The 113,361-nt window shown below is 72.2% G+C and carries 104 protein-coding genes (2 of these 104 only partly in view); 63 read left to right on the top strand and 41 right to left on the bottom strand.

The genetic code is table 11. The features are described 5' to 3' along the window. The 3 genes from AB0C12_RS13825 to AB0C12_RS13815 form a co-directional block, all read left to right on the top strand. Positions 1-775: the 3' portion of an ATP-binding protein gene (locus AB0C12_RS13825; protein ID WP_360547638.1), read on the top strand. The gene continues 632 nt to the left of window position 1, outside the view; the window shows 775 of its 1,407 coding nt (coding positions 633-1,407); its start codon lies off the left edge, out of view; its stop codon occupies positions 773-775. Then, positions 772-1,449: a response regulator transcription factor gene (locus AB0C12_RS13820; RefSeq protein WP_360547636.1), complete on the top strand. Its 678-nt coding sequence runs from the start codon at positions 772-774 to the stop codon at positions 1,447-1,449. Before AB0C12_RS13825 ends, AB0C12_RS13820 begins: the two co-directional genes overlap by 4 nt. Before the next feature lie 65 nt (positions 1,450-1,514). Further along, on the top strand, positions 1,515-2,267 hold the full coding sequence (locus AB0C12_RS13815; protein ID WP_360547634.1) for an alpha/beta hydrolase: 753 nt from the start codon (positions 1,515-1,517) through the stop codon (positions 2,265-2,267). Here AB0C12_RS13815 and AB0C12_RS13810 read toward each other — a convergent pair. After that, positions 2,230-2,880 carry a TetR family transcriptional regulator gene (locus AB0C12_RS13810; protein WP_360547632.1) on the bottom strand — a complete coding sequence of 217 codons (651 nt, stop codon included), beginning with the start codon at positions 2,878-2,880 and terminating at the stop codon, positions 2,230-2,232. The genes AB0C12_RS13815 and AB0C12_RS13810 overlap by 38 nt on opposite strands. Positions 2,881-2,919: 39 nt before the next feature. Between AB0C12_RS13810 and AB0C12_RS13805 the strand changes: the two genes are divergently transcribed. From AB0C12_RS13805 to AB0C12_RS13790, 4 genes are read left to right on the top strand one after another with little or no spacing between them, the layout of a single operon-like run. Beyond that, positions 2,920-3,789, top strand: a complete 870-nt coding sequence (locus AB0C12_RS13805) for an SDR family NAD(P)-dependent oxidoreductase (RefSeq protein ID WP_360547630.1) — start codon at positions 2,920-2,922, stop codon at positions 3,787-3,789. Positions 3,790-3,819: 30 nt separating this feature from the next. Next, positions 3,820-4,314, top strand: coding sequence for an NUDIX domain-containing protein (locus AB0C12_RS13800; RefSeq protein ID WP_360547628.1), 495 nt, complete (start codon positions 3,820-3,822; stop codon positions 4,312-4,314). Continuing rightward, positions 4,311-4,814, top strand: coding sequence for an NUDIX domain-containing protein (locus AB0C12_RS13795; protein ID WP_360547626.1), 504 nt, complete (start codon positions 4,311-4,313; stop codon positions 4,812-4,814). Before AB0C12_RS13800 ends, AB0C12_RS13795 begins: the two co-directional genes overlap by 4 nt. Positions 4,815-4,855: 41 nt before the next feature. Beyond that, positions 4,856-6,043 (top strand): methyl-accepting chemotaxis protein, encoded by a 1,188-nt coding sequence (locus tag AB0C12_RS13790; protein ID WP_360547624.1) that lies wholly within the window; start codon positions 4,856-4,858, stop codon positions 6,041-6,043. A 7-nt stretch (positions 6,044-6,050) separates the two neighbouring features. Here the strand turns inward: AB0C12_RS13790 and AB0C12_RS13785 are convergent, their stop codons facing one another. Together AB0C12_RS13785 and AB0C12_RS13780 are read right to left on the bottom strand one after the other, a co-directional pair. Beyond that, on the bottom strand, positions 6,051-6,554 hold the full coding sequence (locus AB0C12_RS13785) for an NUDIX domain-containing protein (RefSeq protein ID WP_360547622.1): 504 nt from the start codon (positions 6,552-6,554) through the stop codon (positions 6,051-6,053). Further along, positions 6,547-7,329, bottom strand: coding sequence for a hypothetical protein (locus AB0C12_RS13780; protein WP_360547620.1), 783 nt, complete (start codon positions 7,327-7,329; stop codon positions 6,547-6,549). Before AB0C12_RS13780 ends, AB0C12_RS13785 begins: the two co-directional genes overlap by 8 nt. 89 nt (positions 7,330-7,418) lie before the next feature. Between AB0C12_RS13780 and AB0C12_RS13775 the strand changes: the two genes are divergently transcribed. Then, positions 7,419-8,222 (top strand): DUF3097 domain-containing protein, encoded by an 804-nt coding sequence (locus AB0C12_RS13775; RefSeq protein ID WP_360547618.1) that lies wholly within the window; start codon positions 7,419-7,421, stop codon positions 8,220-8,222. Between the two features lie 276 nt (positions 8,223-8,498). On the opposite strand, the gene AB0C12_RS13770 is transcribed toward AB0C12_RS13775, so the two are convergent. Further along, positions 8,499-9,809: a serine hydrolase domain-containing protein gene (locus AB0C12_RS13770; protein WP_360547616.1), complete on the bottom strand. Its 1,311-nt coding sequence runs from the start codon at positions 9,807-9,809 to the stop codon at positions 8,499-8,501. 120 nt (positions 9,810-9,929) lie between these two features. Between AB0C12_RS13770 and AB0C12_RS13765 the strand changes: the two genes are divergently transcribed. The 4 genes from AB0C12_RS13765 (at position 9,930) to AB0C12_RS13750 (ending at position 12,990) form a co-directional block, all read left to right on the top strand. Then, positions 9,930-10,379 (top strand): NfeD family protein, encoded by a 450-nt coding sequence (locus AB0C12_RS13765; RefSeq protein ID WP_360547614.1) that lies wholly within the window; start codon positions 9,930-9,932, stop codon positions 10,377-10,379. Between the two features lie 35 nt (positions 10,380-10,414). After that, positions 10,415-11,530 carry an SPFH domain-containing protein gene (locus AB0C12_RS13760; protein ID WP_360547612.1) on the top strand — a complete coding sequence of 372 codons (1,116 nt, stop codon included), beginning with the start codon at positions 10,415-10,417 and terminating at the stop codon, positions 11,528-11,530. Positions 11,531-11,673: 143 nt separating this feature from the next. Beyond that, positions 11,674-12,342, top strand: a complete 669-nt coding sequence (locus tag AB0C12_RS13755; protein ID WP_360547610.1) for a hypothetical protein — start codon at positions 11,674-11,676, stop codon at positions 12,340-12,342. A 57-nt stretch (positions 12,343-12,399) separates the two neighbouring features. Continuing rightward, complete coding sequence (locus AB0C12_RS13750) at positions 12,400-12,990, top strand: dihydrofolate reductase family protein (RefSeq protein WP_360547608.1); 591 nt, start codon at positions 12,400-12,402, stop codon at positions 12,988-12,990. Positions 12,991-13,023: 33 nt separating this feature from the next. On the opposite strand, the gene AB0C12_RS13745 is transcribed toward AB0C12_RS13750, so the two are convergent. Continuing rightward, positions 13,024-13,506: a hypothetical protein gene (locus AB0C12_RS13745; RefSeq protein ID WP_360547606.1), complete on the bottom strand. Its 483-nt coding sequence runs from the start codon at positions 13,504-13,506 to the stop codon at positions 13,024-13,026. A 319-nt stretch (positions 13,507-13,825) separates the two neighbouring features. Continuing rightward, positions 13,826-14,173, bottom strand: a complete 348-nt coding sequence (locus tag AB0C12_RS13740) for a GntR family transcriptional regulator (protein WP_360547604.1) — start codon at positions 14,171-14,173, stop codon at positions 13,826-13,828. A 333-nt stretch (positions 14,174-14,506) separates the two neighbouring features. Here AB0C12_RS13740 and AB0C12_RS13735 point away from each other — a divergent pair, with 333 nt between their 5' ends. After that, entirely contained in the window at positions 14,507-15,289 is a 783-nt protein-coding gene (locus tag AB0C12_RS13735) for an RNA polymerase sigma factor SigF (protein ID WP_360548988.1), read from the top strand. Between the two features lie 369 nt (positions 15,290-15,658). Here AB0C12_RS13735 and AB0C12_RS13730 read toward each other — a convergent pair whose 3' ends face one another. Next, positions 15,659-16,606 (bottom strand): aminoglycoside phosphotransferase family protein, encoded by a 948-nt coding sequence (locus AB0C12_RS13730; protein WP_360547602.1) that lies wholly within the window; start codon positions 16,604-16,606, stop codon positions 15,659-15,661. 84 nt (positions 16,607-16,690) lie between these two features. Further along, positions 16,691-17,503, bottom strand: coding sequence for an RNA methyltransferase (locus AB0C12_RS13725; RefSeq protein ID WP_360547600.1), 813 nt, complete (start codon positions 17,501-17,503; stop codon positions 16,691-16,693). Positions 17,504-17,568: 65 nt separating this feature from the next. Between AB0C12_RS13725 and AB0C12_RS13720 the strand changes: the two genes are divergently transcribed. Together AB0C12_RS13720 and AB0C12_RS13715 are read left to right on the top strand one after the other, a co-directional pair. Next, positions 17,569-18,699 carry an aminotransferase class I/II-fold pyridoxal phosphate-dependent enzyme gene (locus tag AB0C12_RS13720; protein ID WP_360547598.1) on the top strand — a complete coding sequence of 377 codons (1,131 nt, stop codon included), beginning with the start codon at positions 17,569-17,571 and terminating at the stop codon, positions 18,697-18,699. A gap of 2,017 nt (positions 18,700-20,716) precedes the next feature. Next, entirely contained in the window at positions 20,717-21,898 is a 1,182-nt protein-coding gene (locus AB0C12_RS13715) for an FAD-binding oxidoreductase (RefSeq protein ID WP_360547596.1), read from the top strand. 200 nt (positions 21,899-22,098) lie between these two features. Here the strand turns inward: AB0C12_RS13715 and AB0C12_RS13710 are convergent, their stop codons facing one another. After that, positions 22,099-23,409 carry a hypothetical protein gene (locus AB0C12_RS13710; RefSeq protein WP_360548986.1) on the bottom strand — a complete coding sequence of 437 codons (1,311 nt, stop codon included), beginning with the start codon at positions 23,407-23,409 and terminating at the stop codon, positions 22,099-22,101. Between the two features lie 83 nt (positions 23,410-23,492). Between AB0C12_RS13710 and murD the strand changes: the two genes are divergently transcribed. The 9 genes from murD (at position 23,493) to AB0C12_RS13665 (ending at position 33,392) form a co-directional block, all read left to right on the top strand. Then, positions 23,493-24,845 carry a UDP-N-acetylmuramoyl-L-alanine--D-glutamate ligase gene (murD, locus tag AB0C12_RS13705; protein ID WP_360547594.1) on the top strand — a complete coding sequence of 451 codons (1,353 nt, stop codon included), beginning with the start codon at positions 23,493-23,495 and terminating at the stop codon, positions 24,843-24,845. A 358-nt stretch (positions 24,846-25,203) separates the two neighbouring features. Beyond that, positions 25,204-26,181: a MurR/RpiR family transcriptional regulator gene (locus AB0C12_RS13700; protein ID WP_360547592.1), complete on the top strand. Its 978-nt coding sequence runs from the start codon at positions 25,204-25,206 to the stop codon at positions 26,179-26,181. A gap of 50 nt (positions 26,182-26,231) precedes the next feature. Continuing rightward, on the top strand, positions 26,232-27,539 hold the full coding sequence (locus tag AB0C12_RS13695) for an extracellular solute-binding protein (RefSeq protein WP_360547590.1): 1,308 nt from the start codon (positions 26,232-26,234) through the stop codon (positions 27,537-27,539). 78 nt (positions 27,540-27,617) lie between these two features. Continuing rightward, positions 27,618-28,604 carry a sugar ABC transporter permease gene (locus AB0C12_RS13690; RefSeq protein WP_360547588.1) on the top strand — a complete coding sequence of 329 codons (987 nt, stop codon included), beginning with the start codon at positions 27,618-27,620 and terminating at the stop codon, positions 28,602-28,604. After that, positions 28,604-29,503: a carbohydrate ABC transporter permease gene (locus AB0C12_RS13685; RefSeq protein ID WP_360547586.1), complete on the top strand. Its 900-nt coding sequence runs from the start codon at positions 28,604-28,606 to the stop codon at positions 29,501-29,503. The genes AB0C12_RS13690 and AB0C12_RS13685 overlap by 1 nt, the downstream gene beginning before the upstream one ends. Positions 29,504-29,537: 34 nt before the next feature. Continuing rightward, positions 29,538-30,974, top strand: a complete 1,437-nt coding sequence (gene ngcE, locus AB0C12_RS13680) for an N-acetylglucosamine/diacetylchitobiose ABC transporter substrate-binding protein (protein ID WP_360547584.1) — start codon at positions 29,538-29,540, stop codon at positions 30,972-30,974. A 47-nt stretch (positions 30,975-31,021) separates the two neighbouring features. Then, complete coding sequence (locus AB0C12_RS13675) at positions 31,022-31,933, top strand: sugar ABC transporter permease (RefSeq protein ID WP_360547582.1); 912 nt, start codon at positions 31,022-31,024, stop codon at positions 31,931-31,933. Between the two features lie 106 nt (positions 31,934-32,039). Then, on the top strand, positions 32,040-32,873 hold the full coding sequence (locus AB0C12_RS13670; RefSeq protein WP_360548984.1) for a carbohydrate ABC transporter permease: 834 nt from the start codon (positions 32,040-32,042) through the stop codon (positions 32,871-32,873). A gap of 99 nt (positions 32,874-32,972) precedes the next feature. Then, positions 32,973-33,392 (top strand): hypothetical protein, encoded by a 420-nt coding sequence (locus tag AB0C12_RS13665; protein ID WP_360547580.1) that lies wholly within the window; start codon positions 32,973-32,975, stop codon positions 33,390-33,392. A gap of 9 nt (positions 33,393-33,401) precedes the next feature. Here AB0C12_RS13665 and AB0C12_RS13660 read toward each other — a convergent pair whose 3' ends face one another. Both AB0C12_RS13660 and AB0C12_RS13655 read right to left on the bottom strand, forming a co-directional pair. Beyond that, positions 33,402-34,598, bottom strand: coding sequence for an MFS transporter (locus AB0C12_RS13660; protein WP_360547578.1), 1,197 nt, complete (start codon positions 34,596-34,598; stop codon positions 33,402-33,404). After that, positions 34,595-36,853 (bottom strand): glycoside hydrolase family 3 C-terminal domain-containing protein, encoded by a 2,259-nt coding sequence (locus tag AB0C12_RS13655; RefSeq protein ID WP_360547576.1) that lies wholly within the window; start codon positions 36,851-36,853, stop codon positions 34,595-34,597. The genes AB0C12_RS13660 and AB0C12_RS13655 overlap by 4 nt, the downstream gene beginning before the upstream one ends. A 59-nt stretch (positions 36,854-36,912) precedes the next feature. Here AB0C12_RS13655 and AB0C12_RS13650 point away from each other — a divergent pair, with 59 nt between their 5' ends. Both AB0C12_RS13650 and AB0C12_RS13645 read left to right on the top strand, forming a co-directional pair. Further along, on the top strand, positions 36,913-37,509 hold the full coding sequence (locus AB0C12_RS13650) for a helix-turn-helix domain-containing protein (protein ID WP_360547574.1): 597 nt from the start codon (positions 36,913-36,915) through the stop codon (positions 37,507-37,509). 42 nt (positions 37,510-37,551) lie between these two features. Beyond that, complete coding sequence (locus AB0C12_RS13645; protein ID WP_360548982.1) at positions 37,552-39,228, top strand: bifunctional 3'-5' exonuclease/DNA polymerase; 1,677 nt, start codon at positions 37,552-37,554, stop codon at positions 39,226-39,228. A gap of 1 nt (position 39,229) precedes the next feature. Here the strand turns inward: AB0C12_RS13645 and AB0C12_RS13640 are convergent, their stop codons facing one another. Beyond that, the gene (locus AB0C12_RS13640) at positions 39,230-40,051 is read right to left on the bottom strand and encodes an aminoglycoside phosphotransferase family protein (RefSeq protein ID WP_360547572.1); all 822 of its coding nucleotides are present in this window, start codon (positions 40,049-40,051) and stop codon (positions 39,230-39,232) included. A gap of 127 nt (positions 40,052-40,178) precedes the next feature. On the opposite strand from AB0C12_RS13640, the gene AB0C12_RS13635 reads away from it, so the two are divergent. Then, positions 40,179-40,625, top strand: coding sequence for a hypothetical protein (locus AB0C12_RS13635; protein WP_360547570.1), 447 nt, complete (start codon positions 40,179-40,181; stop codon positions 40,623-40,625). Positions 40,626-40,713: 88 nt separating this feature from the next. Here the strand turns inward: AB0C12_RS13635 and metH are convergent, their stop codons facing one another. Next, positions 40,714-44,490: a methionine synthase gene (metH, locus tag AB0C12_RS13630; protein WP_360547568.1), complete on the bottom strand. Its 3,777-nt coding sequence runs from the start codon at positions 44,488-44,490 to the stop codon at positions 40,714-40,716. 130 nt (positions 44,491-44,620) lie between these two features. Here metH and AB0C12_RS13625 point away from each other — a divergent pair, with 130 nt between their 5' ends. Continuing rightward, positions 44,621-45,115, top strand: a complete 495-nt coding sequence (locus AB0C12_RS13625) for a hypothetical protein (RefSeq protein WP_360547566.1) — start codon at positions 44,621-44,623, stop codon at positions 45,113-45,115. A gap of 92 nt (positions 45,116-45,207) precedes the next feature. Here the strand turns inward: AB0C12_RS13625 and AB0C12_RS13620 are convergent, their stop codons facing one another. The 3 genes from AB0C12_RS13620 to AB0C12_RS13610 form a co-directional block, all read right to left on the bottom strand. Further along, positions 45,208-46,686: a DUF2716 domain-containing protein gene (locus tag AB0C12_RS13620; protein WP_360547564.1), complete on the bottom strand. Its 1,479-nt coding sequence runs from the start codon at positions 46,684-46,686 to the stop codon at positions 45,208-45,210. Positions 46,687-46,823: 137 nt separating this feature from the next. Further along, a complete protein-coding gene (locus tag AB0C12_RS13615; RefSeq protein WP_360548980.1) occupies positions 46,824-47,648 on the bottom strand; it encodes a metal-dependent hydrolase in 825 nt (274 codons plus the stop codon). A 119-nt stretch (positions 47,649-47,767) separates the two neighbouring features. Continuing rightward, positions 47,768-48,232: a DUF1707 domain-containing protein gene (locus AB0C12_RS13610; protein ID WP_360547562.1), complete on the bottom strand. Its 465-nt coding sequence runs from the start codon at positions 48,230-48,232 to the stop codon at positions 47,768-47,770. Between the two features lie 204 nt (positions 48,233-48,436). Between AB0C12_RS13610 and AB0C12_RS13605 the strand changes: the two genes are divergently transcribed. Both AB0C12_RS13605 and AB0C12_RS13600 read left to right on the top strand, forming a co-directional pair. After that, the gene (locus AB0C12_RS13605) at positions 48,437-49,753 is read left to right on the top strand and encodes a sensor histidine kinase (protein WP_360547560.1); all 1,317 of its coding nucleotides are present in this window, start codon (positions 48,437-48,439) and stop codon (positions 49,751-49,753) included. Next, the gene (locus tag AB0C12_RS13600) at positions 49,750-50,436 is read left to right on the top strand and encodes a response regulator transcription factor (protein ID WP_360547558.1); all 687 of its coding nucleotides are present in this window, start codon (positions 49,750-49,752) and stop codon (positions 50,434-50,436) included. Before AB0C12_RS13605 ends, AB0C12_RS13600 begins: the two co-directional genes overlap by 4 nt. Before the next feature lie 196 nt (positions 50,437-50,632). Here the strand turns inward: AB0C12_RS13600 and AB0C12_RS13595 are convergent, their stop codons facing one another. Further along, positions 50,633-51,247, bottom strand: coding sequence for a LysE family translocator (locus AB0C12_RS13595; protein ID WP_360547556.1), 615 nt, complete (start codon positions 51,245-51,247; stop codon positions 50,633-50,635). A 74-nt stretch (positions 51,248-51,321) separates the two neighbouring features. On the opposite strand from AB0C12_RS13595, the gene AB0C12_RS13590 reads away from it, so the two are divergent. Further along, positions 51,322-52,230 (top strand): LysR family transcriptional regulator, encoded by a 909-nt coding sequence (locus tag AB0C12_RS13590; protein ID WP_360547554.1) that lies wholly within the window; start codon positions 51,322-51,324, stop codon positions 52,228-52,230. A 10-nt stretch (positions 52,231-52,240) separates the two neighbouring features. Here the strand turns inward: AB0C12_RS13590 and AB0C12_RS13585 are convergent, their stop codons facing one another. The 3 genes from AB0C12_RS13585 to AB0C12_RS13575 all read right to left on the bottom strand — a co-directional run bounded on the left by AB0C12_RS13585 (position 52,241) and on the right by AB0C12_RS13575 (position 54,502). Next, positions 52,241-53,020: a hypothetical protein gene (locus tag AB0C12_RS13585; RefSeq protein WP_360547552.1), complete on the bottom strand. Its 780-nt coding sequence runs from the start codon at positions 53,018-53,020 to the stop codon at positions 52,241-52,243. Between the two features lie 51 nt (positions 53,021-53,071). Continuing rightward, positions 53,072-53,566, bottom strand: coding sequence for an NUDIX domain-containing protein (locus AB0C12_RS13580; protein WP_360547550.1), 495 nt, complete (start codon positions 53,564-53,566; stop codon positions 53,072-53,074). 144 nt (positions 53,567-53,710) lie between these two features. Then, the gene (locus AB0C12_RS13575) at positions 53,711-54,502 is read right to left on the bottom strand and encodes a TSUP family transporter (protein ID WP_360547548.1); all 792 of its coding nucleotides are present in this window, start codon (positions 54,500-54,502) and stop codon (positions 53,711-53,713) included. 132 nt (positions 54,503-54,634) lie between these two features. Between AB0C12_RS13575 and AB0C12_RS13570 the strand changes: the two genes are divergently transcribed. From AB0C12_RS13570 to AB0C12_RS13555, 4 genes are all read left to right on the top strand, one after another. After that, on the top strand, positions 54,635-57,247 hold the full coding sequence (locus AB0C12_RS13570; protein ID WP_360547546.1) for a glucosidase: 2,613 nt from the start codon (positions 54,635-54,637) through the stop codon (positions 57,245-57,247). Between the two features lie 12 nt (positions 57,248-57,259). Continuing rightward, on the top strand, positions 57,260-58,093 hold the full coding sequence (locus tag AB0C12_RS13565) for an LLM class F420-dependent oxidoreductase (RefSeq protein ID WP_360547544.1): 834 nt from the start codon (positions 57,260-57,262) through the stop codon (positions 58,091-58,093). Positions 58,094-58,146: 53 nt separating this feature from the next. Continuing rightward, complete coding sequence (locus tag AB0C12_RS13560; RefSeq protein WP_360547542.1) at positions 58,147-61,398, top strand: hypothetical protein; 3,252 nt, start codon at positions 58,147-58,149, stop codon at positions 61,396-61,398. Positions 61,399-61,479: 81 nt separating this feature from the next. Next, positions 61,480-61,893 (top strand): DUF6010 family protein, encoded by a 414-nt coding sequence (locus AB0C12_RS13555; protein WP_360547540.1) that lies wholly within the window; start codon positions 61,480-61,482, stop codon positions 61,891-61,893. Between the two features lie 541 nt (positions 61,894-62,434). On the opposite strand, the gene AB0C12_RS13550 is transcribed toward AB0C12_RS13555, so the two are convergent. Further along, positions 62,435-63,268, bottom strand: coding sequence for a class I SAM-dependent methyltransferase (locus tag AB0C12_RS13550; protein ID WP_360547538.1), 834 nt, complete (start codon positions 63,266-63,268; stop codon positions 62,435-62,437). A gap of 107 nt (positions 63,269-63,375) precedes the next feature. Between AB0C12_RS13550 and AB0C12_RS13545 the strand changes: the two genes are divergently transcribed. Together AB0C12_RS13545 and AB0C12_RS13540 are read left to right on the top strand one after the other, a co-directional pair. Further along, on the top strand, positions 63,376-64,062 hold the full coding sequence (locus tag AB0C12_RS13545; protein ID WP_360547536.1) for a helix-turn-helix domain-containing protein: 687 nt from the start codon (positions 63,376-63,378) through the stop codon (positions 64,060-64,062). 70 nt (positions 64,063-64,132) lie between these two features. After that, positions 64,133-64,912, top strand: a complete 780-nt coding sequence (locus AB0C12_RS13540) for an SDR family NAD(P)-dependent oxidoreductase (protein ID WP_360547534.1) — start codon at positions 64,133-64,135, stop codon at positions 64,910-64,912. Between the two features lie 6 nt (positions 64,913-64,918). Here the strand turns inward: AB0C12_RS13540 and AB0C12_RS13535 are convergent, their stop codons facing one another. The 5 genes from AB0C12_RS13535 to AB0C12_RS13515 form a co-directional block, all read right to left on the bottom strand. Then, entirely contained in the window at positions 64,919-65,188 is a 270-nt protein-coding gene (locus tag AB0C12_RS13535) for a hypothetical protein (protein WP_360547532.1), read from the bottom strand. Between the two features lie 72 nt (positions 65,189-65,260). Next, the gene (locus tag AB0C12_RS13530; RefSeq protein WP_360547530.1) at positions 65,261-65,839 is read right to left on the bottom strand and encodes a DsbA family protein; all 579 of its coding nucleotides are present in this window, start codon (positions 65,837-65,839) and stop codon (positions 65,261-65,263) included. A gap of 20 nt (positions 65,840-65,859) precedes the next feature. Then, positions 65,860-66,879, bottom strand: a complete 1,020-nt coding sequence (locus tag AB0C12_RS13525) for an aldo/keto reductase (RefSeq protein WP_360547528.1) — start codon at positions 66,877-66,879, stop codon at positions 65,860-65,862. A 9-nt stretch (positions 66,880-66,888) separates the two neighbouring features. After that, positions 66,889-68,274 carry a HAMP domain-containing sensor histidine kinase gene (locus AB0C12_RS13520; protein ID WP_360547526.1) on the bottom strand — a complete coding sequence of 462 codons (1,386 nt, stop codon included), beginning with the start codon at positions 68,272-68,274 and terminating at the stop codon, positions 66,889-66,891. Beyond that, on the bottom strand, positions 68,271-68,936 hold the full coding sequence (locus tag AB0C12_RS13515) for a response regulator transcription factor (protein WP_360547524.1): 666 nt from the start codon (positions 68,934-68,936) through the stop codon (positions 68,271-68,273). Before AB0C12_RS13515 ends, AB0C12_RS13520 begins: the two co-directional genes overlap by 4 nt. Before the next feature lie 144 nt (positions 68,937-69,080). On the opposite strand from AB0C12_RS13515, the gene AB0C12_RS13510 reads away from it, so the two are divergent. Further along, positions 69,081-69,695 (top strand): hypothetical protein, encoded by a 615-nt coding sequence (locus AB0C12_RS13510; RefSeq protein WP_360547522.1) that lies wholly within the window; start codon positions 69,081-69,083, stop codon positions 69,693-69,695. A 157-nt stretch (positions 69,696-69,852) separates the two neighbouring features. Beyond that, positions 69,853-71,769: a glycosyltransferase family 2 protein gene (locus AB0C12_RS13505; protein ID WP_360547520.1), complete on the top strand. Its 1,917-nt coding sequence runs from the start codon at positions 69,853-69,855 to the stop codon at positions 71,767-71,769. A 61-nt stretch (positions 71,770-71,830) separates the two neighbouring features. On the opposite strand, the gene AB0C12_RS13500 is transcribed toward AB0C12_RS13505, so the two are convergent. From AB0C12_RS13500 to AB0C12_RS13490, 3 genes are all read right to left on the bottom strand, one after another. Then, positions 71,831-73,660, bottom strand: coding sequence for an anthranilate synthase family protein (locus AB0C12_RS13500; RefSeq protein WP_360547518.1), 1,830 nt, complete (start codon positions 73,658-73,660; stop codon positions 71,831-71,833). Between the two features lie 161 nt (positions 73,661-73,821). Beyond that, entirely contained in the window at positions 73,822-74,457 is a 636-nt protein-coding gene (locus AB0C12_RS13495; RefSeq protein WP_360547516.1) for a hypothetical protein, read from the bottom strand. Positions 74,458-74,551: 94 nt separating this feature from the next. Then, positions 74,552-74,791: a hypothetical protein gene (locus AB0C12_RS13490; protein WP_360547514.1), complete on the bottom strand. Its 240-nt coding sequence runs from the start codon at positions 74,789-74,791 to the stop codon at positions 74,552-74,554. A 197-nt stretch (positions 74,792-74,988) separates the two neighbouring features. On the opposite strand from AB0C12_RS13490, the gene AB0C12_RS13485 reads away from it, so the two are divergent. From AB0C12_RS13485 to AB0C12_RS13450, 8 genes are all read left to right on the top strand, one after another. Further along, a complete protein-coding gene (locus AB0C12_RS13485; protein WP_360547512.1) occupies positions 74,989-75,363 on the top strand; it encodes a response regulator in 375 nt (124 codons plus the stop codon). Between the two features lie 10 nt (positions 75,364-75,373). Then, on the top strand, positions 75,374-77,365 hold the full coding sequence (locus tag AB0C12_RS13480) for an ATP-binding protein (protein ID WP_360547510.1): 1,992 nt from the start codon (positions 75,374-75,376) through the stop codon (positions 77,363-77,365). 40 nt (positions 77,366-77,405) lie between these two features. Then, positions 77,406-78,314: a serine hydrolase domain-containing protein gene (locus tag AB0C12_RS13475; RefSeq protein WP_360547508.1), complete on the top strand. Its 909-nt coding sequence runs from the start codon at positions 77,406-77,408 to the stop codon at positions 78,312-78,314. A 31-nt stretch (positions 78,315-78,345) separates the two neighbouring features. Further along, complete coding sequence (locus tag AB0C12_RS13470) at positions 78,346-79,407, top strand: LacI family DNA-binding transcriptional regulator (RefSeq protein WP_360547506.1); 1,062 nt, start codon at positions 78,346-78,348, stop codon at positions 79,405-79,407. A 69-nt stretch (positions 79,408-79,476) separates the two neighbouring features. Next, positions 79,477-81,192: a glycoside hydrolase family 13 protein gene (locus tag AB0C12_RS13465; protein ID WP_360547504.1), complete on the top strand. Its 1,716-nt coding sequence runs from the start codon at positions 79,477-79,479 to the stop codon at positions 81,190-81,192. Then, a complete protein-coding gene (locus AB0C12_RS13460) occupies positions 81,179-81,946 on the top strand; it encodes an aminoglycoside adenylyltransferase domain-containing protein (RefSeq protein ID WP_360547502.1) in 768 nt (255 codons plus the stop codon). The genes AB0C12_RS13465 and AB0C12_RS13460 overlap by 14 nt, the downstream gene beginning before the upstream one ends. Before the next feature lie 87 nt (positions 81,947-82,033). Next, positions 82,034-82,330: a hypothetical protein gene (locus AB0C12_RS13455; protein ID WP_360547500.1), complete on the top strand. Its 297-nt coding sequence runs from the start codon at positions 82,034-82,036 to the stop codon at positions 82,328-82,330. Continuing rightward, on the top strand, positions 82,297-82,623 hold the full coding sequence (locus AB0C12_RS13450) for a hypothetical protein (RefSeq protein ID WP_360547498.1): 327 nt from the start codon (positions 82,297-82,299) through the stop codon (positions 82,621-82,623). The genes AB0C12_RS13455 and AB0C12_RS13450 overlap by 34 nt, the downstream gene beginning before the upstream one ends. 28 nt (positions 82,624-82,651) lie before the next feature. Here the strand turns inward: AB0C12_RS13450 and AB0C12_RS13445 are convergent, their stop codons facing one another. The 4 genes from AB0C12_RS13445 to AB0C12_RS13430 form a co-directional block, all read right to left on the bottom strand. Beyond that, the gene (locus AB0C12_RS13445) at positions 82,652-83,275 is read right to left on the bottom strand and encodes a DNA-3-methyladenine glycosylase 2 family protein (RefSeq protein ID WP_360547496.1); all 624 of its coding nucleotides are present in this window, start codon (positions 83,273-83,275) and stop codon (positions 82,652-82,654) included. Further along, positions 83,272-83,466, bottom strand: a complete 195-nt coding sequence (locus AB0C12_RS13440; RefSeq protein WP_360547494.1) for a hypothetical protein — start codon at positions 83,464-83,466, stop codon at positions 83,272-83,274. Before AB0C12_RS13440 ends, AB0C12_RS13445 begins: the two co-directional genes overlap by 4 nt. A gap of 113 nt (positions 83,467-83,579) precedes the next feature. After that, positions 83,580-84,386 (bottom strand): hypothetical protein, encoded by an 807-nt coding sequence (locus AB0C12_RS13435; RefSeq protein ID WP_360547492.1) that lies wholly within the window; start codon positions 84,384-84,386, stop codon positions 83,580-83,582. Then, positions 84,383-84,931, bottom strand: a complete 549-nt coding sequence (locus tag AB0C12_RS13430; protein WP_360547490.1) for an RNA polymerase sigma factor — start codon at positions 84,929-84,931, stop codon at positions 84,383-84,385. The genes AB0C12_RS13435 and AB0C12_RS13430 overlap by 4 nt, the downstream gene beginning before the upstream one ends. A 67-nt stretch (positions 84,932-84,998) precedes the next feature. On the opposite strand from AB0C12_RS13430, the gene AB0C12_RS13425 reads away from it, so the two are divergent. After that, complete coding sequence (locus AB0C12_RS13425) at positions 84,999-85,379, top strand: VOC family protein (protein WP_360547488.1); 381 nt, start codon at positions 84,999-85,001, stop codon at positions 85,377-85,379. Here AB0C12_RS13425 and AB0C12_RS13420 read toward each other — a convergent pair. Further along, entirely contained in the window at positions 85,373-87,592 is a 2,220-nt protein-coding gene (locus AB0C12_RS13420; RefSeq protein WP_360547486.1) for a serine hydrolase, read from the bottom strand. The genes AB0C12_RS13425 and AB0C12_RS13420 overlap by 7 nt on opposite strands. Before the next feature lie 132 nt (positions 87,593-87,724). Here AB0C12_RS13420 and AB0C12_RS13415 point away from each other — a divergent pair, with 132 nt between their 5' ends. After that, the gene (locus tag AB0C12_RS13415) at positions 87,725-88,444 is read left to right on the top strand and encodes a hypothetical protein (RefSeq protein ID WP_360547484.1); all 720 of its coding nucleotides are present in this window, start codon (positions 87,725-87,727) and stop codon (positions 88,442-88,444) included. A gap of 27 nt (positions 88,445-88,471) precedes the next feature. Here the strand turns inward: AB0C12_RS13415 and AB0C12_RS13410 are convergent, their stop codons facing one another. Together AB0C12_RS13410 and AB0C12_RS13405 are read right to left on the bottom strand one after the other, a co-directional pair. Then, positions 88,472-89,680, bottom strand: a complete 1,209-nt coding sequence (locus AB0C12_RS13410) for a pyridoxal phosphate-dependent aminotransferase (protein ID WP_360547482.1) — start codon at positions 89,678-89,680, stop codon at positions 88,472-88,474. Between the two features lie 10 nt (positions 89,681-89,690). Next, a complete protein-coding gene (locus AB0C12_RS13405) occupies positions 89,691-91,442 on the bottom strand; it encodes an ATP-binding protein (RefSeq protein WP_360547480.1) in 1,752 nt (583 codons plus the stop codon). Between the two features lie 144 nt (positions 91,443-91,586). Between AB0C12_RS13405 and AB0C12_RS13400 the strand changes: the two genes are divergently transcribed. From AB0C12_RS13400 to AB0C12_RS13390, 3 genes are read left to right on the top strand one after another with little or no spacing between them, the layout of a single operon-like run. Then, positions 91,587-91,961: a response regulator gene (locus tag AB0C12_RS13400; RefSeq protein WP_360547478.1), complete on the top strand. Its 375-nt coding sequence runs from the start codon at positions 91,587-91,589 to the stop codon at positions 91,959-91,961. Then, entirely contained in the window at positions 91,961-93,061 is a 1,101-nt protein-coding gene (locus AB0C12_RS13395; protein WP_360547476.1) for a HEAT repeat domain-containing protein, read from the top strand. Before AB0C12_RS13400 ends, AB0C12_RS13395 begins: the two co-directional genes overlap by 1 nt. Further along, positions 93,058-94,521, top strand: a complete 1,464-nt coding sequence (locus AB0C12_RS13390; RefSeq protein ID WP_360547474.1) for a glycosyltransferase — start codon at positions 93,058-93,060, stop codon at positions 94,519-94,521. Before AB0C12_RS13395 ends, AB0C12_RS13390 begins: the two co-directional genes overlap by 4 nt. Here the strand turns inward: AB0C12_RS13390 and AB0C12_RS13385 are convergent. Next, positions 94,486-95,142, bottom strand: a complete 657-nt coding sequence (locus AB0C12_RS13385; protein ID WP_360547471.1) for a DUF3159 domain-containing protein — start codon at positions 95,140-95,142, stop codon at positions 94,486-94,488. The two genes, AB0C12_RS13390 and AB0C12_RS13385, sit on opposite strands and share 36 nt — an antisense overlap. Positions 95,143-95,387: 245 nt before the next feature. On the opposite strand from AB0C12_RS13385, the gene AB0C12_RS13380 reads away from it, so the two are divergent. After that, positions 95,388-96,569: a PP2C family protein-serine/threonine phosphatase gene (locus AB0C12_RS13380; protein ID WP_360547469.1), complete on the top strand. Its 1,182-nt coding sequence runs from the start codon at positions 95,388-95,390 to the stop codon at positions 96,567-96,569. On the opposite strand, the gene AB0C12_RS13375 is transcribed toward AB0C12_RS13380, so the two are convergent. Further along, a complete protein-coding gene (locus AB0C12_RS13375) occupies positions 96,550-97,245 on the bottom strand; it encodes a phosphatase PAP2 family protein (RefSeq protein ID WP_360547467.1) in 696 nt (231 codons plus the stop codon). The genes AB0C12_RS13380 and AB0C12_RS13375 overlap by 20 nt on opposite strands. Before the next feature lie 416 nt (positions 97,246-97,661). Here AB0C12_RS13375 and AB0C12_RS13370 point away from each other — a divergent pair, with 416 nt between their 5' ends. Both AB0C12_RS13370 and AB0C12_RS13365 read left to right on the top strand, forming a co-directional pair. After that, a complete protein-coding gene (locus AB0C12_RS13370; RefSeq protein ID WP_360547465.1) occupies positions 97,662-98,267 on the top strand; it encodes a response regulator transcription factor in 606 nt (201 codons plus the stop codon). A gap of 34 nt (positions 98,268-98,301) precedes the next feature. Then, complete coding sequence (locus AB0C12_RS13365; RefSeq protein WP_360547463.1) at positions 98,302-98,898, top strand: VanZ family protein; 597 nt, start codon at positions 98,302-98,304, stop codon at positions 98,896-98,898. Here AB0C12_RS13365 and AB0C12_RS13360 read toward each other — a convergent pair. Further along, positions 98,874-99,974, bottom strand: coding sequence for a glycosyltransferase (locus AB0C12_RS13360; protein WP_360547461.1), 1,101 nt, complete (start codon positions 99,972-99,974; stop codon positions 98,874-98,876). The genes AB0C12_RS13365 and AB0C12_RS13360 overlap by 25 nt on opposite strands. Positions 99,975-100,386: 412 nt before the next feature. Here AB0C12_RS13360 and AB0C12_RS13355 point away from each other — a divergent pair, with 412 nt between their 5' ends. The 4 genes from AB0C12_RS13355 to AB0C12_RS13340 are packed head-to-tail and all read left to right on the top strand — an operon-like array spanning position 100,387 to position 105,369. Beyond that, positions 100,387-102,324: a nucleoside-diphosphate sugar epimerase/dehydratase gene (locus AB0C12_RS13355; protein WP_360547459.1), complete on the top strand. Its 1,938-nt coding sequence runs from the start codon at positions 100,387-100,389 to the stop codon at positions 102,322-102,324. Between the two features lie 27 nt (positions 102,325-102,351). Next, positions 102,352-103,608: a nucleotide sugar dehydrogenase gene (locus AB0C12_RS13350; RefSeq protein ID WP_360547457.1), complete on the top strand. Its 1,257-nt coding sequence runs from the start codon at positions 102,352-102,354 to the stop codon at positions 103,606-103,608. Beyond that, positions 103,605-104,237, top strand: a complete 633-nt coding sequence (locus AB0C12_RS13345) for a sugar transferase (RefSeq protein ID WP_360547455.1) — start codon at positions 103,605-103,607, stop codon at positions 104,235-104,237. The genes AB0C12_RS13350 and AB0C12_RS13345 overlap by 4 nt, the downstream gene beginning before the upstream one ends. Continuing rightward, the gene (locus AB0C12_RS13340; RefSeq protein ID WP_360547453.1) at positions 104,227-105,369 is read left to right on the top strand and encodes a hypothetical protein; all 1,143 of its coding nucleotides are present in this window, start codon (positions 104,227-104,229) and stop codon (positions 105,367-105,369) included. Before AB0C12_RS13345 ends, AB0C12_RS13340 begins: the two co-directional genes overlap by 11 nt. Here the strand turns inward: AB0C12_RS13340 and AB0C12_RS13335 are convergent. Together AB0C12_RS13335 and AB0C12_RS13330 are read right to left on the bottom strand one after the other, a co-directional pair. After that, on the bottom strand, positions 105,291-109,046 hold the full coding sequence (locus tag AB0C12_RS13335) for an ATP-binding protein (RefSeq protein ID WP_360547451.1): 3,756 nt from the start codon (positions 109,044-109,046) through the stop codon (positions 105,291-105,293). The genes AB0C12_RS13340 and AB0C12_RS13335 overlap by 79 nt on opposite strands. A gap of 88 nt (positions 109,047-109,134) precedes the next feature. Next, on the bottom strand, positions 109,135-110,088 hold the full coding sequence (locus AB0C12_RS13330) for a helix-turn-helix domain-containing protein (RefSeq protein ID WP_360547449.1): 954 nt from the start codon (positions 110,086-110,088) through the stop codon (positions 109,135-109,137). A gap of 50 nt (positions 110,089-110,138) precedes the next feature. On the opposite strand from AB0C12_RS13330, the gene AB0C12_RS13325 reads away from it, so the two are divergent. From AB0C12_RS13325 to AB0C12_RS13310, 4 genes are all read left to right on the top strand, one after another. Further along, positions 110,139-111,092 (top strand): helix-turn-helix domain-containing protein, encoded by a 954-nt coding sequence (locus tag AB0C12_RS13325; RefSeq protein ID WP_360547447.1) that lies wholly within the window; start codon positions 110,139-110,141, stop codon positions 111,090-111,092. A gap of 114 nt (positions 111,093-111,206) precedes the next feature. Beyond that, a complete protein-coding gene (locus AB0C12_RS13320; protein ID WP_360547445.1) occupies positions 111,207-112,001 on the top strand; it encodes an alpha/beta hydrolase in 795 nt (264 codons plus the stop codon). Continuing rightward, complete coding sequence (locus tag AB0C12_RS13315; RefSeq protein ID WP_360547443.1) at positions 111,998-112,789, top strand: MBL fold metallo-hydrolase; 792 nt, start codon at positions 111,998-112,000, stop codon at positions 112,787-112,789. Before AB0C12_RS13320 ends, AB0C12_RS13315 begins: the two co-directional genes overlap by 4 nt. 48 nt (positions 112,790-112,837) lie before the next feature. Beyond that, positions 112,838-113,361: the 5' portion of an SDR family NAD(P)-dependent oxidoreductase gene (locus AB0C12_RS13310; RefSeq protein ID WP_360547441.1), read on the top strand. The gene runs 277 nt beyond the window's last position; only the first 524 of its 801 coding nucleotides appear in the window; it begins with the start codon at positions 112,838-112,840; its stop codon lies beyond the right edge, outside the window.

Raw genomic sequence — 113,361 nt, 5'->3', positions numbered from 1 at the left:
GCAGCGCCTGGCCGCCACCGCGGCCCGGACTCTGCAGACCCAGCGGCTCGCCGGTCAGGCCGCCCGGGCCGAGGAACTGGCCCAGATCGACCGGGTCCGGGCCGCGCTGCTCGGCGCGGTCGGCCACGACCTGCGTACGCCGCTCGCCGGCATCAAGGCCGCGGTGTCGAGCCTGCGGCAGTCCGACGTCGAGTTCAGCGCGGACGACCGGGCGGAGCTGCTGGCCACCGTGGAGGAGTCCACCGACCGGTTGACCACGGTCGTGGACAATCTGCTGTCGCTGAGCCGCCTGGAGGCCGGGGTGCTGTCCGTGCACTCCGGCCCGACCGCCCTGGACGCCGTCGTGGCCCGGGCTGTCATGATCACCGACACCCACGGCGTCGCCGTCGACGTGGACATCCCCGACGACCTGCCCTGGGCCGAGGCCGACGCCGGCCTGCTCGAACGCGTCGTGGCCAACCTGCTGTCGAACGCCGTCGCCGCGACCCCGGCCGGACGGCCGGTCGTGATCCGGGGCCGCGCCGAGGACGATCGGCTGCGGCTGCGGGTGATCGACCACGGTACGGGCATCGCGGCCGCCGACCGCGACCGCGTGTTCGCGCCGTTCCAGCGCCTGAACGACCAGGCCGGCGCCGGGCTCGGTCTCGGGCTGGCCATCGCCAGAGGTTTCACCGAGGCCCAGGGCGGCACGCTGACCCCGGGCGACACCCCGGACGGCGGACTGACCATGACCATCACCCTGCCCGTCGCCGCTGTCCGGCCGGTCTCGCCGTGACCCGGATCCTGCTGGTCGACGACGACACCCACCTGCTGCGCGCGCTGCGGATCAACCTCACCGCCCGCCGGTACGAGGTGGTCACGGCCGCCGACGGCACCACCGCGCTGGCCCTGGCCGCCCGGACCCCGCCGGACCTGGCGATCATCGACCTGGGCCTGCCCGACCTCGACGGTGTCACGGTCGTCGAGGGGCTGCGGGGCTGGACCCAGACCCCGATCATCGTGCTGTCGGCCCGGGACAGCGAGGCCGCCAAGGTGGCCGTCCTCGACGCGGGTGCCGACGACTACGTCACCAAGCCGTTCGGCATGGACGAGCTCCTCGCCCGGATCCGGGCCGCCCTGCGCCGCGCCACGCCCGGCACCGACATCGCCGTCATCACCACGGCCGACTTCGTCCTCGACCTGGCGGCCAAGCGGCTCACCGGCAGCTCCGGGGAGCCGGTCCGGCTCACGCCGACGGAGTGGCATCTGCTGGAGGTCCTGGTCCGTAACCGGGACAAGCTCGTCGGGCACCGGCAGCTGCTGCAGGAGGTGTGGGGGCCGGCCTACGAGACCGAGACCAACTACCTGCGGGTGCACCTGGCCAACCTGCGGCGCAAGATCGAGCCGCAGCCCGCCCGGCCCCGGTACCTCATCACCGAGCCGGGCATCGGCTACCGCTTCACCGCCTGACCACCCGCCGAAATCCGACTCGGGCGGTCCTGGGCTTCGCGGCCCCCGATGGGCACAATGCGGGCATGGTTTTGACTGTCGGTAGTGGACCTGTTCACGTTCTGGCGTTGCACGGCTGGTTCGGTTCCGCCCGGGGGTGGGGTGGCCTGCCCGGGCTGATCGACGGCTCGCGCTTCACGTACGCCTTCCCCGACCTGCGTGGCTACGGCGAGCGCCGCGACGTCCCGGGCGCGTACACGATCGCGGAGGCCGCCGCCGACATGCTGGCGGTGGCCGACGAGCTCGGCTGGGACCGGTTCTCGCTGGTCGGCCATTCGATGGGTGGCATCGTGGCGCAGCGGGTGCTGGCCGACGCGCCGGACCCGGTCGAGCGGCTGGTGGGCATCAGCCCGGTGCCCGCGAGCGGCGTGCCCTTCGACGAGCAGGGCTGGGCGCTGTTCAGCGGGGCCGCCGAGACGCCGGCCAACCGGCGGGCCATCATCGATCTGACGACCGGCAACCGGCTCGCGGGCAGCTGGCTGGACCGGATGGTGCGGGCCTCGCTGGACGGCTCCGACGCCCAGGCCTTCGCCGCGTACCTGCCGGCCTGGGCGCGGACCGACTTCAGCGCCGAGATCGCCGGCAATCCGGTGCCGGTGCTGGTGATCGCCGGGGAGCACGACCCGGCCCTGGGCGAGGCGGCGATGCGGGGGACCTGGCTCGCCCACTACCCGAACGCCCGGCTGGAGGTGCTGGCCAACGCCGGGCACTACGCCATGGACGAGACCCCGGTGCGCCTGGTCACGCTGCTGGACGCATTCCTGTCAGCAGAGCGGTGAGCACCCGGGTCAGCCGCGGCCCGACCTCCACGACGGCGTGCGCCAGCCGCGGGTCCTCGCGGTAGAGAGCGCTGACCTCGGGGCCGGGTGTCGCCATCTGCCACAGCGCCCCGGCCATGCTGGTCGCCGTCGCGATGACGTCGACGCTCTGCTCCTCGGTGAGCCCGAGCAGCCGGTCCAGCTCGGCCCGGATCGCCTCCACCTCGGCGAGGGTGACGAGCTTGAACGCGCGTACCGACTCGATGGAGACGTTGCGTTCCAGGTTGAGCGGGGCCTGCGCGAGCAGGTCGCAGAACATCGGGCGCTCCACCAGGCTGTCCGCCAGCACGCCCGCCACCGCGGCGGCCTGCGGCGGGCACTCCCGCAACGCCGCGCACAACGCCGCCGACCAGTCCCGCCAGCCGGCCGCGGTGAGCCTGAGGAAGATCTGCTCCCGGGTCTCGAAGTACCGCAGCAGGGCGGACTTGTGCATGCCCACCGCCTCGGCGATGTCGGTGAGCGTCACCTGGCGGATGCCGCTCCGGGCTCCCAGCTCGGTCGCGGCCGCCAGGATCGCCGCCTCGCGCTGCTCCTTGGCGGCGGCGGAACGGGCCCGCTGGAATGAGGTGCTCATCACTGGCCAATCTTAACGCAACCGTGTTTTGTTAAAGGCATGACACAGACCTGGTTCATCACCGGATCCTCCCGCGGCCTCGGCCGCGCCCTCGTCGTGGCCGCCCTCGAAGCCGGCGACCAGGTGGTCGCCACCGCCCGCCGGCCCGAGCAGCTGGCCGACCTCGCCGACAAGTACGGCGACCGCATCCTCACCCTGCCCCTCGACGTCACCGACGCGGCCCGGACCGACGAGGCCGTCGCCGCCGCGATCGCCCGCTTCGGCCGCCTCGATGTGGTCGTCAACAACGCCGGATACGCCAATGTCGCCCCCATCGAGACCGGCACCGAGGCCGACTTCCGCACCCAGTTCGAGACGAACTTCTGGGGTGTCTACCACGTCTCCCGGGCGGTCATCGCACCGCTGCGGGCCCAGGGTGGCGGCACCGTCGTGCAGTTCTCCTCGATCGGCGGACGGGTCGGCGGCTCACCCGGCATCGCCAGCTACCAGGCGGCCAAGTTCGCCGTCGACGGCTTCAGCCGGGTGCTCGCCGCCGAGACCGCGCCGTTCGGCATCAAGGTGCTGGTCGTCGAGCCCAGCGGCTTCGCCACGGACTGGGCCGGCTCCTCCATGTCCGTCGACACCATCCCGGCCGACTACGACGCCACCATCGGCGCCATGCACCGCCGGGTCCGAGCCGGGGCCGGTGGCGCGGCCGGCGACCCCGAGCGGGCCGCGGAGATCATCGTGCGGACGGTCAAGAGCGGCGATGCCCCTACCCACCTGCCGCTCGGCGTGAACGCGAGCGAGATGGCGTTGGACTACTCCCGCCGCCAGCTCGACGAGGCGGGCGCATGGCAGGACGTCAGCCGGTCGGCGGACTTCGGTCAGCCGTACCCGGTGGAGCTGCCGGTGCGGCCGGGCAGCTGAGCGCCCGCCCCGATCTGGCAGGGTGGTCGCATGGCACTGTCATGGGACGAGTCCTACTTCGGGCAGCTGCGGGCCCTGGCCGGCAACGGCCGCACCCTGATCAGCGTCGGCTCCCGCTGCGTGCTGCGCGACGACACCGGCCGGGTGCTGCTGGTCCGCCGCTCCGACAACGGGACCTGGGCGCTGCCCGCCGGGATGATGGAGCTCGGCGAGTCGCTGCGTGACTGCGCGGTGCGCGAGGTACGGGAGGAGACCGGCCTGGAGGTCCGCGAGCTCACCCCGTTCGCGGTCTACACCCGGTCGCCGGAGCGGGGCCCCGACATGTACGGGCACACGTACCAGCACATCACCATGACGGCGCGGATCGACGCGTACGAGGGGGAGCTGGTGCGGGCCACGGACGAGACCACGGACGCCGGGTGGTTCGCGCCCGGTGCCCTGCCCGAGCCGTTGCGTGAGGGCGTCCGGCGTACCCTGACCGACCTCGCGGCGTTCGAGACCGCGGGCACCTTCACCCTGGAGTGACGACAGTGGGACTGTCCTGGGAAGAGTCGTACATCGGCGGGCAGCGCACGCTGGCCGGCGACGACCGCGTGCTGATCTCGATCGGCGCGCACGGCGTCGTCCGTGACCCGGACGGCCGGATCCTGCTGATCCAGCGCTCCGACGACCGGACCTGGGCCCTGCCCGGCGGCACGATGGAGCTGGGCGAGACCCTGCGCGAGTGCGCGATCCGGGAGGTACGCGAGGAAGCCGGCCTGGTGGCCCGGGACGTCACCCCGTTCGGCCTCTACACCCGGGCCCGCGACTGGTACCCGAACCCGTACGGGCACAGTTACCAGTACATCTCCCTGATGTGCCGGGTCGACGGCTACGACGGCGAGCTGGAGCGGGTGACCGACGAGAGCGTGGACGCGGGCTGGTTCGGCCCGGACGCGCTGCCGAAGGGCTCGGGCGGCCTGGTGCTGCGGGCCCTGCAGGACCTGGCGGCGTTCGAGACGAAGGGCACATTCGCGCTGGACTGAGCCGCGGCGGCCGATCAGGGGAGAGATTCCCTGGAGGTTCCGTGTTCACGCTGCTCGACCGGCTGCCGCCGAAGGCCCGTACCGGATTGGCCCTGCTCTGTTTCGTCGGCGGGATGGTCGGTCTCGGCCTGTTCACCCGTGCCGTGGCGGGCTCGGCCGCCGAAGGGCTGCCGGCCGGCTCGGCCGCCCGCCTGGACCTCGAGCGGCTCGCCGCCGTCGCGCTCTGGGCGCCGCTGGTCCTGGCGCCGCTGGGGGTGCTCATGCAGTTGTCGGTCTGGAGCAGCATCGTCCGGGTTTTGCGGCTCGACGCCGGCGTGCTCAAGTCGGCCGCCGGCGGGGACCTGAGCCCGCGGATGCCGGTGGTGGGCAAGGACGAGCTGGGCCAGATGGCCGAGGCGTACAACGCGATGATGGACCGCTTCCAGGACACCGTGGCCGGCATCCGCCGGGCCGTCGACGAGGTCACCTCGTCGGCCGGCAGCCTGCGGCAGGCCAGCAGCACGATGACGGCGGCCGCCGACGCCACCGCCACCGAACTGGAGACCGTCGCCCGGTCGGCCGCCCGCACCAGCGACGAGGTCGGGGCCATCGCCGAGGGCACCCGGCAGATGCGCCGGGCGATCACCGAGATCAGCGTCAACACCACCGACGTGTCGCGGATGACCGACGAGGCGGTGACCGGGGTGACCCGCGCGACCGGCAACGTGACCCGGCTGCGGGACTCCAGCCAGGAGATCAACGACGTGCTGCGCAGCATCAACGCGATCGCGGCGCAGACCAACCTGCTGGCGCTGAACGCCACCATCGAGGCGGCCCGGGCGGGCGAGGCCGGGCGCGGCTTCGCGATCGTGGCCGGTGAGGTCAAGGACCTGGCCCAGGCCACCGCCGCGGCGACCGAGGAGATCGCCCGCCGGATCGAGGGCATCCAGCACGACACCGGCGAGGCCGTGGACGCGGTCAGCGGCTTCTCCGCCATCATCGGCGCGATCGCCGAGCACCAGGTCACCATCGCCGCGGCGGTCGAGGAGCAGAGCGCCACCACGGGCACGATGGTCGAGGGCGCCGGCACGGTCAGCGGCGGCACCGAGCAGATCAGCCTGGCCATCGGCGCCGTCAGCTCGGCGGCGGCCGAGGTGCGGGGCGCGGCGGAGGAGACCCACCGCGCGGTCGGCGACCTCACCGGTACGGCGGACCGCCTCAACAGCCTCGCGGCAGTCTTCCGTTCCTGAGCGGCGGCTACCTGCCCGCGGCGACCTGGGCGAAGTAGCGGTCGGCGACCCGCGTGTGCAGGTCGAAGCCCAGCGCCTGCGGACTGTGCAGCACTTCCCAGCCCAGAGCCTCCTCGTTGGGCACCACGGGCGGCAGTTCGTCCGCCGAGGACAGCGCCGGGAGCAGGCCGAAGATCAACAAGGTGCCGTCCGGGGCGCTGATCGCGTCGTACAGGCGTACCGTCCCGGGGTCGGTCCGCAGGCCGACCTCCTCGCTCAGCTCGCGCGACGCGGCCTGTTGCCAGGACTCGCCCGTCTCGACGAAGCCGCCCGGCAGGGCCAGGGTGTCGCGGGCCGGCGGGATGCCCCGGCGGACGACCAGCAGGCCGCCGCCGACCGGCTGCACCGCGACGGCGACCGGTTTCGGATTCAGGTAGCTGGTCTCGCCGCACGCGCCGCAGCGGCGCGGCCAGGGCTGTTCGGGCACGAAGCGCGCGCCGCAGAACGTGCAGTGCGCGTATCTGTCAGGCATGCAGCGGGGCGTTGCAGGCCGCGACCAGCGCCTGCCGGCAGGCCGTGGTCAGCGGACGCAGCGCCGCGTCGCGCTGCTGCGCCTCGTAGCCGTTCACCGCGCCGCCGGGGGCGTTGTGCTCGGCCAGCACCAGGACCTGGTCGAGGATGCTGGCCCGGGCGAACAGCCGGCGCGAGCGCGGGTCGAAACCCGGCGGCAGCGTCGCGGTGCTCTCCGGGCGGCGCAACGCCTGCAGCGCGCCGGCCAGCTCGGGGCGCCACTGCGCGACGTCCAGGCGGGTCAGCTGGGTCGTGGCCTCGGTCAGGGCCGTGGTCAGCTCGATCTCCGCCTCGGCCGGGCCCAGCTGGAACGTCGGCTTGAACGCCGGCACCGGGTAGAAGCGCCACAGCACGGTCTCGAACTCCACGCCCGAGCCGGAGGTGTGCCGGCGCAGCTCGGGCACCACCCCGAACGACGGCGTCACCACGGCCTCGCCGGCCAGCAGCGCCGCGCCGGTGAGCTCGCCCGGGCCGGGCAGGCCGCGCGGGTCGCCGGGAGCGGGCAGCACCAGCCGGATGTCGTCGGGGTGCAGCTTGGCGAACGCGGGCAGCGCGCTGCTCAGCGGCACGTCGGTCCACGTGCCGGGGGCATCGGCGACGAGGTGCTCCTCGTCGCCGGCGATCTCGTCGGCCAGCTCGTCGAACGGGACGAGGCCGGCCCGCCAGGCGCGTACCCACGCCACGAACCGGGTGGACCGGCGTGCCGTGAGTGTCGCCGCATCTGCTGCGGGGGACATGCGAGCAAGGGTACGTGCCGTCCGCCTGGCTTGTCTCGGTCGGAGCGTCGGAAGCGGCGTGTCCGGGTGCAGGGTTTAACGTGCTCGACATGTATGGGGAGGATGTGCTCTCGGGGAACTGGCGGCGCCGCAAGGTGGTGCCCGAGGTGGACGCCGAGCCTGACCTGGTGGTCGAGGACGTCGACTCCGGTTTCTGCGGTGCGGTCGTCGGCTTCGAGCTCGGTGCGGTCGTGCTGGAGGACCGGCGTGGCAAGCGTCGCAATTTTCCGCTCGAGCCGGCCGCGTTCCTGCTGGAGGGCCAGGTGGTGACCCTGCGCCGGCCGGTGGCCCGGCCGGCTGCTGCGGCCCGGCAGCGCACGGCCTCCGGGTCGGTCGCGGTCGCGGGGGTACGCGCCCAGGTGGCCAAGGCCAGCCGGATCTGGGTCGAGGGCGTGCACGACGCCGCCCTGGTCGAGCGGATCTGGGGCGACGACCTGCGCATCGAGGGCGTGGTGGTGGAGCCGCTGGACGGCATCGACGACCTGGCCGGCGCGGTCCGGGACTTCCGGCCGGCCCGTGGTCGCCGGGTCGGCGTGCTGGTCGACCACCTCGTCGCCGGGTCGAAGGAGAGCCGGATCGTGGCCGCGGTCACCGACCCGAACGTGCTGATCACCGGGCACCCGTACATCGACGTGTGGCAGGCGGTGAAGCCGGAGCGGGTCGGGCTGAAGGCATGGCCGGTGATCCCGCCCGGACAGCCGTGGAAGGAGGGCGTCTGCCGGGCCGTCGGCATCGCCGAACCGTACGAGATGTGGCGGCGCATCCTCGGCAGCGTGAACAGCTACAAGGACGTCGAGACGCCCCTGATCAACGCGATGGAACGGCTCATCGACTTCGTCACCGAGCCGAGCTGAGCAGCGCCTCGGCCAGCGCCGTCCGCACGTTGAGCACGCTGCGGCCCTGCCGGTGCGCGGCGACCAGCCCGGCCGCCCGCAGGACGCTCAGATGCTGGCAGACGCCGCCGGCGGGGGCGTCAGACCGGATCGCGCAGCACCCGCACCGCCGCGACGACCTCCCAGTGGCAGGACACGGCGAAGCGGATGCGCGCCACGCCACCGGCCGACAGCCCGATCGCCACCATGCGGACATCGACGTTGGCGCGGCCGACTACGGGACGCTCAACGCCCTGCTCACGCCAGGTGCATCGGGTCGCGGCTGAACACGAAGGTGGCGATGTCCAGCCGTTCGGCCGCGCCGTCCGGGCCGCGCAGCACGGTCAGCACCTCGCCGGCGTTCATGCCGGCCGTGCCCCGCCAGCGGTCCCGCGACTCCCGGACGAACCGCCACGGCGGCTTCTCCGGCGCGGTCACCTGCCGCATGGTCAGGGCCGGACCGTCGGCGAGCACCTCGTACTCGCGGCCCATCCACCACCAGCGGCCGCACAACTCGGCCACGTCGGGGTCGGCCGGCGCTGCGGGACGCCACGGCTCGGCCGGCACCGGCTCGTGGTCCAGCACCGTGGTCAGCACCTCCAGGGCCAGCGCGCGGATGCTGCTGCCGCGCAGGCCGTACGAGTTGGCGAAGGCGATCACGCCGGTGCGGCTGGGCCGGTGCACGGCCAGCTGGGAGTTGTAGCCGGGCATCGAGCCGCCGTGGCCGACGTACACCCGCTCGCCGACGCGCATCAGCTCCGGACCCAGGCCGTGCCCGGCGGTCCAGGCGTCGTCCTGGATGACCACCGGGGTGCACATCTCGTCGACGGTCTCCCGGCTCAGCACGGCCGGCGCGGGATCGGCCAGGAACGCCGCCCACTTGGCCATGTCGGTCACCGTCGACCAGAGCTGTCCGGCCGGGGCCATCGCGCCGGCGTCCAGCCGCGGCTCCTCGTGCAGGCTGTCGTCCAGCTCGTGCACGACGTAACCGCGGGCGTACGGCTCGACCGGCGCGTACGTGGTCCGCTTCATGCCCAGCGGGTCGAGCACCCGCTTGCCGACCAGGTCGGTCCAGGACTCCCCGGTGACGCGCTGCAGCACCGCGCCGAGCAGCCCGTAGGCCAGGTTGGAGTAGTGGTAGGTGTGAAACGGCGGACCGGCGACCTTGTCGGCCAGCTCGGCCAGCAGCTGGTCGACATCGCCGCCGGCGCTGCGCTCCCACCAGGGCCCGTCCGGCTCGCGTTGCAGGCCGGAGACGTGCCCGAGCAGCTGACGCAGTGTCAGCCCGCCCACCGAGGTGCCCGGCAGGTGCCGGTAGAGCAGGTCGTCGAGGGCGAAGAAGCCCTCGTCGCGCAGCTGCATCACCATGGTGGCGGTCAGCGTCTTGGTGATCGAGCCGAGCCGGTACTGGGTCTTGGGGTCGGGCGGCGGGGTCTCCCCGGCGCCGGTGAAATGCAGCAGCGAGCGGTCGCGGACGACCGCCAGCGCCACGGACGGCGCGCGGCCCGCGGACTGCGCGCGGGCGACGATCCCGGTGACGCGTCGGCCGGTTTCCGGCAGCAGGGACACGGTGGGCCTCTCTCGGGCGGGGACGGTCCAAGGTTTAACTGAACGGCGCCGATCTGGCTACGGAAGAACCCGACGTGACGGGACGTCGCCGTGCGAGCGCGGACGTGTCACGATCTGGGTATGGAAAGCGTTCTCTGGATCGTCCTCGCCATCGCCCTCGCGATCGCCGAGGCCTTCACCGCGACTTTCCTCGTCATCTTCTTCGCCGTCGGTGCTCTCGCCGCGGCCGGTGCGGCGGCTCTCGGTGCCCCCGTGCTGCTGCAGGCGATCGTGTTCGCCATCGTCTCCGGCCTCTCCGTCGCCGCGATCCGGCCCATCATCATGCGGCACGCGAAGTCCGCCGCGGAGACGGGCGACACGCCGTTCGGCATCGAGGCCATCGAGGGCTCGCAGGCGACGGTGCTGGAGGAGGTGACCGCCGACCACGGGCTCGTCAAGATCGACGGTGAGCTCTGGACGGCGCGTTCCTTCGACGGCGACGAGAAGTACGCGCCCGGCGACCGGGTCCGGGTCATCAAAGTGAAGGGCGCCACGGCGATCGTGTGGCGCGACGAACATCCGAACCTCTGAGCAGACGGCACACATACAAGAGAAAAGAGGACGCCATGGAAGTTGCTATCGGTGTACTCATCTTCGTGATCGCCCTTTTTGCGGTGATCACGCTGGTTCGGTCGGTCCGCATCGTCCCGCAGCAGCGGCACGACGTGGTGGAGCGGCTGGGTAAGTACAAGCGCACCCTGTCCCCGGGGCTCAACCTGCTGGTGCCGTTCATCGACACGGTCCGTACCAAGGTGGACATGCGGGAGAACGTGGTCAGCTTCCCGCCGCAGCCGGTGATCACCTCGGACAACCTGGTGGTCTCGATCGACACGGTGCTCTACTTCAAGGTCGTCGACCCGGTGCGGGCGACGTACGAGATCGCGAACTTCCTCCAGGCCATCGAGCAGCTGACCGTCACCACGCTGCGCAACGTCATCGGCTCGCTCGACCTGGAGCGGGCGCTGACCAGCCGCGAGGAGATCAACCGGCACCTGTCCGGGGTGCTCGACGAGACCACCGGCCGGTGGGGCGTCAAGGTCACCCGGGTCGAGATCAAGGCGATCGAGCCGCCGCCGAGCATCCGTGACTCGATGGAGAAGCAGATGCGCGCCGAGCGGGACCGCCGCGCCGCGATCCTGACCGCCGAGGGTGTCAAGCAGTCGCAGATCCTCACGGCCGAGGGTGACAAGCAGTCCGCGGTGCTGCGCGCCGACGGTGACCGGCAGGCCCGGATCCTGACCGCCGAGGGTCAGGCCAAGGCCATCCGGACGGTGTTCAACGCGATCCACGAGGCCAACCCGAGCCAGAAGGTGCTGGCGTACCAGTACCTGCAGGCCCTGCCGCAGATCGCCAACGGCTCGGCCAACAAGGTCTGGATCGTGCCGACCGAGCTGACCCGGGCCCTGGAGGGCATGGGCGGCGCGCTGGGCGGACTGGCCAACATGGTCGGCGACCTGCCGGCGTCGACGGTCGACGCCGGTGCGGTCGAGCGTGAGGCGGCCGAGGCGGCCGAGGCCGCGGCCCAGGAGGCCGCCGCCGTGAACGCCCAGGTCCGTGCGGCCGAGGCGCAGGTCTCCGGCGACAGCGGTCCGCGCGGTCTGCCGGCCCCGTCCACGGTGCCGCCGTCGGCGGCGCTCGGGGGTGCCGACTACAACGGCGTGGGGGAGCCCGAACGCGCCTGACGTCCGCCCGGGCGGTGCAAGATCGGAGCGAATAACGCAAAACCCCGCGCTGTGCGCGGGGTTTTGCCATGCTGACCGAGGATTCCGACCGGTACCCCCGGGCCGCTCGGCTGTGAGCCCACCACGAGGCGGAGCCATGAGCCATGAGCATTAGTCAGAACCAGACTGCCAGTGGACGGCCGCTGCGGGTGGCGCCGGCCTGGGTCGGCGCCGCGGGGCCGGGCGCCGTCGCGGAGCATCACCTGCCGGTGCGCGAAGCCGTCTGGATCTGGTCGGTGCGTCGCTATGCGCGTGTCTCGCTCTGGGCCCTGCCGATCGGCGCGGCCCTCTACGGCTGGTCCACGCTGGGCCTCTCCGCTCCGCCCGGCCCCCTGCTGCTCAAGCTGGCCGCCGGCTGGTTCTGCGCCATCGCCATGATCGGCCTCGCCGGGCTGCTGGCCGGTTCCCGCACCCGCCGCTCGGCCGTCGCCGGGCTGCTCATCGCCATGGCCGGCTTCATCATGCTGCTGCCGCTGGCCGCGCTGCCGACCGGCACCGGCCCGGACGGCATCGGCCTCAGCGCCGCCCAGGTGCACACCGCCTCGCTGGTCGCGGCGGCCGTGACCGGCACCGGCTGGCTGCTGCTGGGCTGGGCGGTCTTCCGTTCCAAGCTGGTCAACCCGGCCGACGGCGTGCTGCTGATGCTCGCGGCCGTGTCGATCGGTGCCGGGTCGCACGCGATGCGCCCGCTGCCCACCGTGGGCGCGCTGCTGCTGCTGGCCGCCGGCATGGGCCTGGCCTGGACCGGCTCGCGGCTCATCCCGCCGGCCTGATCCGTCGTACCCGGGTGGCATGCTCGGCTCGAAGCAGCGACGAGCCGGGGAGTGCACATGGGCAAGGTGGTCGCCGACATCTCGGTGTCGCTCGACGGATACGTGACCGGGCCGGACCCCGGACCCGACAGCGGCCTGGGCAGCGGCGGTGAGGGCCTGCACACCTGGGCCTTCAGCACCGACCCGGTGGACCGCGAGGTGCTGGCGTCGGCCACCGACGCGACCGGCGCGGTGGTGATGGGCCGCCGCCTGTTCGACATCGTCGACGGCCCGCACGGCTGGAACGACGAGGTCGGCTACGGCGCGGGCCTGGCCGCGGCGCCGCCGGTCCTGGTGGTGACCCGCAGACCACCCGGAACGGTACGGCTGGCCGACCGCTTCACCTTCGTCGTGGACGGCGTACGCAGCGCGATCAGCACGGCCCGCGCGATGGCCGAGGAACGCGACGTGGTGGTCATGGGCGGCGCCCAGGTCATCCGGGGCGCGCTGGCCGCCGACGCCGTCGACGAGCTACGCCTGCACCTCTCGCCGGTGCTGCTCGGCGGGGGCACACCGTTGTTCGACGCCGGGGTCAGCCCACGCACCCTCCGCCAGATCCACGTCCGGGTCTCCCCGCACGCCACCCACCTGACCTACCGGGTCGACTGACCCCCAGCGCGCACGTGTAGTGCCTTCGGGGCTCTACCGGACCGCGTTGATGGCCGTGACGGCCGCGTGAGCGTCCGGCACCGTGACAGTGACGGTCCGGCCGGTGCGCAAGGTCAACCGCAGGGCCGGCCCGGAGCGCACCGTGCAGCTGGTGCGGCGCGGCGTCCACCAGAAACCGTAGGACACGGACCAGGGTGGGAGGTCGACGACCGCGGCGTGCTCGATCTGCTCGACGCGGTACGTGCCGCGAGGCCAGCCGAACACACCGAAGCGCACCGAGACGCCGTTCGGGCCCGCCGTCGTCCGGATGCTGGCGGCGGTCAGCAGGTTCACCAGAACGGCCAGGGCCGCGACGAGCAGCGGAACGGCCAGGCCGGGCCGGTTGCCGTCCCCGGCTCGGCCCAGGACGAGCAACGGCACCACGAGGGCGGCGCTCAGAACCACCATGGGCCAGTTGGTGACTCGTCCCGTGTAGATGGCGAACCGGCCCGGGCCGGGCAGTGCGGATGCCGTCACGGGGCGCCGTCCTTTCGCTTGGGTACGTCAGTTGCTGTCGCTTCGCTGGTTGCGTCGGTTGCTTTCGCTCCGGCAGGTCGCTTCAGTTGGGGTCGTTCCAGTTAGTCGCGCCGGTTGCTTTGGTTCCGGTTGGTCGCGCCGGTTGCTTTGGTTCCGGTTGTTCGTGCCGGTTGCTTTGGTTCCGGTTGCTCGCGCCGGCTGATCGTTCCGGCTGGTCGTTCCGGTTGCTCCGGCTGGTCGTTCCGGCTGGTCGCGCCGGTTGCTTTCGTTCCGGCTGGTCGCTCCGGCCGGTTGCGTCGGTTGCTGTTGCTTCGGCTGGTCACGTCAGCCGCTCGATGAGGCGGATCAGGTCGCCGCGTCCGAGGCCGTGCCGGCGGGCCACGGCCACCAGCTCCTGAGCCGCTTCGGCGACCGGGGCCGGCTCGGCCATGGTCGAGGCCACCCGGGTCCCGCGGCCCCGGCGGAACTCCAGCAGGCCCTCGTCCCGCAGCTGCCGGAAGGCAGCCAGCACGGTGTTGCGATCGACCGACAACGCGGCTGCCAGCTCTGCCGCCGGCGGCAGCTGCTCACCAACTCTCAGCTCGCCCGACGCCACGCCCTGACGGACGCATCTGGCGACCTGATGCGACAGCAGCTCTCGCGACGAATGATCAATAATCCACCTCATGGTACTAGCATTATCAGCACCATTTCGTGATCGAGTCAATGCCTGGCGGTGGGGGCGGCGGCGTCGGTGGCTGTTCGCCGAGTTGGCGGTCGGGAGATCCACTGTCCGGAGGTCCGGCGATCGGGGCAGTGGATCACGTGGGGCCAATCACCAAGAAATGACAAGTTGCGTCGGTTGCTGCGTCGATTGTTCGGCGGTATGGTCCGAAGGGTGGGTGCCGGCGCCCCGATCGGGCAGCTGACGACGACGGACAAGTCGCCCTCGGATCAGCAGATCCTCAGCATCAGTGGAAGGACGACCATGAACGTGACAGTCGCCACCTCGATGACCGACATGTCCGCCCCGTCGGCCGATCCCAGCACGGACCCGGGCGTCTCCGACGCTGTGCAGCTCGTGCGGGCAATGGCCGCCCTGCCGGACGGAGATCCCGCGAAGGCTCGTCTTCGCGAGCGCGCCATCGAGGCCTGGCTGCCGCTGGCAAACCACCTCGCCCACCGCTATTACGGTCGCGGTGAGCCCCAGGACGACCTGACGCAGACGGCGACCATCGGGTTGATCAAGGCTGTCGACCGGTTCGACCCGGACCGGGGAGTCGACTTCGCCGGCTTCGCCATTCCCACCATTCTCGGCGAGATCAAGCGCCACTTCCGCGACCGGACCTGGTCCATCCGGGTGCCCCGGCGCCTGCAGGAGCTCCGGGCCGCGATCACCACGGCGAACAACACTCTCAGCCACACCCTGGGTCGTTCGCCGACAGTGGCCGACATCGCCACCCACCTCGGCATCACCGAGGAATCAGTGCTGGAAGGACTCGAGGGCGCGATGGCTTACAGCGCCACCAGCCTGGCCACACCGATCGGCGCCGAGGGAGACCGGGAGCTGGGCGACACCCTCGGCGGCTACGACCACGATCTCGAGCTCGTCGACATGCGCATGGCGCTCGGTCCGGCCCTCGCGTCGCTCGACGACCGGGATCAGAAGATCGTCGCTCTGCGCTTCTACGGCAACCTGACGCAGGCGCAGATCGCCGAACAGCTCGGGATCTCCCAGATGCACGTCTCCAGGCTGCTCAGCCGCGCTCTTCTCACCCTGCGGCACACGATGAACGCCGGCTGATCCGCCCCACATACGTCCGCGAGCCGGTCTGAGGCAGCCGGAGACCTAGTCGACCCGATCCCGGCAGGTTGGGCCCGGGCCGGGTTCGTGCGGGCCGGGGTTTGTGCGGCCGCCGGGGTTGGTCCGCCGTTGCTGGCCCTGGGGGCGCACGGCGGGATCCCAGGCCGGGCTTCGAACCGGCCCAGGTTGGTGCCGACCCGGGTTCGTGCGGCCGGGTTTCAGGTGCGAGCTGGCCTGTGCGCAGGCCGGAGTTCGCGCGGGCCGAGCATCCTGCGGCCAAGGCTTCGCGCGGCCCGGCCTCGGAGTAAGCCAAGGCCGGCCCCCCGATCCCCAATGGGCAGGCCCGACAGCCCCCGAGGCGCGCATCGGTCAGATGTCGGCCCGCTCCCCGTCCAGCCGTTCCCGCACCCAGGCCAGCGTCGCGACACCCTGGGCCCGCTGGAAGTCGCGCACGGTCGGCAGGCCGGGCGGGTCCGGCTGACGGGCGGCGTCGAGGAAGAAGCCCGCCATGCCGGCGAGGACCCCGGTCAAGTCCCGCGGATCCACGCCGGGGGTGTGCTCGGCGAGCAACCGGTCCGCCGGCTGCCCGCCGAAGAGTCGTACGTTGATCAGCAGCAGCACCGTGTCCACCCAGGCCGCACCGCGGCAGGCCCAGGGCCAGTCGACCAGCGTGACCCGGCCGTCCGGCCCGACCAGCAGGTTGTCGGCCCGGACGTCCAGGTGCACGAGCGTGTCCCCGGCAATCGCGGCCCGCGCCCGGTCGGCGAGCGCGCACAGCCGGTCGAGGTGCTGTTCGGCCCAGGGATCGAGGTTGCCCGGCGGGTCGGCGGCGATCCGCTTCCAGCCGCCGAGGTCGAAGTCGAGGACGTCGGCGGCCGGCGGTACGTCGATGACCGGCGACGGAGTCAACCGGCGAGCCAGGTCCCGCAGCGCGGCGAGTACGGTGGCCAGTTCGCCGGCCTGCCACGGCGTGTGCGGGTGCCGTCCGGGCACGTCCTCGAGGACGAGTGCGACCCACTCGCCGTCGTCGTATGTCCCCAGCAGGCGTGGCGCGGCTGCTTCCTTCGGGAGGCGGGCCGTCACGGCTGCCTCGCGTCGGTGCATGTCCACGCTGGCAGGATTCTGTGCCGTGCCGACGGCTTTGACGAAGGCCCGGGTGCCGGCCGCGGTCCGGACCCGGTCGGCGGTGCCGGGGGAGAACCCGCCCGGTTGCGACACTGCCTCCACGACGGGTGAGCCGAGCAGGTCCTCGATCGCGGAACGGACCTTGCCGGGGAGGTCCGTCCAGCCGATCCGTACGCCTGTCGCGGTTGTCATGCCGGGATTCTGACCGTCGGTGGCACCTGCGCGCGCCCTATTTCCGCGGCCGGGGTCAGCCGCCGCGAAGGCCGGGGCCGATGTCTAGTTCGGTACGACAGCGGTGCGGCCGAGCTCCCAGAAGGCGATGGCGGCCGCGGTGGCGACGTTCAGCGAGTCCACATCGTTGTGCATCGGGATGGCGACGCGGACATCACTGGCCTCCAGCGCCTGCCGGGTCAGACCGGGGCCCTCGGCGCCCAGCAGCAGTGCGGGCCGCTCCCGCTGAGCGTCGGTGAGGTGCTGCAGCGCCACCGCGTCGGGCGCCGGGGTCATCGCGAGCAGGGTGAATCCGGCGGCCCGGACCGCGGCGAGGGTCTGCGGCCAGTCGTCGGCTTTCGCGTACGGGATGGCGAAGACCTCGCCCATGCTGACCCGTACGGCCCGGCGGTACAGCGGGTCCGCGCAGGTGGGGGAGAGCACCACCGCGTCGATGCCGAGCGCCGCCGCGCTGCGGAAGAGCGCGCCGAGATTGGTGTGGGTGTTCAGCCCCTCCAGCACAGCCAGCCGCCGGGCTCCGGCAAGAAGCTCGTCCAGTGGCGTCAGCGCCCGCCGGTGGAAGGACGCCAGGATGCCGCGGTGGACGTGGAACCCGGTGACCGACTCCAGCACGTGCGGGGCGGCGGCGTAGAGCGGCGCGTCGGCGGGCAGATCGCCGAGCTGGTCGACCCGCTTCTCGTCGACCAGGGCGGAACGCAGCCGGTACCCGGCCCGCAGCGCGCGGTGGATCACCAGTTCGCCCTCGGCGATGAAGAGCCCGTTCGGCGGTTCCCACTTGGTCCGCAGCTCGACATCGGTCAGCGCCCGGTAGTCGGCGATCCGCGGGTCGTCGGGGTCGGTGATGCTCAGTGCTGGCACAACCGGCATTCTGCCTGGCGCGTCCGGGCCACCCACGACCGACCGGGTAGCGGCAGGATGGGGGGATGTTCGTCGATTCGCTGGAGACCCTGCGCAAGCGCCGCAGTGCCAAGTGGCGCACGTACCCCGATGATGTCCTGCCCTTGGGTGTCGCCGAGATGGACTGCTCGCTGGCCCCGGCCGTGACCGCCGCCCTGCGGGCGGCCGTCGACGCCTCCGACACCGGCTACTCGGCGGCGGAGCCGGAGCTCGGCGAGGCGGTCGCCGGCTTCGCGGCCCGGCGCTGGGGGTGGGAGGTGGACCCGGCCGCGGTCACCGCGGTCACCGACGTGGGCGTCGGCGTGGTCGAACTGCTGCGGATGCTCACCCGCCCGGCGGACACCGTGGTGATCAGCCCGCCGGTCTACCCGCCGTTCTTCGACTGGCCGCCGGAGGCCGGCGTGCACCTGCGGGAGGTGCCGCTCACCGCCGAGTACCGCCTGGACCTGCCGGCCCTGGAGGCGGCCTTCGCCGCCCACCCCGCGGTCTACATCCTGTGCAATCCGCACAATCCGGTCGGCCGCGTGCACACCCCGGACGAGCTGGCTGCTCTGGTCCGGCTGGCCGGACTGTACGGCGTGACGATCATCAGCGACGAGATCCACTCCCCGCTGGTGCTGCCGGGTGCCCACTTCACACCCACCCTGACCGTCCCCGGCGCGGCGGAGGTCACGGTGAGCCTGGTGTCGGCGAGCAAGGCCTTCAACCTGACCGGCCTCAAATGCGCGGCCGTCGTGACCGCCGCCCCAGCCATGGCGGCGCTGGTCAAGCGCCTCCCACCGGACATCCGCTGGCGCACGGGCCACTTCGGCGTGCTGGCCACGGTGGCAGCCTTCACCGAGGGCGACGCCTGGCTGGACAACGTGCTCACCGAACTGGCCGCCCGCCGCGCCGAGCTGGGCGAGCAACTACGCACCCGCCTACTGATGATCAACTGGATCCCACCGGAAGCGACCTACCTGGCCTGGCTGGACTGCCGAGCGCTGGGCGACGACAACGAACCCCGGGAGCTGTTCCTGTCCCGCGCCCGCGTAGGCCTCGAACCAGGCACCCGCTTCGGCGCCCGCGGCGCGGGCTTCGTTCGGCTGAACTTCGGCACGAACGCCGATATCCTCAACGAGGCGACCGCACGTATGGCGAGCGCCACCGACAGGTAGCGGCGGCGGTCCGGACGCTGCGGCAGTACGGTTGTACTGTTCGCGTCGTTCTGCCGTCGGGGGTGTGCAGGTGTCGTCCGGTCCCGGGTCCGACCCTCATATGCTGGCGCTGCTGCGAGCCATCCGGCTCCGGCTCGCCGCACCGGACGCGGCTGCCGCGGGGGCGGCTGATGCGAAGGCGGCGCTGGCCGGCGCGGAGCCCGAAGAAGCGCCCGCGGCTGAGCCGGTCCACCCTGACTGGATGATGCATCCCGAATGGCCTGCTGCTGACAGCTCCGCTTCCGAGCAGGCTGTTCCTCTCGTTGGCCCGGGCGAGGCGCAGTCGGAGCTGCCGGCGGCACATCCGCTGCGGGATGTCTCGGCAGGTGGAGTGCCGCGCGCCGACCGCGAGACCGCGGGCACCGACGGCCGAACCTGGCGCGCGAGTGTCGGGCCGTTACCGCGGGGGCCGCGGCCGCCTTACCAGGCTCCTTCCTCGCCGGGTGGCCCCACACCTTCCGCTCCCGGGACCGGGTCGGAGCCCGGCTATGTGGTGCCGGACGGCAGCGGGTTCGCGCCGGGGACACCGCCTCCTGGGAGTGACTCCGCCGCGCCGGTGGCGCCCGGAGGCGTCGACTCGCCCGGGTGGGCTCCCGGCCGGCCCGGGACGACGCCGGTGCCGGGCGGAGCGCCGGTGCGGCCCGGCTCGCCGCCGGCCGTGCCCGACCTCGACGATTTTCTTCCGGACGCCGGTGCGGGCGACGACGGGCCGGTGATGCCCGATCCGATCGGTTCGGGGCCGTCCAGGCCCGGCTTCCCGTTCCTGCGTGGGGGGACTCCGGTCCTTCCGCCGGCGTTCGGCACGACTCCGGTGCCCGGTGCGGCGCCCGCGCCGGGCGGCGCGGGATCGACTCCCGCAACGTCGGGCACCGGTCCGGGAACGCCGCCCGGCACCGGTTCGGGAACTGGCGGCGGATCGGCGCCCGGTTCGGGCGGGGTGTCCGGCGGCGGTTCCGGCTCGGGCAGGGCTCCGGGTGCGCCCAGCGGCTCGGCACCCGGTTCAGGTTCGGGAACGGCTGCGGGCGCGGGTCTGAGCCCGCGAACGGCACCGGGCTCCGGCGTGGGCCGAGCTTTCGGCGTAGGCATGGCCCCGGGTGGCCTCGGCACATCGCCGGTCCCCGGCGCGATCGTTCCCGGAGGCTCAGCTCCGGCAAGCGGACTTCCCGGTGGAGCGGTCCCGGGCGGGACGGGCCCGGGTGGGCTGCCGCCAGGCGGGACGGGCCCGGGTGGGCTGCCGCCAGGCGGGACGGGCCCGGGTGGGCTGCCGCCAGGCGGGACGGGCCTTGGTGGGACTGGCTCTGGTGGCGCGGTTCCGGGCGGGGCGGTTCCTGGTGGGGCGAGCCCTGGTGGGGCGAGCCCTGGCAGCGCGGTCCCTGATGGTGCGGTGCCTGGTGGGTCTGGTCCTAGTGGAGCGGGCCCCGGTGGAACTGGCTCTGGTGGGACTGGCCCCGGTGGTGCAGTCCCTGGTGGTGCGGTCCCTGGTGGTGCGGCGCCTGGTGGGACTGGCTCTGGTGGCGCTGTTCCTGGCGGGCCCCTTCCGGGTGGCTTCCTTCCGGGTGGGATGGGCCCCGGTGGCGTCGTTCCCGGGCGTGGGGTTCCTGGCGGCAATGGCCTGGTGCCCGGTGGCACCATTCCGGGCGGGCTTGTCCCCCCGGCAGGCTCCGGCGGCGGTCAGGGACCAGCCGGGCAGCCCCCTGCTCCCGGCACTTCCATCGTCCCCGCGGTTCCGCCCGGCTCCGTCGTCCCCGCTCGGCCCGGTGCCGGCGCCCCGCCCGTGCCGGGTGGGCTGCGTCCCGGGGCCACCACCCCGTACCCGCCGGGGGCTGGGCCTTGGGCCGGCGGCGTACCGCTCATCCCGGCCACCGGTTCGTCGACCGAGCCCATCAGCGGCATTCCCGGCATCGGCGGCCCGCGGCCGGCCGGGCCGCAGTGGCCTGGTGATCCGGTTCAGGCCGTCGGTCCCTTCGGACCGGTACGGATGCCCGACATCGTCCCGCCCGTAGGCGCCCGTCCCGCCCTCCCCGCCGACGGCATGGATCCCGCCGATGACGCCGCCCTGCGGGAGATGGCGCGGCTGCTCGGCAACAGCCTCTCGCTGGCCGGTGGGCCCGAGGAGGTCGCCGAGCGGTTGCGGGCTGCTCTCGCCCAGGCCCAGCCCGCGTTGTTCGCCAAGGTGCCCGGCGGGCCGGCCGTACAGGTTGCGCAGCTTGCCGAAGCTCTGACCTGGCTGGTGCATCACCTGGACCAGCCGCCGCTGCTGGTCGCGGCGTGTGGCCGGCTCGGTGCCTCGCTGGCCGAGTGCGGCGTCCTGCCCCAGCAGTTGCAGCTGGCCGGGGCCGCGCTGGCCGAGGCGATGCGGGCGGGGATGGTTGCCGGTGGCTGGCGGCAGGACTTCGACCAGGCTTGGCGGTCGACGTGGCAGCACGCGTACGAGTGGATCGCCCATGGGATGGCCGCCGCCGCCTATCAGCCGACCGTGTGGACCGCGGTTGTGGTCGGGCACGAGCGGCGCCGGGATGATCTGGCCGTGTTGTGGCTGCGACCGTATTTGCCCATGCCTTACCGGCCCGGTCAGTACGCCCGGATCGAGTTGCCGGACCAGCCCGGGGTGTGGCGGCCGTATTCGCTGGCCGGCAACCCGCGCCGGGACAACATCGTCGAGCTGCACGTGCGGGCCAAGAGTCACAGCGGGATCAGCGGTGCGCTGGTCTACCGGACGGCCATCGGGGACACCGTGCGGATCGCGCGCGCCGAGGGGGAGATGGGGCTGCCCGAGTCCGGCCGGGACCTGCTCATGATCGCCGGGGACACCGGGGTCGTTCCGCTCAAGGCCCTGCTCACCGAGCTGGCCGCGACCGGGGACCCGCGCTCGGCGGTGCTCTTCTGGGGCGTGCGCAACCTCAGCGAGCTGTACGACATCGACGACATCACGGACATCGCCCGGGCCTGTCGGCGGGCCACCGTGATCCCGGTGGTCTCCGAGGGGGAGGCCGGCCCGTACCCGAGCGGCCTGGTCACCGACGCGGTCGCCGCCTACGGCGAATGGTCGGCCCACGAGGTGTACCTGGCCGGGCCGCCGCTGATGCTGGCCGCGACCAGCCTGGCCCTGCAGGCGCTGGGTGTGGCCCCCGACCGCATCCACCACGACAAGCCCGACTGACCGGCCCGGCCCGAGCAGCCCAGGTGGCCCGGCGGCCCGGAGGGGTGCGGCGGCGCGAAGGGGTCCAGCGGCGCGAAGGGGTCCGGCGGCCTGGAGGGGTCCGGCGGCCTGGAGGGGTCCGGCGGCCTGGAGGGGTCCGGCGGCCGAAGGGGTCCGGCGGCCGAAGGGGGCGCGGCCGGCCCCCGCCGGACCGCGCCCGGTCAGGCGAGGGCGGCAGCCAGGATCTTGGCGTAGGCCGGCGGCACGAAGGTCGGCCCGCCCGGCGTCAGCACCTCGTCCCGCGAAGCAGCCGCCCATGCCTCAGCCGGCACCGCCGCCCGCAGTGCCGTGATCACCGGTGCGTCCGCCCATTGCGGGTCGTCGCCCAGCATCGTCAGCGCGACCAGGGACTCCTCCACCTCGCCGACGCATTCGAACGGCTTGTGGGCGTCGATGCCGAGCAGTTCCAGGTAGCCCGGCACCTGCGCCGGTTCGGCGAAGAGGTCCCGGCCGAAGATCCGGGTGAGCCGGGCCCGGGACATGGACGGCGCCAGGGCCAGCGCCACGAACCGGCACTTGGGGCAGTCGCCGCACCAGCGGGCCGTCGGGTCGTGCAGCTTGAACGCCTTGTTGCAGCTCGTCACCACGTCGTCGTACGCGGTGTACCGGGCGAAGAGCTGGGCGATGTGCAGCTCCGACAGTGAGCGCAGCAGCGAGAAGTACGGCTCGGTCAGGCCGGTGTGGGCCGTGACCGCGGCTCGCAGCAGGCCCTCGGCGAGCACTCCCTTGGACCACTGGTGGTTGATCTCGTGACCGTTCCAGATCAGGTTCGGGTCGGAGGCCGAGCGTTCGTTGGACATCACCACCGGGCCCAGGCCGTGCAGGGCCGCGGTCGCGATCGCGATCAGCGAGTTGATCGCGGTCACCGGGATGTGGCCGTTGAGAGCCCCCGCCTTGTTGAGCTCGAACAGGCGCGGGTCGAGCTTGCGGCGGGCGGCCAGGGCGGTCAGGCCGGAGGCGGCGTTCACGTTGACGATCACCGGGTTGGGGTTGACCGAGAACGGCACCGGGTCCAGCCCGGCGGCCCGCAGGATCTCCAGGGTGACGATGGAGTCCTTGCCGCCACCGACCGCCGACAGCGGCCGTCCCTCCGAGTTGTCCACGGGGGAAGCCGGGGGAGCCGGGGAACCCGCCGAGGGCGAGGAAACCGACAGGGTCAGCACGTGCGGAAGCTTGTTGACGTACGCGTACTCCCCGAGACCGTGTGTGTAGACGGCCGTGAAGAAGTCGGTGACCGCGCCCGGCACCGCGACCGGCGCCTCGATCCGGGCCGGCGCGCCGACCTTGTAGTAGCTCACCCCGGCCACGACGTGCAGCAGCTCGAGCACCTTGAAGAAGTGGGCCGGCGGCTCGCCCGGACCGAGCGGGAAGGTGATGGTCTCGGTGAACTCCAGCGGGTCCGGGCCGTCGAGCAGGTAGTCGAACTCCGCGACTCCCGTCGCCGGATCGAACCTGTATGCGGGGAACCGCATGACCTCGTACTGCGCACGCACCCGGCACTCCCAACGTAGGACCAGCGAGCCATACTAGTGCGACTCGACCGAGGGAGACGATTGTGCGCCTGGCAGACCTGCGCGGCCGTTCCGTTGCCGTCTGGGGGACCGGCCGGGAGGGCCGGGCTGCCGTCACGGCCGTCGCCGCCCACGGTCCCTCGCGCCTGATCGCCGTGGACGACAGCGCCAACTTCCTGTCCGTGCCCTGGGAGGGTGAGCTGGCCGCGCTGGCGCCGCTGGCCGGTGGTGATCACGCCCAGGCCGCGCTGGTGGCCGCCGACGTGGTGGTGCGTTCGCCAGGGGTGCCGCAGACCCATCCGTGGATGGCCGATCTGCGAGCCCGGGGGATCACCGTGACCGGTGGCAGCGCCCTGTGGATGGCCGATCACGCCAACCGCACCATCGGGGTGACCGGCAGCAAGGGCAAGAGCACCACGTCCAGCCTGATCAGTCACCTGCTGGCGGCTGTGGGCCGGCCCAACGTCTTCGGCGGCAACATCGGCGTGCCGCTGCTCGACCTGCCCCCGGCCGAGCAGTACGTCCTGGAGCTCTCCAGCTACCAGTGCAGCGATCTGACCGACTCGCCGCGGGTCGCGGTGGTGACCTCGCTGTTCCCCGAGCACCTGGACGCGCACGGCGGTGAGCGGGAGTACTACCGCGACAAGCTCAACCTGCTGGCCCACGGTCCCGAGCTCATCGTGATCAACGGGGCCGACGACCGGCTGGTCACCGAGACCGTGGCGGTCAAGGACGCGAACGGTTTCGCGGCGATCCCGGCCGCCGGCGGTGACTCGCGGTTCCGGGTCGAGGCCGACGCCCAGGTGTACTGCAGCGACGAGGCCCTGTTCCCGCGGGACACGCTCAAGCTGCGCGGCCGGCACAACGAGCGCAACCTCTGTGTCGCCCTGGCCGTGCTGGACGGCATGGGCATCGACGTCGTCGGTGAGCGGGAGGCCCTGCGCGCGGCGGTGGCGTCCTTCCAGGGCCTGCCGCACCGGCTGGCCGAGATCGAGGACCCGTCGGGGCTGACGTTCGTGGACGACACGCTGTCCACGAGTCCGTACTCGGCGATGCACGCGATCGACGCGTACGAGGGCCGGCCGTTGACCGTGCTCGTCGGTGGCACCGACCGCGGCCTGGACTACAGCCCCCTGCGGGAGCACCTCAAGGACCGGGAGCTCACCGTGATCGGCCTGCCGGACAGCGGGCCGCGCATCCTGGCCGAGCTGGCCGGCCTGGCCGGCGTGCGCACGGAGGCGGCGGAAGACCTGCCTTCGGCGGTACGGCTGGCCCGTAAGCTCACGCCGTCCGAGGGTGTGGTGCTGCTGTCCCCGGCGGCCCCCAGTTACGGCCGTTTCCGCAACTTCGAGCACCGTTCCGAGGTCTTCGCCCAGGCGGTTCGCGACAGCGCTTAACCGGTTCTGGGCAGAATTATTGCCGGACCCCTCCTGTGCCGAGACGCCCTCGCAGATTGCGAGGGCGTTTCGCGTTGTCCATCGACTCCTCCGGTCGGCCCACCCCCGGGCACCGTTTGATGCCGTTGGTGACCCAAAAGGCCGATGAGCAAACCCCACCAAAAAGTATTAATGATGGCGCTCGTGCCCTATCGGCCATATGCGGATCGACATACGTCAACTGACTGCTTGGTCGCCGGTCCTCATCAACGTGCTCCAGGTAACGGTTTGAAAACTTCACCCACGGTCTTGACACAGGGGGTCAGAAAGTAAGAACTTTTACCGCGACAGTTAACACTCCTTTCTGAAGGGACGGCCCATGGTCGAGCCAGACGCAGACGGCACCGCAGCGACCGCGGTCGTCGACTCGCTGGTGCGCGACCAGGCCCCGCCGCCGCAGCACAGCATGAACAACTCGGACGGGGTACTGGTGCGGGTGCGCACCCTGCTGCCCGAGTTCACCGGCGCCCTGCAGCGCGTCGCCGAGCAGGTCCTCACCGACCCGGCGGCGGCCTCCCGGGCGACCATCGTCGAGCTGGCCGAGCGCAGCGGCACCTCGCCGGCCACCGTGACCCGGTTCTGCCGGGCGCTGGGCTTCGACGGCTACGCCGACCTGCGCCTGGGCATCGCGGCCGAGACCGGCCGGGCGCGCGCGTCCGGCTGGACCGTGGACATCGGCCGGGAGATCCAGCCCAGCGACCCGCTGGAGCGGGTCCTCGGCCAGATCATGGCGGCCGACACCCGGGCCATGCACGACACCGCCTCGCTGCTCGACCTGGCCGAGGTCGAGCGGGCCGCGGTGGCCATCGCCGCCGCGCCGCGGGTCAACATCTTCGGCGCCAGCGGCAGCGCGCTGGTCGGCGAGGAGATGCAGTTCAGCCTGCACCGCATCGGCGTGGCCGCCTGGGCCTGGACCGATGTGCACAACGGCCTGGCCAGCGCCGCCCTGTCCCGGGCCGGCGACGTCGCCCTCGGCATCTCGCACAGCGGCGAGACCGGCGAGACCATAGAGCTGCTCGCCGAGGCCAGCAGCCGCGGCGCCACCACCATCGCGCTGACCAGCTTCCCCCGCTCGCCCCTGGCCGAGCTGGCGGACATCGTGCTGCTCACCGCCACCCAGGCCACGACCTTCCGGCCGGACGCGCTCTCCGCGCGGCACCCGCAACTGGTCGTCCTCGATCTGCTCTACGTAGCCGTCGCCCAGCGGACCCACGAACGTTCGCACGCGGCCTTCCAACGCACCGCCCAAGCCGTCCACGGCCACAAAGCCGTCAAGGACGGGAGCTCCGCCCCATGAATTCGAGATCCCCTCTCACCCGCATAACTCATTCGTCCAGGAGGACTAGCGTGAAGCGCAGAATCGCGGTTGCGGCGACCCTCGCCGCGACGCTGCTCGGTGCCGCCGCGTGCGGCTCGAACAGCGACAGCAGCGACACCCCCAATGCCGCCGCTTCCGTCAACGGTGCCGGCAAGACCATCAAGGTCTGGCTGATGGTCGACGCCCAGTCGGGCTGGCCCGAGGTCGTCAAGCAGGCCAACGAACGCTTCACCCAGGCGACCGGCGCCCAGGTGCAGGTCGACTACCAGCAGTGGACCGACCACCTGGCCAAGCTGGACACCACCCTGGCCGGCAACGACGTGCCCGACGTGGTGGAGCTGGGCAACACCGAGATGCCGAAGTACGTCTTCAACGGCGCCTTCGCCCCGCTCGACAAGGGCCAGTTCGAGAACTCGGCGCAGTGGCTGACCGGCCTCTCCGCCCCTTGTGAGCTCGACGGCAAGACCTACTGCGTGCCGTACTACGCCGGCGCCCGGGTGCTGATCTACCGCACCGACCTGTTCGACAAGGCCGGCCTGAAGGCCCCGAAGACCTACGACGACCTGGTCGCCGCGGCCAAGACGCTCAAGGAGAAGAACGGCAGCGACAAGCAGTTCTCCGCCTTCTACATGCCGGGCAAGTACTGGTACGCCGCGATGGCGTGGGTGCACGGCAACGGCGGCACGATCGCCAAGAAGGACGGCGACAAGTGGGTCGGCACCCTGTCGGAGCCCGGCGCGCAGCAGGGCCTGACCAAGTGGGCCGAGATCGCCAAGACCTACTCCAGCGGTGACCCGACCAAGGACGAGAACGACCAGGACGCGGTCTACGCGCAGGGCAAGTCCGGCATGATCTACGGCAACGGCTGGGAGCTGGGCGCGGTCCAGGAGCAGCCCAAGGACCCCAACGACCCCGCCTCGGCCAAGGTCAAGACCAAGGTGAACGGCAAGGTCGCCACCGCGCCGCTGCCCGGCATCCCGTCCTTCCTCGGTGGCTCGGACGTGGCCGTGACGGCCAAGAGCAAGAACGCCGACCTGGCCGCCAAGTGGGCGCAGATCTTCACCGACGCCAAGTCGCAGGAGGGCCTGATCGCCAAGGGCGTGCTGCCCAACGCGACCTCCCTGCTGGACAAGGCCGCCGCGGTCAAGGGCAACGAGGCGACCGCGCAGGCCGCCAAGGAGACCTGGTTCGTGCCGATGGCGCCGAAGTGGTCCGACGTCGAGTCGGCCAACGTCCTGCAGAACATGCTGGTCAGCATCGCCACCGGTAAGGCCACCGTGCCGGCCGCGGCGAAGGAAGCCGACGCAAAGATCAACGAGATCCTCAACGCCAGCTGACCGTGATCGGGCCGCCCGCCCTTCCCCGGGCGGGCGGCCCGGCCCGGCACCGCATCCCCGCAGAGAGGTATGGGACCGATGTCCGTCGTCGACTCCCCGTCCGCCCCGCCGGCCGCGCAGCCACCGGCACCGGCGCCGGCGGGTGGGCGCGCCCGGAGCAAGCGTCGTTCGGCCACGAGCGGCGGCTTCGCCCCCCTCGCGCTCACGCTGCCCGCACTCCTGCTGCTGGCCGGCCTGCTCGGTTATCCGCTCATCCGGATGGTCGTGCTGTCGTTCCAGAGCATCGGGTTGCGCCAGCTGTTCGCCAACCTGGCCCCGGAGAACGTCGGGTTCGCCAATTACGTCAAGATCTTCACGAACGCGACGTTCTACCAGGTCGTCGGCCGTACCATCGGCTTCACCGTGGTCTCGGTCCTGCTCACCCTCGTGCTCGGGCTGGCGGTCGCCCTGCTGATGCGCCGGGTCGCGCCGAGCGTGCGGATCGCCATGATCGTCGCGATGATGTTCGTCTGGGCCATGCCCCAGCTGGTCGCCACCCAGACTTTCCGCTGGCTGGTCGACTCCGACTTCGGCGTGCTGAACTACCTGATCGACCTGCTGCCCGGGGTCGACTTCGCCAACCACAGCTGGTTCGCCGACCCGATCCAGGGCTGGACGGTCATCACGGCGATCGTGGTCTGGGCCGGCATCCCGTTCATCGCCATCACCCTGAACGCGGGCCTGACCCAGGTGCCCAAGGAACTCCTCGAGGCCGCCGTGGTGGACGGTGCCTCGGCCTGGGAGGTGCTGCGCTCGGTCACCCTGCCGATCCTCAAGCCGCTGCTGGTCATCGTCACGACGCTCTCGGTGATCTGGAACTTCGGCCTCTTCACCCAGGTCTACGTCGTGCGCAACGGCCGGCCCGAGGAGGAGTACCAGGTCCTGGCGACGTGGGCGTACAGCACGGCGTTCAAGAACAACAACTACGGGCTGGGTTCCGCGATCGCCGTCGTCACCGTGCTCCTGCTGCTCGGCGTCATGGCGTTCTACATGCGGCAGATGTTCAAGATCGGAGACGTGGACTGATGGTCGCCACCGCACCGCAGACCGCCGTACGCAAGCGGCGCCGCCCGGCCCGCGAGTCCGACACCCCCACGGTGGGTCGGAGCCGGACCGGGACGGTCGCCGCGAACGCCGTCGGCGTGCTCTTCGCGATCGTGATGTTCTTCCCGGTCTACTGGGTCATCAACACCGCGTTCAAGCCGGCGCCGGAGATCCTGCAGTTCGAGCCCACGTTCTTCCCGCACACGTTCACGCTGGACAACTTCAAGTCGGCCTTCAACGCCCCGTTCTTCCAGCAGGACCTGCTCAACGGCGTCATCGTGACCTCCGGCGCGGTGCTCGGGGCGCTGCTGGTCGGCTTCCTGGCCGCGCTGGCCATCGCCCGGTTCCGGTTCTACGGCCGCAAGGCGATCATCCTCGTCGTCCTGTCGGTGCAGATGGTGCCGTTCGTCGCGATCCTGATCCCGCTCTTCCTGATGCTGCAGAAGGCCAACCTCACCAACAGCCTGCTGGGCATCACGCTGGTCTACGTCGTGCTGATCCTGCCGTACACGGTGTGGACCCTGCGCGGCTTCATCCAGGCCATCCCGCGCGAGCTCGACGAGGCCGCGTCGATCGACGGAGCCAGCCGGTTCCAGGTCTTCTGGAAGATCATTCTGCCGCTGACCGGTCCCGGTCTGGTTGCGACCTCGGTCTACGGCTTCATCCAGGCCTGGAACGAGTTCATCATCATCAACACGCTCAACGACCAGGCCCACCAGAACCTGATGGCCTGGCTTTTGCAGAACCAGACGAGCCGTGGGACCTTCTGGGGCCCGCTCATGGCAGGGTCGATCTTGACCGCCCTCCCGGTGGTCATCTTCTTCCTGATCGTCCAGCGCAACATCGCAACCGGCCTGACGGCTGGCGCCGTCAAGGGCTGACCCGGCACCGCATCACCATCTGAGGAGAAAGCGCATGACTGAGATTTTCAAGCCCGAGGTCGACCGCCGGACGCTGCTGCGCCGCGCTGCCGCCGTGGGCCTGCTGGCCACCCCCGCCGTCACGATGCTGAGCGCCTGCGTGGGCGGCGGCAGTGACGACAAGGACGACGCCGCGGACAAGCCCGCCGGTACGGTCTCCGCGACCAACCCGCTGGGCATCAAGGAGGACGAGCCGCTGGAGATCCTGATCTTCAACGGTGGCCTCGGCACCAAGTACGCGACCGACGTGGACATCCCGTCGTACAACAAGCTCTTCCCGAACTCCAAGGTCACGTTCAACCAGGCCGAGGAGATCTCGACCGTGGTGCAGCCGCGGTTCACCGCGGGCAACCCGCCGGACATGATCAACAACTCCGGCTCGAAGCTGATGGACCAGGGCGCCCTGGTCCAGGCCGGCCAGGTGCAGGAGCTGACCGACCTGTACGCGGCCCCGTCGGTGGACATCACCGGCAAGACCGTCAAGGACACCCTGATCCCGGGCACCATCGAGCAGGGCACGTTCAACGGCAAGCCGTACGTGCTCAACTACGCCTTCACCGTCTTCGGCCTCTGGTACAGCGGCAAGCTGTTCAAGGACAACGGCTGGACCGTGCCGACCACGTGGAGCGACTTCACCGCGCTGCTCGGCAAGATGAAGGCCAAGGGCATCACGCCGTTCGGCTACGCGGGTGCGAACGCGCCGTACTACATGTACACGCTGCTGCTGACCAGCGCGGCCAAGATCGGTGGCGCCGACATCCTCAAGAACATCGACAACCTCGAGGACGGTGCCTGGACCAACGACGCCGTCAAGCAGGCCGCCGCCGCGTGGGCCGAGGTCGGCGCCAAGTACTCCAACAAGGCGTTCCTCGGTCTCAAGCACACCGAGGTCCAGCTCCAGCAGAACCAGTACAAGGTGGGCCTCTACCCGTCCGGCTCCTGGCTCGAGAACGAGCAGGCCAAGGACACCCCCGAGGGCTTCGACTACCAGCTCATGCCCGTGCCGAGCGTGACCACGGCCGACAAGCTGCCCGTCACCGCCCTCTACGCCGCGGCCGGCGAGCAGTACTTCGTCGCCAGCAAGGGCAAGAACCCGCGCGGTGGCATGGAGTTCCTGCGCCACATGCTGAGCAAGGCCGGCGCCGTGGGCTTCACCCAGCTCACCAAGACGCTGACCGTCGTGGCCGGCGCCACCGACGGCATGGAGATCAGTGCCGGCCTCACCTCGGGCAACAAGGCCCTGGGCGCGGCGGGCGCGGACACCTTCAGCTTCCGTTTCGACACCTGGTACAAGAAGCTGGACGACGAGCTGCGCGCCGCCACCAACGAGCTGATCTACCAGGGCGGCACCGCCGACAAGTTCGTCGAGCGGATGCAGAAGGCCGCCGACGCGGTCAAGAAGGACTCGTCCATCCAGAAGTTCTCCCGCTAGTCCGACGCCGACGACGTACCCGCTTTCACGAACGGAGCTAACGAACCATGAAGCACGGCAGGTACCCGTTCATCATTGGCTTCCTGATCGTGCCGGTGGCCATCTACGGCACGTTCGTGATCGCGGCGTACGTCCAGGCGTTCCAGCTGTCGTTCACCAACTGGCGGGGCTTCTCGCCGGACGTCAGTTACATCGGCTTCGACAACTTCACGAAGCTGTTCCAGGACAGCACGTTCTGGAAGGCGATCCAGCACCACATCCTGTTGCTGATCTTCCTGCCGCTGCTCACGATTGTGCTGGCGCTGTTCTTCGCGTTCCTGCTCAACGTGGGCGGCGGCTCGAAGGGCGGCCGTACCCGGGGGGTCTGGGGTTCGAAGTTCTACCGGGTGGTGTTCTTCTTCCCGCAGCTGCTGGCCCTGGCCCTGGTCGCGGTCATCTTCTCCCGGGTCTACTCGTCCGACGACAGTGGTCTGATCAACGGCCTGCTCAACCAGGTCGGCGCCGGGCCGGTGCTGTTCCTGGCCGACAAGAACCTGGCCCTCTGGTCGATCCTGGCCGTGCTCGTCTGGCAGGCGGTCGGCTTCTACGTGGTGCTGTTCTCCGCCGGGATGGGCTCCATCCCGACGGAGATCTACGAGGCCGCCGCGCTGGACGGCGCCACCCGGGGCACCCTGTTCTTCAAGGTGACGCTGCCGCTGCTGTGGAACACGCTGCAGGTCGCCTGGGTCTACCTGGGCATCGCCGCCTTCGACGCGTTCGCCCTGGTGAACGTCATGTCCGTGGACCGCGGCGGGCCGGACGGCGCCACCACGGTGCTGGGCCTGGAGATCTACCGCAACGCCTTCGACTACGCGCAGTTCGGCTACGCCTCGGCGATGGGTGTCGTGCTGTTCTTCCTCACCATCACGTTCGCGGCGCTGACCCTGCGGGTCACCCGGCGCGACGCGATCGAGCTGTGAGCCGGACCGGGAGCCTCAAGTGACTTACACCAAGACGGACGGGCCGGCGGCCTCGTACACCGGGTCGCGGCACGCCAGCACCGCCACGCAGCGGGACAAGAAAGAGATCAAGCTCTTCAGCGGCTTCGCCCACATCGCCCTGGCGGTCTGGGGCCTGCTGGTCATCGCCCCGCTGATCTGGGTGATCCTGGCGTCGTTCAAGAGCAACACGGAGATCTTCACGCAGGCGCCGTTCAGCCTGCCCAGCAAGATCTCGTTCGAGACCTACCAGACGGCCTGGACCGAGGCGCACGTCGGGCGCTACTTCCTCAACAGCGTCTTCGTGGTGGCGATCAGCACCGCCGGCACGATGCTGTTCGGCTCGATGGCCGCCTACGTGCTGGCCCGCTACAAGTTCGTCGGCAACCGCTTCATCTACTACCTGTTCGTCTCGGGCCTGGCCTTCCCGGTGTTCCTGGCGCTGGTGCCGCTGTTCCTGATCCTGCAGAACCTCGGCCTGCTCAACACCTACACCGGCCTGATCCTGGTCTACATCGCGTACTCGCTGCCGTTCACGGTCTTCTTCATGACGGCGTTCTTCAAGACGCTGCCGAACCAGATCGCCGAGGCCGCGATCGTCGACGGCGCCTCCCACACCCGGCTGTTCTTCCAGGTCATGCTGCCGATGGCCAAGTCCGGCCTGGTCAGCATCACGATCTTCAACATCGTCGGCCAGTGGAACCAGTACCTGCTGCCGGTGGCGATCATGCAGGGGGCCGGCGCGCAGGAGAAGTGGGTGCTCACCCAGGGCATCGCCAACATCTCGGTCTCGGCGGGCTACCAGGCGAACTGGGCCGCGCTGTTCGCGGCGCTCACGCTCTCGATCCTGCCCATGATCATCGTGTACGCGTTCTTCCAGCGCCAGATCCAGTCCGGCCTCACCGCGGGCGCGACCAAGTAACTCAGCACGGCACCCGGGCGGCGTCCTTCCACGGGGGAGGGGCGTCGCCCGGCTCCGTTCCCCGTCCGGGGTGTTGTGGCCGGGTGCCACGATCGGCGGATGGCCGCCGTCGATGTCCAGCGAGTGTTCCGCGCCCTGGCGGAGGCCCGGGACAAGGACTTCTATCCGCTGTGGTGCGACCTGACCTACCTGTGGCGTCCGCTGCCCGAGATCACCTTCCGGATCTACCAGGTGGCCGGCACGGCCGATGCCCGGGTGGCGCTGTGGGTGGCGGGCAGTCGGCCGGACCGTACCCGGATCACCTGGGGTCTCGGGGTGACGGCCGAAGCCGGGACGCTCACGATCGAGACGTCGATCGACGTCGGGGCGCCCGCCGGTCCCGAGGTGGACGACCAGGTGTTCGAGCGGTCGGCCGCGACCGGCGACGCGGCCCGGGCCGCCGAGCTCATCCGGAGCATGGCCGGGGAACTCTGCGCTCAGCGGTGGCCGATCACCCAGGAGTCGTTCCCGCCGAGCTGACCGGACGGTTCAGGCCCGGTTGAGCAGGACCCGGCCCAGCAGCAGCGTGCCCAGGCCGGCGACCACCACGCTGAGCAGGCCGACCCGCAGGCTGCTGTGGTCGGCGACCAAGCCCACCAGCGGCGGCGAGAGCAGGAAGCCCACCCGTTGCAGCCAGCTCACGATGGTCAGGCCGGCGCCGTGCGGCAGTCCGCGCAGTTCGTCGGCCGTGTGCATCGCGGCCGGGACCAGCGTCGCCGTGCCCAGCCCGGCCAGCGCGAAGCCGGCCAGGGCCGAGCCCACGGACGGCCAGGCGAGCGCGCAGCCCATCCCGGCCGCGGCCAGCGCTCCGCCGGCCCGGGTCACCGTGCGCTGGCCGAACCGGTCGACAGCCCGGTCGCCCAGCAACCGGCCGGCGGTCATCGCCACCTGCAGTGCCACGAAGGCGAGCCCGGCCGTCGCCGCGCCCGCGCCGAGATAGTCGGTCAGGTACAGCGCACCCCACGAGGAGCCGGCGTCCTCCACGAGCGCCCCGAAGGCTGCCAGTGCCCCGAGCGCGGCCAGCATCCGTACCGCCGGCCAGGCGAAGGACCGCCGGCCCGGCGGGGCCGCACCCGGCTGCGGCGCCGCCCGCTCGGCGTCCTCCGGTCCGGGCAGCATGAACCGGTACGCGACCAGCAGGATCGCCCCGACCAGCACCGCGGCCCCGCTCAGGTGCAGGACCAGGGGCACCCGCAGACCGGCCGCGGCCGAGCCCATGAGCCCGCCGAGCACCGCCCCGATGCTCCACACTCCGTGGAACGAGTTGACGATCGAGCGCCCGTAGAGGCGCTGCACCCGCAGGCCGTGCGCGTTCTGCGCGACGTCGACGATCGCGTCGGCCGCCCCGGCCACCAGGAACACCGCGGCCAGCACCCACCAGGCCGGCGCCACCGCGACCAGGATGAACGCCACCGCCAGCAGCAGCATCCCGGCCAAACCGGTCCGCGACGACCGGAACCGGCGGATCGCGGCGGCGGCGAACAGGCCACCGAGCAGCGAGCCGAGCGCGCCCGCGCCCAGGGCCGAGCCCAGGGCCGCGTTGCTCAGCTCCAGCGATTCCTTGATCTGCGGATACCGCGGCACGATGTTGGCGAACAGCGCCCCGTTGGTCAGGAAAACCGCCGCGACGGCGATCCGGGCCCGGCGGGCCTGCTCGGTCGGTCCGGCGCCGAGAGTCGCCGTCACCGGGCGCTGAACCGCTGCACCGCGGCCTCGACGTCCGGCTCGGTGACCGGGAAGCCGGGGAAGCGCGACAGCCGGACCAGCGGGATGGCCCGCATCATCTGGCCGTTGGCCGGGTCGGAGAGCATGTCGGTGAACAGGCCCGTGCCGAGTTGCTCGCGCAGCCACGAGCCGGCGGCCGGGTGGGCCAGCCAGACGTCCACGGTCGACTCGGCGGTCAGCGGCACGGCGTAGCCCTGGCCGGCCAGCGTGACCGTGCCGGTGAGCCGGATGTCCCGCGAGGAAGCGCCGACGCGGACGCCGAACTCGCCGCCCTCGACCACCCAGCTCCGGGCCGCCTCGTGCCAGAACGCGAACGCCCGCGCCCCCAGCGTCAGAGTCACCGGCGCGCTCTCACCGGGACCGAGCGCGACCTGGGTGAACGCGCGCAGCTCCTGCTCGGGGCGGTACACGCTGGCCTGCGGGTCGGTGACGTAGAGCTGGACCGTCTCGCGGCCCGGGCGCGTACCGGTGTTGGTGACCGTCAGGGTGACCTCGACCCGCGGGTCGTCGCCGTCAGCCGGCACGGAGACGGCCAGGTCGCTGTAGCCGAAGCTCGTGTAGGACAGGCCGTGGCCGAACGGGTACGCCACCTCGAGGCGGTGGGCGTCGTACCAGCGGTAGCCGATCAGCAGGCCCTCGCCGTACCGGACGTGGCCGAGCTCGCCGGGGAACGCGCCGATGGTCGGGTTGTCGGCGAAGCGCACCGGGACGGTCTCGGCGAGCCGGCCCGCCGGATCGGCCGCCCCGAGCAGCAGGTCGGCGGTCGCGCTGCCACCGGCCTGGCCGAGCAGCCAGCCTTCGAGCACAGCCTGCGCGCGGTCCTGCCAAGGCGCGACAGTCACGACCGAGCCGTTGGACAGCACGACGACCACGCGCGGGTTGGCGTCGGCCACGGCGTGCAGCAGGTCGAGCTGGTGGGCGGGCAGGTCCATGTGGTCGCGGTCGTAGCCCTCGGACTCGTACGACGGGGGCAGCCCGAGGAAGAGCACGGCCACGTCGGCGGCGGCTGCGGCCCGTACCGCCTCGGCGACCAGGCCCTCGTCGGCGGCCTCGGCGTCGATCGCGAAGCCGGGGGCGAAGGTGACCTCGCGGCGCCCGTCGAGGGCGGCCCGCAGAGCGTCCAGCGCGGTGTCCACCCGGGTGGGATTGACCTGCGATGATCCGGCGCCCTGGAACCGCGGCGTCCGGGCGAACTCACCGATGACCGCGACCGGGCCGCCGCCCGCGGGGTCGAGCGGCAGGATCCCGCCCTCGTTCTTGAGCAGCACCGCACTGGCCACGGCGGCCTCACGGGCGAGCGCGTGGTGAGCGTCGGCGTCGAAGGTCTGGCCCTCGCGCAGCGCCGGCAGGGACCGGTTGATCAGTGTCAGCACCCGCGTCGCCGCCCGGTCGACGTCCGTCTCGCTCAGCGTGCCGGCCCGGACGGCGTCCAGGATGACCCGGGTGCCGGCCCCACCGGACGACGGCATCTCCAGGTCCAGCCCGGCGGCCACCCCGGCGTCCCGGCGGTTGACCGCGCCCCAGTCGGAGACGACCAGGCCGTCGAAGCCCCACTCGTCGCGCAGCACCTGGGTGAGCAGCCAGGGATCCTCACTCGCGTACGTGCCGTTGATCTTGTTGTAGGCGCACATCACTGTCCAGGGCTGCGCCTGGGTGACCACCCGCTCGAAGGCTGGCAGATAGATCTCGCGCAGCGTCCGCTCGTCGACGTCGGCCGAGACCGTCATCCGGTCGGTCTCCTGGTTGTTGGCGGCGAAGTGCTTGAGCGAGGCGCCCACCCCGGTGCTCTGCAGGCCGTTGACCAGGGCCGCGCCGAGCTCGCCGGCCAGCAGCGGGTCCTCGGAGAAGTACTCGAAGTTGCGCCCGCACAGTGGCGAGCGCTTCATGTTGACCCCCGGGCCGAGCAGCACGGCGACCTGCTCGGCGCGGCACTCCCGGCCCAGCGCCACCCCGATGCGGCCCACCAGGTCGGTGTTCCAGGTCGAGGCGAGCCCGGCGGCGGGCGGGAAGCAGGTGGCCGGGACGCTGTCGTTGAGGCCGACGTGGTCCGACTCGCCGGCCTGCTTGCGCAGGCCGTGCGGTCCGTCGGTGACCATCACGCCGGGGATGCCGAGACGCTCGACCGGCTGCGTACGCCAGAAGTCGGCCCCGTCCAGCAGGGTGGCCTTCTCCTCGAGGGTGAGTGCGGCGAGCAGCGCGGGAACGTCGAGTGTCATGACCCGACCGTAACAATGAAAACCTCCGCATGGAAGTTTTTGTGGCCTACGATGGCGCGATGGACGAGCCCCCCGAGATCACCCGGCGCGGCGCGTACGGCAAAGGGGTGCGCCGCCGGCGCGAGATCCTCGACCGGGCCATCGAGGTCTTCGCCGAACGCGGCGCCGAGGGCACCTCGCTGCGCGCCATCGGCGAGGCCATCGGGGTCTCGCACGCGGCGCTCAAGCACTACTTCGCCTCCCGCGAGGAACTGCTCATCGAGGTCTACCGGGCCGCCGAGGAACGCTCGGTCGCCGAGGACCACCTGCCCCCGGACGTCTCGGTGGTCGGGCTGATGACCCACGCGGCCCGCCGCAACCACGGCGTGCCCGGCCTGGTCCAGCTCTACTCGACGCTGGTGGCAGGCGCGCTGGAGGAGGGCCACGAACCGTCCCGCGAGTTCTTCGGCCGGCGCTTCGCCCAGCTCCGCGCAGTGCTGACCGAGCGCATCGAGGCGGACCAGCGGGCCGGCCGGATCCGGCCCGACATCAGCCCGCCGGCGGCGGCCGCGCTGATCATCGCCGCCTCCGACGGCCTGCAGACCCAGTGGCTGCTGGACCCCGCGGTCAACCTCGAGAAGTCCCTGGAGCTGCTGGAAGGCCTGCTCGGCGGCTGAAGTGTCATACCCGCACGGCAGAATGGGTCCGTGCTGGTGGCTGTGGTGTCCGACGACGGGAGCTGGCACGGTTCCGGCCGCTGGCAGCAGGTCCACCCCGACGGCAGCCCGGCCGGTGAGCCGGAACGCGTGGCCGACCTGCCGGCCGCCATCGCCGCCCGCGAGGCCGCCGAGCACCCCCGCTGGCTGTGGGCGGCCACCACCGACTGCTATCCGACGCTGCTGCGCGCCGGCGTGCGGGTGCGCCGCTGCCACGACATCGAGCTGACCGAGGCGCTGCTGCTCGGCCACGCGGGCCGCTGGGGCGAGCCCCGCGCGCTGGCGGCGGCCTGGGCCCGGCTGACCGGCGCGCCGGTGCCGGCCGACCCGCCACCGCGCCTCCCGCAACCACCGGGCTTCGCCCAGGGCGCACTCTTCGAAGCCATGTCCGGGCCGTCGGCCGCCGCCGGCTCGGTGACCCTCGAGGCCCTGACGAGGGTGTACGCGGACCAGCACGCCCGGATCGCCGCCACCGGACAACCCGGCCGTTTCGCCCTGCTGGTGGCCGCCGAGTCCGCCGGGGCGCTGGTCGGCGCCGAGATGGGCCATGCCGGCCTGCCGTGGCGCGCCGACATCCACGACCAGCTGCTGCGCGACCTGCTCGGCGCCCCGCAGCCGGTCGGCCCGCCCCGCCGGCTGGCCGAGCTGACCGCCGAGATCAACGCGGCCTTCGGCGTGCCCGGCCTGCACCCGGACTCCCCGGCCGAGGTGCTGCGCGCGTTCGCCCGGGCCGGCATCGAGGTGCCCAACACCCGGGCCTGGGTGCTGCGCCAGGTCGAACACCCGGCGGTGAAACCCCTGCTCGAATACAAGGAGCTCTACCGCATCTGGACGGCCCACGGCTGGGCCTGGCGCGACGCCTGGATCAGCGAAGGCCGCTTCCGCCCGGAGTACGTCCCCGGCGGGGTGGTGTCGGGCCGCTGGGCCACCCGCGGCGGCGGTGCCCTCCAGGTGCCCAAGGTGGTCCGCCGGGCGGTGGTCGCCGACCCCGGCTGGCGTTTCGTGGTCGCCGACGCGGGCCAGCTGGAGCCGCGCGTGCTGGCGGCGGTGTCCGGCGACTCCCGGCTGGCCCGCGCCGGCGCCGCCGGAGACCTCTACGCGGCCCTGGCCACCGACTCGTTCGGCGGCGACCGGGCCAAGGCCAAGGTGGCCCTGCTGGGCGCGATGTACGGCCAGACCGGCGGCGCGGCGATTCCGGCCCTGGCGGTGCTGAGGCAGAGCTACCCCACGGCCTTCGACTACGTGGAGGCCGCGGCCCGCACGGGTGAGGCCGGCGGCCTGGTCCGCTCCTGGCTGGGCCGCACCTGCCCGCCGGCCTCCACAGCCTGGCGCGAGGCGGGCCTGGAGCCGCCGGAGGAGTCAGGATCGGCGGAGCCGCAGGGCGGGGCGTCGGGCCGGGCCCGAGGCCGCTTCACCCGCAACTTCGTGATCCAGGCGACGGCGGCGGAATGGGCACTGGTGCTGCTGGCGACGCTGCGGACGGCGTTGGAGGGGATGCGGGCGGAGCTGGTGCTGTTCGTCCACGACGAGGTCGGGGTGCATTGCCCGGTCGAGGAGACGGAGCAGGTCGCTGAGGCGGTGCGGGTGAGTGCGGCCAAGGCGGGAAAGCTGTTGTTCGGGGGGATCGAGGTGCGGTTCCCGCTGGATGTGTCGATCGTGGAGTGCTACGCGGACGCGTGAGCTATCGAGCCGTCGCCCGGCGGAGATCGCTCAGCCACTCGACGCCGAGCCGGTGGCCGTCGGGGAACTGGTCGTCGCGATCCCAGCGCCACGCGGTGATCATCGCCAGCATGACGGCCCGGCAGTCACGGAGCAGGTTGTGATCCACGCCGGGGTAGTGGTCCGCGACCTCGTCGGGCGCGTGGGCCAGGTCGAATTCGACCGGTCCCCGGCAGCACGTCTCGAAGTCGATGAAGAGCGGGCCGGTCGCGGTCGGGAGCACGTTGCCCGGGTGCGGTTCGCCGTGCAGCAGCTGGTCGGGCCGGCCGGTGTCGCTGACCGCCCGGTGCAGGCGGTCCAGCGTGCCGGCGAGAAAGGCGCGGTCCTCGTCGGCCAGCCTCGGCGTTTGTCGCGGGTCGGCCACGAGCGCCCGGGCCTCGGAGATCCGGTCCGTGAAGTGCGGGGCGGGCAGGTCGACCCGGCGCATCCCGGCATGCAGACGTTCCAGCGCTGCGGCGTAGTCCGCGGGTGGGATCGCTTGAGTGGTCACCGGTTCGTAGTAGGTCCAGAAGGTGACCACGAACTCGTCCTGGGCGAAGACCTCGGGCCTTTCCAGCGCGGCGACCGGGCTGCCGACCTCGACCAGACGCTGAGCGATGTCGAGTTCGAACTGGGCGGACTGGTGTGCTGCCGGTGCCACCCGGGCCAGGACGTCGCCGGGTCGCAGGCGCAGGGTGAGCTTGTTCGAGTTGTGCAGCACGACGGCGTCGTGGGCGGCCAGGCCGAGTGAGGAGGCGGTTGACAGGGCTGCTCGGGTTGCCCGGTGGGCCGCGTCCGCCTGCATCGGAGCACCGTAGCTCGGCGTTGCCGGAGCAGCAGCCGAATTCGGTTCCACAGCACGTGGCCCGGCAAGGGGTGGCGAGAACCGATCGGTGTGTCTAGCCTGCCATCTGGATCAACAGGGGGTAGCTGTGGGCGCGTCACATTGGGACTACTACGTCCCGTACCGATCTGATCTGCAGGCCGCCCTGGATGACCTGCGGCGGCACGTTTTCGAGACCGGGGACTACTGGTGGGCGGTGCCGTACGAGCTCGGCACGTCGGCCGCCGATTTCCCGGACCGACCGCGGACCGAGGACGAGCTGTGGGCTGACGAAACCGTTCAAGAGTGCGGTACACACTCGATCCTCGACGTGCGATGGGTGGTGACCGAGCTCCAGGACGCTGATTACGGGACGGTCAGGACAGTCAGCGAGGCGGAGGCGCTCGAGTGCTCGGGTGTCACCAAACCGACCCGGGCACACGTCAAGGCACTGGAGCCACTGGCTCAGGAGCGATGGTTCGGTAGGTGTGCCGTACTGCACGACACCGCGGGGAAACCGAACGAGATCTACTTCTGGGGATTCTCCGGCGATTAGCCACGGCGATGGCCGCTGAGCACATGATGCGTCGCTGCCTGCCCCGGCATCGACGCTCAGGGGCAGGCCATCGGGTCAGCGCGGCTGGTCATTCGTTGTCCGAGCGATAGCCGAGGTTGGGCGCCAGCCATTTCTCCGCTTCGGCGACGGTCCAGCCTTTGCGGCGGGCATAGTTCTCGACCTGGTCGCGGCCGATCTGGCCGAGCACGAAGTACTGCGACTGCGGATGGGAGAAGTACAGGCCGCTGACAGCGGCGCCCGGCCACATGGCCATGCTCTCGGTCAGCTCGATCCCGGTGTTGGCCCGGACGTCGAGCAGCTGCCAGATCGTCTGCTTCTCAGTGTGCTCGGGGCAGGCCGGATAACCGGGAGCAGGCCGGATGCCGATGTACTGCTCTTTGATCAGCGCCTCGCTGTCGAGGTTCTCGTCGGGCTGGTACGCCCAGAATTCGGTGCGGACGCGTTCGTGGAGCCGCTCGGCGAAGGCCTCGGCCAGCCGGTCGGCCAGCGACTCCAGCAGGATGGCGTTGTAGTCGTCCATCGCGGCCTTGAACTCGGCGATCTTGTCGCCGATGCCGAGACCGGCGGTCACCGCGAACGCGCCGACATAGTCGGGTAGGCCGGTGTCGCGGGGCGCGACGAAGTCGGCGAGGGATCGGTGTGGCACTCCGGCCCGGTGTTCGGTCTGTTGCCGCAGCTGATGCAAGGTGCTCAGCACCGCGGTGCGGTCCTCGCTGGTGTACAGCTCGATGTCGTCGCCGACCGCGTTGGCGGGGAACAACCCCATGACACCGGCCGCGGTGATCCACTTCTCGGCGATGAGCCGGTCGAGCATCGTCTGCGCGTCGTCGTACAGGCGGCGGGCGGCTTCCCCGGTGGCCGGGTTGTTGAGGATGTCGGGGAACCGGCCCTTCATCTCCCACGCGTTGAAGAACGGCTGCCAGTCGATGTACTCGCGCAGTTCGCTGAGCGGGTAGTCGGGGAACGTCTTGACGAACTGCTGTGCCGCCGGTGCCGGCCGGCCGTCCTGATGGACCCGCGGCGACTGCGCGGCGATCAGCCGGGGCCGCGGCGGGCGGTAGCCGGTCCAGTCGATCGGGGTGTGGTTGTCCCGAGCTGCCGAGATCGGCAGCATCACCTTCGTGTCGTTGCGGGCGGCGTAGCGTTCGCGCAGGGACTCGTAGTCGGCGGCGACCTCGGCGAGCAGAGCGGGACGCTGCTCGTCGGACAGCAGCGCTGCGACGACCGGAACCGAACGCGAGGCGTCCTTCACCCAGATGACCGGCCCGTGGTATTTCTTGTCGACCTTGACCGCGGTGTGCGCCCGCGAGGTCGTGGCGCCGCCGAGGAGCAGGGGAATCTGCAGTCCGCGGCGCTCCATCTCGGCCGCGAAGCTGACCATCTCCTCCAGCGAGGGGGTGATCAGCCCGGACAGCCCGATGACGTCGGCGCTGTGCTCCTCGGCCGCGGCGAGGATCTTCTCGGCGGGAACCATGACGCCGAGGTCGATGACCTCGTAGTTGTTGCACTGCAGCACGACGCCGACGATGTTCTTGCCGATGTCGTGCACGTCGCCCTTGACGGTTGCCATGATGACGACACCGTTGCTTCGCCGGGCGTCTCCTGGCTTCTTGGTCGCCTCGATGAACGGGATCAGGTAGGCGACCGCCTTCTTCATCACCCGCGCCGACTTGACCACCTGAGGCAGGAACATCTTCCCGGCGCCGAACAGGTCACCGACGACGTTCATCCCGGCCATCAAGGGTCCCTCGATGACTTCGATGGGCTGGCCGCCGCGGCCCGCGATGAGCGCCCGGAGCTCCTCGGTGTCGGCCTCCACGTGATCGTCGATGCCTTTGACCAGGGCGTGGGTGATGCGTTCCCCGACGGGCAGTGAACGCCAGGCGTCGTTGACCGCCTCGGCCTTGCGGCCGTCACCGGCGAACTCGGTGGCGATCTCCAGCAGCCGTTCGCCGGCGTCGCGACGGCGGTTGAGGATCACGTCCTCGATGCGCTCGCGCAGTACCGGATCGACCTGGTCGTAGACGGTCAGAGCGCCGGCGTTCACGATGCCCATGTCCATGCCGGCGCCGATGGCGTGATAGAGGAAGACGGCGTGGATGGCCTCCCGGACGGCATTGTTGCCGCGGAACGAGAAGGAGACGTTGGACACGCCGCCGGACACCAGCGCGCCGGGCAGGTTCTGCTTGATCCAGCGCGTGCCTTCGATGAAATCGACGCCGTAGTTGGCGTGCTCCTCGATGCCGGTCGCGACCGCGAAGATGTTCGGGTCGAAGATGACGTCTTCGGCCGGGAAGCCGATCTCGTCGACGAGGATCCGGTAGGCCCGCTCGCAGATCTGCTTGCGGCGCTCGAGATTGTCGGCCTGACCGTCTTCGTCGAAGGCCATCACGACGATGGCGGCGCCGTACTTGCGACACAGCCGGGCCTGGGCCCGGAACTTGTCCTCGCCCTCCTTCAGCGAGATCGAGTTCACGATCGGCTTGCCCTGCACACAGCGCAGCCCGGCCTCGATGACCTCGAACTTCGACGAGTCGATCATCAACGGGACGCGGCTGATGTCGGGCTCGCCGGCGATCAGCTTGACGAAGCGGTCCATCGCGGCGAGGCCGTCGATCATGCCCTCGTCCATGTTGATGTCGATGACCTGGGCGCCGTTCTCGACCTGCTGACGGGCGACCGACAGGGCGGCCGGGTAGTCGCCGTCGCGGATCAGATTGCGGAACTTCGCCGAGCCGGTGATGTTGGTCCGCTCGCCGACGTTGACGAACAGCGACTCGGCAGTGATGTTGAGCGGCTCCAGGCCGGACAGCCGGCAGGCCGGATCGGAGATGGCCGGCACCCGCGGGGCGAGGCCCTCGACGGCTGCGGCCATCGCCGCGATGTGTTCCGGGGTGGTGCCGCAGCAGCCGCCGAGCACGTTGAGCAGGCCGCTGTCCGCGAACTCCCGCACGATCCCGGCTGTCTGCCCCGGCATCTCGTCGTACTCGCCGAACTGGTTGGGCAGACCCGCGTTCGGATAGCAGGAAACGAAGCAGTCGGCCAGGCGCGACACCTCGGCCAGGTAGGGCCGCATCTCCTGCGCCCCGAGGGCACAGTTGAGCCCGATCAGCAGTGGCTGCGCGTGCCGTACCGAATTCCAGAACGCCTCGGTGACCTGACCGGACAGGGTGCGGCCGGAAGCGTCGGTGATGGTGCCCGAGATCATCACCGGCCAACGGCGCTCACGCTGCTCGAAGAGAGTCTCCAGCGCGAAGATCGCCGCCTTGGCGTTCAGCGTGTCGAAAATCGTCTCGATCATCAGGATGTCGGCGCCGCCGTCGACCAGGCCGTTGGCCTGCTCCAGGTACGCCTCGACCAGTTCGGTGTACGTGACGTTGCGCGCGCCGGGGTCGTTGACATCCGGCGAGATCGACGCGGTCCGGTTCGTCGGGCCCAACGCACCCACCACGAACCGCGGCCGGGCCGGGTCGGCCGCGGTCGCCGCGTCGCACTCAGCCCGGGCCAGCCTGGCCGCCTCGAGGTTGAGCTCGTACGCGATGTCCTGCATGCCGTAGTCGGCGAGCGAGATCCGCTGGGCGTTGAAGGTATTGGTCTCGATCAGGTCCGCGCCGGCCCGCAGGTAATCGCGGTGGATCTCCCGGATCGCCTCGGGCTGGGTCAGCGACAGCAGGTCGTTGTTGCCCCGCAGGTCACTCGGCCACTCGGCGAACCGCTCGCCCCGAAAGTCCTGCTCAGCGAAAGCATGCCGCTGGATCATCGTGCCCATCGCGCCGTCGAGGACGAGGATCCGAGACCGCAGAAGCTCGGTGAGTTGTGCCGTGGCATCTGGGCGCAAGAGCATCAGGAGATGCTCTCACCCTGGACGTCGGGCCGCCAATCAGGTTGATCGGACATGTCAGCGACACCACAGTCGCGTCCCTCACTACGATGTCGCCGAGCGGCCGCCCGGTCCTCGCCTCAGCAGGAGGAACATGATGTTCGTCGTCTTCGTGACAGGCGTCCGCAGTTCCGGCAAATCCACCCTTGCGCGGTACCTGGCGCTCAACGGGCACGACGCGGTCAGTCTCGACGACGACACGGCCTGGACGGCCGGCACCTCAGGCCACTGGGATCCGGACCGCCTCGATGCCCTCATCGGCACCGCCCGCGATCGGGGCGTACAAACCCTGTGGCTGGTCGGACACGCCGAGAACGCCCCGGACCTCAGCGCCCGGTTCGACGTGTGCGCCCTGCTGGACATCGATCAGACAACGGTGGTCCAGCGCATGGGTCAACGTCGCGGCGACAACCACTTCGGCGACTCCGGCGCCGCCCTGCAGAAGGCCCTCGAAAGCCACACCTCCTTCCTGGCCCGATGGCGCCGACGCGGAGCCGTTACCGTCGACGCCACCGCGGCGGTGCAGGCCGTCGCCCAGCAACTTCTGACAGCGGTCGCCGCGGCCGTGCTGACCCGCGAGCCGCATTAGCGCAGGCCGTCGTCGAGGAAATCGTCCGCCGACCGCGCGCCTGACTGGCCCGTAGAGCCCGGCATTCCTCCAGCCGTGCCATGACCGGGGGATTATCCGTCGATGCCATCCAGGTTGCTGCGCTTGACGGGAAGCCAGCTCGTGAGAGTCGGTACCAGGGCGGACACCAGCTGCTCGCCGAAGATGCAGAGCGTCTGTTCCCATGGATGGCCGAAGATCCCGGTGTGCATGTCCTCGGTGAGGAAGATGTAGTAGTCCCCATTCGGGAAGACCGTCGTGGGCCATTGCTGGTCCGACCGGCAGGCGAACACGTGGGGCCAGAACCGGTACGTCTGGTGCTGCCAGTCGAGCACGACAATGCTGGTGTCGGGGTCCAGCACCCGGGTGAGCGCGGCCAGTGCGAGGCTGTTGATGGCGTCCGCGCCGGCCGCGAACTGCGCGTGGCTGCCGGCGAAGATCGGTCCGAGGTCGACGGTGACCGACGGCCGGGGCTCTTCGATCGCGGGCCAGGATCGCATGCCGGGCCGGAAGGCGAAACGCTGGTGGAAAGCGTCCCAGTACGTGTCGTCGGCATCCATGGGGATCGGTTCCCAGGCAGGCCGAGCTGATGGAGTGGACGCGGTCAGGCGGTCATCCACCCCGTGGACGATGCCGGCCAGTTTCTCCTGGATGCCGCGCAGCACCGTGATGGTGTCACGGTCGGTGAAGCCGGTGTCGGACGTCCAGTCCCGCGCCCAACCCAGCGTCTCGCTCGCGAATGCCAGCTCGGTGGCCAGCAGAAGGCGGCGGCAATCACGACGCGACACGGGACGTGACGCGTCGAGCAGGCCGACGAGCCGTCGCACATCCGAGCTCAGTTCGCGTCGATCGCGGTAGCCGAGAAGGTCGACGACCATTTGCCTGTCACCGTCGGGGCGCTCCCACTCCGTCATGCCGAGCCGAAGCAGTAGCCGTTCGACCGGTGTCAGGTTGCTCAGATCGACCTGCGCATCCATGTCCACCGGCTGATCATCCGGCAGCCGGTATCCAGCCGCGTACTCATTTATCGCGATCCGGGGGTCTGGCGCAGGACGTGACGTCTTGTCAGCAGAGGCGGAGGCGCACGTCAGAGCGGTCGTCGAAGCTGTTCCGGCCGGCCATGATCCCCTTGGTCCCGCGCAGCGGGCCGACGCAGTGCGGGTCCTCGGCCAGCAGCTCGGCCGGGCCGCGGCCCGGCCCGGATCGCTGACGGCGAGATCCACTCCTCCGATGGCGATCTCGGCCGCGATCACCGCCGCCCGGAAGTCGGCGGCGATCCGGTCGAGCGGCTTGCGCGGCTGCCCTGCCCCGGCCGGCATTCCGGCGTACGAGAAGCCGACATCCCCGATCTGCCACACCTGCCGGCGCCGCCGTGAGTAGATGGTCACCGACGCGCTCGGGCGCAGGTGCGCCGGCAGCTCCGGGGCGATCCGCTCGGCGAGCGTCGAGGTCAGGCGGAGAGTGGCCGACTCCACGTCGGCGTCCTCAGGGAGGGCGGTGATGGCCGAGACGCAGGCCGCCATCGCCCAGCGGCCACCGCTGACGGCCGGCATCCCGTACCCCTGGCCGGTGACGTCTGTGGCGCCGTCCACGATCGCTGCGTGACCCTCCGTCACGATGACGGCGTCCTCGCAGAGCTGGGGATCGCCGGCCTTGCCGGCGACGAAGCTTTCGACGGCCCGCACGCCGCTCAGCCGCCGTCGGCCCAGAGTTCCAGGTCCAGGCGTTGCAGTACGTGCGGGGCGAACATTCCGAAGACCGACAGGATGGCGATCAGCGTGAACAGGGTGCGCAGCACCAGCACCTCGCCGCGACCGCCGACCTTGATCGCTATGCCGTTCGGGACGCCGATCATGCGCCACATGCGGCGGCCCATCGGGATCGGCCACAGGATCGGTACGCCGTTCTTGGTGATCATGTCGCCCAGCAGGTGCACGACGCAGCCCACGCCGACCGCGAAGCCCAGCATCGGGTAGCCGCGGTCGCCGGGCAGGTTCGCCGCCGTGAACCAGGCGATCACGCCCGATGCCAGGGTCACGATCAGCCAGCCCGCGCGTTCGGCCCACTCGTCGAACAGGCCGCGCAATGCCAGGCCGGCCATGAAGAACACCACCGCCACGACCGCCCACTTGCCCGAGCCTGCGCACAGCGCCGTCGTGCCCCAGCCGACCAGGGCCGCGAACGGCAAGGTGTGGGTGAACGTACGGTGACCGTTGTTGCGGCGCGGGTCCTTGCTCAGTTTCGTCGCCGTGTAGACACCCAACGAGACCTTCTCGACGACCTCGGCCACGAACAGCGAGAACACGCCGAACGTGCGGGCCACCGTCGCGCCGCCCTGGTTGCGGGTCACCTTGCCGGACAGGTCCAGGTCGGGCAGCAGGGCGCCGCCCGCGCAGACCGTGGTGCCGACCGCGATCGCGAGCGGCGACTGGGCGTACCCCGCGAAGTGATCCAAGGCCCAGCTGCCGGCCAGCCAGACGGCCGCGCCCGACAGTGCGTGCGACGGACCCATCATGGTCGTGCCCACCCCTCCCCGTAGCCCCGGCGCGACACGGCCGGGGGTAAACCTGGCAACTGTCGCAGAGCGGGGAGGGGCGGGCAACGACCGCCACGTCTACTGTGGAGTGTTTACGATCACCTATAGGTCGGGGCGTTCCACGGGGCGACATGGTGGCGGTAGCCGTACTCGGCCCGGTAGCGGCCGTACCGCGCGTGCCGCATCAGGCCCATGACCAGGAACACCAGCGGGATCGCGGGCCAGAAGAAGTGGGCGCCGGAGAGCGCCCAGAGAGCGGTCAGGAAGAGGGCCAGCGTCGCGACGAAGCCGGCGTGCCGGCGTACGCCCCGGCGTGTCGCGGCCTGCGCCTCCGGTGTCGCGGCCAGCGCGCGGCGGCCGTTGTCGGGCAGGTCGGCGGTCAGCGGGGCGAGCTCGTCGCGGAACTTGGCGGCGTACACCTGACCGAGTCTTTCCTCGCCCTCCTCGAGGGTGAGCCGGCCCTCGGTCATCGCGGCCCGCAGGATCTCGGCCACCTGCTCGCGCTCGGTGTCGGAGGTGCGGAGCCGATGCGGACCGGACCGGGTGGTGTCGCTGGGATACACGGTGACCTCCTGAAACGTGGCGGGACTGACTTCCAGGGTGACGGATCCGGCGCCGGGCCGCGTCGGCCCGGCGGAGCATCCGGTACGCCCACCGCCATACGCCCTGAGGAGTACGCGACGACCGGCCGTAGTACCTGAGGCGCAGGGCACCGTCGTTCTTCGTGCGGATGCCCGGCTGAGCAGCGGTGCCGTAGGTTCGGGAACGTGCCAGACCGGGGTGTACGCGACCAGCCGCCTTCCCTTCGTGGGAGACCGTCTGCCGCTGCCCGCAAGGCGGAGTGGGAGGAGTGGCGCCGCCGCAGCCGCTCGGGGGACTGGCCCGGATACGCCCGTCGCCGGTCCCGGCACGGGCATTGGCGTGGCGCTGTCATCACCGCTCTCTGCTTCCACATCTTCGGCAACTGGACGCACGCCGCCCATCTGGCTCACCCGTGGGACGTCATCGCCTGCGCCCTGCTGCTGGTCGGCCCGCTGACCCTGGCCTGGCGGGGACGCGCGCCGGTCGCGGTGCTCGCGGTAGCCGGCGCGGCCTCGATCGGGTACGCGGCCCTCGCCGTACCGTCCTGGACCTACGCCGTCGCGCCGGTCATCGCGTTGTTCACCGCGGTGCGCACCGGTCACCGCCGATCCGCGCTGATCACCGTGGCGGCCGGCTACCTGGCCTACCTCGTTGTCATGGTGGTCTGCGCCGATCCGCTCGGACTCTCGCCCGCCGCCCGCCCGACCCCGCGCGACGCTGTGCTCACCGCGTTCGGCCTGGCCCTGACCGGGTTCCTCGGCAGCGCAGCCGGGGCCCGCGCGGCGTACCTCGCCGAGCTGTCCAAGGCCAACGCCGAGCGCGCCCGCGCCCGCGAGGAGCAGGAACGCCGCCAGGCCGCCGACGAGCGGTTGCGCATCGCCCGTGAGCTGCACGACGTGCTCGGCCATCACCTGTCACTGATCAACGTGCAGGCCGGAGTGGGCCTGCACCTGATGGACAACCGGCCGGAGCAGGCCCGCGAGGCGCTGACCGCGATCAAGACTGCGAGCGCGGAGGCCCTGCGGGAGGTTCGCGCCGTGCTCGGCGTGCTGCGCCCGGAGGAGGAGGCCGCACCTCGCCAGCCCGCGCTCGGCCTGGATCGCCTCACCGACCTCACGGCGGACGCCGGGCTGCCGGTGACGACCGAGACCGTGGGGGAGCGGCGGGACCTGCCGGCGGAGGTGGACCGCGCGGCGTATCGCATCGTCCAGGAAGCCCTGACGAACGTACGCCGGCACGCGGCCACCGGCGCGTCGGCCACCGTCTCGGTCACCTACGCCCCGGACGAGCTGCGCTTGACGATCCGCAATGATGCCGGCCGGTCGGCGCCGCGACCGGACACCGACGTGGCTCCGGGGACTGACGACGGCGGCAGCGGCATCGCCGGGATGCGGGCCCGGGCCGCCAGCCTCGACGGCTCCCTCGAGGCCGGTCCGTTGCCCGACGGCGGCTACCTGGTTTCCGCGGTTCTGCCCACCACCCCGACGAGGGAGCCTGCATGATCACCGTGCTGCTGGCCGACGACCAGGCCCTGGTGCGGGCCGGGTTCCGGGCCCTGCTGAACGCCGAGCCGGACATCGAAGTGGTCGCCGAGGCGGGTGACGGGCTGGAAGCGGCCCGGCTGGCCGCCGAGACCCGCCCGGACGTGGTCCTCATGGACATCCGGATGCCGGGCGTGGACGGGCTGGAGGCGACCCGCCGCATCGCCGCGGATCCGGACCTGGCCGCCACCCGGGTGGTCATCCTGACCACGTTCGAGCTGGACGAGTACGTGTTCGAGGCGCTGCGCACCGGCGCGTCGGGCTTCCTGGTCAAGGACACCGAACCGGTCGAACTGCTGCGCGCGGTCCGGGCGGTCGCGGCCGGTGACGCGCTGCTGTCGCCGAGCGTCACCCGGCGGGTCATCGGTGAATTCGCCACCCCGGGCGGGCGAGGTCGTCCTTCGGTGCCGCCGGAGGAGGCCGAACGGGTTCTGGAGCAGCTGACCGACCGGGAACGGGAGGTGATGGTGCTGGTCGGCGAGGGGTTGTCCAATGACGAGATCGCGGCCCGCCTGCTGATCAGTCCGGCGACGGCGAAGACCCACGTCAGCCGGACGATGGTGAAGCTGGGGGCTCGGGACCGGGCGCAGGTGGTGGTGCACGCTTATGAGGCGGGGTTGATACGGCCGGGCTGGCTCGCCTGAGGCCAGCCGGCCGGGTGCGGTGCGGGCGGCCGGGTGCGTGCGGTGCGGCCGGGGTGCGGTGCGGCCGGGTGCGGTGCGGTGCGGTGCGGCTGCGGTGCGGTGCGGCCAGGTGCGGCCGGGTGCGGCCGGCCGGGTGCGGTGCGGCTGGGCGATTGTGGCTGGGCGATTGTGGCTGGGCGAAGCCCGACCGCCGGTCTCAGACGCCGGCGGCGACAGCCACTCCGAGCACAACCAGCACCCCGCCGGTGACCACCTGCACCCGGCGATGCACCGCCGGCCGCGACGCGAACGACCGCCCCCGATTCACCGCCCACGTGAACATCACGTACCAGCAAGCCGTGACCGACGCCCACAAGCCACCGAGAGCGAGGCTCGACAACAGCACCGGCCCGTCCCCCGTCACGAACTGAGGGAGCAGCGAGATCGCGAACACCCCGGCCTTGGGATTACCGAGGTTGGTCGCCAGCCCGGCGAGATAGCCGCCCCACCGCGCCGGCGGCTGTGGTGATCCGGCTGCGGGCGGAGTTCTGCGCAGGGACAGCAAGGTGCTCACGCCCAGAATGGCGAGCACCGCGCCACCGGCGGCGCGGAGCACGGCGTACGCGCCGGGGTTGGCCAGAATGGCCGCCGACAGGCCGGCGGCGGCCGCGGTCGTCCAGATCAGCAGCCCTGTCGCCGTGCCCGCGATGCCCGCCCACGCGGCGCGGAGCCCACCGGCCAGGGTCTGGCGGACCATGAGGGCCTGTCCGGCGCCGGGCAGCATCGCGAGCAGCCAGGTCGTGACTACAAAAGCGGCAAGGTGAGTCGGCATGAACCCAGCGTGCGGGCAGCCGAGTGTGAAGTGAAGGCCGCATATCCGCAGGCAGCGTTAGCTATTCTTCACACGTGGAGCCGGCCCAGCTGCAATTGCTCGCGCTGATCGACCGTCACGGCTCCATGGCCGGGGCGGCGCAGGCGCTGGGCCGCACTCCCGCCGCGGTCACGCAGCAGCTCGCCAAGGCGGAGCGCGAACTGGGCACCATCCTCGTGCATCGCGGGCCGCGAGGGGCCGCCCTCACCGCCGCCGGCGCCCTGCTGGCCCAGCACGGACGCGTCATCGACGAGGAGACCCGGCGCGCCGCTTCCGGGCTCGACGGGCTGCTCGGACGGCTCTCCCTGCGGCTGCGCATCGGCGCTTTCCAGGCCGCCGCTCTGCACCTGCTGCCGCCGGCGCTCACCGCGTTGCGTCACCGCTACCCGGACGCCGACCTGACCGTCACCGACATCACGTCCGACGTCGGCATCGACGAGGTTGTCGCCGGCCGCCTCGACGTGGCGGTCATCGCCTCCTGGGACACCCCGCTCACGCCGCCGGAGCGGGTCACCGTTCATCCGTTGTCGCGCGACCCGATGGTTGTCGTGCTGCCCGACGACCATCCCGCGCTGGCCGCGCCGGGGCCGGTCGCGCTGGCTCAGCTGCGCGACGCGGCCTGGGTGACCATTCTGGCCGGTCACGCCGCCCGCGCCCAGTTCGACCGGGTCACCGCCGCCGCCGGCTTCGTGCCGCGGATCCGCTTCCAGACCGCGTCGTACGACGTCGCCCAGGCGCTCGTGGGCACCGGCATCGGCGTCGCCCTGGTGTCGCGGCTGGCGCTCGCCCACGCGCCGGGCACCGCCCATCGCGCCCTGCGCCCGCCCGTGCCGCACCGCGACCTGCAGGTCGTCACGATGACCGACGCGACCGTCACGCCGCTGGTCGCGGTGTTCCTGCGGTTGCTCCAGGATGTCGCGGGCAGAGACGATGAGGACGGGTGAGCGCTGCCGTCTACTTCTCGACGTACTTCTTCAGGAGCTCGTAGTACTGGCGGTCGCCGATCTGGCTGTAGACGTTCCGGTCGGCGCCGAGCAGCACCATGAACGGGCACTCCTCGTCCTCGCCCGTCAGGGTTTTCTCGATCACCTTCTTGCCCGTCGCGACCTCGTACAGGGCCAGGCGGTACCTGGCCTCGCGCAGCGGGATCTTGAGGCCTTTGGGGTCGTCGTACTTGCAGTTCTTGATCTTCTTGCCGGTCTGCACCAGGTCCACGCAGGCCACCAGGCGCACCTTGCCCGGCGACGACGGGTCCCACGCCTGCTGCTTCGGCTTCGTGTACCAGTTCGGGATGTCGAACAGGGTGGCCTCGTGCTTGGTGTCGAAGTCCTTGCTGTCCTGGGCGAAGATGCTGACCGGCTGGGTGCCCGACGACTTCACCTTCGGCGACTTCGGGTAGTACCACTGCTCGCAGACCCGCTTGAGGTCGTCGGCCGTGCGTACCGGATAGGTGCTGGCCCGGGGGCCGGTGACCGTCTCGGCCTCCGGGTCCGCGGACGCGCCCGGCGCGGCCGAGGCGCCCGGGAAGCTCAGGCCCTTCATCACCGGCGGCGTGGTCGACCGCATCGCGTGCACGCCCAGGAAGCCGGCCCCGCCCAGACAGCCCAGCACGACCACCACAGCGGTGATCGTCGCCCAGACGCGCCGGCGCGAAGGCTGCGGTTGCGGCTGCGGCTGCGGTTGCGGTTGCGGCTGGAACGCCGGCTGATCAGGTGTTGCGCGCGTTTCATCCATGGGTGGCCTCCCCGTGTACCGGCATGGAAGCGGCGATCATATCGGTACCGGTCAGTAACCGTGGACCGCGTTCTCGCCGGGCTGGGCGAACCAGGCCGGCGCGTCCTCGGGCAGCGACGTGCGGATCCGGACCAGGGCGAACGGGCTCAGCTCGGGCAGCGCGTCCGGGGCGAACCAGCCGACCGCGATCGACTCCGAGTCGTTGACCCGGGCCTCGCCGGCCACCGCCCGGCAGCGGAACCAGGTGTTGACCATGTGGCAGCGGTCGCCGTTGCCGTACACGACCTCGTGCAGGGCCACCCCGGCCAGGCGTTCGATCTCGACCTGGACGCCGGTCTCCTCCTCGACCTCGCGGATCAGCGCGTCCGCGGGCTGCTCGCCGGGGTCCATCATCCCGGCGATCACCGACCACTGGTGGTTGTCGCTGCGCTGCCCGAGCAGGATCTCGCCGCGGTCGTTGAGGATGATCGCGCTGACCGTCGGGAACATGATCAGGTCGTGGCCGACCCGGGCGCGCAGCTTTTTGACGTAGTCGGAGGCAGGCATGCCGCCGACCCTAACCAGCTCGCGCTGCGACGGCGGCGCGGACGCGTCGGCGACGAACCACGGGGCGGTGGCCCGCGCAGCGCCGGCGCGCGACTGCGCTTCGCGCAGCAGGCGCAGGCGCGACCGGGCATCGACCGGCGCCGGTCAGCGCCCGAGCGCGACCTGACCGGCGTACAGGACCGCCACGGCCACCGCCAGCCCGCCGAGGACCAGTCGCAGCCCGCGTTCCGGCAGGCGGGGTTGCAGGTGCGCGCCGACGTACCCGCCGACCAGGCCGCCCACCCCGCAGAGCAGGCCGATGCCCCAGTCCGGGGCGATGTCGCCCGGTCCGGCCCAGCCGAGCACCGCGAAGGCGGCGGCGCCGGCCACCGACGTGACGAAGGTCGAGGCCAGGGCCGCGGGCGCGACGACCGCCACCGGCAGGCCGCGGCCGACCAGGATCGGGCCCAGGATCGACCCGCCGCCGATGCCGTAGACGCCGCCGACCACGCCGACGCCCAGGGCGAGCGCGACGACGCCCCGCTGCGGCGGCCGGTCGGTCGCCGGCCGCTCCGGCGGCGGCGGTGGTTCGCGCAGGCAGAGCCACACGCCCAGCGGCAGCAGCAGCACGGCGACGACGATCCGGAACACGCCGGGGCCGGGCACCGCGAAGACCCGCAGCACTGCCCCGGCCGCCACGCCGGGCAGCGTGCCGAGCAGCAGCAGCCTGGTCAGCGGGCCGGCCAGGCCGCCCCGGCGGCGGTAACGCAGCAGGGCGCCCGGCCCGGACACGACGTTGAACAGCAGGTTCGTCGGTGTCACGGCCGGGTTGGGCACGTCCAGCACGCTGAGCTGCACCGGCAGCAGGAACACCGCGCCGGAGACGCCGACCGGAGTTGTCACGATCGAGATGAGCAGGCCGGCGGTTCCGGCGATGATGGCGTCGGCCCAGGTCACCGGGAAAGTGTGCCCGGCGATTGTTAAGCCGGGTCCGGCCGTCGACGATCTTCGGCGGTGGCCTCCGTTAGTGTTCGTAACACCTGCCAGTAACAATGCAGCGAGGTCCGGACGAAGGGGGTGGGCGGCGGCGTGGCGGAGCGCGAGCGCTTGGCGCAGGCTGACTCCGGCGAGCGGCCCTGGCGCGCGTGGGGGCCCTATCTCGCCGAACGGGCCTGGGGCACGGTCCGGGAGGACTACAGCGAACACGGCACCGCCTGGGACTACTTCCCGCACGACCACGCGCGCTCCCGGGCGTACCGGTGGAACGACGACGGCATGGCCGGAGTCTGCGACGACCGGCAGACGTTCTGTTTCGCCCTGGCCCTGTGGAACGGCGCCGACCCGATCCTCAAGGAGCGGATGTTCGGCCTCGGCGGCGACGGCGGCAACCACGGCGAGGACGCCAAGGAGTACTGGTGGTATCAGGACTCCACGCCGACCCACTCGTGGATGCGCTGGCGCTATCACTACCCCCAGGCCCCCTTCCCGTACGACGAACTGGTCCGCGTCAACGGCCACCGTTCCCGGGAGGAGCCGGAGTACGAGCTGATCGACACCGGTGTTTTCGACGACGACCGGTTCTGGGTCGTGACGGTCGACTACGCCAAGGCCGACGTGCACGACATGTGCATCGTCGTGACCGTGTCGAACCGTGGCCCGGACGAGGCGACGCTGCACGTGCTGCCGACGCTGTGGTTCCGCAACACGTGGTCGTGGGGGCTGCCCAACCGGCCGGTCCCGGTCATCACCGGCCGTCCCGGGCGCCTCGACGGTGAGCACCGCACCCTCGGGCACATCACTCTGGACGGCGAGGGCGCGCCGCCCGCGCTGATGTGCGACAACGAGACCAACGCGCAGCGGCTCTGGGGCCTGCCCGGCACGAGCATGTACCCCAAGGACGGCATCAACGACCACCTCATCGCCGGCGCCCCGACGGTCAACCCGGCCGGCCTGGGCACCAAGGGCGCGCTGCACTACGAGCTGACGCTGGGGCCGGGGGAGACCCGCGAGATCCGGCTGCGGCTCACCCGCGGCGACGACGCACCCGGCCGGCCCGATCTCGGTGACGGCTTCGCCGCCGTCATGCGGGACCGGCTGGCCGAGGCCGACGCTTATTTCGCCGAGCTGATCCCGGCCGCGGCCTCGGCCGAGGAGGCCGCCGTCGCGCGCCAGGGCATCGCCGGGCTGATGTGGGGCAAGCAGTTCTACCACTTCGACGTCAAGCAGTGGCTGCACGGCGATCCCGGCTCGGCGCCGCCGCCGCCCGGCCGCCGCTACGGGCGCAACAACGCCTGGTGGCACATGAACAGCTTCGACGTCATCTCCATGCCCGACCCCTGGGAGTACCCCTGGTACGCGGCCTGGGACCTGGCCTTCCACTGTGTCTCGATCGCCCGGGTCGATCCGGGTTTCGCCAAGTCGCAGCTGCTGCTGTTGCTGCGCGAGTGGTACATGCACCCCAACGGCCAGATCCCCGCGTACGAGTGGGCGTTCGGTGACGTCAATCCGCCGGTGCACGCCTGGGCCGCGCTGAATGTCTTCGAGATCGACGGCGGGCACGACTTCGACTTCCTGGCCCGGGTCATGCACAAGCTGCTGCTGAACTTCACCTGGTGGGTCAACCGCAAGGACGTCGGCGGCAACAACGTCTTCGAGGGTGGCTTCCTGGGGCTGGACAACGTCGGCCCGTTCGACCGGTCCGCGGCGCTGCCGGTGGCGGGCGTGCTGGAGCAGTCCGACGGCACCGGCTGGATGGCCATGTACGCGCTCAACCTGCTCGACATGTCGATCCGGCTGGCGCTGCACGACCGCACCTACGAGGACATGGCGACCAAGTTCTTCGAGCACTTCGCGTACATCGCCGAGGCGGCGTACCGGCAGGGGCTGTGGGACGACGAGGACTGCTTCTTCTACGACGTGCTGCGCCTGCCCGACGGGCACCGGATGCCGCTCAAGGCCCGGTCCATCGTCGGGCTGCTGCCGCTGGCGGCGACCACCCGGCTGTCCGCCGGCACCCTCAACCGGCTGCCCGAGCTGGCCGCGCGGCTGCGCTGGCTGCTGGCCGGGCAGGCCGAGTACGCCGACGTGATCAGCGCGCGCCGGCTGTCGGCCGACGGCCGCCGGCAGCGGCTGCTGTCCATGGTGGGCCAGGACCAGCTGCTGCGGATCCTGGCCCGGATGCTCGATCCGGAGGAGTTCCTGTCCCCGTACGGGCTCAGAACGCTTTCCCGCGCCCACCTGGAGAAGCCGTTCACGGTGCACCTGGGCGGCTCGGAGTTCACCGTCGGGTACGAGCCGGCCGAGAGCACCAGCGGCCTGTTCGGCGGCAACTCCAACTGGCGCGGCCCGGTCTGGATGCCGGTCAACTACCTGCTCATCGAGGCGCTGCGGGAGTTCGCGGCGTTCTTCGGCGACGACCTGATGGTGGAGTACCCGACCGGCTCGCAGACCAAGATGCCGCTGAGCGCGGTCGCCGACGACCTGTCCCGGCGGCTGGTGTCGCTGTTCGTCCCGGACTCGTGGGGCCGGCGCCCGATCTACGGCGCGTCCGAGGTCTTCCAGAACCACCCGGACTGGAAGGACCTGATCGCCTTCCCCGAGTACTTCCACGGCGACAACGGCGCCGGCCTGGGCGCCTGGCACCAGACCGGCTGGACGGCCCTGGTCGTGGACCTCATCCTCACCTTGCACCGGGACAGCTGAAGGGACTGAGGCATGGAGTTCGGCGTCGGCTATTTCCCCACCCACGACGGTCTGGGCCCCGGGGCGGTCGCCCGGCTGGTGGAGGACCGCGGGCAGGACGCGCTGTTCTTCGCCGAGCACACCCACATCCCGGCGAGCCGGCTGTCGCCGTGGGGTGACGGCACCCGCGAGCTGCCCCGCAAGTACGCGCACACGTACGACCTGTTCGTGGCGCTGACCGCGGCGGCCGAGGCGACCAGCCGGCTGCGCGTGGGCAGCGGCGTCTGCCTGGTCATCGAGCGCGACCCGATCATCACCGCCAAGGAGGTCGCCAGCGTCGACCACCTGTCCGGCGGCCGGCTGGAGTTCGGCGTCGGCGCGGGCTGGAACCGTGAGGAGATGGAGAACCACGGCACCGACCCGCGGACCCGTACGGCGCTGCTCACCGAACGCGTCCAGGCGATGCAGGCGATCTGGACGCAGGACGAGGCCTCGTACGCCGGGGAGTTCGTGAACTTCGACCGGATCTGGTCGTGGCCCAAGCCGGTCCAGCGCCCGTGGCCCCCGGTGCTGCTCGGCGGGGGCGGCCCGACCGTGCTGGACCGGGTGCTCGCCTGGGCCGACGGCTGGTTCCCGCAGTGGCACGACAAGGACCTGTTCGCCCGCATCGCCGAGCTGGAGGCCCGCGCCGACCGGCCGATCCAGGTCCAGGTGCTGAGCGTCCCGCCACAGGCCAGGGCGCTGGAGCAGCTGGCCGGCGCGGGCGTGCACCGGGCGTCGAGCTGGCTGCCGTCCGGGCCCCGCGACGAGGTCGAGGCCGGCCTGGACAAGTGGGAACGCGCGATAGCTGAGTTCACCGGCCGCTGAGGTAGGTACGCGCACTCAGGGCCTGGGCGGCCGCCGCGACGAGGATCGACGGCGTGACCTCGTACCCGTGCCCGTCGTGCCGTACCCCGGCCAACCTGACCTCCGGCTGCCCCGGCTGCGGCCGCGGCCCGGACCCCGACGCCGCCGAGGTGATCCGCCTCGACGCGGAGATCCCGGTGCTCACCGCCCGGCTGACGGCCGCGCGCGAAGCGGTCGCGGGCGCTGACGCGGCGCTGCGCCGGGCGTGGCAGCTGCGGCAGGCCGCGGTCGCGCGGATCCAGGCGTCGCTGGTCCCCGTGCCCGCGGCCCCGCTGCCGCTGCCGCCGCGGCCTCCGATGGCGGCACCTCGCACCAAGGAAGCGTCGACCCGGCTGGTGCAGAACGCGTTGTTCCTGCTCGGCGGCCTGCTGCTGGGCGTGGCCGCGATCGTCTTCACCGCGGTCGCCTGGTCGCAGTTCGGCGTGGGCGGCCGGGCGCTGCTGCTGGCGGGCTTCACCGTCGCGGCCCTGGCGGCGCCGCTCGCCGCGCTGCGCCGCGGCCTCACCGCGACGGCGGAGACCTTCGCGGCGGTCGGCCTGCTGCTGGTGCTGCTCGACGGGTACGCGGCCTGGTACGTCAACCTGTTCGGCGTCGCGGATTACTCGGCGCTGGGGTACGCGGGCGCGGTCTGTGCGGTGACGGCCGCCGTGGCCGCCGGGTACGAGCACGTGACCGGGCTGATCGGACCCCGCTTCGGGGCGCTGCTCGTGGCCCAGCCGGTGCTGCCGCTGCTGGTGGCGCCGTTCCACCCGGACGCCACCGGCTGGGCGTACACGATGGTGGCGGTGGCTGTGGTGAACCTGGCGGTGGTCCAGCTGCGGCGTTCCGGGCTGACGGCGCTGGGGATCACGGCGTACGCACTCGGCGGGGCTGCGGCGATGGTGGCGGTACTCGCCGCACTGACGGGGCTCTTCACCGGCTTCGCGGCCGGCGGGGTGGCACTGGCCGGCGGGGCGCTGATCGCGGCCGCGGGCGTACCCGTGGCGGCAGCCGTCCTGGCCCGGGCCCCGCGCCCGCAGTCGATCACCGGTGGGCTGCTGGTGGTCGCGCTGGCCGTCGCGGCCGGGCGGTTCGCCGGGGTCGCCGGCGGCAGCTTCGCCGCGCCGGTGCTGGTCGCCGGGGTGGTGGCTGCGCTGGCCGCGCTGGTCACGGTCGGGAACCGACGGCTGCCGGCAGCGGTACGCCGGGGGCCGTGGACCGGTGCTCTGCTGGTGGTCGCCGGAACTGGTGTCGTGGTCGTGGGGGTCACGATCGCCGCCGCGGCGACCGGTGACGGCGACTGGCGGCTGCTCGCGGTGATCGCTCTGGTCACGGGTGGGTTGACTGTGCTGGTGCCACGGGGGATCCAGGCGCACGCCGTGCTGGGCGGGCTGGCGGTGGCGGCGGTTGCGGCGCCGGCCGGTTCCGGGTTGCCGTGGTGGACCGCGCCGGGATTTGAGCTGGTGGTGGTCGCGGCTGCGCTGGGGTTGGCCTTGCGGGCCTTTCCGCTGTGGCCTGTCGCGGTGGCGGTCGTCCTGACGACTCACGCCGTGACCGTCGCCTCGGCCCAGCCGTGGGTCGCTTGCGCGACGCTCAGCGCGGTCGCCGTCATCGGGATCGCCACCGCGCTGGTGGATCGGACGGCCGGCGTGCTCGGGGGAGTGGCGCTGGCCGTGGGCATGGTGGCGGTGCCCGCGGCGGCCTGGAGCGGCGCGGCTGCGCTGTCACTGCCGGACCCGGTGCAGAGCAGGGTGGCGCTGGGCGCGGCGGCCCTGCTCGTCGGTGCGTTGTCTGTCGTCGGTCGCGGGTACCGGGCCTACGCGCTGGCGGCGGCGCTGCTGGGTGTCGTGTCGGCGCCGGTGTGGGCGCTTGTCACCGGGGACTCGCCGGCGATCTATGCGGCCACGGCGTTGCTGCTGGTGGCGCTGACGTTCTCGCGTACCGTTCCGGCCGGTCTGGCTGCTCTTCCGCTCGGGATCGCGCTGTTGCTGGCGACCGCCCCGAGTCTGTCCGCTGTGCTGCTGCGGCCCTACGAGTGGCTGGGCCGGGTGTGGACCGGGCGTCCGGACGGTACCGGCGTCGGTGCGGTCGCCCTGGCCGACGTCGTTGCGCTGGGGGTGCTCGCCGTCGCGGTGGTGATCGTGGTGCAGGGCGCTCGGGGGCGCCGGACCGCGGTGTGGGCTGTCGCGCCGGTGCTGGCAATCATCGCGCCCATGGGTCTGGCCGCGGCCGGGGTTCCGTGGCCCGGGGTGTCGGCGGAGAGCCTGGTCGTCGGGCTCGCCGGGCTGCTCGCGGTGGCGTTGCTGCGCCCGGGGACGCGGGCGGTCGGGCCGGCGGTGACGGGTGCCGCGCTGGCCGGCGCCGGGCTCGCCGGTGCGCTGGCGACGCGCGGGGCGACGCTGGCCGCACTGGGATCGACCCTGGTTGCCGGGGCGGTGGCGGGTGTTGCCGGTCGTTCTCTCGGTGCGCGGCTGGCCGGGTGGTTGACCGGCGCCGGGGCGGCGGTGGCGTTCGCCTACACGGTCGGCCGGGCCGCGGAGCTTTCGCCGGCGACCAGCGCCTTCGTCGTGCTCGGCGCGGCCGCGGCGATCCTGGCCGTGGGTGCGATGCTCGCCGGGCGCGGAGCCGCCGAGCGCCTGGCAGTGGAGGTGTCGGCTCATGCGGGGGCCTTGGTGGCCCTGCTGCTGACCGTCGGCTCGATCCGGCACGCCGCCGCGGTGTGCACGTTCTGGGGGCTCGCGCTCGGCGTGCGGGCGTTGCGGCCGGGCGGGACCGCGCCGGTACGGCGTGGACATGTGCTGGCCGCGGCGGTCGCGGAGCTGGGTGGCTGGTGGCTGCTGATCGCCTCGGAGCAGGTTGCGACGGTGGAGGCGTACACGTTGCCCGCGGCCGCGGTGGCGCTGCTGGCCGGCTGGCTGGCGCGGCGCTCGCGCCCGGCGCTGTCCAGCTGGATGACCTACGGCCCGGCGCTGGCGGCGGCGCTGTTGCCGACGCTGGCCTCCGTGCTGGCGGACGAGGGCCAGCCCCTGCGCCGGTTGCTGCTCGGCCTGGGCGCGCTCGCGGTGCTGCTGGCCGGCGCCCACCGCCGGCTGCGGGCGCCGGTCGTGGCGGGCGGCACCGTGCTGGCCGTGGTCGCGCTGCACGAGGTGGTGCTGGTTTGGGACCTGCTGCCGCGGTGGATCCCGCTGGCCGCGGCCGGGCTGCTGCTGGTCGGGCTGGCCATGACGCTGGAACGGCGGCGCCGGGACCTGGCCCGGGTCCGGGCCGCCCTGGGCCGGATGGGCTGAGCGCCGCGGCTGGCGGGAATCCGGTGGAACGCGGCCGTCAGAGTCCTGTCCACCGGGCCGGCCGTGTTCCTACGGTGGCCCATGCTTCGTTACGTCATCCCCGTGGTCGTGGCGCTCGTCTGGGCCGGGGTCTTCTCGTTCGTGCCGGAACCGCACCGCCGCAGGATCAACGCGGTTCTCGTGGGTGGTGCCGGGGCCGCGTACATCAGCGGCGGGAGCTTCGGCCTCGGTGAGCTCGGCTTCGCCGCCCTGATGAGTGCGGTCGCCTACCTGGGCCTGCGGTCGTGGACCTTCGTCGGCGTCGGCTGGTTGCTGCACACCGCCTGGGACATCCTGCATCACCACCGTGGCGCGCCGCTGATCCCGTCGCTGGCCGACTCCTCGTTCGGGTGCGCCATCTGCGATCCCGTCATCGCCCTGTGGTGCTTCACGGGTGGCCGGTCAGCCCGCGAGCTAGTGCTGTGGTTGCGGGGCCTTGCCCGAGATATCGGCTGACATTCGCAAGGTCGTCTCGGATCGCACGGCCTCCGTCCCCTGCGGCGGGCCGGCGCTCACCGGCTCGGGACGCAGCACTCGCCGGGTCGCCGAGGATCGTCGTGCTCTCCTCCGTCGGAGCGCTGACGACACCGGCCCAGGACAATCCCGTCGGTGCCGCTCTCGCGGCCCGCGAACAAGTGCTGCGCGAGTCGGGTCTGGGGGTCACCTTTCTGCGGCCCAACACGTTCGCGTCCAACTCCCTCCGGTGGGCCGACACCGTCCGGGCGGGCCGGGTCGTCGGCGCCACCGGGGAGGGCCGGACGGGCGTGATCGATCCGGAGGACATCGCCCGCGTCGCCGTGGTGGCCCTCACCGACGCCCGCCACGCCGGCCTGTGCGGCCGCGTGCCGGGCCCACCGCGGACGACGGGCTCGGGTAGGGTGCGCGATCATGGGCGCGATCAAACCGTGGCATCTGCTGATCTGTCTCGTCGTCGTGGTGGTGATCATCGTCGGGCTGGTGGTCGCGGGCCGGTCCGGCCGCCGCAAGTAGGCGCCTCTCAGCCCGTCCGGCGGCCGGTCCACAGCAGGTAGTCCCAGTGCATGACGCCGTTGCCGCGGTCGTGGCTCCGAGCCAGCTCGGCCAGGTCACGGTCGAGCGCCGCCACGCGTGCCGGGTCGCCGGCCACGTTGCGGTAGGCGGCAACGGTCGGGCCGTAGTGGGCCTTGAAGAAGTCACGGAACTGCTCGCCGTCGGCGAAGCGGTCGATGACTGCGCCTTCCACCGTGGCGGTGACTTCGGCGACCCGGCCGCCCAACAGGTCGCGGACGTGCTCCGCGCTGCCCCACAGCGGCGGCGGCTGGGCGCCCGGCGGAGGCGGCGGCGTGTACGCCTTCATCCGGCCGAAGAGCTGCCCGACGAAACCCTGCGGCGTCCAGTTGATCATTCCGATCGTGCCGCCCGGCCGGCACACCCGCACCAGCTCGTCCGCGGCGGCCCGGTGGTGCGGCGCGAACATCACGCCGACACACGACAGGACCACGTCGAACGAGCCGTCGGCGAACGGCAGCGCCTCGGCATCACCCTCGCGCCAGTCCACCACCGCGCCGCGGTCGGCGGCCAGGGCCCGGCCGGCCTCCAGCAGTGCCGGGGTCAGGTCGCAGGCCACCACCTCGGCGCCGGTGAGCGCGGCCGGGATCGCGGCGTTGCCGGTGCCGGCGGCCACGTCGAGCACGCGCTGCCCCGGGCCGGTACGGCAGGCCCCGACCAGCGTCGCGCCGAGCCGCGGGATCACCTCGGTGGCGACGCTGGGATAGTCGCCGAGTGCCCACATCGCCCGGTGGCGGGCTTTCAGCGCACGGTCGGCCTCGGTCGTGTCCGGCTGAACGGTCATCAGCTGAGCTCCTTTCCTCGGCTGCGACGCTACGGAGCCGCCCGGAACGCTGGCCAGTACAGGATGTGTACTGCCCGGTGCTGCGTCACCGGCCTACGCTGCTGGCCATGGGCGCTTCGTATCACCAGTTCTGCCCCGTGGCCAAGGCCATGGAGTTGCTCGACGAACGCTGGACCCTGCTGATCGTCCGCGAGCTGGTGTCCGGCAGCAGCCGCTTCAACGACCTGCGCCGGGGACTGCCCCGGATGTCGCCGACCCTGCTGTCGAAACGGCTGCACCAGCTGGTCGCGGCCGGCGTCGTCGAACGACGGCCCACCGACGGCGAGGTGCAGTACACGCTGACCGTGGCCGGCCAGGAGCTACGGCCGATCGTCGAGGCGGTGGGCGCCTGGGGAGTGCGCTGGGTCGGCGAGCTCGGCGACGCGGATCTGGACCCGAAGCTGCTGCTGTGGGACATGCACCGCAACATCGACCACGCGGTGGTGCCGTCCGGGCGTACCGTCGTCGCCCTGACCTTCCCCGACGTGCCGGCGCCGCATCTCCGCTCCTGGTGGCTGGTGATCGCCGACGGCGAGGCCGACGTGTGCGACGAGGACCCGGGTCACGAGATCACCGTCAGCCTGACCGCGGACCTGCGCACGCTGGTCGAGGTCTGGCGCGGCGACCGGACCTGGACCGAGGCGCTGCGGACCAGGCGGGTGCGGGTGCACGGGCCCGAGGCGGTACGCCGGGCGCTGCCCGGATGGTTCACGCTGTCGCTGTTCGCGGCGGTGCCCCGGCCGGCGGTGGTGTGAGGGGTCCTGCGACTCCCAGGAACAGCGGGGATCTCCCGGTCGCCGGGCGTCCGGGGGAGTCTCCAGGTAGATGGTCCGGCAGTCGCCGGACAGCTACAAGGAGGCCCCGGTGGAGATCACCCAGCGCACAGTTCTCATCGTCGGCGGCACCTCGGGGATCGGGCGTGGGCTCGCGCGACGATTCCTGGACGCCGGCAGCACGGTCATCGTCGGGGGCCGCAACCCTGAGCCGCAGGAAGGGCTGGCGACCGTCCGGATCGATGTCACCGATCCCGAGTCGGTCCGGCGGGCCCGGGACGAGGTGCTCGCGGCGTACCCCGGTCTTGACGTCGTCGTCACGATGTCCGGCGTCATGCTCACCGAGGACCTGCGCGACCCGGCGCACTTCGCCGCGGCCGAGACGACGATCGCCACGAACCTGCTCGGCACCATCCGAGTGGTCGACGCCTTCACCCCGTACCTGCTGGCCCGGGGGGCCGCGACGATCATCACGGTGAGCTCGGGCATCGCCTTCCTGCCGTTCCCGCTGATGCCCGGCTACGGCGCGTCGAAGGCTGGCGTGCACGCCTACACCGAAGCGCTGCGGGCCCAGCTCGCGGGAACCGGCGTCGAGGTGGCCGAGCTGGTTCCGCCCGCCGTCGCCACCGCGGGACAGCAGCGGGTCAACCCGGCGGCGCTGCCGCTCGACGGCTACCTCGACGAGGTGATGGCGCTGCTGGCGACGGAACCGACACCGCCGGAGATCCTGGTCGAGGGCGTACGGATGCACCGGTGGGCCGAGCGTGACGGCACCTACGCCGAGCTGGTGGCACGGCGGTCACAGGCGCTGCAGACGCTGCCCGGCCGCTGAGCGGAGTCAGCCGGTGTGGACGATCGCCTCGGCGACGCGGCGCAGCTCGCCCTGGTCCGGGGTGAAGCCCGCGGCGATGTCCGGGTGCAGGCCGGCGCGGGTCTGCTCCAGCAGCCGGCCGGTCACCGTGTCGACCGGCTCGCCCGCGTAGTCGTGGCTGACCTTGTCGGTCGCGTGCTGCAGGGCGGAAGTGAGCTGCTCCTCGAGCGGGCCGCGCAGCTTCTCCTCCACCGGGCTGAGCGATGCGGGGTCCAGGTGGATCTGCGGCTCTTGCATGGAGCTCTCCTCGTTGTACCGGTGACGGCGCGACGCAGTTACCCAACCACGTCGCGCCGCCAAACGTCGGATCTAGGAGCGGCCGCGCTTGAGTTCGAAGAACGTGTCGCTGCGGGCCAGCGGGACGACCGCGTCCCAGATCGCCAGGGCTTCCTCGCGGTCCGGGACCTCGTCGATGATCGGTCCGTGCACGCCGCGCCCGGCGCCCTCGATCATCAGCACCGGGGAGCCGATGTCCGGGCCGGCCGAGCCGAACGCCAGCTCGTGCGACGTGCGGACCGCCTCGTCCCAGGACTCGTCGTCGAGCACCGTCTTGGGATCGGGCACACCCGCGGCCTCGGCGGCGGCCACCACGATCTCGTCGGTGAGCGCCTCGCCCGCCTCGAACGTCCGGGTGCCGAGCTCGGTGTAGAACGTGGCGATGGTGTCGTCGCGGTGGTCCGCGCGCAGCGCCTCGACGAGTCGCAGCGCCCGCGACGACGCCGCCATCATGGGCTTGTACTGGTCCGGGACGTTGTCGCCGTTGAGGATGGACAGGCTGAATGCGCGCCAGTGCAGTGTCACGTCGCGCTCCGGCGCCACCCCGACCAGCCAGCGCGAGGTGCGCCAGGTGAACGGGCATGCCGGGTCGAAGAAGTAGGTGGCCTCCATGGCTGCGATCCTAGGCCGGGTCACAGGGTGCGGTTGCGCTGGTCGAGGCCGAGCGGCCCGTACGGGTAGTCCGGCGCGTGCAGGTCGCTCGCCTCATCCAGAGCCGCGACCTCCGCCGCCTCGAGGTGCAGCTCGGCCGCCCGCAGGTTGGTCTCCAGCTGCTCGACCGTACGGGCCCCCAGGATCGTCGAGGTCACGCCGGGCCGGTCGGTGACCCAGGCCAGCGCCACCTCGGCCATCGACACGCCGCGGGCCTCGGCCACGGACTGCACCGCGTCGATGATCGCCCAGTTCCGGTCGGTGCCGCGCCGCTCCCACGCCTCCATGCCGCGCCCGGGGTCCTCGCCGAGCCGGGTCGCTCCGCTGGGCCGCTGATCGCGGCGGTACTTGCCGCTGAGCCAGCCACCACCGAGCGGGCTCCACGGCAGCAGCCCGAGGCCGGCGTCGCGGGCGGCGGGCACGATCTCCCACTCGATCTCGCGCACCAGCAGGCTGTACTGCGGTTGCAGGGTCACCGGGCCGGCCAGGCCGAGCTCGCGGGCCAGGTGCACCGCCTTGGTGAGCTGCCAGCCGGTGAAGTTCGAGAAGCCGTAGTAGCGGATCTTGCCCTGGCGCACGAAGCTGTCCAGGGTGCGCAGGCTCTCCTCCAGCGGGGTCACCGGATCCCAGGAATGCGCCTGGTAGAGGTCGATCGTGTCGAGGCCGAGCCGGGTCAGCGAGGCGTCGAGCGCGCGGGTCAGGTGCCGGGCGGACAGGCCGGCGCCGTTCGGGTCGCCGGCCATCGGGAAGCGGCCCTTGGTGGCCAGCACGATCGGTTCGGTGACGTCGGCGCTGCGCGAGGCGAACCAGCGGCCGATGATCCGTTCCGACTCGCCGGCGGAGTAGACGTCGGCGGTGTCCACGAGCGTGCCGCCGGCCTCGGCGAACCGGTCGAGCTGGGCGTGCGACACCTCCTCGTCGGACTCGGCGCCGAAGGTCATGGTGCCCAGGCAGAGACTGGAGACGGCGCAGCCGCTGCGGCCGAGAGTGCGGTATTCCATTCCAGCAACCTACGTCGCCGCGGGCAGTTCCACCCGGAAGCGGGCGCCGGCCGGGCTGTCCACGTACCGGAGATCGCCGCCGTGCGCTGCGGCCAGGCCGCGGGCGATCGGCAGGCCCAGCCCGGCCCCGCCGGTGTCGCGGGAGCGTGAGGTGTCGCCGCGGCCGAACCGTTCGAAGATCAGGGCCCGGTCGGCGGCGGGCACGCCGGGCCCGGTGTCGGCCACCTCCAGCACCACGCGCTCGCCGTCGCGCCGCACGGTGACCGTCACCGTTCCGCCCGCCGGGGTGGCATGCCGGGCGTTGTCGAGCAGGTTGGTGACGATCTGGCCCAGCCGCACCGGATCACCGTGCACGACCGGGGCCGGCTCGGCGGAGACGGCGAAGCTCAGCTGCGGCGCCAGCGTGCGGGCCCGGGCCGTCTCGGCCTCGGCCAGCCGGGCCAGGTCGACCGGTTCGGTGGCCAGCCGGAGGCCGCCCTGGCCGAGCCGGGCCGTGGTGAGCAGGTCGTCGACCAGCCGGGCGGCGCGGCGGGTCTCGCGGATCATGGCGACGGCGACCCGTTCCCGCTCCGGGCGGTCCAGGTCCTCGCGCAGCAGCAGCTCGGCGTTCGCCTGGAGCCCGGCCACCGGCGTCCGCAGCTCGTGCGACGCGTCGGCCAGGAACGAGCGCATCCCGGCCTCGGCGGCGTTCGCGGTGGCCAGGGCCGCCTCCAGTTCGTCGAGCATGGAGTCGAACGCGGCCGCGGTACGGCCCAGCTCGGAGTCGGTGCGCGGGTGGCCCAGCCGGCGTCCCCGGTCGCCGGCGGCGATCTGCCCGGCCAGGGTGGTCATGTCCTCCAGCGGGCGCAGCGCCGCGCGCGACAACCGGGCGGCGGCGAGCCCGGCGAGCAGCAGCGCCAGCAGCCCGCCGACGACCTCCAGGAAGACGAGCCGGCGGACCGCGTCGGTGATCTGGGTGGTGTCCAGGCTCAGCGTGAGGATCTGGTTCCCGCTCAGCTCGGTGCGCACGAAGATGACGCTGCCGGCCGTCTCCACCGGGACCTCGGCCCGGGCGCCGGCGGGCCGCGGCCGGGCCGGGCCGCCGGTGGGGAAGCGCCGGCCCGGTGGCGCCGGGTCGGACGCCGCCGCGACACAGCCGCCGCCGTCGCGGACGCACAGCCGGGCGGTCACCCCGTCCCCGCGCAGCCGGTCCACGAGCTGCTGGGCGCTGAGCTGGGGGTCGAGCTGCCCGGCGAGCGTCACCCGGTCGGTCAGCCGGGTACGGGCGTCAGCATGCAGCCGGGCGGACAGCACGATGTCGACGGCGGTGAAGAGCACCACCAGGATCACGGCGAGCAGGCCGAGCACCACCCAGGTGACCCGGCCCCGCAGCGACAACGGCCGCAGCAGCCTCACGGGCGGACCACGTAGCCCAGGCCGCGGGCGGTGTGGATGAGCCGGGGGCCGTGTTGCTCGAGCTTGCGGCGCAGCGCGCTGACGTGCACCTCGACCAGGTTCGGGTCGTATTCGTCGTAGCCCCAGACCTGGGTGAGCAGCTGGGTCTTGGACAGGATCCGGCCGCGGTGCCCGGCGAGGTAGGCCAGCAGCTTGAACTCGGTCGCGGTGAGCTCCAGCGCCTGCCCCGAGCGCACCGCCAGCCGGGCGTCCTCGTCCACCACCAGGTCGCCGACCTGCACCGTGGAGGGCACCCGGCCGAGCCGGCGCAGGATCGCCCCGACCCGGGCCAGCACCTCGACGGTGGCGAACGGCTTGACCACGTAGTCGTCGGCGCCGGCGGCGAACCCCCGGAGCCGGTCGTCGACCGCGTCGCGGGCGGTGACCATCAGCACCGCGCAGTCGCTGCGCCCGCGCAGCGCCGCGGCCAGCGCGAAGCCGTCGCGGCCGCCGGGCAGCTGCACGTCGAGCAGGGCCAGATCCGGCCGGTACGCGTCGACGACCTCCTCGAAACCGGCGCCGTCGGCCGCCTCCCGCACCTCGTGCCCCGCACCCCGCAACGCCGCCGCGAGCGGTGCCCGGATCGCGTCCTCGTCCTCCACGACCAGCACTCTCGCCACCATGGCCGAAGTATCAGCAGCGCGCCTGTGCGTGACCGAGCACCGAGCTGAAGAACAGCTGAAGACCGCCGCCGATTCAGCCCTGCTTCAGTTTCGCGGGCGACGGTGGGACGAGCACCGGAACCGACATCCAGCACTGGAGGAGCTTTGCCACCGATCTTCAGCACCCAGCGGGCCCGGCGCGTGGCCGTGGCCGTGGCTCTCGGCGGCGGTCTCGCGCTCGGCGTCGCCGGGCTGGCCCAGGCCGCGGACACGCCCACACCGGGCGGCTCCGCGGCGCCGCCGGCGAGTGCGGCCGGTCCGGGCCGCGGCCCGGCACAGGCCCACACGCCGCATCTGGAAGGCACGGTGAAGTCGATCAGCGACACCCGGATCCTGATCACCGACCACAGCGGCTTCACCCGTCAGATCAACATCAAGAGCAAGCCGGACGGGGTCGCGGTCGGCACCCGGATCCACGCCGAGGGCACGGTGAACGCGGACGGCGTCTCGCTGGACGCCACCTCGGTCGTGGCCGCGCCCGCGGGTGAGGGCAAGCAGGGCGGCGGCTGGGGGCATCGCGGACCGGGCGGCCCGGGTGGGGGACCGGGCGGCTGGGGGCCGGGCGGCCGGGGCGGCGAGCGCGGCGGGGCACCGGCCGCGCCGGGCACGCCGCCGTCGGGCAGCTCGACCGCGCCGGGCACGCCGCCGTCGGCCGGCCCTTCCGCGCCGGGCACGCCCCCGTCGGCCGCACCGGGCGCCCCGGCGCCGTCGGGGAGCTGACTGTGCGCTGAGACACCGCCGCGGGCGGCTTTCCTCAACCCGCCGCCCGCGGCGTCGATTGCTCGGGAGTGAACCCTCACACCCTCCCTGGGTCCCACCGCGCAGTCCTCGGCCCGCTGCCCGCACCACTGTCCCCGCCCGCGGCCCGGAGCCGCCGATGAGCCCCGGGCCCGCACCCGAGCGGATCCTGGAGCGCCGGATCCCCGGCAAGCTCTACGGCCGGACCGCCACCGAGATCACCGGCCCGGTGCAACCGGCCACCGAGACCGTCCGCTACCGGCGGGTGCTCGGCCGCGGCCAGCACCGGCTGATGCTGGGCATCGCCTCGCTGCACATCGCGCTGGCCGCCGCCCTGGTGGTCTACCTGCTGCTGCCGGGCAACCTGCCGCAGTTCCAGCCCGGGCAGCCGGTCGCCAACACGGTCATGGTCGTCGGGCTGTTCCTGATGATCGGGCTGCAGGTCATCGTCGGCCTGCGGACCTGGGTGCTGGCCTTTTTCGCGGCCCGGGCCTGCGACCCGGTGCCGATCCCGGCCTCGCCGGGGCTGCGGGTCGCCGTGCTGACCACCGTCGTGCCCGGCAAGGAGCCGGTCGACCTGGTGATGACGACCCTGCGGGCGATGAAACGGGTACGCCACGAGGGCCCCGTCGACGTCTGGCTGCTCGACGAGGGCGACGACGAGGAGGTCCGTCGGCGCTGCGAGGAGATCGGCGTCCGGCACTTCAGCCGCAAGGGCCACCCGGAGTGGAACCAGCCCAGCGGCGAGTTCAAGGCGCGCACCAAGCACGGCAACCACAACGCCTGGCGGGCGGCGCACGAGGCCGACTACGACGTGGTGGCCCAGATGGACCCCGATCACGTGCCGTACCCGAACTTCCTGGAGCGCACCCTCGGCTACTTCGCCGACCCGGACACCGCGTTCGTCGTCGCGCCGCAGGTGTACGCGAACATCAGCGAGTCCTTCGTGGCCAAGGGCGCGGCCGAGCTGGCGTACATCTTCCACGGGATCATGCAGCGCGGCGGCAACGGTCACGGCGCACCGCTGCTGATCGGCACCAACCACCTCTACCGGCCGGCCGCGTTCCAGCAGATCAAGGGTTACCAGGACCGCATCATCGAGGACCATCTCACCTCGATGGTGATCTACGGCGCGGTCAACCCGGTCTCGGGCAACACCTGGCGCGGCGTCTACACCCCGGACATCCTGGCCGTGGGCGAGGGCCCGGCGACGTACTCGGACTTCTTCAGTCAGCAGAAGCGCTGGGCGTACGGGATCTGGGAGATCGCCCGCCGGCACTCGCCGCGGCTGCTGCCCCGCCTGCGCGGTGGGCAGCGGTTGTCGTTCTTCGCCCTGCAGTCGCACTACCCGACCACCGCGCTGTCCTGGGTGATCGGCGTCGTGCTGAGCGCGGTCTACCTGGTCGGCGGGGTCACCATCACGCGGCTGCCGGCGCTGGCCTGGGGCGTGCTGTTCGTGGCCAACATCGTCGTCGGGATGGTGTTCTACCAGTTCACCCAGCGGTTCAACCTGGTCGAGCACGAACGCCGCTCGTGGGGGCTGGCCGGGATGGCGCTGGAGCTGATCACCGCGCCGATCTACGTGGCCGCGGCCGCGGCGCAGCTGGCCGGCCGGCCGCTGGCCTACGTCGTCACGGCCAAGGGCGCTGCCGCCACCGGCGACACCTGGCGCACCTTCCGGCCGCACCTGGGCTGGGCGGCGCTGGCCGCGACCTGCATCATCACCGGGCAGCTGCTGGACCACGACTACCCGTCGCTGTACGTGTGGGCCGGTCTCACCCTGCTCATCTCGCTGGCGCCGGTGCTGCACCTGCTCACCGTGGCGGGCGTGGCAGCGGGCTCCCGGCTGCTGTCGCGGGTGCCGCGGCCCTCGGTCACCGCGCAGCGTCGTATCGGTGAGCGTCTGGTCGAACAGGGCCTGCTGACCGTACGGGAGCTGGAGGAGCTGCTCGACCTGCAGGCGAATTCGGACCTGGCCTGGCAGCGCCTCGGAGATCTGGCCGTCGATCAGGGTTACGTCGACGCCCGGCAGCTGGCTGCGGCCACCGACCGGTAGCAGTGGGTCGGTGGTCCAAGCGGAGGCTCTCGATCCGCTTGAACCACCGACGTCACTATCGCTACCCCGCAGCGGCAGGACTAACCACCTGAGTGACAAGTGGTGGGATCAGTTCGGTGAGGACGGTGATGCCGTCCGCGCTGAGCACCGACTCCGGGTGGAACTGCACGCCGGCGAAACCCGCCCCGCGCAGGGCGTGCACGGTGCCGTCCGCCTCGTCGCGGGCGATCTGCACCTCGCCGTACGCGGTGCCGAGCCGGTCGTCCGCACAGAGCGCCGTGAAGCTGGAATAGAAGCCGACCCGGCGGACCGCGCCGAACAGCGGGATGTCCCGGGCCACTCCCTGGTACGGGCTGTCGCGTCGGTGCAGCCGCAGTCCCAGGGCCGCGGCGAGCACCTGATGGCCCAGGCACACGGCCAGCAGCGGCTGCCGGGTCGCCAGCAGCTCGGCCACCAGCGCGCGTACGCGGACCATCTTGGGCTCGTCCGAGGCGGGGTCGCCGGGGCCGGGGCCGACCACCACCAGATCCGCCGGCGGGACGACGGGCACGGTCCACGGCACCACGGTCACGGCCAGGCCCAGCGCACGCAGCTGGTGGGCCAGCATCGCCGTGAACGTGTCCTCGTTGTCGACGATCACCGCCGTACGGCCGTCGAGTTCGGGGACGGTCAGGGCGCCCGGGCGGCGCTGGTCCAGCCAGAAGCGGGCGAGGCCGTCGTTGCGGGCGGCCAGTGCCGCCTGGATCGCCGGGTCGTCGTCGTTCGGGCGTACCGGTGGGCGCTGCGGCGAGGACGCGCCCAGCGCGGCCAGCACGCCCGCCGCCTTGGTGTGGGTCTCGGCCACCTCGCCCGCCGGCGTCGAGTGCCGGACCAGCGTGGCCCCGACCGGCACCCGCAGCCGGCCCGCCGGGGAGATCTCCGCCGTGCGGATCAGGATCGGCGCGTCCAGCGTCTGCCGGCCCTCGTCGTCGTGGCCGAGCAGCGCCAGCACGCCCGCGTAGTAGCCGCGGCCGCGGCGCTCGTGCCGGGCGATCACCCGGCAGGCGTTCTCCACCGGGCTGCCGGTGACGGTCGGGGCGAACATCGTCGCGCGCAGTACCTCGCGCACGTCCAGGGAGCCGCGGCCGGCCAGCAGGTACTCGGTGTGGGTCAGGTGCGCCATCCGCTTGAGGTACGGCCCGACGACCTGGCCGCCGTGCTCGGCCACCGCGGCCATCATCTTGAGTTCCTCGTCGAGCACCATGTAGAGCTCGTCGATCTCTTTGCGGTCGGCCAGGAAGTCGGTGAGCTCACGCGTGCCGTCGTGCCGGAACGTGCCGCTGATCGGGTTCATCATGGTCAGGCCGTCGGCCACGCTGACGTGCCGTTCCGGGGTGGCGCCGACCAGAGTGCGGGTGCCGGTGTGGACCAGGAACGTCCAGTAGGCGCCGTGTTCCCGGGTGAGCAGCCGGCGGAACGCCGACCGCGCGGCCGCCAGCGGGTCGCCGTCCACGTCGGCCGTGAAGACCCGGTGGATGACGAAGTTGGCGCCCTCGCCGTGGCCGATCTCGTCGCGGAGCACCTCGGCGACGATCTCGCCGTACGCCTCGTCGGAGAGGTCGAAACCGCCGTCCCGCAGCGCCACCGGCGTCTCGGGCAGCTCGGCGATGATCTCGCCGAGCGGCCGGGCGGTCCGGGTGGCGATCCGCAGGCACTCCAGCGGCGCGCCGTCGTCGACGCACGCGAAGCCGCGTTCGGCGATCTGCCGGTACGGCACCAGCGCGAGGGTCTGCGGTCCGGGCCGGCCCGGGGTCAGCGGGATGTCGGCCAGCGTGTCGACGGTGACGACATCGCCGGTCAGCACGTCGACGTGGTCGGCGCCGTCACGGTGCAGCAGGGCGAAGGGTTGCATCGGGTCCTCGTTCCGGGCTGGGGTCGCCGCCGAGGACCGGGCCGTACGAAAAAGGCCGCCTCGTCGGAGGCGGCCGCGGTGGTGTGATCTACACGCGGGTGGGTGTGGCCGCCGGGTCGGCGGGCCACCACATGCTCAATCGCGCGTGCATGCCGGTCATCCTAGGGGCCGTCGCGGTAGCAGCGCCAGCTCCGGGCGTCACCGGCGCGCCCGAGATCCGCCCAGGCCGCCTCGCCGTAGCGCCGGCGGCAGAGCGCGTCCATGTCGACCGCGATCCCGGCCCGGCCGACCCGGGCGCAGGTCCAGGTGTCCGCGGCGGCGACCGCGAGGCTGAACCGGCCGTGCGTGGCCCGGCAGTAGGACCCGACCAGCGGGCCCACGTCGGCGTCCGCGCCGGGGCCGAGCAGCACCGGGGCGGGGGCGCTGGGGGACGCCGACGGCGACGCGGGACTCAGCTTGGCGGCCTGCCGGACCGCCCGCAGCCGCGGGTGGGTGGCGGTCGGGGCCGGCGGATCGGTCCAGGTCGGCGGCGGCGGGACGGAGACGGTCGGCAGCGGTACGGCGGCCAGCGGCGTCCCGGAACCACGGAAGGCCAGCGGAGTGACCGCCGCCAGTAGGAGCAGGGCGAGCACGGCCGGTACCCACAGCAGTCGCCGCCGGGAGCGCGGGACGCGGAACTCGACGGTCGCCCGGTCGGCCAAGGGAGCCTCGGCGGCGTGCCGGGGCACCGCGGTACGCACCGCGAGCAGCCGGCCGATTCCGCCGGCCCGGTGACGCGCTGTGACGTCGATTGGCACTCGGCAACCGTACGAGCAGCGGAAACATCGCGGTTCGGTCGTCACGGTACGTATTCGAGGCGAAGGGGTGAGCGCCCGCCGCCGTACGGGGGAGTCAGGCGGCGGCGTACGCCCCACGTACCGCGGTGCGGGCCCACTGCATGCGGCCGAGCGCGCAGTCCGGGTGCTCGCCGAACTCCTGGGCGACCAGGGCGGCGCAGCCGCGCTCGCCGAGCCGGTCCACCGTCGCGGTCACCGCCGCCCGGATGAGCTCGGGCGTCGGCTGCTGCGAGCGCTGCAGGTCGGAGACGAACAGCGCCTCGGTACGGATGTCGTCGGGGTTCACGGAAGTCATCAGGTCCTCCTGCCGTACGTCTCGGTCGGGTGTCGTGGTCCCAGGACACCCCGGCGGGGCTGCGAGAGCGGCTGCGCACCAGTTGCCGTGCGGTTGCGCCGAGCGGCAGTCACACCCGGTACTAACCGGATATCGTGTGATTAAGTAGCGTAAGTAGGCCGAGCTTTCCCGGGCGGCCTCGACGGGGGGAAATGGCCGTGACGGTGGTCCTGGTCGCCGACGACGACGCCGACATCCGTGACCTGGTGGCGTTCAAGCTCGAGCAGTCCGGCCTCGAGGTGATCGCGGTCGAGGACGGGCAGGCGGCTCTCGAGCAGGCCCGGGCCCGCCGCCCCACGCTGGCCGTGCTGGACGTCTCGATGCCCGGGCTCTCCGGCATCGACGTGTGCCGGATGCTGCGGGCCGAGCCGGCCACCGCCGGCATGCTGATCATCATGTTGACCGCCCGGGTGCAGGAGCAGGACGTCGAGGGCGGCTTCAGCGCCGGCGCCGACGACTACGTGACCAAGCCGTTCAGTCCCCGTGAGCTCGTCTCCCGGATCCAGGCCCTGCTGAGCCGAGCCCGGGCCTGAGCCGGCTCCCATGCGCCGTGACCCCTCTGTCGGGCGCCTGCTGACGAGGTCGTTCGCCGTCCTGGTGGCCCTGATCGTCTGTTCCGGGCTGACCGAGATGACCACGGTCCTGGTGCAGCACCGGGTGGTCCGCGAGCTCTCGACCCACGTGCAACCGCTGGAGCTGGCCAACGCCCGGCTGCGAGCGGTGCTCGGCGACGCCCAGCGGGGACTGCGCGGATATCTGCTGACCGGCGACACCCAGGTGCTGGACACGTACCTTTCCGCCCGCGGCGAGTACACGCAGGCGAGCCTGAACCTGCTGGAGCTGGCGACCGCCGCCGAGGAGCCGGCCGTCGACGCCCAGCTGGTCCGGGCGGACATCTGGTGGGCCCTGGCCGAGCAGCAGCGCCGGGCGCCGCCCCGCAGCGACACCGCGGCTCGCTTCGTCACCGAGGGCAAGCCGCTGTTCCAGGCCTTCGTCAGCGAGAACGAGGCCTTCGACCGGACCCTGGCCCGGCGCGTCACCACCCTGCAGCGGCGCAGCTCCTGGCTGGGCGGCGTCACCGTGGTCGTGGTGATCGTGCTGACGCTGGTGGCGGCGGCGACAGCCGGGGTCGCGGCGCTGCTGACGGCCCGCCGGATCACCCGCCCGCTCGGTGCTGTGGCGTGGGTGCTCGACGAGCGTGGTGCCGGCCGGCTCGACGCCCGGGCCGATACGGGCCGCGGGCCGACCGAGATCCGGGCTGTCGCGGCCGCGGTCAACGCCATGGCCGACGAGCGGGAACGGATCCGCGTCGCCGAAGGTGACGTGGCGCGGCTGCGCAGCGAGGTCCGCGAGCTCGGCTACCGCATCCGGGCGCACCTGCGGGTGCAGGACGCGATCAGCGAGGCGATCCGGGGCCTGGCCGCCACGATGAACGCCGACCATGTGCTGGTCCGGATGGCTCCCGGACAGACCGATGTGCCGCAGTACGCGAGCCTCGGTGACGAGCACGTGGCCGGCCGCCTCGCCCCGCTCGCCGCCTGCGACGTCGGCTGGCTCTCCGGCGGTGACGTATGGACCACCGACGACGCGTCGCCGGCCGGGGACGTGCAGCCGCCGGTGGCCGAGATCCGGGCCTGCGCCGAGGCCGGGGCCGAGGCGGTGCTGACCGTGGCGGTCAGTGTCGGTGAGGAGTGCCTGGGTGCGCTCACCCTGCTGCGCGATCACGGCCCGGCCTTCACCCCGGTCGACGTGCGGCTCGTCGAGGTGGTCGCCGCCGACCTGGGCCGCGGCGTGCACCTGGCCCGCCTGTACGAGCGCGAGCAGCATCTGGTCGCCCGCCTGCAGGAGCTCGACACCGCCAAGACCGACTTCATGTCCACCGTCTCGCACGAGCTGCGGACCCCGCTGACCAGCATCGCCGGGTACGTCGAGCTGTTGCTGGACGCCGAGGCCGGCGAGCTGAACGCGCCGCAGGCCAAGATGCTGGACGTGATCGGCCGCAACACCCGGCGGTTGCGGGACCTGATCGAGGAGATGCTGATCCTTTCCAAGATCGAGTCCGGGGCGTTCTCCACCTCGCGGGAGCCGGTCGAGCTGGTCTCGCTGGTCGAGCACGCGGTCGAGGTGATCGCGCCGGCGGCCGCCAAGGCGGAGGTCACCCTGCACACCGACGTGCGGGGTCCGCTGCCGCTGCACGCCGACCCCGATCAGCTCGACCGGGTCCTGATGAACCTGCTGGCCAACGCGGTGAAGTTCACCCCGGGCGGGGGCGAGGTGCGGGTGGCGGCCCGCCGCGAGGGAGCCGAGATCGTCCTGGTGGTCGCCGACACCGGCATGGGCATCCCGGCGGGGGAGCAGAAGGCGCTGTTCACCCGCTTCTTCCGGGCCAGCAACGCGGTCCGGCAGGCGGTTCCCGGCACCGGCCTGGGCCTGGCCATCGTCAACACGGTGGTGGACAACCACGACGGCCGGATCGAGGTGGAGTCGGCCGAAGGAGCCGGCACGACCTTCACCATCCGGCTCCCGGCCGCCTGAGGCCTCCGCATCCGCGCTGAACAGGGATAGCCTGTCGGCCATGCGCACACTCGAGGGCCTGCGCGGCGCCGCGCTGGTGACCGTCGGCGGGTCCGTCGCGGTGCAGTCCGCCGGCCCGCCCGTCACGCTCACGACCCGCTTCCCGGTCGCCTCGATCGGCAAGCAGTTCGCCGCCGTGGCCGCGCTGCTGCTCACCGAGCGCGGCGAGCTCGCCCTGGACCGGCCGGTCGCGCGCTGGCTACCCGGCAGCCCGCCCTGGTGGCGTGAGGTGACCCTGCACCACCTGCTGACCCACACCTCCGGCCTGCCGCACTGGGGTGCCGAGCCCGGGTTCGACGTGGGCGCGGCGATGGCGATCACCGACCGGCTGGGGCTGATCCCGCAGGGGACACCGGCCAGCCGGCCCGGCCTGCGCTGGCTCTACAGCAGCCCGGGCTATCTGCTGGTGGCGTCCATCGTCGAGCAGGCGGCGCGGCAGCCGTACGGCGACTTCCTCGCCGAGCACGTGTTCGCGCCGCTCGGGATGACGGCGACCACCATCGGCCGGCCCGCCGACGACGCGGTCGAGGGGGAAACCCTGTCCCCGATGGCGGGCACCAGCGACGTGTGGTCGACGGTCGGCGACCTGAGCCGCTATCAGGAGCAGCTCCACGCCGGTGCGCTGCTGGGCTTCGAGTCGCACGCGGTGCTGACCGGCCCGCTCGCCCCCACGGCCGAGGAGCCGCGTCCGGGTCGTTCCTTCTTCGCCGGCCACTACGGCTACGGCCTGTTCGTCGGCACGGTCGGCGGCCACCGGGCCTGGTTCCACCCGGGTGACATCCCGGGATTCGTGTCCTTCGCGGCCTGGCTGCCGGAGCGGCGGGCCAGCGTGGTGCTGCTGAGCGACGACGAGCACGCCGACGTGCACGCGGTGACCCGGCTGCTGCTGACCGCCGCTGCGTTATCGTAGGCGCTCACCTACTGCAGCGAGGTCGGGGCGGATGCCGTCGAGAAGGACCGGCGAGCAGCCGCGCCGCCACGGTAAGCCCACGTCCAGCGACGTGGCGGCGGCCGCGGGGGTGTCGCGTTCGGCGGTGTCCTTCGCCTTCAACAACCCGCAGCGCATCTCCACCGCGACCCGCGAGCGGATCCTGGCGGCGGCGCAGGAGCTCGGCTACACCCCCAACACGCTGGCCCGGATGCTGCAGTCCGGTGCCACCCAGTCGCTGGGCGTGCTGCTGCCGCAACGACTGGCCCGGATCCTGGAGAACCCGTACTACGCCCGGTTCCTCATGGGCGTCGGGCAGGTGTGCGACCAGGAGGGTTACACGCTGTTGCTGACGCCGCCGCTGCAGGACTCCGTCCTCAAGGCGATCCCGTACGCGGCGGTGGACGGCTTCATCGTCTGCGGGCTGGAGACCGATCGTGGTGAGGTGGCCGAGCTGGTGCGCCGCGACATCCCGTTCGTGCTGATCGACAGCGACCGGTACGAGAACGCGCCCAGTGTGGACGTCGACGACCACGGCGGCGCCCGCGAGGTCACCCGCTATCTGCTGGAGCTGGGCCACCGGCGGCTCGCGGTGGTCTCGATGGACCCGGGGCCGGACCGGGCGGTGCGCGGGTACCGGGGGCCGCTGGCCCGGCGGATGGCCGGCATCACCGAGGCGCTGGCCGAGGCCGGGCTGAGTCTGGCCGACATCCGGCTGGCCGAGGTGCCGGTGACCCGGACGGACGGCTACCGCGCGACCCGGGCGCTGATGACCGGTCCGCAGCCGCCGACGGCGATCCTGGCCCTGTCCGATGTGCTGGCCTACGGGGCGGTGGACGCCCTGCAGGAGCTCGGTGTGGACGTGCCCGGCGAGGTGTCGGTGACCGGCTTCGACGACCTGGCCGAGTCGGCCTGGTTCCGGCCTCGGCTCACCACGGTCCGCCAGCCGATCGTGACCAAGGGCCGTACGGCGGCGGACTTCCTCATCTCGGCGATCCGCGGCGAGGACCAGCACCCGCACCAGTCGCTGGGCACCTCGCTCATCGTGCGCGACTCCACGGCGAAACCGGCCTGACCGAGCCCTTCGAAAAACTCGGTCGCGAGCTATGTAACACGAGTTAGTAACCTGCTAGCGTCAGCCGCCATGACCGATCAACTGACCGCAGACCCGACGGCTGAGCGCGACGGCGCCACCGCGACCGCGCCCACCTCCTGGTGGCGGGACGCGGTCATCTACCAGATCTATCCGCGCAGCTTCGCCGACTCCGACGGCGACGGCATCGGCGACCTGCCGGGCATCCGCAGCCGCCTGCCCTACCTGCGGGACCTGGGCGTGGACGCCGTCTGGCTGTCGCCGTTCTACGCCTCGCCGCAGGCCGACGCCGGCTACGACGTGGCCGACTACCGCACGGTCGACCCGATGTTCGGCACCCTGGCCGACGCCCGCGCCCTGATCGGCGACGCCCACGACCTCGGCCTGCGGGTCATCGTCGACCTGGTCCCCAACCACTCCTCGGACCAGCACGAATGGTTCCGCCGGGCGATCGCCGAGGGCCCCGGCTCGCCGATGCGCGCCCGCTACCATTTCCGCCCCGGTCGCGGCGCCGCCGGTGAGCTGCCGCCCAACGACTGGCCGTCCATCTTCGGTGGCCCGGCCTGGACCCGTACCACCGATCCGGACGGCACCCCGGGCGACTGGTACCTGCACCTGTTCGCGCCGCAGCAGCCCGACTTCAACTGGGACCACCCGGCGGTGGCCGACGAGTTCCGCACCATCCTGCGCTTCTGGCTGGACCTGGGCGTCGACGGCTTCCGCATCGACGTGGCCCACGGCCTGGTCAAGGCCGCGGGCCTGCCGGACCTGGGCGCCCGCACCGAATGGCACCTGCTCGACGTGGGCGTGAGCCCCTGCTTCGACCGCGACGGCGTGCACGACATCTACCGCAGCTGGCGCCGGATCCTCGACGAGTACCCGGGCGAGCGGATCGCGGTGGCCGAGGCCTGGGCGCCCACCCTGGACCGGGTCGCCAACTACGTCCGGCCCGACGAGCTGCACCAGGCGTTCAACTTCAGCTACCTGGGCACCGCCTGGGACGTCGCCACCCAGCGGCGGGTCATCGACGAGTCCCTCGCGGCCATGCGGCGGGTGGGGGCCCCGGCCACCTGGACCCTGTCCAACCACGACGTGGTGCGGCACACCAGCCGGCTGCTGCAGGCCGACGAGGGTGACGTGGCGGGACGCCGGCCGGCCGAGGTGGACCCGGTGGCCGGCCTGCGACGGGCCCGGGCGGCCACTTTGCTGCTGCTGGCGCTGCCCGGTTCGGCGTACCTGTATCAGGGCGAGGAGCTCGGCCTGCCGGAAGTGATCGACCTGCCGCCGGAGGTCCGCGAGGACCCGGCGTTCCACCGCGCGACCGGCCAGGACGGCTACCGCGACGGTTGCCGCGTCCCGATCCCCTGGGACGGCGACCGGGCGCCGTACGGCTTCGGCCCCGAAGGCGGCGCCAGCTGGCTGCCGCAGCCGGCGAGCTGGGCCCGGCTGAGCGTGGCGGCCCAGCAGGGCGATCCGGCGTCCACCCTGGAGCTGTACCGGGCGGCGCTGGCGCTGCGCCGGGCCGACCCGGCGCTGGGCGGGGCGGACAACCTGCGCTGGTGCGAAGGCCCGGACGGATTGCTGGTCTTCGCACGCGGAGACGCCCTGCGGTGCACGGTCAACATGACCGGCGCGCCGATCCGCATCCCGCGGCCGGGCCAGGCCCTGCTGACCAGCGGACCGGTGGACCTGTCGGGCGCGGAGGCGGAAATTCCGGCGGACACGACCGTCTGGTGGGTGCCAGGATCGCCGGATGGAGCAAGTTGAGCGGGTCGTCGAGCTGATCACCGAGGTCGCCGGGGCGGAGCTGATCGGTGCGTACCTGCACGGGTCGGCCGTCCTCGGCGGCCTGCGGCCGGCCAGCGACGTCGACATCCTCGCGGTCACCCGGCGCTCGCTGGCCGAGGAGCAGCGGCGGGCCCTGATCGCCGGCCTGCTGCCGATCTCCGGTTCCGCGGTGGGGGCCCGGCCGGTGGAGCTCACCGTCGTGGTCCAGGCCGCAGTGCGGCCCTGGCGCTACCCACCGACCGGCGATTTCCTGTACGGCGAGTGGCTGCGCGCCGACTACGAGGCCGGCCTGGTCCCCGCGCCCGGACCCATGCCCGGCCTGGCCCTGGAGGCCGCGGTGACCCTGGCCGGGGACCGTACGCTGGCCGGATCCCCGCCGGCGCGGGTGCTCGACCCCGTGCCCACCGAGCTGCTGGTCCGGGCCGGCGTGGACGGCATCCCCGGGTTGCTCGCCGACCTGGCCGGGGACACCCGCAACGTGCTGCTGACCTTCGCCCGCATCTGGACCACGCTGGGCACCGGCACGATCGTCGCCAAGGACACCGCGGCGGACTGGGCGCTGGCCCGCCTGGCCCCGGAGCACCGGCCGGTGCTCGCCTTCGCCCGGGACCTGTACCTGACCACCTCCTATGCCGACGAGACCTGGAGCGACGAGCTGACGGCTCAGGTCGGGCCGCACGTCGACGCGGTCCTGGCCCGGATCGGCCGCCTGCGGGACCCGGGAGGGCGATGACACCTCGGCATCGCCACGACCGTCCACAAGCGAAACAGGCGGAAGCTGCGAATCGCACGAGGCCTCCACCGCGTCGCTGCCGCCGCGATGACCGCGGTGCTGGCCGTGACGCCGGCGCCCCAGCCGGCGCAGGCAGTAATCCGCATCATCGGCACGATCACCACCGAGGAGGACGGCTACGAGCCCCGGTTCCCGTCCTTCATCGAGCTCCAGGACACCGACGACCGCATCATGGCGGTCTGGCACCGGGCCCTCGAGCACGGGTCCGTCGGCCGGATCGAGTTGTCGTTCTTCGACCCGGCCACCGGACGGTGGGACGGCCCGGTGCCGGCGCTGGACAAACAGGCGCCGTGGCAGGCATCGACACCCGGGACCCCCACCTGACCCGGATGCGCGACGGCAAAGTCGTCATGACCTTCTTCGCGCAGGGCAAGGTGTACTACTCGTACTGGCAGGCGCCCTGGACCCGGTTCACCGATCCGGTGGAGCTGCGCGTGACGGGCATGCCGAGCCCAGCTTCGTCCAGGTCGGTGACACCGTCGTGGCCGGCATCCGGGCCGAGGCCATCCTGGCCGGCCGCGGCGTCCTGTTCGACAACCCGCTTCCTCACCGTGAGGGCGAGCTCCCCGGACTACGCGAAGCTGCAGATCGTCCGCAGCCGGCGCGCCGGCTTCTGACGCACCACCCGCACACCACGAGGCCCGGTCACCGGCCGGGCCTTCGTGGTGTCGAGAGGTAGTAGTGCCACAGCAGTTTCGCCGCGATCGCGCGCCACGGGCGCCATGGCTCGGCGACTTCCAGCAGCTGCTCGGGGGTCGGGCGGGCCGGGCGGTTCCACAGCTCCGCGACCGCCTGGGCCAGCGCGATGTCGTGGGCCGGCCAAGCGTCCGGCCGGCCCAGGGCCATCAGCCGGTAGATCGTCGCCGTCCAGGGGCCGATGCCCGGGATCGTACGCAGGGCCGCGTCCACCTGCTCATCGGTCTGCCCGGCGAGGGCGTCGAGGTCGAGGGAGCCGTCCAGCACGGCCGTGGCCAGCGCCCGGGCGTAGCGGGTCTTCTGGCGGCTGAAGCCGATGGCCAGCAGGCGGGCGTCGTCCAGGAGCAGGAATCCGCCCGGCGTGAGGGGCTCGACGACCGCGCGGAGCCGGTCGTAGGCCGCCTGGGCCGAGGCCAGCGAGACCTGCTGCTCCAGCACGATCCGCAGCAGCGTGCCGAAGCCGGGCTCGCGGTGCCACGCCGGCGGCGGTCCGAAGCGTTCGACGATGCCGGCCAGGGCGGGCTCGCGCCGGCCGAGCTCGGCAAGGGCGATGGTGAGGTCGGGGGCCGTCACTCCTGGGACTGGCCGGTTGCCTCGTCGGGCTTGTTGGCGCCGGTCTTGTTGATGCCGGAGTTGCTGCTGCCGTGGGCCGGCGTGGTCGGAGTGGGCGCCTGGTCGGTGATGAAGTCGCCGGTCTCCGGGCCGCCGGTGATGTGCTGGTCGGTGCTGGCGGCGTTGGTGACGACGCGGTTCTCGCTGCTCATGGGGTTCCTCTCGGTGGTCGCGGCGGTGCCTCGCCCCGGGTAGTACCCCGTCGGACCCGGGTGACTCGCGAACCGGCCGCGCCGCCCCGGGTGGGCGGCGCGGCCGGTCCCGGTCAGTCCAGTTCCGGTGCGTCGTGCAGGTCCTTGGCGGCCAGGCCCGCGACCGTGCTGCCGTCGGCCAGCCGCAGGGTGAGGGTCGTGCCGCCCGGCGCGTCGACCGCCTCCGGGTACCAGGCGACGAAGTAGCGGTTCTCGACCGTGGCCTGGACCTTCTTGCCGCCCGGCAGCACGACGTCGACCCCGACCACGGCCGAGCCCAGGTGTCCGGCCATCAGCCGGGCGTAGCCCTCACTGGTCTTGAGCTGGCCCCAGCCCTGCAGCTCGACGCCCTTGCGGCCGAGCGCGGCGTCGGTCACCGGCGCCTCCATGATGCTGCCCTGGTGCACGTCGCCCGCCTTGTCGCGGAAGCACGTGGCGGTCCACCGGGACGTGGCGATGGACAGGTAGCTGTAGTCGCCGCGGCGCTCGCCGAGGACCATCTTCGCGGCGGCCAGCTCGGCCTGGGTGTAACCGTACTCGGGCTGCAGCTTCTCCTGGACGCACTCCTGGCTCAGCTCGCGGGTGTCGCCGCTCGGCAGCGCGGCCGGGGTGGCGGTCCAGGACGCGTACGCCTGGTCGCCGCCGCCGAGACCGGGCACGATCAGGGCGGCGCCGGTGACCGCGACGGCGGCCGCCCCGGCGAGGGCCCACCGGGTGCGGTGGCTGCGGCGGGCGGCGGGCCCGGCTACGCCCTCGGCGGTACGGGGAACAGTGACGATGTGCTCCAGCAGTGCCTGGGCGGAGGCCTGCCGCACCCGTCCCCGGGTCACCGGAGTGGCCGCGGCGCGCAGCTGATTGTCGAGGTCGGATCGGTCGGTCATGAGGTGGCTCCCGGTTCGGTGGGGACGGCGGTGAGGTGTTTGCGCAGGCGGCGCCGGGCCCGCAGGAGTCGCAGGCTGAAGGCGGTGGCGGAGATGCCGAGCACCCGGGCGGCCTGCGGACCGGTCAGGTCCTCGAACACGGTCAGGGTGAGCACCTGCTGGTCGCCCGGGCTGAGGCGGGCCCAGGCCCGGGTCAGGTCGATCCGGGCGGCGACGTCGTCGGGCGGTGCCCCGCTCTCCGCGGCGCCGGGCTCGCGCAGGATGCGCAACGCGACGGCCTGCTGACGGTGGTCGCTGCGCCGGCTGTTGCGCAGCAGATGGTGCGCCACGGTGAACAACCAGGCCCGGGCCTGATCCAGGCCGGGCGGGACGTCGTCGAGGCGGCGCCACGCGGTGAGGAAGACCTCGGCGACCACGTCCTCGGCGGCGAGGGCGTGGGTGCGCCGCTCGACGAAGAGGAGCAGATCGTCGTACGCGGCCTCGAACAGGGCTCGGAAGGCGGCCTCGGCGGCGGGCTCAGCACCCGTCGGAGGGTCGGCCGTCATAGGGGCATGGGATCTGGTCACGTCCACTCATGTCCAGCACGGGGTGGATCACTACTACTCTGCCGGCATGGTCTCGCTCATCCGCAACGTCTCGTTCGACTGCGCCGACCCGTACGCGTTGGCGGTCTTCTGGGCCGAGGTGATCGGCCACCCGGTCCACCCGGAGTGCGCCCCCGGCGACGAGGAGGTCGTCATCGAGCCGCCGGGCGCGCCCCGGCTGTATTTCCAGGAGGTGCCGGAGAGCAAGCACGGCAAGAACCGGGTGCACGTCTGCCTCGAACCGGGCGACCGGGACCGCGACGCGGAGGTCGACCGCCTGCTGGCGCTGGGCGCGTCGGTGCAGGGCGACCACCGCACGCCCGACGGCGCCGGCTGGGTCGTGCTGCAAGACCCAGCCGGCAACGAGTTCTGCGTCACGCGCTCCGCCGCGGAACGGCACGCTCAGTAGGCCGAGATGGTCACCGGCCGGAAGCCCGCCTCCTTCTGCTGAGCCCAGCGCGGCTGGTACGTGTAGAAGTTCCAGGTGCTGAACGAGCGCGTCGGCGGCCCGTCGTCCCGGGTGGCGATCGCCGCCCAGCGCACCGCCGGGCCCACGGTGTAGACGTCCTTGTCGGTCAGCCGGAAACCGTCGGCCGCCGCCGCGTCGAACCAGGCCTGGTACGCCGCCGCCGTCGCGCCGTGGATCGCCCGGTACGGGGTCGCCGTGTGCGCCCCACCGGTCGCGCCCGGGTCGGCCAGCCAGACGGCGGCGTAACGGGCCTGCCCGGCCAGCTCGTAGCCGTCCACCGAGATCAGGCGGTAACCCTTGGCGTCGTACTCGTCGGCGTGCTGCTGGTATTCGGCGCCGGTCATCCGGATGTGGCTGATCCAGGACCGCTTGTCCGGGTTGGCCGTCCAGACCGAGGCGTAGCGCGGTACGCCGTTGTCGAGCCAGCCGGAGACCTTGGTCATCCGGTAGCCGGCCTGGCTCAGCTCGTCGAAGCGGGTGGTGAACGCGGCGAACGTCTGCCCGTGGGTGGCGGCCCAGGGCGTGCCGTCGGTGTTGCGGACCCACGTGCTGGCGTAGGTCGTACCGGTGTCCCCGCGGTGGCCGTTGACGTCGACGAGCCGGAAGCCGTCGGCCTTGGTGGTGTCGACCAGCGCCTGGTAGCCGGCGGCCGGGGTCGCGCGGTGCGAGCGCCAGTCGCGGCCGTCGCGTTCCCAGATGGTCGAGTAGTACGGGCCCTGGGCCAGGAAATCGTCGGCGGCCCGGCACAGCCGTTGCTCCGCGGCGGCCCAGTCGAAGCTGCCCCAGGCGTGCTGGTTGGTCAGCAGCGCCACGTTGAGCCCGTTGACGCAGCGGGCCGCCACGGTCTGGGTCGCCGCCAGCCGGCCGTTGTGCGAGTACGCGATCTTCGTGCCGGCCGGGAAGTTCCAGTAGGTCTCCGCCGTACGCGGGGTGCCGAAGTTCCACCAGTGCGCGTAGAACGTGGCCACCGCCGAGGCGGACATGGACAGCCCGCCGTGCGCGGCCATCGACTCCAGCACCCAGCCGCCGTCGGCGTAGCAGCGCCGCTGCCCGGCCTCCCCGGCGAACGTGCTGATCGGCACGTTGGCGTTCCAGTTCTTGTCGACGCACCAGTACGCGGGCTCGCGGGTGTTACGGGTGAGCCGCTTGGTGCGCGACAGCACCACGTCGCCGGACGCGATCCCGAGCGGGGCCAGCAGCCGCTGGAAGACATAGTCCCGGTACGGCAGTCCACCCTGCTTCTCGATGACCAGTCCCAGGATCAGGTATCCCAGGTTGGAGTAGTGGTACTCGGCGCCGGGGGCCACGTCGAGCCCGAGCCCGAGCATGAACTCGGTGAAGTCGCGCGGCGTCGGCGGCGCGCTGAGCTTGCGGGCCTGGTAGACCTCCCAGGCGCGGAACAGGTAGTCGGTGGTCTTGTTGTTGTCGAAGCCACCCCGGTGCCCGACGAGGTCCTTGACGGTCAGGTCGCCGATGCGTTTGTCGAAGGTGTCGGGCAGCTTGACGGTGAGGATGCAGTTCGCCGGGCCGCCCTTCACGCAGAAGACGTGGTCGGTCTTCTCGAGCAGGCCACGCTCGTCGAGGTCGTGGATGGCCGCCGCGGTCAGCGGCTTGGTGATGCTGGCGATGCGGAACAGCTCGTCGTCGGGCGTCGCCGGGCCGAGGTCGGTGACGGCACCGGGCGGGGCGTTGCGGGCCCACCACGGGCCGACCCGGCCGTAGCCCTGGTCGTAGATGGTGCCGCACTCGTTGGCGACGGCGAGCGAGGCCGACATGAAGCCCCACTCCTGCATCATCTTGGTGACCTGGGCGTCGAAGCCCGCGAACCGGGACTCGGCGAAGGCGGGAACCTCGCAGCCCAGCTCCCGCTGGCGGTAGAGCGGCGGCGCGGCGCCGTCGGTGAGCACGGCCGCGGGTGGTTGCCCGGCCGCCTCGACGCGGATCGCGTCCGCGCCGGCCGGCGGTGGAGTCACCTCCTCGCCGGGCCGCATCCGGTCGCCTGCCTTGTGCAGCAGGTCGCGGACGGCGCGGACGGACTGTTGGAGCCGGCCGGGATCAGGCTCGTCGGTGGGGGCGGCGGGGGCCGGGGCCGCGGCGAGCCCCAGCCAGAGCGCGGTCGCGGCGGCAACGGCCAGACCTTGTCGGGTACGCATGGATGCCTCCTGGGTTGGACAGCGGTTCGTCCCAGGAGGCGTACCAGGGCTGAGCAGGCAGAACGGGCGAGTTCCGCGCTGAGCGGACAGACGCCGGGGCCGGTGGGGCTGATGAGTGGGAGAGTCACAGGCATGACGGCTGACATCAACTTCTATTTCGATCCGATCTGCCCGTTCGCGTGGATGACCAGCAAGTGGATCCGGATCGTGCAGGCCCAGCGGGACTACACGGTCGACTGGCGGTTCATCTCGTTGCGTCACGTCAACGCGCACGTCGACTACGACAGCCACTTCCCGGCGGACTACGAAGCCCAGCACATAGCCGGGCTGCGCCTGCTACGGGTGGCCTCGGCCGTACGGGAGAAGCACGGTCGCGCAGCGATCGGCCCGCTGTACGCCGCGTTCGGCGCCCGCATCTTCGAGACCGGCCCCGACGAGGGCCGGGCGCCCGGCTGGCAGGGCACGCCCGACCTGGCCGGCGCCGCGCTCGCCGAGGCGGGACTGCCGGGCTCGTTCGCCGGGTTCCTCGACGACACCTCCCGGGACGGGGAGATCCAGGCTGAGTCGGACGAGGCGCTCTCCCTGACGGGCAAAGATGTGGGCACGCCGATCGTGCATTTCGAGCCGCCCGGTGGCGTCGCGTTCTTCGGCCCGGTGATCAGCCGGCTGCCCGGCGAGGAGCAGGCCGCCGAGCTGTGGGACCACGTCGTCGGCCTCGCCCGGTTCCCGGGATTCGCCGAGCTCAAGCGCAGCCTGCGCGAGCAGCCGCAGCTGCCGTCGTTCGGCGTCACCGCCGAGGAGCCGGGCCGGATCGAGGACTGGCACGCCGGCAGCCGGCGGCTCAAGAAGTAGGACCGTCCGCCCCGGGCGGCCCGCCGGTCACTGGCGGTAGGTCTCGAGGAAACGGCGCAGCCGGTCGGTGGCGTCGTCGAGCACGTCGACCGGGGCCAGGAAGACCATCCGCAGGTGGTCCGGGGTGGGCAGGTTGAAGCCGGTGCCGTGGGAGAGCAGCATCAGCTGCTGCTCCAGCAGGTCGATGATCATTTTCTGGTCGTCGCGGATCTTGTGGACCTCGGGGTCCAGCCGGGCGAACAGGTACAGCGCGCCGGCCGGCCGGACGCAGTCGACGCCCGGGATCTCGTTGATCTTGCGCCAGGCGTGGTTGCGCTGTTCGTAGAGGCGCCCGCCCGGGCGGATCAGCGTGGTGATGCTCTGGAAGCCGCCGAGCGCGGTCTGCACGGCGTGCTGGGCCGGCACGTTGGGGCACAGCCGCATGTTGGCCAGCAGTTGCAGGCCTTCCAGATACTCCGAGGCGTGGGTGGTCGGCCCGCTGACCGCCATCCAGCCGGACCGGAAGCCGGCCGCCCGGTACGCCTTGGACAGGCCGCTCATCGTCAGCACGAGCAGATCCGGCGCGAGCGCGGCGGCACACTCGTGCTGGGCGTCGTCGTACAGGATCTTGTCGTAGATCTCGTCCGCCAGGACCAGCAGGTTGTTGCGCCGGGCGATCTCCAGCAGGCCCAGCAGGGTCTCCCGCGAGTAGACCGCGCCGGTGGGGTTGTTCGGGTTGATGATCACGATGGCCCGGGTGTTCGGGGTGACCTGGGCGGCCACGTGCTCCAGGTCGGGCGCCCAGTCCTGGGTCTCCTCGCAGCGGTAGTGCACCGGCCGCCCGCCGCACAGCGTCACCGCGCCGGTCCACAGCGGATAGTCCGGGCTCGGCACGAGCACCTCGTCGCCCGTGTTCAGCAGCGCCTGCAGCGACATCACGATCAGCTCGGAGACGCCGTTGCCGAGGAACACGTCGTCCGGTTGCACACTGGAGACCCCGAGGGTCTGGTAGTACTGCGCGACGGCGACCCGGGCGGAGTAGATACCGCGCGCGTCGCTGTAACCCTCGGCGTCGCCCAGGTGCATCACCATGTCGGCGACGATCGGCTCCGGTGTGCTCAGTCCCCAGGGCGCCGGGTTGCCCAGGTTGAGCTTGAGGATGCGGTGCCCCGCGGCCTCGAGTTCCTGGGCGCGGCGCAGCACCGGGCCACGGATGTCGTACCGGACGTTCTTGAGCCTGCTCGCCTGCTCGACCATGCGGCCCAGCCTAAGCCAGGTCGGCGGCCAGCAGCTCGGGTCCGGTGACCGGCGCCACCGGCGATGCGGCCAGGGTGAACCAGAAGACGCTGCCGCCGCCCGGGTTGGCCTCGACGCCCAGCTCGCCGCCGTGCAGGGCGACGATCTTGCGGCAGACGGCCAGGCCCAGCCCGGTGCCGGGGAAGCCCTCGGCCGCCGGCGCGCGGTGGAACGGTGCGAAGATCCGGGTGCGCTGCTCCTCCGGTACGCCGATGCCGCGGTCGGCGACCTCGATGCGGACCAGGCCGGGGGCGTGGTCGCGGGCAGCCACGGTCACCCGGGCGGCCGTGCCGTGCCGGACGAAGCGCACCGCGTTGTCGACGAGCTGGCTGAGCAGCTCACCGAGCAGGTCGGGGTCGGCGGTGACCGCGGGCAGCTCGCCCACGTCGATGCTGGGTCGTTCGCCGTCCACGTGGTCGAGACGCGCGGCCACGACGCCCAGGGCCAGCCCGCCGGTGTCGACCGGGACGAGCTTGAGGGCGGCGTCGTTCGTGGTCGAGTAGGTCAGCAGGTCGTCCACCAGCGTCAGCATCCGGCCGGTGCTGCGCCCGATGCGGTCCAGGAAGCCGCGCGTGACCGGGGAGAGCGACGGGTCGCTGTCCTCCAGCAGCAGCTCGGTGAAGCCGGCGATGGTGTGCAGCGGGGCGTGCAGGTGATCGGAGGCGGCCCGGGCGAAGCCGACCAGTTCCTCCTCCTGGTCGCGCAACCGCTGCTCGGCGGCCAGCGCCTGCTCCCACAGCCCCTGCTGGACCTCCTGCGCGCGGGCCAGCTCGGCCCGGTGCCGGTCGAGGTCGGCGCGGCGCTCGGCGGCGGCCCGCCGGGCCCGCGCCTCGGCCCGGGTACGGCCCCGGTCGGCGGCCAGCAGGACCGCGGCGACCAGCATGCTGATCAAGGCGGCGCCGAGCAGGGTGAGCGGCGCGGCGGCGGTACGGGCGGCGCTGATCAGTTCGGTCGTCGGGCGGACCCGTACCTGCCAGGTGTGCCCGGCGGTGGCGACGTCGACGGTGCTGCCGGTGTCCCCGATCGGGTCACCGCCCTCGGCCCAGCGGGCGACCTCGTGGGTCACCCCGTCCGGGGAGGTCTCGGTCAGCACGGTGGCGACCCCGGTGACGCCGGCGCCGCGCAGCGACTCGCGCAGCAGGTCCGGGGCCCGGACGGCGAGCACGACCCAGCCGCGGAACTGCTGGTCGTGCACGGGGGCGATGAGCTGGAACGCGGGCTGGCGGTGGGCCGGCGGCAGGCCGAGGTCGGCCGGCAGCACGTGCGCGGGGCTGGCGATCAGCCGGCCGCTGTCACGGGCCACTTCCAGGCCCCGGGCGAGCTCGGGCTCGGCGGCCAGGACGGTGCGGGCCGGCGGGGTGCTGCCGTCGACGGTGTGCTGGGCGCGCACGGTGCGGTCGGCGCCGATCACGACGATCTGGTGGGCCCCGGGCAGGCGCTCGCCGGCGATCCGGGCCACCGTAGGGGCCAGGGAGGTGGTGGGCTGGGTGGCGGCGGCGGCCACGAGGTCGTGCATCGTGTCCGCGTACCGCTGGAAGGTCGTGTCCAGGGCGCCGCGCACGCTCGCGGTCCGCAGGGCGAGCGCCGCGGTGCCGGCGTCGCGCGCGGTCGCGGCGAGCCCGCCGGCCGCGGCCGCGCCGGTGCCGAGCCCGAGGGTCAGCACGGTCGCGGCGAGGGCGACGCCGCGCCGGCCGGGGGAGCCGGCCACCTTCCGGATGTTCACGCACCCTCTATCGACGCCGGCCCGGGACGGTTGAGGGGCTGTGCCCGGGGTTGCCGCATTGCTACCGTTCACCGCGAACGATGCTCACAAAACGGATATATTTGGCGGTGCACAGGCAGGCCGGACGCGCGGAGTGGGAGGACGATGAGCAGGATCCTCCTCGTCGAAGACGATCCGGACATCCGCCACCTGGTGTCGTACAAGCTGACCAGGGGCGGCTTCGACGTGGTCGAGACGGCCGACGGCCTCGCCGCGCTGCGCGCCGCCCGGGAGGACCCGCCGGACCTGGTTCTGCTCGACGTGCGGATGCCCCGGATGTCGGGGATCGAGGTCTGCCGCGAGCTGCGCGCCGGCCCGCTGCCGGCGACCGTCCCGATCATCATGCTCACCGCCCGGTCGCGGCCCCAGGACCTCGAGCAGGGGTACGCGGCCGGCGCCACCGAGTACATCATCAAGCCGTTCAGCCCCCGTGAACTGCAGGAACGGGTGGAGGCCGCGCTGGCCCGGGTGAACAGCTGATGCTCGGCCTGTTCACTGTCGTGCTCGAGGTGCTGGCCGGGGTCGTCGCCGTTACCGTGGTCGCCATCGTCGGGGTCCGGGTGGCCCGCAGGACCCGGCACCGCCGCCAGGCCGCGCTGGCCGCCGGACCACGCCGGGCGTTGCTGGCCTTCGTCGCGGACAACGGCGAGCACGGCGCCCAGGAACTGGTGGCCATCCCCGACGAGGCCTGGCGGGCCGCCGAGCCCGGCGCCCTGGCCCTGCTGGGCAAGCTGCGCGGGGAGGCGCACCTCGCGCTGGTCTCCGTCTTCCTGCAACGCGGCATCGCCCGTACGGCCCTGGGGAACCTGCACTCGCACAGCCGGGTCAAGCGGGCCCGGGCCGCCCAGGTGCTCGGCGACCTCGAGCTGCGCCAGGCCGTGCCCGAACTGTGCCGGCTGCTCACCGACCGGCACGACGAGGTCCGGGTCGTGGCCGTCCGCGCACTGGGCCGCATCGGTGACCCGGCCGCCGCCTGGCGGATCATCGCCAGCCTGGACCGCTCCGACCCGGTGCCCTCGCTGCTGGCCACCCACACGCTGGTGCAGCTCGGCGCCGAGGCCGAGGTGACCCTGTCGGCCGCGCTCGACCACCCGCAGGCCCGGGTCCGCGCGGTCTGCCTGGACGCGCTGGGCCTGCTCGGCGCCACCGGATCCGTGGACCGCATGGCCCGGGTGCTGCGCGAGGACAGCTACCTCGACGTACGGGTGGCCGCCGCCACCAACCTGGGCAAGCTCGGCACCCGCAGTGCCCTCGAACCGTTGCAGCAGGCGCTGAGCCCGTCGCGGCCGGCGGCGCTGCGGGCCGCCGCCGCCCGGGCCCTGGGGGAGCTGGGTGCCCCCAGCGCGGTGCCGATCCTGGCGGACCTGCTCGCCGACGACGAGTTCCAGGTCGCGCACGAGGCCGCGCACGCGCTGCGCCGGCTGGGCCCGGCCGGTGCCGACGCGCTAGCCGCCGAGATCGACGCCGGGCGGACCGGGTCCGGGGCGCACGCGCGGCCGTCGGCCTCGGCCAGCCACGCCCAGGAGGCCCTGGCGCTGTCGCGGGTCGGGCACGGGGAACGTGTGGGGGCCGGAGCGTGACGCCCGGGCTCATCCGCGACATCCTGCACTACACCGACGTCACGATCTTCGCCTACTTCCTCGCGCTGAACAGCAGCTACTTGGTGCTCATCGTGCTGGCCGGGCTGGAGTTCGGCCGGCACCTGCGGCGGGCGCCGTTCGCCGGGGCCGACGACATGTTCCGCAGCCCGCTGACGCTGCCCGTGTCGGTGATCGTGCCCGCGTACAACGAGGGGCCGGGGATCGTCGCCGCGGTCACCGCGATGACCGCGCTGCGCTATCCGCGCTACGAGGTCGTGGTGGTCGACGACGGCTCCAGCGACGCCACGTTCGAGCTGCTGCGGGCCGAGTTCGACCTGGTCGAGGTGCCGCGGGTGGTGCCGGCCGAGGTGCCGTACCAGTCGCGGGTGCTCTCCGTGCACGTCGCCCGGGCCAATCCGGAGACCCTGACCGTGGTCCGCAAGACCAACGGCGGCAAGGCCGACGCCCTCAACGTCGGCATCAACCTGGCCCGGCACCCGCTGATCTGCATGGTCGACGCCGACTCGGTGCTGGACCCGGACGCCCTGCTGTCGGTGGCCAAGCCCTTCGGTGACGACCCGCTGCGGGTGGCGGCGTGCGGCGGCGTGGTGCGCATCGCCAACGGGTGCAAGGTCGTCGGCGGCCGCGTGGTGGACGTGCGGATGCCCCGGCAGTGGCTGGTCCGCATCCAGGTGGTCGAGTACCTGCGCGCGTTCCTGATGGGCCGCACCGGCTGGTCGCGCCTCGGCGGCCTGGTGGTGATCTCCGGCGCGTTCGGGGTCTTCCGCCGCGACCTGGTCGTCGAGATCGGCGGCATGGCCACCGACACCATCGGTGAGGACGCCGAGCTGGTGGTGCGGCTGCACCACCACCTGCGCCGGCGGCGCCAGGACTACCGGGTCATCTTCGTCGCCGAACCGGTCAGCTGGAGCGAGGCGCCCGCCGGCCTGCGGGTGCTGGGCCGCCAGCGGCGGCGCTGGCACCGCGGCATCGCGGAGATCCTGCGCAAGCACCGCGGCATGATCGCCAATCCCCGGTACGGCCGGATCGGGCTGATCGCGCTGCCGTACTACGTGGTCTTCGAGCTGCTGGCGCCGTTCGTCGAGCTGGCGGCGCTGGTGCTGCTGCCGCTCGGGCTCTGGGCGGACGCCGTCGACCTCGCGTTCGTCTGGCGCTTCGTGCTGGTCGCCTACGGCTACGGGCTGCTGGTCAGCCTGGCCTCACTGTTCATCGAGGAGGTCTCGTTCCACCGCTATCCGCGCTGGGGCGACCTGGTGCGCGGGGTGCTCGCGGCGATCCTGGAGAACTTCGGCTACCGGCAGATCCTCGCGGTGTGGCAGGTCCGGGGCGCGCTGGGGGCGCTGCACGGGCGCCGGGCCGAGTGGGGCGTGATGCACCGCGCGGGCTTCGACACCGGCGGCGAGTCAGCCGAGCCCGTCAGCGTGGGCGTCGACCGCTGAGCGTGGGTGCCGCAGGCCGGGGTGTCCGGCCGGCAGGCTGCGCCGGATCACCCACCAGCTCATCGTCAGGCACGCGGCCACCAGCGGCCAGGTGAGCACGCCCCGGGCGATGCCCAGCGCCACCACGGCATGCGCGGCCCAGAGCGGCACGAAGACGGCGAGCCGGATCAGATACTGCGCGACCCACACCCAGCTGCCCAGCGAGTACGCCCGCAGCAGCGCCGGATCACGCCGCCAGCGGGTCCGCTGGCCCAGCACCGCGCCGACGATGACGCCCAGCAGTGGCCACCGGACGACGATGCTGACCGCCCAAGCCAGCGCGCTCGCCGCGTTCGTGACGATCTGCACCAGGAAGAAGTCCTCGGCCCGGCCGGTGCGCAGGGCGATGAGCGCGGCGACGCACACGCCGAGCAGCCCGACCAGGACCGCCCGCGGCTTGTCGCCCTGCCGCAGCCGCAGCCCGGCGACCACCAGGGCGGCGACGACCGCGGCACCGGCGCCGGTCCAGATCGACCGGCCACCGGCCAGCCACCCGGCCACGAAGACGACCGGTGGCACGGTCGCGTCGAGCGCGGCCCGCCGCCCACCCAGCAGATCGGCCAGCGACTCCGGTTGCGCCACGTCCCACCCCGCTCTCGACTTAGGCCAGCCTAACCGGCAGGCGGGGGCGCCAGGGCACAGGGTGCTGCGCCGGTTCGGCGATCCGGGGGCCCGCGCGCTACGGTGTGGCCGGTCGCCCGGTGGCACGCGCAGCCGGCGATCGCGGCGGTACAGCCTCGGCTGCCGTCACCACCAGGTGACGCGGCGACCTGCACGGGGATTGACCCGGGCGCTCTCCGGGGAAGGGCATGGCGGGGGTGATCCGGGTGTCCGACTCGATGGAAGCGGTCCGGCGACTGCTCGACCTGCGCTATCGCAGCCGGCCGGAGGATCTGCCGACCGCGCTGAGCGATGTCGCGCCGCTGCTGGACGCCGTCAGTGTCACCGTGCTGCTGGTCGACTACGAGCAGTTGTCGCTGTGGCCGCTGCACGGCACGCCGGGCAGTCTCGAGCCGCGGCCGGTGGACGGGACCCTGGCCGGGCACGCGTTCTGTACCGCCGAGACGACCAATGAGAAGACGTGTCTGTGGCTGCCGCTGCTGCACGGCGCGGAGCGTCTCGGCGTGCTCGAGGTGTGGCTGCGCGATGCGCCGGGCGAGCGGGAGCGGCGTGACTTCGGGGCGATCGCCGCGCTGGTCGCGGAGCTGATCGCGAGCCGGCGCTTCTACGGCGACGCGGTGGAGCGCACCCGGCGCCGGTTGCCGATGCAGCTGGCCGCCGAGATCATCTGGAACCAGCTGCCGCCGCTGACCTTCGCCGCGAACGGCGCCCTGGTCACCGCGGTCCTGGAGCCCTGCTACGACGTGGGCGGGGACGCGTTCGACTATGCGGCGAACGGTGACATCGTGCACGTCGCCCTGTTCGACACCGTCGGGCACGGGATAAGTGCGAGTGCGCTGACAACGCTGACTCTGAACACGTACCGCAATGCCCGGCGCTCGGGGCTGGACCTGGCCGACACGTACCGCTCGATCGACAAGTGGATCCGCGCGCAGTATCCCGGCGCCTTCGTCACCGCCCTGCTCGGTGAGCTCGACACCGGTACCGGCCGGTACCGCCGGATCGCCGCGGGCCATCCCGCCGAGCTGCACATCCGCGGCGGCCGGGCGCTGCCCGCGCTGCCGACGCCGACGGCGTTGCCGCTGGGGCTCGGGCACATGCTGCCGCGGCAGCCGGGCGTCACGGAGTTGCTGCTCCAGCCCGGGGACACCCTGATGCTGTACACCGACGGGATCACCGAGGCCCGCTCGGCCGACGGGGAACTGTTCGGGCTGGACCGGCTGGCCGATTTCATCGTCAAGGCGATGGCCGAGGGCTCACCGGCCGAGACCATGCGCAAGCTGATCCACGCGATCGTGTCCTACGAGAACGGTGAACTGCGCGATGACGCGACGGCTGCCCTGGTGCAGTGGCAGCCGTCGCCGGTCGTCAAGCCTTCGCCGTGGTGAGCCGGCGCGGTCCGGGGCGCGGCCCGCGGATACCGGTGCGGTCGAGAATGGCCCGGGCCATGACCAGCACGCAGACGCCTCCGTTGAGGAACGACGCGGCCACGTCACTGGGGTGGTGCATGCCGCGGTACATCCGGGTCAGCGCCACCCCGATGGGCACGAGCAGCAGCAGCCAGGCGGCCCGCTTGAGCCAGGTGCGGTTGGCCACCCGGAAGAGGATCACGGCCAGGCCGAGGTAGAGCGCGACCGCCGCGGAGGTGTGCCCGGACGGGAAGCTCGACGTCGGCGGGGACGTGTCCATCTTCTCCACGTCCGGACGGGGCCGGTCGATGACCAGCGTGGTCAGGAAGAAGACGACGGCCTGGGCGCAGACCGCGGCACAGAGGAAGATCGGCTCACGCCAGCGCTTGAGGACCAGGCGCAGCGCGAGTGCCGCCAGCACGGTCACCGCGATGATCGCCGGGGTGCTGGCCAGGGTGCTGAAGATCAGCGAGACCAGGCTGATGTCATGGGTCCGGTCGCGCTCGAACTCGCGGTTGACCGAGTCCTCGATCGTGAACGGCCACATGTGCGCCATGACCTTGGTGATGAGCAGACCCAGGGTGATCATGACGCCGAGCAAGACGGCGACGGGAGCGAACACCCGTTTGAGGGCCTGAACCGCGATATCTGCCATGGGCGGCGATTACCCGCCCGCGTTCGTGCGCGAAACTACACCCGCCTTTCCGGCTTGTCCGGAGTAAATGCGACAAGGACGGTTTTCGAATCAGAGGGGAAGCTCACCGAACGCGTCAATACGGTTGCCCGCGGTGAAGATCCGGCAGACTTGCCTCGGTCGATCGGTTAACCCGGGTGTCGGCGACCGGTCCCGGCGATAGGTTGACATCCGTCGAGGGCCCCGCAATTCATTGGCACAAATCCGGTTTGAGCTGCGAAAACTGCCGTTTCAACAACCGGACGTGCGAATTTGTCGATCCCGATGGGCGATCCACCGGGCTGGCGTCTCCGAAGTAGACCTGTGGGAGTAGGCAGGCCCCGACAAATGGACGACCCCGGCCCGGTGCCGGTCGTCCGTCGCTGAAGGGTGGTGCGATGATCCGGGTCGCGGTGGTGCGGGACGAGGGATATTTCGGTGTCCCGGTACGGGTACTTCTGGAGTCCAAGCCTGATCTGCATTACGTCGGCACCCTGCCGTTCGCCGGTGATCTCGCGCAGCGGGCGGCGGAGCTGTGGCCGACGGTGATCGTCATCGACACCGAGTACATGGTCAGCCAGGTGCTGCCGATGGCCGCCGAACTGCACGCCACCATCCCGTCCTGCGCCATGCTGCTGCTCTGCGACCCGGCCAAGCGCGGCATGCTCCCGCCCCGGCGCTGGGCCGGCGGACTCAACTTCCTGCTCAAGGACGTCTCCGGGGCGGTGCTGGCCGATTCCGTACGCCGCCTGGCCGCCGGTGAACGCGTCGTGTCGCCCCTGCTGCAGGCCGCCTCGCTCAACACCGACCGGGGCCTGAGCACCCGCGAGCTCGAGGTGCTCGGGCTGGCCGCCGAGGGGGAGTCGGTCAGCGACATCGCCGGCCGGCTCTACCTGTCCGGCGGTACGGTCCGCAACTACCTGTCCGCCGTCATCACCAAGACCGGCGCCCGCAACCGCCTGGACGCCATCCGGATCGCCCGCAAGGACGGCTGGTTGCGCTGAGGCCGCGGCGGCCGGGCACGTACCGTTGACCGGGATGCCATTTCATCAGCTCGACGTGCCGGCACTGCCCATCCTGCTGCCGCTGGGCGGCTTGCTCATGATCGTCTCCTGGGTGTGGCTGCACCGGCGCGGCCGGCTCGGCGCCCGCCGTCTGGCCACGGCCTGGATCGCCGGCTGGTATGCGGTGGCCGTGGTCGGCGCGACCCTGCTGCCGTTGCACCTGGCCTGGGGTCCCGGCGCGGGTCCGCCGGAGCTCTACCGGATCATCCTGGTCCCGCTGATCACCATGCGGGTCGACGACTTCCTGCTCAACATCGTGATGACGCTGCCGCTCGCCGCCCTGCTGTATCTGGTCGCCGGCCTGCGTGAGCGCCGCCGGGTGGTGCTGACCGGTTTCCTGGTCAGCCTGGTCATCGAGATCACCCAGGCCGTCATCTGCCTCGCCTGGCACGGTAACCGCTGGGCCGACGTGAACGACCTGACCGCCAACACCCTGGGCGCCTGGCTCGGCTTCGGAATCTTCTGGCGGGCCCTGCGCTCGGCGCGGGTCCGCGAGCTGGTGCGCGGCTGGTCGCTGGGGCAGGCCGAACCCGCGGCGCCGCCGGTTCACCGTCCCGCGACCCGGTCGTAGAGCCGGGAGACCGACGCGGCCACGGCGGCGGCGCTGTAGCGGTCACCGGCCGAGCGGGCGGGCAGCCGGGCGCCGTGCCGTTCCCGGTGACAGAGGACTTCGGTGCGCAGCGCCCGGACCAGCGATTCGGGATCGCGCGGGGAGAGCCGGTGGGTGCCGTCGAGGACGGTCCGCGCCGCGGCGAGCTCGTCCAGTGGCGGGCAGGTCGCGTACAGGGCGGGCAGGCCGGCGGCGAGGGCCTCGAGCACCACCAGCCCGGCGGTGTCCGGGCCGGGCGGTGACGCGAAGACGTCCATCGCGCAGAGCATCTCCCGGGCGTGGCCCACGGTGCCGGCGAAGCGGACCCGGTCGGCCAGGCCCTCGATGACGGCGAGCCGCTGCAACGCGACCCGGGCCGGACCGTCGCCGACCAGCAACAGGGTCACCCCGGGGAGCTCGCCGACCGCCCGGATCAGCCGGTCGAACCCTTCGCCGTGCTCCAGCCGGCCCACCCCGCCGACGACGGGTACGCCGTCCGCGATCTCCAGCCGGGCCCGGGTGGCCGCGCGCAGTTCCGGATCGAAGCGGAACTCGGCGGCGTCCACGGCCTTGGGAATGACGGTGATCCGGGCGTCCGGCACACCCCAGGCGCGCAGCCGCCCGGCGACCGCCGGCGTCACCGCGATCGTGGCCTGCCCGGCGCGCTCACCGGCGAGGTAGAGGGCGCGGACACGGCCGGACGCCGGGCGGTCCTCGACGGACCGCGCGCTCAGGTGGTGCGCGGTGGCGACAACGGACCGGACGCCGGCCAGCCGGGCGGCGAACCGGCCCTGCACGCAGGCGCGGTAGAGGTGGGTGTGCACGATGTCGAAGCGGCCGAGCCGGATGAGCCGGCGCAGCCGCACGATCGAGGCCGGGCCGCCGTCGGTGCCGAGCTCGTGCACCGCCGTACCGGTGGAACGCAGCGCCGTCGCGAGCGGCCCCGGCCGCGCCAGGGTGACCACCTCGCAGTCGTGCGGCAGCCGGGGCACCAGCAGGCGCAGTTGTTGCTCGGCCCCGCCGGCCGCCGAAGTGCTGATGACGTGCAGCACCCTCATTTTCCCCTCTTTCCTCGGCGCGGCGCACTGGCGACGCTGCCAGAGTCGGGGCGGACAATGAAAGTCGCAGATGTCATGCCCAACATGAATGCCACCGAACGCGCAAAACGCATTCCGGGGCCGCCCGAACGGATGTATCAGAGCGCCGAAAGTCCCTGTACAGCAGGCGATCGAGAGCGCGCGGCCATCGTCGGTACCGTACGTGAGCGTGGCTCACGTTCGCCGTGACAATTGCTACTGTGATCGATCTGGCGCGACTGCCAAGCTTTATTCGCAAGCGCTGAAAAGCGACGAGCGACGAGCGGCACGCGCAATTGACGTCACCATTTTGACGCGGCGCGCGCACGCTCCCTTTCCTTGCCAGTTCTCACCGCGGCCGTCCACCGCCGGTATCCGTCCAGGGAGGAAATCCATGCAGGTACGGCGAGCAGCGCCCGACGCCACCGCGGGCGACCGGCGGGCCCGGAGGCCGGCCGGCCCGCCCTGGTTACGCATGGTGGTACCCGGCCGGGTGGCCCGGGCCGGGGTCGACGCGGCCGCGCTGGGCCTGGCCCTGCTGATCGCCACCCTGCTGCGCCACGACGGCGACTTCAGCCACGTCCACCTCCTGCCGCTGCTGGTGCTGGCGTGCTTCGCCGCGGTCGTGCACACGGTGGCCGGGCTGCGCTTCGGCCTCTACACCGGGCGCTGGTCGTACGGCTGCTTCGAGGAGATCGCCGCGCTGGCCCGGACCGCGGTCGTGGCCACCCCGGTGATCTTCGTGCTGGACACCCTGCTGGGCCGGCTGGTGCCCCGCTCGGCCATCATCGCGGCCGGCCTGATCGCCCTGGTGCTCACCGCCGGCGTGCGGTACGCCGTCCGCCTGCTCAACGACCAGCGGCTGCGCCCGTCGCCCGAGCCGGGCACCCGGGTCGTGGTGATGGGCGCGGGCGAAGGGGCCACCCAGGTCATCCGCGCGATGCTGCGCAGCCCGTTCAGCCCGTACGTGCCGGTCGCGCTGCTCGACGACGACCCGGCCAAGCGCACCCTGCGGGTGATGGGGGTGCCGGTGGCCGGCAACCGGCAGGCGATGGCCGAGGTGGTCCGCCGGTACAGCGCCGACGCGGTGCTGATCGCCATTCCCAGCGCGAGCGCCGACCTGGTGCGCGAGCTGACCGGGCTGGCCGAGCCGCTCAACGTCGACCTCAAGGTGGTCCCGCCGGTCGTGGAGCTGTTCGGCCGTACGGTCAGCGTCGAGGACATCCGGCCGGTCAGCCACGCCGACCTGCTCGGGCGCCGCGAGATCGGCATCGACCTGGCCGCGGTGGCCGGCTACCTGGCCGGGCGCCGGGTGCTGGTCACCGGGGCCGGCGGCTCGATCGGCTCGGAGCTGTGCCGCCAGGTCGCCCGCTTCCACCCGGCCCAGCTGGTCATGCTCGACCGCGACGAGTCCGGCCTGCACGCCGTGCAGCTGTCCCTGGACGGCCGGGGCATGCTCGACGACCGCAACCTGGTCGTCGCCGACATCCGCGACCAGCAGCGCCTCGACGAGGTCTTCGCCGAGCACCGGCCCCAGGTGGTGTTCCACGCGGCCGCCCTCAAACACCTGCCGCTGCTGGAGATGCACCCCTCCGAGGCGCTCAAGACCAACATCATCGGCACGTACCAGATCCTGCAGACGGCTCTGCGGCACGGAGTCGACCGGCTGGTCAACATCTCCACCGACAAGGCCGCCGAGCCGGTCAGCGTGCTGGGCTACTCCAAGCGGATCACCGAACGGCTCACCGCGGCGGCCGACGAGGCCGCCCACGGCACCTACTGCAGCGTGCGCTTCGGCAACGTGCTGGGCAGCCGCGGCTCGGTGCTGACCGCCTTCGCCGCGCAGGTCGAGGCGGGCGGGCCGATCACCGTCACCCACCCCGAGATGACGCGCTACTTCATGACCGTGCAGGAGGCCGTCCGCCTGGTCATCCAGGCCGGCGCGATCGACAGCTCCAGCGAGGTGCTGGTGCTCGACATGGGCGAGCCGGTGCGCATCCACGACGTCGCCCGCCGGATCGCCGACGCGGCGGAACGGCACATCCAGATCGTCTACACCGGCCTGCGCCCCGGCGAGAAGCTCGCCGAGATCCTGCTCGGCCCGGACGAGCCCGACCACCGCCCGCACCACCCGCTGATCTCGCAGGCGCCGGTGCCCCCGCTGGACGGTGCCGTGCTCTCGCTGCTGGACCCCACCGTGCCCCGCGAGGACCTGATCGCGGTGCTGCGCTGGCTGGCCGAGAGCCCGGCGCTGTCACCGGCCCGCGTCACCCCGGCACCGGTCGCGCTCAACCGCCCGGGCCGCAACCGCAACAAGACCACCGCTGCGTAGCAGCGAAGACCTTCGAGAGGGGCACGCATGCGGGTCGTCATCGCCGGACAGGGGTACGTGGGACTGCCGCTGGCCGTCCGCGCCGCACAGGTCGGCCACTCGGTCGTCGGGTTCGACGTCGACGAGGAACGCATCAAGCGCCTCGCCGCCGGTGAGTCCTACGTGGACGATGTGTCCTCGGCCGAGCTGCAGGAGATCCTCGACGCCGGCACATTCCATCCGTCGGCCGACCCGCGCTCCTGCGCCGGTTTCGACGTCGCGGTCATCGCGGTGCCGACCCCGCTGCGTGAGGGCACCCCCGACCTCAACTACATCGAGCAGTCCGCCCGTACCCTGGCGCGCTATCTGCGCCCGGGTGCCACCGTGGCGCTGGAGTCCACCACCTATCCGGGCACCACCACCGACCTGGTCGCGCCGCTGCTGGAGGAGGGCTCCGGCCTGATCGCCGGGGTCGACTTCCACCTCGGCTACAGCCCCGAGCGCATCGACCCCGGCAACCGCACCTGGAACCTGGTCACCACCCCGAAGGTCGTCTCCGGCATCAACGCCGAGTCGCTGGCACGGGTGCGGGCCTTCTACGCCTCGGTCGTCGAGCACACCGTGCCGGTCTCCGACCCCAAGGTCGCCGAGCTGGCCAAGCTCATGGAGAACACCTTCCGGCACGTCAACATCGCGCTGATCAACGAGCTGGCGGTGTTCGCCCACGATCTCGGCATCGACGTCTGGGAGGCGATCGAGGCGGCGTCGAGCAAGCCGTTCGGCTACATGCCGTTCGTGCCCGGCCCCGGGGTCGGCGGGCACTGCCTGCCCATCGACCCGTCGTACCTGTCCTGGCGGGTGCAGCGGACGCTGGGCCAGAGCTTCCGGTTCGTCGAGCTGGCCAACGACATCAACAACCACATGCCCGACTACGTCGTCCGGCGCCTGGTCGGCGCGCTCAACCAGCGGCGCAAGCCGGTCAACGGCTCGACCGTGCTGCTGCTCGGGCTCGCGTACAAGAAGAACAGCGGCGACGCCCGCGAGTCGCCGGCCCGGCGGGTCGCCTCCCTGCTGCTGGACATGGGCGCCGAGGTCCGCGCGGCCGACCCGCACGTGGTCGAGGACGCCCACGTCGACCGCCGCGTGGTCCGGGTCGCCGCCACCGCCGAGCAGATCGCCGCGGCCGACGCCGTGATCCTGCTCGCCGACCACGACGCCTTCGACCTGGACCTGGTCGTCGAGCACGCCGGTTACGTCCTGGACACCCGGCACCGCAGCACCGGACCGAATGTGGAGACGCTATGACTCTCTGGGATGGTCTCAACCGCCTGGCCGCCGCCGTCGCCCTGATGCTGTTGTCCCCGCTGATCCTGGTGGTCGCGGCCTGGATCAGGATCGCCGACGGCCGCGGCATCCTGTTCGTCCAGGACCGCGCGGGCCTCGGTGGCGTGCCGTTCCGGATGCTCAAGTTCCGCACGATGGTCCACGACTCGGTCGCGCTGAGCGCGCAGCTCGGCATCAGCGACCCGTTCGGCCTGATCGAGAACGACCCGCGGATCACCCGGTGCGGCCGCTTCCTGCGCCGCACCAGCCTGGACGAGCTGCCGCAACTGGTGAACGTGCTGCGCGGGCAGATGCGCCTGGTCGGGCCGCGCCCGGACGTGCTGCCGCAGGTCGCCAACTACTCGGCCGAGGACGCCCGGCGCCTGGAGGTCAAGCCCGGCATCACCGGCTGGGCCCAGGTCAACGGCCGCGACGACATCGACTGGCCGCAGCGCTTCGCCCTCGACCGCTGGTACGTCGACCACCGCTCGGTGGCGCTGGACCTGCGCATCCTCTGGCGTACGGTGGCCACCCTGCGCCGCGCGGAGGCCCCGGTGCACGTCGACGAGCTCAACATCCAGCGGGCCCGGGACCTCGGCCGTGCGGCCTGAGGTCGGCTCGGAGTTCCACTGGGACCCGGCCGCCATCGCCACCACACCGCAATCCCTGCTACCGCGACGGTTCGAGCTGTTCGCGACCGGATGTGGGGCACTGAGCACCCTGCTGCGACAGCTGGCGCCGACGGGCCGGCTGCACGTGCCGTCGTTCTTCTGCATGGGAGTCGCCGAAGCCCTGTCCGCCGACGTCCCGATCACCTGGTACCGGCACCTGCCCGACGGCCAGGGACCCCGCCTGGAAACCCTGCGCGCGCTGCCGGGCGACGTCGTCCTGGCGCAGAACCTCTTCGGCCGCGACCGGCCGGAGCCGTGGACCGCTTGGACGCGAGCGAACCCCGGCGTCACCGTGGTGGAGGACCACTCGCACGACCCGTTCAGCGAGTGGGCCCGCGCCAGCTCGGCCCCGTACGCGGTGGCCTCCCTGCGCAAAACCCTGCCGCTACCGGACGGCGGCCTGCTGTGGTCCCCGCACGGCCGGGCCCTGCCCGGGCCGGTCGGCGCGGAAAGTCCCGGCGCGCAGCTGAAACTGGTGGCGATGCTGCTCAAAGGGGCGTGGCTGGACGGCCGGGAAGTGCCCAAGGACGACTTCCGGGCCCTGCAGCAGCGCGGCGAGCACGCATTGCTCGGCAGCGAAGGTCCGGCGAGCGCGCTGACCGCGACGGTGCTGCCGCTGCTGGACCTGGCCGGGCTGCGCGCCGCGAGCGCTCGCAACGCGTACGCCCTGATCGCCGCCCTGGCGGTTCGTGGCGGTTCATGGCAGGTGCTGAGTGGTGGACCGGCCGGTGCGGTGCCGTTCCGGGTGCAGCTGCTGTGCGAGTCGGAGCCGGTCCGTGATGCTCTGCTGGCGCATCTGGCGCGGCACGGGATCTACGCGCCGGTGCACTGGCGGCAGGACCGGGGTGGAGTGTGGAGCGGGGACGAGGAGGCGGCCGAGCTGGCCGCGCGGATCCTGACGGTGCCGGTGGATCATCGGTGCGGGCCGGGGGATGTGCGCCGGGTGGCCGAGGTGCTCGGCGCGTTCGCCTCGCTCCGGCCGCGGGATGTCGCTCAGACCCAGTCACCGGGAAGGGCGAGCTTGACCGCCTCGAACGCCTCGGCGGTGTCCGCCCGTACGCGCAGACGCTGACCACCCTCGTCGCACAGAAGCACCTGGGGGCCGGAGAACCATCTCACCGGCGGGCCGTCCGGGCGCGACCGCAGCGGATGGTCGAGGAACGGCGCGCGGGAAAAGCGCCGCGCCAACTCGGCCAGCGTCGCCGGGTCGAGCCCACGATGACCGGCGAAACCGTCGGCGCTGAACAGCGACTCCGACATCGTCATCTCCACGAAGGTCGTAGTGATCCGGTCCAGGTACGGCTGCCACTCGCCGCCGGCGAAACCGTCGACCCGGATCAGCACCGGCGTCCCGGATCGCGAGGTCTCGTCCAGCCGGACAGCCCACTGCGCCGTACCGTCCACGGCGACCCGGAAGATCAGCATGTCGCCGTCGGCGGACAACTCGGCTGGCCGCAGCAGCCGATCACCGCGCCGTGCCGGGTCGTCCCGCCCGCCGATCAGCCCGTACGCCCGCTCGAACGCCCTCGGCAGCCGGACGCGGAGGTCCGGCGCCATGCCGGCCGAGCGGGCTCGGTCGGCCCGGCCGAGCGGGCGGCCCCGATAAATAGCGTACTCGCGCAGGAACCGCAGCCCGGACGCCGTGCTCATCACCGCCCGGTCCAGCCGGGCGGGCAGGTCGAATCCGGTGGTGGCCATAGCCCGCACCTTGGCCTCGATCATCGATGACGGCAGTTCGGTGTCGAGCACCTCGCGGAGCCGGTGCAGCCAGATCTCGTCGTTGAGCACCGCACGCAGAAACGCAAAGGAGGCGCTCCGGCGCGCCGGCCGACCACGGAGCATGGTCGTGAGCTGCGGGACCTCATTCAAGAGCTGCGGAAAGACCGAGAGCGGGACGATCAGCGGCCACCAATCGGCCCGGCGGTCGAAACCGTCCTCCGTGACGGCGGAGACGATCGCGCGAACCTCGTCGTAGTCCCACAGGTCGGTCGTCAGACCCAGCGTGTTGATCAGCATTTGGCGGAGGTCGTCAGGCAGCGGCTGCCCGATCGCGGCCCTCACCGTGCCCGGGATGTCCAGACCGGCGAGCAGCGTCTGGCGCTGATCGATTCCCACCAGCTTGGCAGCAAGCGAGCGGCGTAGGGCGCCGGCCACCGGTGAGTCGCGGTCTCCGCCGAGCCGCTCGGCCAGCGCGAGCGCCTGCGCCCGGGCCGGCATGCCGAGCAGTCCCGGCTCAGCAGCGGATGCCCGTCTCGGACTGTCGCTCAACGGCACGATCGTGCGTTCGCCGAGGCGTAGCGCCATCGACGAGGTGAGCCCACGCCACGAGTCCTCGTCCAGCGCGGCCTGCCAGAGCCGCGCCATCGCCTGCCACTCGCGCACCTCATCGGCGGCGTCCGGCACGACCACGGAGAGCGGCACGCTGCCCAGGCTGGACAGCAGCGTCACCAGGTTGGCCGTGTACGCCGCTCGCGCCCGTACCGGATCGAGGTCCTCGGGCTGGTATCGCTCGAACTCGACCGAGATCGTCCGCCGCCGGGCCTGGGCCAGCAACCGGGCGAGCACGCCCGGCACGGCCGTCCGCTCCACCTCCGGCAGGGCGTCCGCGATGCTCCGCAAAAACCCGAGCACGCGCGGCTCCGCGGCCAGGGCCCGGAAGGACAGCAGCGCGTGCAGCACGCCGTCGTCCAGGCGGGGCGTCGAGCGCGTCCGCCGCGCGGTCGGCTCCGCCGCCGTGGTGATCTCCCGCACCTCGTCCAGGACGGCGCTCGCCACCAGGTACTCGCCGAACGTGCTGTGCAGGAACTCGTACGACTCCCGGCGCTTGATGTAGTCCGGCACCTTCGCGGACGCCGCGTGCACGAAGAAGAACTGTCCGATCACCTCGTGCCCGCCGCCGGCCGCCACCGGTGCACCGAGGCCGGCCAGGTCCGCCTCCAGATCGCCGTCGTGCACGAACGTCCGCCGCCGGTTGAACATCGACAGCGCGGCCACCCCCAGCTGCCAGCGGCGGCGGGCGATCTCGGCGGTCAGGTCGGCCGGGGCGATCCGGCTGTCCTTGTCGACCTCGCGGCGGATGAAGTTCTCGATCAACCGGTCGTACAGGTCGACCGCCGAGGTGTCACCGCGGAGGTCAGGACTGTTCGGGTCGGCGGCGTACAAGGCGATCAGCAGGAGCAGCAGCGGCTGCCGGGCCAGGTCGGTCAGCGCCCGGACGCTGTCGGCACCCGGGAGCCGGATGCCGTGCCCGCCCGCGTTGGCGAGGTGCCACCCGGCCAGCCAGGCGCCGACCTGGTCGTCGTCGAAGTCGGCCAGCTTGATCGCGAGGCAGTCGGGCGGCACCCACATCCGGCCGGTCACCAGGGTGCGTGAGGTGACCACGGCGCACACCGGGGAGCCGGCCGCCGCCTCCGCCTCCTGGAACTCCTGGACCTCCCGCAGGTAGTTGCGGCCCACGCCGACGCTCTGGATCAGCTCGTCCAGCCCGTCGAAGATCACCACCCGGATCAGGTCACGGCTCTCGTCGGCGAGCACGTTCCACTGGGCCCGGCCGTTGAGCAGGTCGTCGAGGGCCTCCTGGACCTGCACGCGGACGCGCTGATCGGCCGTGACCTCACGGAGCGGGACCCGGACCACCAGATACCGGTCGGCGGGCAGCCGGGCCGCGAGGACCTTGGTCAGGGTCGACTTGCCCGAGCCGGGGTCGCCCAGCACCAGCAGCGGCGACCCGGCGGCGGCCGGCGACATGAGCCGGCCGGCCAGGAAGGTGTCCAGGTCACGGCGCACCCGGTGCCGGTTCCACCAGTTGTCGTCGGCGATGTTGTCCTCCCGGCCGCGCACCGCCCGGCGGTAGTGCGGCGTGACATAACCCTCCTCGATCGAGGGGAAGCGCAGGCCCGCCACGTACCGCAGGGTGTCGGCGGTGATCGGCGGCCGGCTCAGCACGGCCAGATTCGCCTGGCGCAGGAGCACCGACTGCCCGGCCGGTGCGGGGCCGGGCTCGGCCGGCGTCAGCAGGGCGGTGAGGCGGGCCAACCCGGCCGACTGTTCGCCGACCTGGTGCGCGAGGGCGGCCCGCAACGCGTCCTGCCCTTCCAGGACCGCCCAGATCAGGAACTCCCGGACGTCGACCGCGAGCTGGAGATGGAGCGTGTGGTACCGGTCGAGCGCGTCGCTCACCACTTCGTCGGCCAGTTCCGGGGCAGCCAGCCAGGAGTGCCGCTCCCCGGCGGCCAGTCCGGAGAAGAAGGACTGGCCGGCGAGGACCGCGCGGTGCAGGTACGGCTTCAGCTGCGACCGGTCCGCGAACCCGGTCGGCATCGGGATCTCCGAGCGGGCCAGCACCTGCACCAGGTCGTCGCCGTCCTGCTCGGTCAGCAGCCGGATCCGCTCCTCCCGGGTGACGGCCAGCTCCGCCCACACCGGACCCAGCCGGGCCTGCCACGCCTCGAACAGCGCGGCTCCGACGATTGTCGTGTGCGCTGCCTGCAACAGCTCGAACCGGTCACGACCGGTCGCTCCGGACAGTCGTCCCGCGCCGGCGGTGACCAGGCTGCGCAGCAACCCCACCGCCTGGTTCTTCTGGTCCACCGCACCCCACAGGAACGCCGCCGCCTGCGCCCCGCCGAACGCCGCCGGCCCAGCGGCCACGAGCACGCCGCCGAGCAGATTGTCCAGAATGGTGAGCGTCTTGGAGTCGTGCCGGCCGAGCAGCCGCAGGGCGCCCTGATAGGTGAGAGCGGGGGTCATCCCCGAACTCTAGAGCTGACGGTTCGCACGAAGGCCTTCGCACGGGGTCAGGTTCGCCGCCCCGCCGGCTACGGCCGGACCCGGCGGGTCAGCGTGCCCGCGAGGTGTGGCCCCGTTGCCACTCCTGGGGCGTCATGCCGTACTCGTCGCGGAATCGGCGGGCGAAGTGGCGGGCGTTGGCGAATCCCCACGACCGGGCGATCGAGGACACCGTCGCGGACGGAGAATTGGCGAGCTCCCGGTGCGCGCCGCGCAGCCGCCCCCGGATCACCCATTCGGCGACCTGCTCGCCCTCTTGTGCGAAGGCGGCGTACAACGTCCGGACCGACACCGAGTGCTCGGCGGCCAGGCGGGCGGCGCTGAGGTCCGCGTCCCGCTGATGCTGGCGGATGTACGCGGTGACCCGGGTGAACAGCGTGCCGGTGCCCACCGTACGCAGCCACACCTCGTCCTCGTCCAGCACCGAGGCGATCAGGGCCCGGACGAGTTCGACGGTCGAGGACCCCAGCATCGTCAGGGCCGGGTCCGGGTGCAGCCGGTCCAGCAGCACGGGCAGTTCGAGCACGTGACGACGGACCAGTTCGTACATCGGGCTGGCCGCCAGGCGGGGAACCGCGGTGCGGACCGCGTCGACCGGGACACCGAGCCGGGCATAGTCGACGATGACCGCCTGCACGCTGGACGGCCCCTCGACCAGGAAGTCGTACGGCGAGGTGAGGTCGATCAGCTGCAGCTCGCCGATGCGGTCCCCGCCGGTCAGGTCGCGGTGGCGCATCCGCACCGAACCGCTGACCGGCAGGCCCAGGGAGAGCCGCTCGGGGTTGTCCGACTGCAGGTGCCGGGAGGTACGGGTGAGCCGATGACCAGTGGACACGTGATGCAGCAGCTCGGCGCCGGAACCCAGCGCCCAGTGCGAGATCCGGGCCTGCGCCGGCGGGGCGACCGAGATCGCGGCCGGAGCCACCGATGAGGTCATGGCCGACCGCACCGCCTCGGCGCGTTGCCGCACCGGCAGCAAGGATGTGTCGAGCAGCACCGTCATCCGGCCTCCCTCACACCGCTATTCTGTGACGAACCTATCGGGGAGCCGGCATGGCCGTGTTGATGGACACCCGTCACCTGCCACCACACGAGTCGGCCGATGCTCTGCACGCCACGCTGAGCCGGGCGGCCACCCCGGCCGCGGTCGCCGTCGCGCCGGGCACGACGTGCGTCGTCGAGGGCTGGCGGATCGGCGCGGGGATCAACCTGCTCAGCACCGCCTACAGCGGTGGCCTGACGATGAGACGCACCGCCCGGCACGTACGCGCCGACGCGCCCGAGCGGATCTCCCTGACCCTCGGGGTGCGGGGCGAATGCGAGACGCGCCAGGTCGGCAAGGTGCTGCGCCGCGAGAACCAGCTCCATCTGCTGGATCTGACAACCGAGTACGAATCGCGGTGGCCGGGCCCGTGCGCGGCGATCGCGTTCCTGGCCGACTACGCCGAACTGGACCTGCCGGTGGAGCTGATCCGCGGCTCGGTCCCGCTGCTGCAGCTGAGCCCGCTGTACGACCTGACCCGACGTCACCTGCGTGAGCTGCCCGCCATCGCCCGGCAGGCACCGCACGAGGCGGCCCTGGCGATGCTCGGCTTCGCCGCCAAGGATCTGGTCCGCGCACTCATCGCGTCGGTCCATCCCGGCAACCGGCACTCCCGGACCGCCCGCGCCGAGTCGCTGCGAACCGTGCTGCTCACCTACGTCGACGCGCACCTGCACGATCCGGGACTCACCCCGGCCCGGATCGCCGAGGAGCACGGGGTCTCGCTGCGCTACCTGTATCAGCTGTTCGCCGACGAGGCGGAGTCGCCGGCCGAGGCGATCTGGCGGCGCCGCCTCGAGGGCGCCCGCCGGGAGCTGGCCGCCCGGGCGACCCACCGCACCCTGATCTCGGCGACGGCGCGCCGCTGGGGCTTCACCGACCCGCGGCACTTCGCCCGCCGGTTCCGGGCCGCCTACGGCGTCACCCCGAGCGAATGGCTGCGCCGGCACCTCGGCGAAACCTGACGCCACTCGATGTGCACGGTGGGACCCGCATGTGCACGCAGGGACCCACAAGGGCGATCACGACGGCGTTAGATTCCGAGCAATTGCCTGCCTGTCCGGAAAGGACCGTTGACCATGGCGCCCGACACGATCGTGCTCGTCCACGGATTCTGGGTCACTCCCCGCAGCTGGGAGAACTGGATCGCCCACTACGAGGCCAAGGGGTTCCGGGTCATCGCGCCCTCGTATCCCGGGTACGAGGTCGAGGTCGAGGCGCTCAACGCCGACCCCGCACCGATTCTCGCCTCCACCGTGCCGCAGATCATCGACCATTTCGAGCAGATCATCGGCGCGCTCGACACCCCGCCGATCATCATCGGGCATTCCGCCGGTGGGGCGTTCACCCAGATCCTGCTCGACCACGGCTTCGGCGCGGCCGGAGTGGCGATGAACTCCGCACCCACCGAAGGCGTCCGGGTGGTCCCGCTGTCGCAGGTGAAGTCCACCTTCCCGGTGCTCAAGAGCCCCGCCAACCGGCACAAGGTGGTGCCGCTGAGCTTCGAGGAGTGGCAGTACGCGTTCACCAACACCTTCACCGAGGAGGAGGGCCGGGCGCTGTGGCAGCGCTACGCCATCCCGGCCAACGGCGGCATCCTGTGGGGCAGTGTGCTGGCCAACTTCCAGCCCGGCCACCAGGACACCTGGGTCGACTACCACAACGACGACCGGGCGCCGCTGCTGTTCGTCTCGGGCTCCGAGGACCACATCATGCCGCCGGCGATCCAGGAGTCGAACGCCAAGCACTACAAGTCGAACACCGTCACGGAACGCCGCGAGTACGAGGGCTACGCGCACCTGCTACCGGCCCAGAAGGGCTGGGAGCAGATCGCCGACGAGGTTCTCGACTGGGCTTTGACCCACGCCCGATGAGCGACCTGCGGATCACCCACATCGGCGGGCCGACCACCCTGATCGAGGTGGCCGGCTGGCGGATCCTGACCGATCCGACGTTCGACGCCCCCGGCCGGACCTACCGGTTCGGCTGGGGCACGGCGTCGCGCAAGCTGACCGGTCCGGCGGTGCCGGCGGCGTCGCTCGGCCGCGTCGACGTGGTGCTGCTGACCCACGACCACCACGCCGACAACCTGGACGACGCCGGCCGGGCGCTGCTGCCGGCCGCGGGCCGGGTCGTCACCACCGTGGCGGGCGGCCGCCGGCTGGGCGGGAACGCCACCGGGCTCGGCCCGTGGGCGACCACCGGGCTGGCGGCCCCGGACCGGCCGGCGATCGAGATCACCGCGACGCCGTGCCGGCACGGGCCGCCGCTGAGCCGGCCGGTGGCCGGCGAGGTGACCGGCTTCGTGCTGCGCTGGGCGGGCCAGCAGTACGGCCCGCTGTGGATCACCGGCGACACCGTGCTCTGTCCAGGGGTACGGGAGGTGGCCGACCGGTTCGCCATCGGCACGACGGTGCTGCACCTGGGGGCGGTGAAGTTCGGCCTGACCGGTCCGCTGCGGTACACGATGACGGCCGCCGACGGTGCCGAGCTGTGCGAGCTGGTCAAGGCCCGCACGGTGCTGCCGGTGCACTACGAGGGCTGGGGTCACTTCAGCGAGGGCCGGCCGGCGGTCGAGGCCGCTTTCGCCGCGGCGCCGGCCGCGGTCCGGGAGAGCCTGCACTGGCTCACCCCGGGCACGGCCACGTCGGTGACCGTCTGACCCGGAATCCCGTTGCTCCGCCGCCACCGGCCGATACAGACTGCGCGGATGCCCCGACACGTCGCCCTGGTCACCGGCGCCAACCACGGCATCGGCGCCGCCACAGCCGAGGCGCTCGCCGCTGGTGGCTGTGCGGTCGTCTGCGCGTACCGGAAAATCCACGACCCGATCGACCCCGCGGTCCCGGATGCCTACCGGGCCGGCCGGGCCCGGACCGCCGACGCCGTCGTGGCCGCCATCCGCGCCGGCGGCGGCGAAGCGGTCGCCGCCGACGAGGACCTCACCGATCCGCAGGCCCCGCGGCGCCTGTTCGACCTGGCCGAGGCCACCTTCGGCCCGGTCGACATCCTGATCAACAACGCCACCGGCTGGGTGCAGGACACCTTCAGCCCGCAGGCCGTCGACCAGCACGGCCGGCAGATGCAGCCGGTCACCGTGGCCACCTGGTCGCAGCAGTTCGCCGTGGACGCGATGGCACCGGCGCTGCTCATCGCCGAGTTCGCCCGCCGGCACGCCGCCCGCGGCGCGACCTGGGGGCGGATCGTGGGCCTGACCTCCGGCGCCGAGCTCGG

The sequence above is a fragment of the Actinoplanes sp. NPDC048967 genome (assembly GCF_040649415.1).
In the GTDB taxonomy this organism is placed as follows: Bacteria; Actinomycetota; Actinomycetes; order Mycobacteriales; family Micromonosporaceae; genus Actinoplanes.
This window is presented reverse-complemented; position numbering and strand designations above follow the sequence as displayed.

Coding starts and splice junctions, on each gene's coding strand:
- AB0C12_RS13365 (WP_360547463.1), top strand. CDS start 98,302: ATGCCATTTCATCAGCTCGACGTGCCGGCACTGCCCATCCTGCTGCCG.
- AB0C12_RS13440 (WP_360547494.1), bottom strand. CDS start 83,466: ATGAGCAGCGAGAACCGCGTCGTCACCAACGCCGCCAGCACCGACCAG.
- AB0C12_RS13730 (WP_360547602.1), bottom strand. CDS start 16,606: ATGACAACCGCGACAGGCGTACGGATCGGCTGGACGGACCTCCCCGGC.
- AB0C12_RS13815 (WP_360547634.1), top strand. CDS start 1,515: ATGGTTTTGACTGTCGGTAGTGGACCTGTTCACGTTCTGGCGTTGCAC.
- AB0C12_RS13805 (WP_360547630.1), top strand. CDS start 2,920: ATGACACAGACCTGGTTCATCACCGGATCCTCCCGCGGCCTCGGCCGC.
- AB0C12_RS13760 (WP_360547612.1), top strand. CDS start 10,415: ATGGAAGTTGCTATCGGTGTACTCATCTTCGTGATCGCCCTTTTTGCG.
- AB0C12_RS13775 (WP_360547618.1), top strand. CDS start 7,419: ATGTATGGGGAGGATGTGCTCTCGGGGAACTGGCGGCGCCGCAAGGTG.
- AB0C12_RS13400 (WP_360547478.1), top strand. CDS start 91,587: ATGAGCAGGATCCTCCTCGTCGAAGACGATCCGGACATCCGCCACCTG.
- AB0C12_RS13545 (WP_360547536.1), top strand. CDS start 63,376: ATGGGCGCTTCGTATCACCAGTTCTGCCCCGTGGCCAAGGCCATGGAG.
- AB0C12_RS13715 (WP_360547596.1), top strand. CDS start 20,717: ATGCCCGACATCGTCCCGCCCGTAGGCGCCCGTCCCGCCCTCCCCGCC.
- AB0C12_RS13675 (WP_360547582.1), top strand. CDS start 31,022: ATGAAGCACGGCAGGTACCCGTTCATCATTGGCTTCCTGATCGTGCCG.
- AB0C12_RS13480 (WP_360547510.1), top strand. CDS start 75,374: ATGCGCCGTGACCCCTCTGTCGGGCGCCTGCTGACGAGGTCGTTCGCC.
- AB0C12_RS13500 (WP_360547518.1), bottom strand. CDS start 73,660: ATGCAACCCTTCGCCCTGCTGCACCGTGACGGCGCCGACCACGTCGAC.
- AB0C12_RS13430 (WP_360547490.1), bottom strand. CDS start 84,931: ATGACGGCCGACCCTCCGACGGGTGCTGAGCCCGCCGCCGAGGCCGCC.
- AB0C12_RS13785 (WP_360547622.1), bottom strand. CDS start 6,554: ATGCCTGACAGATACGCGCACTGCACGTTCTGCGGCGCGCGCTTCGTG.
- AB0C12_RS13625 (WP_360547566.1), top strand. CDS start 44,621: ATGATGTTCGTCGTCTTCGTGACAGGCGTCCGCAGTTCCGGCAAATCC.
- AB0C12_RS13335 (WP_360547451.1), bottom strand. CDS start 109,046: ATGACCCCCGCTCTCACCTATCAGGGCGCCCTGCGGCTGCTCGGCCGG.
- AB0C12_RS13650 (WP_360547574.1), top strand. CDS start 36,913: ATGGACGAGCCCCCCGAGATCACCCGGCGCGGCGCGTACGGCAAAGGG.
- AB0C12_RS13585 (WP_360547552.1), bottom strand. CDS start 53,020: ATGGATGAAACGCGCGCAACACCTGATCAGCCGGCGTTCCAGCCGCAA.
- AB0C12_RS13665 (WP_360547580.1), top strand. CDS start 32,973: ATGGCCGCCGTCGATGTCCAGCGAGTGTTCCGCGCCCTGGCGGAGGCC.
- AB0C12_RS13425 (WP_360547488.1), top strand. CDS start 84,999: ATGGTCTCGCTCATCCGCAACGTCTCGTTCGACTGCGCCGACCCGTAC.
- AB0C12_RS13360 (WP_360547461.1), bottom strand. CDS start 99,974: ATGAGGGTGCTGCACGTCATCAGCACTTCGGCGGCCGGCGGGGCCGAG.
- AB0C12_RS13595 (WP_360547556.1), bottom strand. CDS start 51,247: ATGCCGACTCACCTTGCCGCTTTTGTAGTCACGACCTGGCTGCTCGCG.
- AB0C12_RS13420 (WP_360547486.1), bottom strand. CDS start 87,592: ATGCGTACCCGACAAGGTCTGGCCGTTGCCGCCGCGACCGCGCTCTGG.
- AB0C12_RS13515 (WP_360547524.1), bottom strand. CDS start 68,936: ATGGTGGCGAGAGTGCTGGTCGTGGAGGACGAGGACGCGATCCGGGCA.
- AB0C12_RS13490 (WP_360547514.1), bottom strand. CDS start 74,791: ATGACTTCCGTGAACCCCGACGACATCCGTACCGAGGCGCTGTTCGTC.
- ngcE (WP_360547584.1), top strand. CDS start 29,538: ATGACTGAGATTTTCAAGCCCGAGGTCGACCGCCGGACGCTGCTGCGC.
- AB0C12_RS13655 (WP_360547576.1), bottom strand. CDS start 36,853: ATGACACTCGACGTTCCCGCGCTGCTCGCCGCACTCACCCTCGAGGAG.
- AB0C12_RS13720 (WP_360547598.1), top strand. CDS start 17,569: ATGTTCGTCGATTCGCTGGAGACCCTGCGCAAGCGCCGCAGTGCCAAG.
- AB0C12_RS13525 (WP_360547528.1), bottom strand. CDS start 66,879: ATGGAATACCGCACTCTCGGCCGCAGCGGCTGCGCCGTCTCCAGTCTC.
- AB0C12_RS13640 (WP_360547572.1), bottom strand. CDS start 40,051: ATGCAGGCGGACGCGGCCCACCGGGCAACCCGAGCAGCCCTGTCAACC.
- AB0C12_RS13700 (WP_360547592.1), top strand. CDS start 25,204: ATGGTCGAGCCAGACGCAGACGGCACCGCAGCGACCGCGGTCGTCGAC.
- AB0C12_RS13505 (WP_360547520.1), top strand. CDS start 69,853: ATGAGCCCCGGGCCCGCACCCGAGCGGATCCTGGAGCGCCGGATCCCC.
- AB0C12_RS13395 (WP_360547476.1), top strand. CDS start 91,961: ATGCTCGGCCTGTTCACTGTCGTGCTCGAGGTGCTGGCCGGGGTCGTC.
- AB0C12_RS13465 (WP_360547504.1), top strand. CDS start 79,477: ATGACCGATCAACTGACCGCAGACCCGACGGCTGAGCGCGACGGCGCC.
- AB0C12_RS13685 (WP_360547586.1), top strand. CDS start 28,604: ATGGTCGCCACCGCACCGCAGACCGCCGTACGCAAGCGGCGCCGCCCG.
- AB0C12_RS13765 (WP_360547614.1), top strand. CDS start 9,930: ATGGAAAGCGTTCTCTGGATCGTCCTCGCCATCGCCCTCGCGATCGCC.
- AB0C12_RS13550 (WP_360547538.1), bottom strand. CDS start 63,268: ATGACCGTTCAGCCGGACACGACCGAGGCCGACCGTGCGCTGAAAGCC.
- AB0C12_RS13750 (WP_360547608.1), top strand. CDS start 12,400: ATGGGCAAGGTGGTCGCCGACATCTCGGTGTCGCTCGACGGATACGTG.
- AB0C12_RS13710 (WP_360548986.1), bottom strand. CDS start 23,409: ATGCGGTTCCCCGCATACAGGTTCGATCCGGCGACGGGAGTCGCGGAG.
- AB0C12_RS13345 (WP_360547455.1), top strand. CDS start 103,605: ATGACTCTCTGGGATGGTCTCAACCGCCTGGCCGCCGCCGTCGCCCTG.
- AB0C12_RS13460 (WP_360547502.1), top strand. CDS start 81,179: ATGGAGCAAGTTGAGCGGGTCGTCGAGCTGATCACCGAGGTCGCCGGG.
- AB0C12_RS13740 (WP_360547604.1), bottom strand. CDS start 14,173: ATGAGGTGGATTATTGATCATTCGTCGCGAGAGCTGCTGTCGCATCAG.
- AB0C12_RS13755 (WP_360547610.1), top strand. CDS start 11,674: ATGAGCATTAGTCAGAACCAGACTGCCAGTGGACGGCCGCTGCGGGTG.
- AB0C12_RS13415 (WP_360547484.1), top strand. CDS start 87,725: ATGACGGCTGACATCAACTTCTATTTCGATCCGATCTGCCCGTTCGCG.
- AB0C12_RS13580 (WP_360547550.1), bottom strand. CDS start 53,566: ATGCCTGCCTCCGACTACGTCAAAAAGCTGCGCGCCCGGGTCGGCCAC.
- AB0C12_RS13455 (WP_360547500.1), top strand. CDS start 82,034: ATGACCGCGGTGCTGGCCGTGACGCCGGCGCCCCAGCCGGCGCAGGCA.
- AB0C12_RS13470 (WP_360547506.1), top strand. CDS start 78,346: ATGCCGTCGAGAAGGACCGGCGAGCAGCCGCGCCGCCACGGTAAGCCC.
- AB0C12_RS13355 (WP_360547459.1), top strand. CDS start 100,387: ATGCAGGTACGGCGAGCAGCGCCCGACGCCACCGCGGGCGACCGGCGG.
- AB0C12_RS13530 (WP_360547530.1), bottom strand. CDS start 65,839: ATGGAGGCCACCTACTTCTTCGACCCGGCATGCCCGTTCACCTGGCGC.
- AB0C12_RS13535 (WP_360547532.1), bottom strand. CDS start 65,188: ATGCAAGAGCCGCAGATCCACCTGGACCCCGCATCGCTCAGCCCGGTG.
- AB0C12_RS13615 (WP_360548980.1), bottom strand. CDS start 47,648: ATGATGGGTCCGTCGCACGCACTGTCGGGCGCGGCCGTCTGGCTGGCC.
- AB0C12_RS13410 (WP_360547482.1), bottom strand. CDS start 89,680: ATGGTCGAGCAGGCGAGCAGGCTCAAGAACGTCCGGTACGACATCCGT.
- AB0C12_RS13620 (WP_360547564.1), bottom strand. CDS start 46,686: ATGCCGGCCGTCAGCGGTGGCCGCTGGGCGATGGCGGCCTGCGTCTCG.
- AB0C12_RS13600 (WP_360547558.1), top strand. CDS start 49,750: ATGATCACCGTGCTGCTGGCCGACGACCAGGCCCTGGTGCGGGCCGGG.
- AB0C12_RS13325 (WP_360547447.1), top strand. CDS start 110,139: ATGGCCGTGTTGATGGACACCCGTCACCTGCCACCACACGAGTCGGCC.
- AB0C12_RS13810 (WP_360547632.1), bottom strand. CDS start 2,880: ATGAGCACCTCATTCCAGCGGGCCCGTTCCGCCGCCGCCAAGGAGCAG.
- metH (WP_360547568.1), bottom strand. CDS start 44,490: ATGCTCTTGCGCCCAGATGCCACGGCACAACTCACCGAGCTTCTGCGG.
- AB0C12_RS13690 (WP_360547588.1), top strand. CDS start 27,618: ATGTCCGTCGTCGACTCCCCGTCCGCCCCGCCGGCCGCGCAGCCACCG.
- AB0C12_RS13540 (WP_360547534.1), top strand. CDS start 64,133: ATGGTCCGGCAGTCGCCGGACAGCTACAAGGAGGCCCCGGTGGAGATC.
- AB0C12_RS13370 (WP_360547465.1), top strand. CDS start 97,662: ATGATCCGGGTCGCGGTGGTGCGGGACGAGGGATATTTCGGTGTCCCG.
- AB0C12_RS13475 (WP_360547508.1), top strand. CDS start 77,406: ATGCGCACACTCGAGGGCCTGCGCGGCGCCGCGCTGGTGACCGTCGGC.
- AB0C12_RS13555 (WP_360547540.1), top strand. CDS start 61,480: ATGCTTCGTTACGTCATCCCCGTGGTCGTGGCGCTCGTCTGGGCCGGG.
- AB0C12_RS13800 (WP_360547628.1), top strand. CDS start 3,820: ATGGCACTGTCATGGGACGAGTCCTACTTCGGGCAGCTGCGGGCCCTG.
- AB0C12_RS13330 (WP_360547449.1), bottom strand. CDS start 110,088: ATGACGGTGCTGCTCGACACATCCTTGCTGCCGGTGCGGCAACGCGCC.
- AB0C12_RS13565 (WP_360547544.1), top strand. CDS start 57,260: ATGGAGTTCGGCGTCGGCTATTTCCCCACCCACGACGGTCTGGGCCCC.
- AB0C12_RS13375 (WP_360547467.1), bottom strand. CDS start 97,245: ATGGCAGATATCGCGGTTCAGGCCCTCAAACGGGTGTTCGCTCCCGTC.
- AB0C12_RS13735 (WP_360548988.1), top strand. CDS start 14,507: ATGTCCGCCCCGTCGGCCGATCCCAGCACGGACCCGGGCGTCTCCGAC.
- AB0C12_RS13315 (WP_360547443.1), top strand. CDS start 111,998: ATGAGCGACCTGCGGATCACCCACATCGGCGGGCCGACCACCCTGATC.
- AB0C12_RS13780 (WP_360547620.1), bottom strand. CDS start 7,329: ATGTCCCCCGCAGCAGATGCGGCGACACTCACGGCACGCCGGTCCACC.
- AB0C12_RS13435 (WP_360547492.1), bottom strand. CDS start 84,386: ATGACCGACCGATCCGACCTCGACAATCAGCTGCGCGCCGCGGCCACT.
- AB0C12_RS13350 (WP_360547457.1), top strand. CDS start 102,352: ATGCGGGTCGTCATCGCCGGACAGGGGTACGTGGGACTGCCGCTGGCC.
- AB0C12_RS13320 (WP_360547445.1), top strand. CDS start 111,207: ATGGCGCCCGACACGATCGTGCTCGTCCACGGATTCTGGGTCACTCCC.